This is a genomic window from Oceanospirillum sp. (genome assembly GCF_048265165.1).
GTDB lineage: Bacteria > Pseudomonadota > Gammaproteobacteria > Pseudomonadales > Halomonadaceae > Oceanospirillum.
On record NZ_JBLXCD010000008.1, the window covers coordinates 57,672 to 145,987 of the forward strand.

Genomic DNA, 88,316 nt, shown 5'->3' on the forward strand with positions numbered 1-88,316 from the left:
CGAGCGCAGGATACCAAGCAAGGCCACGTTTATGTGATTTCCAACATCGGTAGCTTTGGTGAGGATGTGCTCAAGATCGGTATGACACGCCGTTTGGAACCAATGGATCGTGTTAAAGAGCTGGGGGATGCCAGTGTGCCGTTTACCTTTGATGTTCACGCCTTGATTGAATCTGATGATGCACCAGCCTTGGAAACCATGCTGCATCAGGTCTTTGACGACCGCAGGGTAAACCGGGTTAATCGTCGGAAAGAGTATTTTAAAGTGCAACTTGATGAGATCGAGCAGCAGCTTGAGAAGCTGGGTGTAGAGGCGTTGATCAATAAAGTTGCCAGTGCTGACGAATACTACCAATCGATAAAGCTAGGAAAGACCTCAGAGCCAGGTGAGGTGGTCCCTGCATAATTGCATGTTTAACCGATATGCAGATCTGCGTATCATTTTTTATGACTATTGAAAGGGATGTTGATATGATTTTTAAAAAAATTAATGAAGTTGATGGCTATTTAACAGATGGTGTTGGAAATAAATTTCAAGCTGTTGTTCAATATACCGAACCTAACCCTATCAGTGGCTCGGAAATTAATATATTTTTTACTTCGGATTTTGTTCCTAAAAAATGGCTTCCTACTCCGATTGGTTTTTTATCGAGTAATAGTGATATTTATTTGGAGAATATTTTTTTTAGGCGAATTCCTTGTGGGATGCCTTTAGGTAGGAAATATGGGGCCTTTGAGGCGGATGTCAGAATGGTTGATAAAATAACCAAGACTGAAACTTATGGTTCTTCACCTTCGCTCTCAATGTTTTTTTCTAGAAATAATCTTCTATACTCAATATACAATACATATTTTCCGCATTTAGGTGATTTTCAAAATCTGAAGAGAATTTTAATTAAAGATATTGATATTTCTGGTCGTAACTTTTCACTGTCTATTGAGTGCATAGGTATTCCTGAATCTTGCGGAAAGATTTCTTACTATAGTTACTACACTTTTGATTGCAACTCCCCTTACATTAATGATGATTGGCTGATCAGCCATCGAGAAGAAGTAGATGGCATTAAAATTATTATGAGTTTATTTGCTCGCCAGATGACTAAGTTTAATGGTTATCGTTATACCTCTGATGAAAAGCATGTAACTCAAATTAAAGACCCTACTGGCATAAAGGATGCTGAATTTCCTCACAATGAGAATAATTCTGAACAATTTGAATACCTTGTGAATTCGTCAGCTATTTTTGAAGAAAAGTTTCCTCAGGCAGTTAGCGGATATTTAGATCTTGATAAAGAAATAAGATATAGCATAAAAAAACTAATCGCCGCTATAAATCCTCATGTAAGAATGAGCGATGCTCAACACTTTTTCTTTATGTTTTCTGTGTTAGAAGATTTTGCAGTTGGCTGGTTTAGAAGTACTGTGGAACACACTTTTGCTGAGTCTGAAAATTCTGCGTTCTATACAAAGCTTCAAGGTGTTTTTTCTGACTTGTCGGGATTCGAAAAGAGGGAGAGGCAAAGAATTAAGGGTTTCATGAGTGGCGTTAGAAAAAATTCAAAATCCTCAAAAAAGAAAGTGGAAGACTTTCTGAAAGACCACGCATTAACAGTCCACGACTTACTCCCATTGCTAGATGAGGATATTGGTCTTTATACATTGCGAGATAAGATCGGCCATGGGGTTTCCGATGAGATAGACGGCCAACTTATGGCTACCGCAGTATCTCATGCTAGGGTATTACTTGAACGGGTCTGTTTGAAATTCTTAAATGTACCTATTGAGGGCACTTCGGTAGATCCAAGACTGTTGCAGCGTGATATGTTTTTCGATCCACTTTACTTGCAGACGTTAAAGCAAGACGAATAACCATGCTCTGTCGTTATGTAGACCTGCATAACGGGTATACAGAACTGTACAAAGTACAGACCTGCCGGAAGGCGGTTTTTTTCAGCGTCTTTAGAGTAAAACGATTACTGTGCTTTTACTGCATCCTCATCACTCAACGCTTTTATACAGTGTACTGGGTCATTACGCAGGGCGCGCAGCAGAGACTTAGCTGGGCCGGTGGCCTTGCGGATCTCTTTGACCTGAAGGGCATCAACAGTGAACTCACGGGACGGTGCAGGTGCACCGCGCTGGCTCTCATCCATCTACTGAACGCTTTCCATCAGGTCGTCAAAAAAAGTGCTCATGGTTATCTCCACTGTTCAATCAGTTGTTTCAGCGCTTTGCGCTCATCGGAACTCAGATTATCTTTTTCATTTTTTGGGTAGATCAGTAAAAGCGCAATGTGAGACTTGGATACAAAGTGATAATAAATCACCCGGGAACCGCCACGTTTGCCTCGGCCTCTGGATGCCACACGCACTTTACGCAGACCGCCAGTGACTGCAAATCTATTTATGCGGGCTAGACAATAAAGCGGTTATGACTTGATTAAGGTTGCTTACTATATTAGATTGCACCAAATGTTATGTTGTAACATATCTTAATGAGGTGTTTTGTGATCAAAAAATCAGTACAGAAAAGTTTACTCGCTCTTGCAGTTGGCTTGGCCAGTGGTTCAGCTATAGCCGCAGATCAGGCAAATAGAGATGTTGATGTTTCCATTATTCTTGAAGGGCTCTTCTATAACGAGCTCAGCTCTGGCACATCTTCCCCTGAAGGGTTTGGGGAGAGTGGACATGATCATGGCCATGACCATGGTCACGGGGATGATGGCCATCAGCATGGTTTTGAGGAAGGCTTTGGCATTGGTCATTCTGAGCTGGCAATTGATGCTGGCCTGGGTGCTCTACTGGATGGTCGTCTGTTGCTGGGTTTTGATGATAGTGATGTCGCTGTTGAGGAAGCCTGGGTGAAGACCCGCTCTCTTCCCGCTGGCTTTCAGTTGAAGTTTGGTAAGTTTCTGTCTGATATCGGCTATGTAAACAGCCGCCATACCCATAGCTGGGACTTTGCTGATCGCCCTCTGGTCAATCAGTATCTGTTTGGTGACCATGGCTTGCAGGATGTTGGTTTGCAGGGCACATGGCAGCTACCTACCGAAAATTATGCACTCTTGGGTGTTGAGTTACTGCAGGGGCAGGGAAATACATTTGATGTTTATGCAGAACAGGAAGATGTTCTGGAAGAACAGGACAGTGGCCCACGCGTTGTTACAGCCTTTATGAAATACGGCCCGGATCTGGGTGCTGATCATGCGGTGCAACTCGGCTTATCCGGTGGTTATGCCAATCAGTATGTTGGGGGATATGACAAACATTTCCATGGCACAGAGCCTCATACGACCGCCCAGATTGGCAGCAGCTGGTTTGCCGGCGTCGATGGCGTTTATAAATACTCCTCCGGTAAGGCTTATGGTGAAGGTGATCTGCGTTTAACGTCTGAATACTTCTATGTTGCGCGGGATCTTGCTCAGTACAGTGGTGACTACCATGAAGAGGATGGCGATTATCATCTTGAAGGCGCAATAAAAGGCGACTCCTATACGGAAGAACAGGATGGCTTTTATGTTGAAGGTGTCTATGGCGTATTACCGCGCTGGCAGGTAGGTCTTCGGGCTGAAGCCTTGGGCCTGATTAATGAGAAGTGGGGCGGTGGTCATGATACCGAACTGGATTCTCTGGATACCTCTTACAAGTATTCCGGACAGATTACCTGGCGCCCGGTTGAGCCTGTTTTCCTGAGAACTCAGTTTAACCATAAAGACTTTGCCGGTGATGATGGCAGCAGTAATGAGGTGGTTCTACAGTTTAATGTTGCCTTGGGCGCCCATGGTGCGCATAACTTTTAAGCTTTCGTCAGCGTTGTCTCAACGCTGATCTGAGCCCGGCCTGAGTCGGGCTTTTTGGCAGAAAGGAAGCATCTACGCCTAGGTCTTCTGGACTATAGGTTTCCTTTTCTGCCGGTTTCTTTCATTGGTATTTCTCCTTCACTCGTGTTTTATCAGGCTGATATTATGTTGCGTCTGTTTCTGTTTTTTATCGCGCTTTTACCCATTCTCAACGCCAGTGCCGATGAGTCTGTCCGTGTTGTGACAACCACAAATAGTTTAGGTATGTTGGTGAATGAGATCGCTCAGCCGCTTGTTGAGCAGCGCCAACTTGAACTGAAAGTACTGGCATCCCCCGGTCGGGATGTACACTACCTGGATGCCCGGCCCAGCTTTATGGCCGCTGTGCGAAGAGCTGATCTGCTCATTGATACAGGTGCCGGACTGGAAGAGGGGTGGTTGCCTGCGATAACGGCAAATGCCGCCAACCCGGACATTAATAGCGGTCAGCCGGGGCGTTTAAGCCTTGCTACTTCTCTGCAACTTCGCCCTTCCATTACCACAACGGGCCCCCATGCCGGTCATGTGCACCGTCATGGCAATCCCCATTTTAATATTGATCCACTCCGTATGGCGAAAGCGGCAAGGCTTGTTGCCCGCCGTCTTGGGCACTTTTTTCCAGATCAGAAAGCGCTATTGATTAAGCGCTCCTATCACTTGGAACAAGAGTTAAAGCAAACAGCTGAATACCTGTCTGAACAGCTGGTTCCGGGTCAGCGTTTTATCGCCTATCACGAAGATGTTGATTACCTGGAAGCCTGGCTGCCGGTGCAGAATATTGGCTATCTGGAGCCTTTGCCGGGTTTGCCACCAACTTCTAAACATCTGCGTGAACTGGTTGAGAAACACCAGCAACAGGAGTCGGCCCGTGTGTTGTATGCCCGCTTTAATCCGGATCAGGGCGCGCGTTTTCTGAACGAGCGTTTAGGCTGGCCAACGTATGCTGTCCCCCTTGAGCCGGAAACCCCGGACTGGAATGGCTATAAAGAGCTACTGCAGGCTTGGGCGAATGCTTTTGAACAGAAATCGTGACACCGGGTCTGGTCTGGTTTCTCTTCACCTGGCTTGCATCGGCTACCCCTCGGCACCGGATACACATATTGGCCCGTTGAATCTAAGGGTGTTACCCGGAGACAAAATCGCGCTAACCGGGGGTAATGGTGCCGGAAAGTCGTTGTTACTGAAAACTCTGTCAGGACAAGTTTCGTTGATAAGCGGCTCCCTTGACCGGGCAACATCCCGTTATCTTTTTTTAGCGCAGGAGCACCCGCGGCCTCCGCTCTGGCCATTGAATGGCTGGGACTGGATGAATATTTTTGTTGAGGGTAAAGCGTCAGAGTGCCGCTTATCAGCAGGCTTGTTGGATAAACGTCTGGATACGTTAAGCGGAGGGCAGTGGCAGCGAGTGCGTCTTGCGGCGGCACTGGCAAGTAAGCCGGATCTGCTGCTGCTGGATGAGCCCACCAATCATCTGGATGAAGCCGGAAAGCGGGATCTGGTGGACGGGTTATCGCAGCTGCCGGAAACCTGTGCCCTGCTGATCACCACCCATGATGATGAGCTTGCCGAGCGTTTATCGTTAACGGCTTGCCCCATGCAACGACTGATGGAGCCAACCAACCATGTTGGATAGTTTTTGGCTTTGGCCTTTTTTATCCGGTTTGGGAGCTGCTGTTTTGCTGGGCTTGGCCGGTGCGTCTCTTTTTATACGTTCAGCATCGGTACAGGGGCTGGCCATTGCACAAGGTGCGGCGGCAGGTGGTATTTTGGCAACAGCCTTGGCTTTGCCAATACTCCCGGTGGCTTTTTTATTGGCAGGGGGGATTTACTGGTGGATTCAGTATGCTGCCCGTCTGAAGTCCGAGCGGATTTTGTTAATTTTTCTGCTGGGTGGGGCGCTGATCAATGCTTTGTTAGCTAACACAGCGCACCTGCATACCTCAGCGGATCGTTGGTTGGCCGGTGATATCTATTATGTCGGTCAGGGTGATGCATTCTGGCTGCTGATACTGAGTGGTTTGACTCTGGTACTGGCTCCGTTGTTACGCAATGTCTGGCAGAAAAGTCAGCTGGCACCGGATTGTTATGGGTCGCCATTAACGGTGCTGCAGCGTTTGCCGGAAGCTTTATGGCTACTCTGTGTTGTGGTCTTAAGCAGTTATCTGTTAGGGCTTCCGGCATCACTTTTTTTATTACTATTTCCTGCATGGCTGTCAGCTTACTGGAGTCGGGGGTTATCCCCTTTTCTCTGGTGGAGTATTTTCCTGAGTGTACTGCTATTTTTGTTGGCATGGTTTACGGCGCTTTGGTTTGACCAGCCTTTTGCACCAGTCCTGATTCTTGGGGGCTGTGTCTGTTTTCTATCGGTTTATGCCACTTATCGATTAACGATGCTTGTGCGGGTTTACTTCCGGTAAGTGCGCAGCGCCTCATTTCTTGTGTAACGGTCTACACACCTGAGTAAACTTTCTAATTGATGCCTGAATTGTAAATGGCCTTTACGCCAAATATCAACAAATGATAGTAATTCCTATTTACAAGGGTGTGTGTTTCTCAATATCATAGCGCTATTGAGTTGTCACTTTAGTACAAACACGGATCTGTCTATGTCTCTTTACCGCTATCTGCTCAAGTCTGTCGTTGCCCCTGTTTTTATGGCAACGACAGTTTTTATATCGCTACTGTTCGGTTTGCCAAAAGCTCATGCCAGTGAGACGGCCGTTGACCAAAGTATTAACGCTGTGCAGCAGGTCCATCGCTCGGGAGCTGAAAACCAGCTAAAAGTGGATGACCTGTCTGTAGAGAGTCGCGCCCTGTATCAGGAATATCAGCAAGTACTGCGTCAGGCTGAAACCACAGAGGCTTATAACCGCCAGCTGAGTCGTCTTATTGACAGTCAGCAAGAGGAACTGACCAGTATGGATCGCCAGATTCAGTCTCTGGAGGATACCGACCGCTCTCTGCTGCCGATGTTGGTGCGTATGGTGTCTACGCTGGAGCAGTTTGTGGCCCAGGATCAGCCCTTCTTGCTGGATGAGCGCCAGCAGCGGGTTGCCCGGCTTCAGACACTTCTGGATCGGGCTGATGTCAGTCTGGCGGAAAAATACCGTCTGATTTTACAGGCCTATCAGGTAGAAGCGGATTATGGCCGCAGTCTGGAGGCGTATGAAGGTGAGGTCTCCACTGAGGCCGGTCAGCGTCGGGTTACTTTTCTGCGTTTAGGCCGTGTGGCGCTTTACTACCAGTCAGCCAATGGTAAAACGGGTGGCCTCTGGCTACCAGATGCACAGCAGTGGCAGGCACTAGATGGTGATGAAAATCGTGTTCTGAAAAATGCGATTGCGATGGCCCGTCAGCAAATTGTTCCTGAGTTACTTAATCTGCCGTTACCTCTGCCATCTGCCGTGTCCGTTTCCACTGAAGGTGATGCTTGATATGCGTTTTATAAACTCCCTTTCTACCGTGCTTTTGTCATCCGTTTTAAGCCTTTCAGTCTCGGTTTTCGCTGCCGGGGAGGCGACCTCTGTTTCTGCTCAGGTATCAGGCCAATCTCAGCAGTTAAATCGTCAGCTGTTAAATGATGTTCAGAACTTTGTTGCAGAAGATCGTGCTGAGCAGCAAGCACGATTAAAGTTGTTTTTGCAGGATAAAACCCGACAGGAATCCTTGCTAAGGCAGGCAAAAGAGCGTCTGCAGCATGCGGATGATGAGCAGTTGCGGCTGAAAAACCTGTTTGATAACAATGAAGATAAACTGGTGGAGCTGGAAACGCTGTTGAAACAGCGTACAGGGCAGCTGGGTGAGGTCTTTGGTGTCGTCAAAGAACAATCTGCGGAGTTGAAAGAGCAGCTGGGAAGCTCTTTGGTGGGTGCGGAGTTTGCGGGTCGTGAGCAATCGTTGAACTTTGCCAGTGAAAAAGCGATTCCCACCATGGCGCAGCTGCAAACTCTTTGGTTTCAGTTCCAGCATGAAATGACGCATTCGGGCACCATTAGTCGATTTAATGCTGATGTTGCGGATACTGACGGTCGTATTGAAAGTCAGCCCGTACTTAGAGTAGGCACTTTTAATGCTATTAATGAAAACGGTGAGTTCCTTAGTTGGCAGCCGGAGCGTCAGCAGCTAGGTGTGCTGGCCGGGCAGCCGAAAGACAAACATCAGGACCAGGCTCAACGCTTTTTTGATGCGGTTTCAGACTCCGCAGACTCTCAGCAAAGTGAACACTTGTTGGTGGATGTCAGCTCGGGTCAGTTACTGGCGCTGATTGGTCAGAAGCCAGGGCTTATGGATCAAATCCGGCAAGGTGGTTCTGTCGGTTATATTATTCTTGCCTTGGGTGTGATGGGGCTTTTGACAGCATTTTATAAATTGGTGCGGTTGAGCGTAGTTCGTCACAAAATTGTCCGTCAGCTTAAGGCGGAGTTGCCGAAAAATGATAACCCTCTGGGGCGTGTTTTACTGGCTTGTCAGGAAAAGCTACAACAGCTGAAAGCCAATAATCAATCGGTTAATGATGAAGCGGCAACAAGTGCCCTTAACAGTACTCTTGACGAAGCGCTGTTAAAAGAGTTACCCGCACTGGAGTCCGGTCAGTCGATGCTGAAGCTACTGGCCGCAGCGGCTCCATTGTTGGGTCTTTTAGGTACGGTAACCGGCATGATAGGTACTTTTCAGAGTATCACGCTGTTCGGCACCAGTGATCCGAAGCTGATGGCGGGAGGGATCTCTCAGGCATTGATTACAACGGTATTTGGCCTGATTGTGGCGATTCCGATGCTGTTCAGTCATGGGGTGTTAAGCAGTCAGAGCCGTGCCTTGCTGATGATTCTGCAGGAGAAAAGCTTAGCTCAGCTGAACCAGTTGACGGTCTGGCTGCCGACGGCAAAGCCTGACGTTGCCGGAAAAAAAACGTCTGAAGCGACAACGGTGAGCTAAGCCATGGATGAGGTTTGGTTTTACCTGCAGCAGTTTTTTGATATTGACGCATATCAGATGACACTGGATCAGTTTCTTACAGCCGGTGGCTGGGTGATGCAGATTATTGTCCTGCTGTGTCTGGTGCTTTTTTGCCTGCTGGCCGAACGGTATTGGTTCTGCTTTAGCGGTTATTCACAGCTGTACCGGCAATTATATCAAGAGCAGAAAAGCGTATTTCAGGAGCGCCTGAAAGAGGTAAATCCTCATCAGATAAGTGTTGCCCGTATTCAGAAAGACCCTTTGCTGAAAAGCTTGCTGTGCGATCTGCGCCTGGCCCTGAATGAGCGTCTTGGCATGATTCGCAGCCTGATCGCCCTTTGCCCGCTATTGGGTCTGTTGGGCACCGTGTCGGGCATGATCCAGGTGTTTGATGTTCTGGCGGTCAGTGGTACGGGAAACCCACGGTTGATGGCTGCTGGTATTGCCAGTGCCACCTTGCCAACGTTGGCGGGTATGGCCGTTTCGGTAACAGGGCTTTTGCTGTACAGCTATCTGAAAAGCTGGAGTGATCGGCAACAGCAGCAGTTGCACAGTCATCTGCTGCAGGATCTGCAACAACTCCCTAGGCTGTCATGATGTTAAGCAGAGCTACCCTTTTATTGGTCATTGCCACTGAATTTTTCACAGGAACCGCTTTATGAGCCGTTTTCTCAGCCAGCAGCAGGATGAAGCTGCCATCGATATGACACCTATGCTGGATGTGGTGTTTATTATGCTGATCTTTTTTATCGTCTCCACTTCTTTTGTCCGTGAGGCGGGTATTGATGTGAACCGGCCCTCTGCCAAAACCAGCGAGGGTCAGACACAAAGCGCGGTCATGATCGCCCTGTCTCCGGAGGGTGAGGTTTGGCTGGACCGGAAAGCAACAGATCTGCGTATGGTTCGCCCGACTCTGGAGCGTCTGCGCAGTGAACAGCCGGGGTTAAGCGTTGTTGTTCAGGCGGACAGCAAAAGTACCACAGGAGATCTGGTGAAACTGATCGACCAGTTGCGATTGGCCGGTGTGAAGTATACGGTGGCGACCCGTGACGGCGAGTAATACTTCCTCCAAAGCGAGCGTTCGTTCAGCCTCACTGCGTACCCGTTTGAAACCCCTGCTGGTTTTGCCTGTTGGTATACTGCTGACACTGGTATTTTTTGTGCTTCTGGCTGAGATGGTGCAGATGGATCAGATGCAGACATTACCGGAAGACAATAGCGCTGAACTCAGTCTCTTTATGCTGCAGGATGAATCTGATCTGGAGGTTCGTAAAAGAGCCCGGCCAGAACCACCGGAGCCTGCGCCGGAAAAACCAGCTATGCCTTCGGTAAGTCAGCCTCTGCAAAATATGCCAGTTACAGACGTTCCGACTCCGGATCTGGATCTGCCAGATATTGCTGCAGAAAGCTCCTTTCAGCTGGATGTTGATATTAGTCAGTTCCAGCCCGGTGAGTCGGCTATGCAGATTGCAGAAAACCCTATGCCTTTGAGTCGGGTTAATCCGCGTTATCCCCGCAAGGCGTTGCGCCGGGGGGTGGAAGGTCAGGTGGTTCTGGAGTTTGTCGTTGATGCCAATGGAGATGTGGTGGAAGACTCCATCAAAATTGTCAGTGCCACACCAAAAGGTTTGTTTGAACGCACCAGTATTCGCGCCTTATCCCGCTGGCGCTTTCAGCCGAAGAAACAGGGAGGGCAGGGAGTTCCGTTCCGAGCCCGACAAACTCTGGTCTTTAAGCTGGCGCAGTAATAGAGCACAGGCCGATACAGTTTGGCTTGGCTTGATGGGTATCGATACGTAATTCAAAGGATAACGAGGGCAGCATGATGAACTTTCACAATGGACTGGCCGCTTGCCAATGTGGTGCAGGCAGAAGCACACAGAATAAAAAACATTGGTTGCAGCAGTACCGGTCTGGCCTGATGTTTCTGCTGATGCTCACCAGCAGTCTTGCCTTTACCGGTGTCCAGGCAGCCAACCTGTCTCCTGCTGAATTTAAGCAGATTCAGGAGATTCAGGCTCTGCAGACTGAGGCCCGTTGGCTTGAAGTGAAAACCCTGATCGGGCAGCAGTTGACGGAAGAACCCAGTGAGCTGATGCAGGCGATGCTTTGGCGTGCCCTTGCCCAGGCGGAACTGCAGGATGCTAACTATGAGAAAGCCCTTACCGCTATCCGCAACGCCTGGCAACTGAAGCAGCTGCCTGAGGCGGATCAGCTTAATCTGCAGGGGTTGTTGGCCCAGTTGATGATTCAGCAGGATGAGTTGGATCAGGGGATTATTTTGTTTGAGGATTGGCTGGAAAAAACACCGGAAGAGCAACGACAGCCCCGCCACTTTCTGACGTTAGCCCAGGCCTACAGTCAACAGGAAAGCTGGAGCAAAGCACTGCCTAACGCCAAAGAAGCGGTGGCTCGCCATGAGTCTGCACCGATTCCCTGGCTCTCTTTACTGGTTGGTTTACACGCCCGTCTGGAGCAATGGCCTGATGCGGCTAATGTACAGAAGCGTATTCTGATTCAGGAGCCCCGGCAGATGCGTCACTGGCGACAGCTGGCGATGCTGCAGTATCGCCAACCCGCTCGTCATGGCGCAGACCCGGATAGCATTAATCAGGAGGCCGTGGCCAGTCTGCGAATCGCCTGGGAGCAGGGGTTATTTGATCGTGCCAATGATTACCAGCTGCTGAGTCAATGGTTGAATGCCAGTGGGCAACCTTTAAAAGCGGCACAGGTATTGACGGATGGTCTGGAAAAAGAAGCCTTTGCGGTCAGAGGCGCCGACCAAGAACGGGTCGCTACTGAGCAACTGTCCAGTCTCTGGTTAAGGGCTAAAGAATGGGACAAGGCTGAACATACTCTGCAGCGGATCGTTGCTTTATATGAGCAGGAACCCGATATGGCTGAACGTTTGGCTGGGCTTTATAAACAGATCGCCCGGTTACAGATGCAGCAGAAAAAATGGCAGGCAGCTGGTAATACCCTGAGCACTCTGCTGGCAGAGTACCCGGCAGATCCCGCCGAAGTCTTGTTACTGCAAGGCATTGTCCTGCTACAGCAGCAGCAGGTGGAAGCGGCGGAAGGTAAATTTCATCTGGCGGAGCAAAACGTTGATTCCACATCCGATGAGTATGTTGGCAAGAATGCTCGTCAATGGCTGAGGTATATCGAGCAGATTCGGAGTTAAGTGCGAAATTAGGAAACCACCAGATTGTATGGTGATACCTGTAAGGTGCCCTGCTGCTGTCTTGCCTGCCAGAGGTCGTAGGCGCTCTGCAGTCTTAGCCAGTGGTCTGCGGAGGGTTTGCCGAATACCAGTTCCAGTCGTAATGCCATCTCAGGGGTGATCGCCCCTTTGCCATTCAGCACTTTCGACAGTGTTTTCCGGCTGACATCCAGATGCTCGGCAACATCCGTGATCGTCAGCTCCAGCGTTTCAATCACCAACTCCTTGAGTATTTCACCGGGGTGGGCGGGGTTGTGCATGCGCATCAGTGATAATCCTCGTAATTTACAATTTCGACATCGCGGCCAATAAAGCGATAAGTAATACGCCAATTGCCGCTGACGCGCACCGACCAGATATCATCCCTGTTACCTTTCAGTTTGTGCATAAAGAGACCCGGAAGATCCATATCATCGGGGCTGGCAGCCTGATCAAGGTTGGTTAGATTCACTTAATAGAAATAGAAAATAGCGTCCCTTGCTACCCTGAGACAGAAAAAAATTAATACTCTCGGGCTACCACGCGGAGCGTGGGAGCCAGTCTGTTGTTTCTCAGCCAGAGGGCGTGGGAGCCAGTCTGCTTCCCGAAGGATGAACACCTTCACTCTGCCGGAAACACCACCACTTCATCCTCTTCCTGCCACGGCTCAAACTTGGTCATGGCCTCTAGAAATACGGGGTGTTCTAACCATTCCTGCAGCCATTGTTGCAACTTCGGGTAGGGAAGTGCGTAAAACGTCTGGCGGTCAACGTGGGCAAATTGGCGCACAAAGGGCATGATGCCGATGTCGGCGATGCTGATCTTGTCGCTCAGCAGGTAAGGCCGGTCGGTCAGTAAGCCTTCAAGTACCTGTAAAAACACCTCGCCGTTTTGGCGGTATTCCCGTTGGCTCATTTCAGGGTGGCGGTCGGCGTATTTATAGCGATCCAGCCAGTGTTTAAAGTCACTATCGTTCTGATCCAGAAGACCCGCCGCTAAGGAAATATCTGCATCCAGCAAACCCGAGGGGTCGTTCTGTGTCAATGCCCACTCCAGAATCTCCCGGCTTTCTTCGATTACGTTACCATCCGGCAGTTCCAGCACAGGAACCGTCCCCTTCGGACTGATCGCCAGCATAGGCGCGGGTTTACTTTTCAGGATGATCTCCCGCAACTCAACCTGCAATCCGGCAAATAATAGCCCAAGACGGGCGCGCATGGCGTATGGACATCGACGAAAGGAGTAGAGGCGGGGGAGTGTACGCATAATGTGTGTTTTCCAAAGAAGTGGACAAGTATTTTGAATTGGACAAAACCCTTTAAAATCAATGGCTTTGGCTCGATTTTATGAGTGTTTAGTGTAAACAAACCTGATGCTGACCACCAAGGGGTCTACGTATTTTTACGTAGTCGGGTGCGTAGTTTCTACAGGTGGGCTACGTACTCACCCGAATAGTGGCTGATATTTGTTTTTGTAACTATCCTTGCTGTTCAAGAAGCCTGCAGGTTCTGTGTTGGTTATAACTGATATCAGAACATTAGTCAGGCATTCCGAAAAACGCTGAGGATGATAAAAACAATGTTTAGCGCTCTGAAAAAACTTCCCTTTGGTAAGAAGGCTCTGGCAGCAGCAACCTGCCTGAGTATTCTTGCAGCTCCTGCGATGGCAGACGATAAAGTTTACCGCCTTAAAATGGCGGAAGGCTGGCCGACTAACTTCCCGATCTTTGGTGACTCACCGCGTAATATGGCGAAGATGGCTGAAGAGATGTCCGGTGGTCGCCTGAAGATCACAATCGATTCCGCCAATAAGCACAAAGCGCCTCTGGCGATCTTTGATATGGTGAAAGGCGGCCAGTACGATATGGGCCATACTGCATCCTACTACTGGAAGGGTAAAGATCCGAACACCCTTTTCTTTACTACAATGCCTTTCGGTATGACAGCGCCTGAGCAGTACGCTTGGTTCTATCACGGCGGTGGTATGGAACTGATGCAGAAGGTGTATAAGCGTCACCGTATGCTCTCTTTCCCTGGTGGTAACACGGGTATCCAGATGGGTGGTTGGTTCCGTAAGGAGATCAACTCTCTGGAAGACCTGCAGGGTCTGAAAATGCGTATTCCTGGTTTCGCTGGTGAAATTCTGGCAGAGCTGGGCGCTAAACCAACGAACATTGCAACCGGTGAGCTGTATACCTCACTGGAACGTAACACCATTGATGCACTGGAGTGGGTGGGGCCTTCTCTGGATCTGCGTATGGGCTTCCATAAAATCGCACCTTACTACTACACCGGTTGGCATGAGCCTGCAACCGAACTGCAGTTCCTGATCAATGAGCGCAGTTGGAAGAAACTGCCGAAAGATCTTCAGGAAATTCTGCGTGTTGCGATGCGTACCGCATCTTATGACATGTACACTCAGTCGACCCACGCTTCCGGTGAGAACTGGGCAACGATGAAGCAGGAATACCCGAATATTCAGGTAAAACGCTTCCCGGATGAAGTGATCGAGGCGATGCGCGCTGCGAACACTAAACTGTTGAAAGAGAAAGCTGAAGCCGATCCAATGGCAAAAGAGATTATTGAATCTCAGGCTAAGTATCTGAAACAGGTTCGTGCCTGGACCAATATTGCAGATAAGCAATACCTGGACTCAATTGCCGGCGAATAACTCCGGCTGATACTGTAACTCCGACCGGAATATACCTCCCGGTCGGGGTTATGGTTTTTTCTACTGTGTGACGGTTTTATTTTTACTCCTTTCCATTATCACCTTGCCCCGATAGGAATAGCTATGTCCCCGACATCTGTGCCTCTGCTTGTGCGGCTGGAGAACGGCCTGAACTGGGTCTCCGATCGCCTGGGCACTTTTTCTGCCCTGTTATTTCTGCTACTGCTGGCGAATGTCTTTTATGACGTGCTGGCCCGTTATCTCTGGAATGATGTATCCATTGCCCTTCAGGAGCTGGAGTGGCATCTGTTTGCGGCTATGTTTCTGTTTGGTGTGCCTTATACCCTGAGAGCTGGCGGTCATGTGCGGGTCGATCTGATCTACGAGCGTTTGTCACCTAATGCTCGTGCCTGGATCGATTTTATGGGAACACTGGTTTTCCTGTTTCCTTTCTGCCTGTTGGTGGGTTGGTTTGGTATCGATTTTGTTAAGGAAGCTTACGAACTTGGTGAGAGCAGTGGTGATCCGGGTGGTTTATCTCAGCGTTGGATTATTAAAGCTGCGATTCCGGTTTCTTTTGCGTTTATGGCGATGAGTGGTCTTGGGCTACTACTGAACTCGGTGAATACCCTGCTGGGCCACCATAAACCGATTTATCATAAAACAGATCTTTAGGAGACCGCTATGACAGGTGTTTTGATGTTTGCAGCGGCTCTTGTACTGCTGCTTATGGGTTTTCCTGTTGCCTTCACTTTTGGTGGGGTGGCGCTGCTTTTCGGTGTCTTTTCCGAGGGCATGGAGATGTTTGCCTTTATGCCGTACCGTGTGATGAGCATCATGCAGAACACGGTAATGATGGCGATTCCGTTGTTTATCTTTATGGGGCTGGTTCTACAGAAAACCCGTCTGGCAGAACAGTTGCTGGAATCCATGGGGACGTTGTTTGGCCGGGTGCGCGGCGGTATTGCGATCTCCACTATTCTGGTGGGTGCGCTGCTGGCGGCTTCCACAGGTGTGGTGGGCGCTTCTGTTGTGGCCATGGGGCTTATTTCTCTGCCGGTGATGCTTAAATATCAGTACGATAAGCGCCTTGCCTGCGGAACCATCTGTGCCTCCGGTACTTTGGGCCAGATTATACCACCGTCGATCATTCTGATTTTACTGGGTGATGTGATGGGGATTCCGGTCGGGGACCTTTTTCAGGCTGCAATCGGCCCAGGCCTTTTGCTGATCGCCGCTTATATTGTTTATATTCTGATTTATACCTGGCTGAAGCCGGAAGCAGCGCCAGCGATGCCGATGGAAGAGGGTGTTGATCGTAAGGCACTCTACCTTAAGGCGATTCGTGCCATTGTGCCGCCACTGGCTCTGATTCTGGTAGTTCTGGGCTCTATCTTTGGTGGTATAGCGACACCAACCGAGTCTGCTGCACTGGGGGGCGCCGGTGCTGTTGTACTGGCATTTTTCTATAAGCAATTCAGCTGGAAGATGGTTTTCGACAGCAGTATTGAAACCGTAAAAGTGACCGCGATGGTTTTTGCGATTCTACTGGGTGCGACCGCTTTCTCAATGGCGTTCTCCTATACCGGTGGTGAAGAGGTCGTGGAAGAGTTGCTGCTCGGTCTGCCCGGAGAAAAATGGGGCTTCCTGGTACTCTCCATGCTGGTCATTCTGGTTCTGGGTTTCTTTATCGACTTTGTGGAAATTGCCTTCATTATTGTGCCTATTCTGGTGCCGATTGCCGAGATTCTGGGTATTAATATGACCTGGTTTGCGATCCTGATTGCGATGAACCTGCAGACCTCTTTCCTGACACCGCCCTTTGGCTTCAGCCTCTTTTACCTGAAAGGGGTGGCACCGGATGGTGTGACTACAATGGACATTTACAAGGGAGTTATGCCGTTTATTGCCCTGCAGGTGCTTGTGTTGCTGGCACTGCTGGTATTCCCTGAGTATCTGGGTTTTCAGTAAGTTGGTTTTTTGAGTCACGGCCGTAGGCTGTTTCTTATATAGCGCTATCTTTTGCATGGAAGAGCCTGAAAGGGTTCTGTTCCCTTCGCATCCGCAGTGGTGCACTGTCTTCTCTTCTGCCTCAGAAGAGAAGGCAGACTTTTTCTCAGTAACTTTCCTTATTTTGCTTCCCTTTGCTACAGAAACGATATTTATTGCCTGTCTTGTCTTGCCTGTTGCTTGCTTAATCCTGACAATAGTTTCTTTTTATCACCATCATGTTGGCAGGATGCCCGCTGAAAACTGGTTGGGGTTGTTCTGCCGCTATGAGTCTGAAAACCAAAATTTTACTGTTGGCATTGGTGCCTCTGGTACTGGTGACCACCAGTATTACCCTGATCAGTGCGCAGCAGGTAAAAAGCCTGAGTGAGACTGAGATCGCCATCTTTGAGCACAACCTACTTGAATCCAAACGCACCGAACTTGAGCATTATGTCAGTCTGGCAATGAGTGGCATCTCGCCTATTCTCCGGGAGACAGACCTCAGCGATGAAGAAGCTCAGCGGCAGGTGAAAGCGGTGCTGGATGCAATCACATTTGGTTCTGATGGTTACTTTTTTGTCTATGACAGTGATGGCGTTAATCTAGTCCACCCGATTCAGCCGGAACTGGTGGGGCGTGACCTGATCAATATGCAGGATACTCAGGGCGATTATGTGATTCAGCGTCTGTTGGAGCTGTCCCGTGATGGCGGTGGTTATCACCACTATATGTGGAATAAACCTTCCAATGGCAAAGAATCAGAGAAAATCGGCTATGTTATCGAGCTGCCCCGCTGGCACTGGATGCTGGGTACTGGCTTGTATATTGATGATATCGCCGAAGAAGTGGCTAAGATTCGCCATGAGGTGAAGCTGAATATTCGCAATACCTTCTTTACTGTTTTGGCCATCACCACGGTTACGGTTGGATTGATCGTTGCGTTTGTGATTCTGTTTAATGTTCATGAGCATCGACTGGCGGATTCCCGTCTGAAGGAGCTGGTGCATAAAACCGTGCAGTTCCAGGAGTCTGAGCGTCGCCGCTTTTCCCGCGAACTGCATGATGGGATCAATCAATTACTGGTGTCTGCCAAGTTTCGACTGGAGCTGGGAGCGGACAGTGTGGGTGATAAAAACCCTAAGGCACAGTCCCATCTGGCTAAAGCGTCGGCGGTCATGAATGAAGCCATTCAGGAGATTCGTCGTATCTCCCATGACCTGCGCCCCAGTGCTCTGGATGATCTGGGTTTGATCCCTGCGATGACCATGGTTCTTGATGAGTTTCGCTTGCGAACCGGTATTGAGGTCGAGCAGAATACTCCTCCTTGCCGGATGCGCCTGCCAGAGGAGATTGAAACGACGCTATATCGTATTGTTCAGGAGGCTCTGACCAATGTTGAGCGCCACTCCCGGGCGAAGCATCTGAAAGTGTCTACCGGCTGGCACCGGGACACATTTCACTTAACGCTGGTAGACGACGGGGTCGGTTTTAATGTTCGTGAACTGGTGGGTGGCGGCGGTATTGGCCTGCGAAATATGCAGGAGCGGGTGGAGTTTCTTTACGGAGATTTTATTATTGAATCCGCACCGAGGCAGGGAACCCTTGTCCGGGCGCAATTTCCGATGCACAGCTGGCAACCCTTGCTGATGCAGGAAAAGAGTAAGAGCAGCGATGATCCGCAGCCGACGACAATAACAGGTTGAAACCTCTGCAGACCTGCCCGGAATGCTCTGTTTTGACCGAGAAAAGAATGGGATAACTCCATGACTGAGCAAGCAAACCTGCCCGACCATCCGAAATCGGCATCGATTAAATTACTCCTGGTGGATGATCATCCTTTGGTACGGGATGGGATTCGGGCCCGCTTTGAAGCGGATGACCTGATTGAGGTGGTCGGTGAGGCTCAGAATGGTCAGCAGGCACTGGATTTTGTGCAGCAACAGCGTCCCGATGTTGTGCTGATGGATGTCAGTATGCCGGTGATGAATGGTTTAGAGGCCACCCAGCATCTGCGCAATCTCTACCCATCGGTTCCAGTGCTTATTCTGAGTATGCATGACAGTCGTGAGTATATTCAGCAGCTGGTTCAGACCGGAGCATCCGGTTATGTTCTAAAGGATGTGGGTTCCGATGAACTGGTTCGGGCGATCCAGACCGTGCATCAGGGAGGCTGCTACTTTAGCGCTGGAGTTTCCCGTGTGCTTTTTCAGGGGCAGACGGATACTCGGGAGCAAAAACCAGCCCTGACGCCCCGGGAAGAAACTGTCCTACGCTATCTGGCAGAGGGTAACAGTAATAAAGAGATCGCCCGACAGCTGGATATCAGCGTACGTACCGTTGAAACTCACCGGCAGAATATTAAGCAGAAGTTGGATATCCATACGGCTGCAGGGTTAGCACGTTACGCCGTTGAAGAGGGGCTGGTAAGCTGATATCGCTCTATCCTCTATTTTCCATGCCCTATCCTCTATTTTTCATGTTAGTGATCGTTCAGATACGAAAAAGCCCTGATGATTAATCAGGGCCTTCCGTTTGTAAATTTTCTGTGTTGACGGGGTTCTGGTGACTGGACTGGTCGGTTATCGGGTTTTAAAGCGGCTGATCAGTTGATCCAGATCGCGAACTTCGCTTTGAATTTCCTGGGTTGCACCGACCACCAGCTGAGAGTCTGAGCGGGTTTGTTCGGCAATATCAGAGATGCTGACGATACGTTGGTCGATATCATCGGCCACCTGGCTTTGCTCTTCTGCAGCCGTCGCGATCAGGGTGTTCATGTTGCTGATGGTATCCACAGCTCCGGCGATATGATTCAGTGCTTCTGAAGCCTGTTCCGCCTGCCCGACACTGCTCTTAGCCAGCGTTGAGCTTTGCTGCATAGAGGTTACAGCGTTGCGGGATTCATTTTGCAGACGCTCAATAATCACTCGAATCTCTTCGGTAGATTCCTGCGTTCGCTGTGCCAGCGTTCGTACCTCATCAGCCACAACCGCGAATCCGCGACCCTGTTCACCTGCCCGGGCAGCCTCAATAGCAGCATTTAGCGCCAGCAGGTTGGTCTGTTCAGCAATGCCGGTAATGACTTCAAGCACTTTGCCAATTTCACCGGACTCTGCCTCCAGTCTATCCAGTACCGCTGAAGTACCATCCAGCTGTAGCGCCATGTCATGAATCTGATCTACGGCGGCTTGCACGACGGAGATACCGCCTCGGGCTTCATTGTCCGCCGTTCTGGCGGCTTCTGCAGCCTGAGCAGCATTTTGCGCGACCTCATGCACGGTTGCGCTCATCTCATTCATAGCAGTGGCTACCTGGTCGATATCATTGTACTGGCGAACCACGCCAGCCTCAGCATCCGCGGTAGCCTTGGTAACGCTTTCACTATGCTCTGCTGTACGGGTGACGGCATTACGGGCATTGCTGACCAGTTCAGATACCTGGTCGGCCATGGTGTTATAGGCGGTAAACATCTGGCCAACTTCATTATTGGCGTGATACACCATGAAGCGGTGGGTAAAATCACCGCTGCCAACATGAGTGAGGCGCTTCTGCAGGCGAGTGATGTTATCCATTAACAGGCGCAAACCAAAGATTCGTCCCATCACCACCAGAAATACAATAAGAAGCACACAAACAAAAGCGGTCATCAATTGGGTGCGGGTCTGCTCGCTGGAGGACTGGGTCATCATAACGACCGCTTTATTCATTTCTGTCAGGATGTTTAATGAATTCTTTTGGATCTTTTTCTGCAGAGCATCACTTGGGCTGTCAGCGTACTGCAGAAGCGTTTTGCTGTAATCAGACCAGACGCTTTCGACAACGTGCATCTGTGAAAGAATGGTTGAGTCCGTAATCGGGTTCATTCCCTGAGCTTTGTTGCCATTGATAATATCTTTATGGGATCTTTCGAAGAGCTGCATGGTTTTCTGCAGAGTGGATTTATTTTCAACCTGACTGGCTACCAGCAGAGCCTCTTTTGCCATTTTCTGGCTCAGCATTCTCTGGCGGCCAGCAATATTAATTGTTTGAGGGTCAATTGCCATGCTCAGGTAGAGAAAAATGCCGGAAGCGATGGCAAGCATAAAAATCAGTGCGTAGGAGAGCAGAAACTGCGCGTTCAGGCTTTTGGCTCCTATGGCACTCAACGTCATATCGATCAGTCTAGATAGTGAGGCGAACATGAGGTGGTTGTCCTTTTGGTGTTTTATCCCAGCTTAGTATTTTATCCCGGCGACTATTCGAAAGACGCGGTCATCTGTGGTGGGTATTTTTTTATATGTTCTGCCTGACATTCCTGCAGTCCCGAAGGCAGAGTTAATGGCAGAGGAAGGCTGTCAATCCGCGCTAGTTTAGTGAAAACCGCATGCTCTTCAACACTCTTTTTGTAGCTAAAGTTAACGTTTTTTTGCTGAGAGCATAGATGTGATTTTTCTTAGTCGTTCGGTAGAGGTATCGCACTCTAAGAGCTGCTGTTTATCAAGGTCCGGCAAGGGTAATAGGTGTGCCAAGTTCAGGCTGACGCTTTTGGCATCCTGCAGATTAAAGTGAAAATCACATTCTTTTGCCAGGGGATGGTGAGTGATCTCTTTGAGCAGATCAGCCAGATGCTGATGCTCGGGGCTGACCGGTGTGCTCTTTTCTTCCGGTAACCATTGGACTTCTGCCCGGATCAGTCCGTCACTTTCCTGAGTTGCACTCATAACCCGAAAGCGCCGGAGTCCATCAATATTAAGGGCTAAGGTGTTATCTGGCTGAGGGTACCAGTCAGAGATGAGTCCATAGGTTCCTGTGCACCCCTTCAATTGATCCAGCTGTTCTTCAGAGGCTCTAACGGTAAGGCTTTCCATCTGAAAAAGAATCCCGAGCCCCTCATAGGCAGAGAGGCAGGTTTTCACCATACGTTCATAGCGGGGTTCCAGGACATTCAGCGCCATAAAAGTTTGCGGAAAAAGCACGCGCGGCATAACAACCAGAGATATGTGCTTGGGCAGAGCGGCTTCCATTTACTTTCTTCCTGATTATAGCTTTAGCTGAGTGGCGCTGATTACTCAGAAGCCTAACCGAGTTGTAGCTGAAACTCAAAATACGCCTGGAACCCTGCAACATTCTAAGTTCTGAAATACCGTCTTAAGACTTAAACTTTGAACCTGTCTACCAGCTGCTTAAGCTCACCGGCAAGGTGACTTAATTCATCACTGGCCTGACGTGTCTGATCTGCAGAGTTTGAACTGTCAGATGACAGTCCCACGATACTAACGACACTGACGTTGATCTGTTCGGCCACCGCTGATTGCTGCTCAGCCGCACTGGCGATCTGACTGATCATATCATTGACCTGCAACATGCCTTCTACCACCTCTTCCAGAGCCGCCTGTGTTTCATCAGCGCGCTCCATGGTTGTCTGGGTGCTGGCTACACTGGTCTCCATGACGGTTACCGCTTGTTTTGCTCCGGCCTGGAGTTGTTCGATCATCTTTTCAATCTCCTGGGTGCTGTCCTGGGTGCGACTGGCAAGGGTACGGACTTCATCGGCAACGACGGCAAAGCCCCGGCCCTGTTCGCCGGCACGGGCGGCTTCAATGGCAGCGTTCAGGGCCAGTAGGTTGGTCTGTTCAGCGATACTGCCAATGACATCCAGAACTGAGGCAATATTGTTTGCCTGTGCATCCAGCTGTTTAATCACATCGGTCGCATGGCCGATTTCATCGGAAAGGGAGATGATTGTCTGGGTTGTTGCATCGATATCATCTTTGCCTGTATGCGTCTTTTTTTCTGCTCTGGAGGTGGTTTCAGCTGCGCTAATTGCGCTTTGAGCCACCTGGTGGATTGTGGCCGCCATTTCGTTAACTGCGGTTGCCACCTGGTCTGTCTCGGTTGTCTGGCGATGGATCGCTTCAGTGCTTAGGCTGGTGGCATGAGTTAGCTGGCTGGCAGCAGAAGCAACGCGCTCCGTAGAGCTATCTACCTCTCTGATCACAGACTGAACCTGATCGACAAACAGGTTAAAGGAGCGCGCCAGCTGGCTCATTTCATCATGCCCGTTGGCATTCAGGCGCAGGGTTAAATCGCCATCTCCCTGGCTGATGTTGCGCATGGCGCGATTTGTTTCATCTATCGGCGTGATAATACTATTGGCGATCAGAAAGAGTACCAGTACGGTAATGGCAAGACCGATGAAGGCGATTGTTACCTGTGAACTGGCGGTATCCCAAAATGCCGATTCAACGTCATCAATATAGACGCCTGTACCTATGACCCAGCCCCAGGGTTTAAAGCCTGCGACATAGGACACTTTTTCTACCGGATCATCAAAGCCGGGTTTAGGCCATAAATAGTCTTCGTTTCCCTTGCCTTTATCTCTGACGGTATCGACAAAACTCTGGAACAGGCGCTTACCATTGGGGTCTTCCAGTTTGGAAAGATCCTGGCCGTTCAGTTGGGGCTTAATCGGGTGCATCACCACAACTGCATGCATATCGTTGATCCAGAAGTAGTCGTTATCCCCGTAACGAAGGGATTCCAGAGTGGTCATTGCCCGCTGTTTTGCTTCTGTTTCGGTTTGCTGTCCCGCTTTGAATGCCCTGTATTCCTTTGTGACAACGCCGACAGCACTTTCTACAAGATGCTGGGTTTTGATCTGCTTCTCCTGCACCTGCATTTTATAGGTCTGGCTTAGGGAAAAACTGACTAAAGCGACAATGCTAAGTACAGCTGTGACCACAACCAGGATCATACGAGGCTTAATACCAATTGAGCGTAAAACTTGATTCATAAATGATCCACTATCGTTCTTAAATACTGACGGGATGGCAGCGCCATACTTTGCAATGAAAGAGGTGCCTTTTTCTTATTGTTGGTGCGAGTGTTTTATAAAACCCAGGCAGATATGACAACGCGCTATCGGCACTGAATATGCTCTGACAGATGCCTGTAAAACCCATGCATTGTTATGTCGAGCTTATTTGATGTGGGGGGGACAGAGTTTAAATTTGTCAGACTTTTTTGCTACTGAGCCTTAGTCGTATGTACCTTTGAAAAAAAGACATTTTCCTGCTTATTTTTGCAGGGTGCGCTGAGGCGGCTTGTATTGCATAATGTATTGATACAGCTTGCTTTTTAGGGAGAACTCAATGCAGGCACCTAAGCCTTTGGCGCTATCCCGCCTGAAAAAACGTTGCGTTAAAAAACGTCTGCCCGCTAACACTGCCCGCATTCAGCCCCTGGACCGTTTTATCGGCCAGCAACGGGCCGAGCAGGCAGTTCGTTTTGCGATTGCCGTGCCTGACAAGGGGTACAACCTATTTGCTATGGGGGATAATGGGCTGGGCAAGCGCACTATGCTGAGGCGCTTTTTGGAGAAGCATGCCAGCACTCGGAGCGCCCCGGATGATTGGTGTTATGTGAATAATTTTGAGTCGCCCCGTAAACCCTGGGCGATTCGTCTGCCTGCAGGTATGGCGGTAACTCTGAAAAAGGATATGGAAGCGCTGATCAAAGAGCTGCGCCATGCGATTCCGGCAGCCTTTGAGCAGGAAAGCTTTGTCGAAAAAGCTGAATCGATCCGGGAGGATTTCTCTGAGCAGCAGGAAACTATGCTCAAAGAGATAGCGGCTGAAGCCAGTAAACACCAGTTAAAGCTGATACTTCAGACCCCCGGCGGTTACTCCTTTATGCCGGTGGATGATGAGGGTGAGGCATACGCTGTTAAAGACTTTAATGAACTGCCGGAAGAGCGTCGACTCGTATTTAAAGATGGCATTGAGTTAATGGAGAAGGACCTGCGGGCTGCGTTGCGTGATCTGGCGCACATGGAAAAAGATATCCGTGAGAAGCAGCAGCAACTGAATGAAAATATTACCCTGACAGCGATTCAGCATTGGTTGTCGGAACTGCATGATAAGTATGCTGACCATGAGCGGGTTTTGGATTACCTGAATGCTTTGCAGAAAGATTTGGTAGAGAACGTTGAGATTTTTCTGGAAGAAGATGAGAACAGCGATGCGGTGACCCGGGCCTCACCGGATCATAAAATTCCGGCCCGTTATCAGATTAATGTAATGACCACTAATGATGCGGACTCAGGTGCTCCTCTGATGATTGAGGATATGCCAACCCATAACAATCTTGTGGGGCACCTTGAGAATGTCACCTATATGGGAACAGTGGCAACTGACTTTTCTCTGATCCGCCCGGGAGCACTGCACAGAGCTAATGGCGGCTTTCTGATTTTGGATGCGGGTAAACTGCTGCAACAACCCTACGCCTGGGATGGACTTAAGCTGGCGCTACGTACGGGTTGTCTGCGTATTGATACCCTGGAAAAGCAGCTGACCTTGTCAGGTAATGTCAGTCTTGAGCCAGAGCCGATGGCTCTTAATGTGACCATCGCTCTGCTGGGAGATGCGGAGCAGTATTATCTGTTACAACGGTATGATCCTGATTTTGGTGAGCTGTTCAAAGTATTAGCTGAATTCGAAAGCGATATGCCACGCAATGAAGAGAATGAAAGTCTTTATGCTCGCCTGATTAGCTCCATGGTCAAAGAAGACGAGCTACTGTCTCTGAATCGTGATGCTTTAATGAAAGTGATCGAAGTAGGAGCCCGACAGGCAGAACATCAAAATCGCTTGTCCCTTAATGCTGCGGATCTGAAACATCTGTTGAGGGAGGCTCATTACTGTGCGTGTGCTGATCAGAAAGATCAGATTGATGCTCAGGCTGTGGATCAGGCCCTTGAGGGCCGGGAGTATCGCTCAGGGCATATTCGCGAACGTATGTTTAATAATATTCATGACGGCACGATCCTGATCGATACCCAAGGTGAAAAAGTCGGGCAGGTTAATGGCCTGACAGTGCTGCGAGTTGGTGAAAGTGAGTTTGGCCAGCCAAGCCGTATTACAGGAACGGTGCGTTATGGTAATGGTGATGTGCTGGATATTGAGCGCAGTGTTCATCTGGGTGGTGCATTACATTCGAAAGGCGTGATGATCCTAAGTGCTTTCCTGAATGCTCAGTTTGGGGTTGATGAGCCGTTGCCCTTGTCCGCCAGTCTCGGCTTTGAGCAGTCCTACAATGGAGTTGATGGTGATAGCGCTTCTCTGGGGGAGTTAGTCTGTCTGTTGTCGGCGATGTCCTGTGTTCCGGTGAAGCAGTCGCTGGCAATCACAGGGTCGATCAATCAATTCGGCGAAGTACAACCGATTGGTGGCGTGAATGAAAAAGTTGAAGGTTTCTTTGCGACCTGTAAAGAGCGGGGGCTGACAGGAGACCAGGGGGTTATTATTCCCGTACAGAATATTGATAACCTGATGCTCAGTGATGAGGTGATTGAAGCCTGTGCCAATGATCAGTTTGCCATTTATGCGGTCGAACATGTCGAGCAGGCGATTAAGCTGATGACTGGGGTTGTGTCGGGAACCGCCAATGAAAAAGGCAATTTTGCTAAAAATACGCTGTATGGGAAAATACAGCATCGCTTGAAAGAGCTTTGCGGCAAACCCCATGGCAAACAGGGCAAAAGTAAGCGCAAAAGAACGGCGAAGAAAACCAGCTCAAAGCAGGCTGGCTGATAACGTTGAAATAAACCGATGTAATAACCGGGTCTGAGCAGAAATGACAAATCAGGTGGCCATACTGCTGGCCGTGATCGCAGTAGCTATTATTATCGCTCTTGCAGGGTATGCACTTAACTTACGCAAGCAAGTTCGTCAGCGTGAAAAAGAGCGTTTGGCAGCATTACAGGATGTGGAGCGTTTGGCTCGGGAAAAGACCATGGAAAGTATCCATGTAATCTCCCATGCTCTGCTGGAAGGACAGGTTGATGTTATGGAGGCCTGTCTGCGGATACGTACTCTGATCGACATCATTGAGTCTGACTGGCAGGAAACGGAGGCGTTGAAGGTGTTTGCTGAGATAACCGAGCGCGGTGCTCACTTTGCAACTCACCAGGCGCGAAAAGAGCTGCCCAAGCAGGAACGTATGAAGCAGGATCTGGAGCGTATCTCACTGGAAGGTGAGTACTATGATGCGGCTCTTAATGGGGCGCGTTGGCTGTTACAGCAAAAGCCATAAGCTGGACATGCGCCTGACAGAATAAAACAGTGGTCGCGGATAAACACTATGATCAATATTAACGACAAACTTAAATCCCTGCGTACCGGGGATGGCACTCGCCGTGCGCGTACCAAAGAAGCCAGCAGTATCGGCAAAACCCGTACTTTTACCGATCATTTGGTGCAGCAGGTTGAGGAGATCAGTGCGCCCACATTAAATGATGAGCTGTCCCGAATCCGAGAAGCACTGGAAGATGCATCGGAGAATCTGGAGCGTAATCCAACCATCGGTAATCTTGAAATCTACCGGGTGTTATTGAGTAACCTGATAGGCAAGGCAACGAAAGGTGCATACGAGGTAGAAGGTGTTGGCCCGGGTTGGAGCCTGACCGATAAGCACCATGTGATCCGCAAGATTGATGAGGAAGCGGAAGAGCTTTTGCTATTAGTACTGAACGAGCAGAAAGATACCCTGAAAATCGCCGCTAAACTGACACACCTGAAAGGGCTTGTGGTGGATCTGTTGTCTTAACGGCAGACCTCCATTCGGCTTGCGCATATTGCCCACTTTAGTATTTTGCAGACAAAAAAAAGCCCCCACCAAAGTTGGTGGGGGCGGAAGTATATATGCAAGAGCTAACAGAGGGTCCCTCAAAAGAGATCTTTCCTTCGAAGACTACCCTAGTCTCCAACCAGAAAGTGTTCAGAGTAAAACAATCATTTTCCTGAGAAGATGATCAAACACTGGACAAACCCGTTTGCAAATTTATTACGCGCCTTCAAACACTGGAAAATGCTGCGCGACCCTATGGGCGTAATACTAAAGACGAAGGTGGGGCTGGTCAATCTGGTTTGGTGGGTTTTAATGTAAAAAAAGGTTTACGCATTACGTTTGTTCTATAAGGCTATTTAATTACAGAATAATCGTTTGTAGAAACGTGATATTTTTAGCTCAGATTTAGCTGAATGAGACCTCTTTCTGTGTTTGGCGTGATGAAAAAGGATATAGTCAGCAGAATGTTCTGATTATTTTATAGCGCTATGAAATCTGGCTGGATGACAATGGCGTATCATCGGTAGGTATCTCTGTAATGGACTTCAGGTAACACCGGCGAATATACGGTCACCCTTATTGATTCTGAACGGTATTCTCTGTTGTAAACTGGCGTTATGATTCGGTTAGCATCAGCATCTGATGCTCACTGGAACGTTAATGAATAAAAATGACAAAAAATATAAGCGACCACAACGCAAAGGCTTTTATCAATGACTAAGCAGGTTGAGTTTTTTTACGATATTGTCAGTCCGTATAGCTATCTGGCGGCAGTTCAGCTTGAAGAGCTAGAACGGGAAACCGGTTGTGAAGTGATCTGGCAGCCATTGTTTCTGCCGGGGCTGTTCAAGCTGACGGGTAATCAGCCACCACAGGTGATGGCGGAGAAGAAAACCTATCTCTTCGACCAGGATCTGCCTCGTATGGCTCGCTATCTTCAGGTGCCTTACAACATGCCTGCCAGCTTTCCCTGTAACACTGTTTATGTGATGCGTGCTTTGATGAGCTTGCCCAATAAGCTTCGTGCTGAGAAGAGCCTGGCACTGTATGAGCTTTTTTGGGGCGAGGGTCAGGATATTATTAATGATGACACTATACTTTCTTTATTAGGGCAGGATGCTCTGGATTATGCAAAAAGCGAAGAAGGGAAGGCTGCGCTGATGGATAATACTCAGCGGGCAGCGGATAAAGGTGCTTTTGGTGCTCCTACCCTGTTTGTGAACGATGAGACTTTCTTTGGTTGTGATCGCATCCCCCAATTGAAGTACCATCTGCAGATTTCCTGAATAGTATTCTTACGGCAGCCACTAAGGGTGCTGATATATTGACACTTATATCTTCCATTCATTAATACCTATTAGGAAGCGTTATGTTTACCGGTATTGTCCAAGGCGTAGCAACACTGATTAAACTGATTGAGAAAGATGATTTTCGTACTCATATTATGACAATGCCCGGTCGCCTGACTGAGGGATTATCAATAGGGGCCAGTGTTGCGCACAATGGCTGCTGCCTAACGGTAACAGAGATCAAAGGTAACAGGGTTAGCTTTGATCTGATGCAGGAAACGTTACGTCTGACAAACCTTGGTGAACTTCAGGTCGGTGATTCAGTTAATATAGAACGGGCTGCCCGCTTTGGTGATGAGATCGGTGGGCATGCAATGTCAGGACATATCATGTGCACAACAGAGGTTGTGAATATTATGGAGTCCGATAATAACTACCGTATCTGGTTTTCGTTGCCGAAGGGCTATGAAAAGTATGTCTTTGAGAAAGGCTACCTGGGTATTGATGGCATTAGTCTGACAGTCGGTGAGATTGAGAATGGCTGTTTTTGTGTCAATCTGATACCGGAAACGTTGGAGAGAACAACCATCGGTCAGCGTAGTATCGGCAGCCGTATCAATATCGAGATCGATCCTCAGACTCAGGCAATTGTGGATACGGTTGAACGGGTTATGGCTCAGCAAAAATTTTAGCAGCACTTTTTTTGTGCAAAGCAATATAAAGTCGATGTTTTTTGCTATGTTACGGTGCTTAAAAATCAGCGATTAACTTTTTTAAGAAAATAGCTGGAGTTTCTGCTCTGTTTACTCGATTTTTGCCCCACTTTTGGCTAAGATTGCCGCAAATGCAGAATTTGACTGTATGGTAAATTGTTGAAACCTGGAAACTATGTTTTCCGGGTTTTGTTGTTTTTGGACTGGTTTAGGGCACAACCCATGCTGGAAAAATTGTTTAAGCTCAGTGAGCACAATACCAACGTAAAAACGGAAGTTGTTGCAGGTATCACCACCTACCTGACGATGGCTTACATTATCTTTGTTAACCCGTCGATTCTGAAGCTGGCCGGTATGGATTACGGTGCGGTGTTTGTCGCAACCTGTCTTGCTGCAGCCATCGGCACCCTGATTATGGGGCTGTGGGCGAATTATCCGATTGCTCTGGCTCCGGGCATGGGTCTGAACGCCTTTTTCACCTTTACTGTGGTGATGGAGATGGGCTATAGCTGGGAATCTGCTCTTGGGGCTGTATTCTTTTCTGGTTTGATCTTCACTGTTCTTAGCCTGTTTAAGATACGGGAGTGGATCATCAATAGTATCCCTCTTTCCCTGAGACTGGGTATTGCAGCGGGTATTGGTCTTTTCCTGGCTCTGATTGCACTAAAGAGTGCCGGTATTGTGGTGGATAGCCCTGCAACACTGGTGACTATGGGTAATCTGTCTGATCCAAGCGTTATTCTGGCTATTGTCGGCTTCTTTATTATTGTGTCGCTGTCTTATCGCCGGGTTTTGGGTTCCGTTATGATCGGTATTCTGGTGGTCACAGTACTTTCGATTGTCATGGGGCTTAATGAGCTGAACGGCGTTGTTTCTATGCCGCCAAGCCTTGCACCTACTTTTATGGCGATGGATCTTGCCGGTGCTCTTGAAGTCGGTATGTTGAGCATCATCTTTGCGTTCCTGTTTGTGGATCTGTTCGATACCTCAGGTACTCTGGTAGCAGTTGCTCAGCAGGGTGGTCTGCTGGACAAAGATAAGCGTCTGCCACGTTTAGGCCGTGCTCTGATGTCTGATAGTACCGCAACGATGGCCGGTGCTGCTCTGGGTACGTCGACTACGACCAGTTATATCGAAAGTACTGCCGGTATCTCTGCCGGTGGTCGCACAGGTTTAACAGCGGTTGTTGTGGCAGGCTTATTTTTACTGTCACTGTTTTTTGCTCCGTTAGCGGGTTCTGTTCCGGCCTATGCCACAGCAGGCGCACTGTTTTACGTAGCGGTGTTGATGACCGCCGGACTGGCAGAGGTGGACTGGAAAGATCTGACCGAAGCTGCACCTGTGTTTGTCGCGGCAATTGCGATGCCATTGACGTTCTCGATTGCTAACGGTATCGCCTTCGGCTTTATCACTTATGCCGGTATTAAGCTGCTGTCCGGCCGTCGTGAAGATGTCTCTCTGAGTGTTCTGATCCTGGCCGCTCTGTTCGTACTGAAGTTTGTTTTCCTTTAAGGTTAATCTTCATACGCTACTGCAGCAGTAATACTTATGCCGGCCTCAGGGTCGGCATTTGCATGTCTGAGGATTTGATTTCGTTCTGTGCTGTCTGGAAAAGCAGCGCCATTGATGCCGATAGCATCTGTTATAGAAAAAGGTTCTACCATGTCTGATCGTGATGAAAACACTCTGAATAACGCTGACTACCTGCGCTCTGTGATCCGCACTGTGCCTGACTGGCCGGAGGCCGGGGTTATGTTCCGGGACATCACTCCTCTGTTTCAGAACCGCAAAGCGTTCCGTAAACTGATTGATACTTTCGTTCATCGCTATTATGACCATGATATTGATGCTGTAGCGGGTGTTGATGCCCGTGGTTTTATTCTGGGTTCCCCCATCGCTTATGAGCTGAATACCGGTTTTATACCTGTGCGTAAAAAGGGTAAATTGCCTTTTGAAACGGTTCAGGAAAGCTATGAGCTGGAATATGGCTCCGCCACCGTTGAGTTGCATACCGACTCTTTTAAACCTGGTGATAAGGTACTGCTGATCGATGATCTGATCGCCACTGGGGGCACCATGCTAGCGGCTGCGAATCTGATTAAGCGTCTGGGTGCTGATGTGGTTGAAGCTGCAGCGATTATTGATCTGCCGGATCTGGGCGGTTCTGCAAAGCTGAGAGAGCAGGGGATTGAGGTTTATTCAATCTGCGAGTTCGAAGGCAAATAACGATTTATTTGAACCACATTCTGAGGCTTTCGCCTAAGGGTGGTATCTGAAAAGGCATCGGAGACGATGCCTTTTTTATTGCCCGAACTCGGTCTGCAGCCTAAGCGACCTGACTTATTTTCTGGCGGTAGAGAGCAATATCTTCAATAGTTAATACGGGCATCTGATGGCTGTGGGCAAACCGGATAACTTCCGGTAATCGTGCCATGGTGCCGTCTTCATTGGTCAGCTCGCAGAGTACACCAAAGGGTTTCAGCCCAGCCAGCTGCGCCATATCGACACTGGCTTCCGTATGCCCTCGACGCCCCAGAACACCGTCTTTGTTAGCTTTAAGCGGGAAGACATGACCCGGCTTTTTCAGGTCGGAAGGTTGGGCGTTATCGGCAATAGCCGCCTGAATGGTCGTCACCCGGTCCGCAGCAGAAACACCTGTGCTGACGCCGCTAGCCGCTTCAATACTGACAGTGAAGTTGGTGTGATTGGTGCTGGTATTATCCTGAACCATCATCGGTAGTTCTAACTGTTTAATACGTTCTTCCGGTAAGCAGAGACAGATAATGCCGGAACATTCGCGGATCATCAGTGCCATCTGTTCATGGGTCATCGTTTCCGCAGCGAAGATCAGATCACCTTCATTTTCGCGATGTTCATCGTCCAGTACCAGAATACCTTGTCCTTTTCGTAACGCCTCAATACCACGCTCCACGCGCTGAATAGGTGTGCCGAAAAAGGAAAGATTATGATTTTTTGATGGGTTTTGCTGATTCATGGTAATGCTCTTTTGAGTGAATAATAACCAGAATCAGGGCGGCAAGAGGCATATCTGCTTAACGTGAGGCGTTCGTATCTTCATAGGATACGCATACCTTTTGGCAGGTATAGCAAAACAGGCAGCCATAAAAAGGCCACCTGTAATTCTCTTTTATCCGGACTATAACCGTCGGCTCTGGAGTTACACCAGATCTGCTTGACCCTGCTGCTGACGGATCAGCTGCAGGCGCTCGTGGGCTTTCTGTAGAAAACAGATTTACCACCGGTGGGGAATTTCACCCCGCCCTGAGAATGCCGTGTCATATTAATCAAACAGCCATGTTCACCCAAGTGAATAAATTGATCCGAAAAAGAGATTTATTCTATTTACTGAAATCAGAGTCTGGTTTCCTTCGCCAGACTGATAAAGCGCTGGATATGAGGGTTATCTTCATCTTGCTGGCGCACCCCCAGAAAGATCTGTTTCTGAATACCCTCTTTTCCCAGCCTTATTAGTTCAATGGGCAGGTTCTCGGCGTATTCCCGCCCTAACCATGCCGGTAGCGTTGCCACACCACGATTGGCGGCCACCATCTGCAGGATGATCTCAGTGGCTTCCAGTGTTTTATGTTTTTGCGGTCGGCAGTGGGCGGGCAGCAGAAACTGTTGAAAAATATCCAGCCGTTCGATCTCCACCGGATAGGTGAACAGGGTTTCGCTGGCAAGCTGATCTGGAGCGATCCAGGGATGGTTCGCCAATGGATTGTCCTGATGCACGATTAAGACCTGCTCGTAGGGAAAAACCGGCTCAAAGACGATCCCCTCCCGCCAGATTGGATCAGGTGTCACTAAAATATCGATATCGTGGTTAAACAGTGCTGCCATGCCGCCAAACTGAAAGCGTTGCTTAACATCCAGATCTACCGATGGATAAATGTCCATAAAGGGCGACACCACCTTCAGTAGCCACTGATAGCAGGGATGACACTCCATACCAATATGCAGGCTACCCTGTTCATTCCTGGCAAAGCGACTCAGGTTTTCATCAATTCGCTCCAGCTGAGGCAGAATACGTTTAGCCTCTTTCAGCAGATATTCTCCGGCCTGAGTTAGGCGTACCTTACGGCCATCTTTTAGCCATAGAGGGCTGCCAATCTGGCCTTCCAGTTTTTTGATGGTGTGACTGAGGGCTGACTGAGTCAGGTACAGGCTTTCTGAGGCAGCGGTCAGTGAGCCTTGCTTATCAATGGCGCGCAGAATATTCAGATGAGCACGTTCAATCATTCTCTTTTCATCCCTCTTCGTCAGTATTATCTATGAAAAAAGTTAATAGTTTTATGAGAAAGTACCATTATTTTTCATAGATTGCATGATTTAGGCTACAGCCATTGATTGAATAGCGTTGAGACAAGGCGCGAAAAAAGACGCAAACTGAGATTTGAAAGGAATTAAAATGGCTTTAGTACACAATCTGGGCTTCCCTCGTATCGGCGCAAAGAGGGAACTGAAATTTGCTCAGGAAGGTTTTTGGAAAGGGGCGTCCTCGGCGGATCAGCTGCTCAGCACTGCAAAATCGATTCGTACTACTAACTGGCAGCAGCAAGCCGATCTTGATCTGGTGCCTGTGGGGGATTTTTCACTTTACGATCAGGTACTGGATATGAGTTTCACCCTGGGCAACCTGCCTGCACGGGTTCAGGGGCTGGAAGGTCGTGAGTTGGATCGTTACTTCCGCGTCGCGAGGGGGCGTTCAGCAGAGGACAGCGACTGCAACAGTGTACATGCCGGAGAGATGACCAAATGGTTCGATACCAATTACCACTATATTGTACCTGAGGTGACCGCTGATACCCGGTTCAGCCTGAACCCGGAGCGTATTCTGACTCAACTGGCTGAAGCGCAGATTCAGTTAGGGTTAGACAAAGCCAAGCCGGTGATTATTGGTCCGTTGACCTACCTTTGGCTGAGTAAAGCGAAGGATGACTCTGACCCACTGGTACTGCTGGATCAGTTACTGCCGATATACAGTGCGCTTCTGGAGCAGCTGGCGGATGCCGGTGTCCCATGGGTTCAGATCGATGAACCGATATTGGTGACTGAACTGGATGCCCGCTGGAAGCAGGCCTTTGAACATGCCTATCACACTCTGAAAGCCAACCGGCCTGAGGTGTTGGTTGCCAGCTACTTTGGGACACTTAAGGACAACCTGCAACTGGCCTGTAATCTGCCAGTGGCAGGCCTGCATATTGATGGCGTTCGCGGTCGGGAGGAAGTTACTAAAGTAGTGGACTGGCTGCCGGGTCATAAAGTGCTGTCTATTGGCGCAGTGGATGGCCGTAATATCTGGAAAACGGATCTTAAACGTGCTCTGGACTGGCTGGAGCCGATAGCCGCTAAGCTTGGAGATCGTCTGTGGTTGGCGCCCTCCTGCTCGCTGCTGCATGTTCCTGTGGATCTGGAAAGTGAAGTTTCCCAGGATGAAGATAAGCCAGCAACCCTGGATAGTGAACTGATTCGCTGGTTGGCCTTTGCTAAACAGAAACTGGCGGAAGTGCAGCTGTTGGGCCGAGCCATTAATGAAGGACGTGAAGCCGTTGCGGATCAATTAGCTGATAATCAGGCGGCGATTACCAGTCGTCGACTGTCTGAGCGGGTGCATAACCGTGAGGTTAAAGCCAATGTTGGCGGTATCACCTCGGGCTTTGGCCAGCGCCAAAGTGCTTATGCCCAGCGAGCCGCCAAACAGGCTGAACGCTTAAAGCTGCCGCTGTATCCAACCACTACGATTGGCTCTTTCCCGCAGACTGCTGAGATCCGTAAAGCTCGTCTGGCCTATAAAAAGCAGGAGCTAAGTGAGGCGGACTATCAAGCACAGATGAAAGCCGAGATTGAGCGCGCGGTTCTGGAGCAGGAGAAACTGGGGCTGGATGTGCTGGTGCACGGAGAGGCCGAGCGTAACGATATGGTGGAATACTTCGGTGAGCAGCTGGAAGGTTATGCTTTCAGCCGTTTTGGCTGGGTGCAGTCTTATGGCTCCCGTTGTGTTAAACCGCCGATTCTATTTGGTGATATCAGTCGCCCGCAGCCGATGACTGTTGCCTGGACGCAGTTTGCTCAGTCCCTGACGGACAAACCGATGAAGGGCATGCTCACAGGCCCGGTGACCATTTTGAACTGGTCCTTTGTACGGGATGATCAGCCCCGGAAAGAGAGCTGCATGCAGTTGGCTCTGGCGATTCGCCAGGAGGTTCAGGATCTGGAGGCTGCTGGGGTGAACGTGATCCAAATTGATGAAGCGGCCCTGCGTGAAGGCCTGCCCCTGCGTCGCAGCGAATGGCAGCATTATCTGGATTGGGCGGTGAACTGTTTCCGTATCAGCGCCAACGGTGTGTCCGATGAGACCCAGATCCATACCCATATGTGCTATTCGGAGTTTAACGACATTATTGAATCCATCGCCCGTATGGACGCGGATGTGATCACCATTGAAACATCGCGCTCCGATATGGAGCTGCTGGATGTGTTTGAGGCCTTTGAATACCCGAACGAGATTGGCCCCGGTGTCTATGATATTCACTCACCGAATATTCCAACGGTTGAGCAGATGGTAAGCCTGATGAGCAAAGCGGCAGAGCGTATTCCCGCAGAGCGCCTTTGGGTAAACCCGGATTGCGGCCTTAAAACCCGCCAGTGGGCGGAGGTGATTCCCGCGCTGGAGAATATGGTCGTCGCAGCACGGATACTTCGCCAGCAGGCGGCTTCCGGTAAGCCCTCTGGACAGGTTCAGAGGGAAGCGGAACCGGCATAACGCTGAGATAACTTTCGCAATCACAAGCTGAAAATACACAAAGCTCCCGTTATCTGATTCTCTGAGATAGTGGGGGTTTTGTTTGTTTTGACGATCGCTTAGCTGAGATCAAGTGGATGCCTGGAAAGAATCAGGGCGCGTTACGCTCAATAACTTCCGGGAGCCAGATCAGGTCGGTAACACCTACATCGATGCCCCGCTGATTAAGCAGAGTGGTCAGCTGCCCTCTATGGTGTGTCTGATGATTAAAAAAATGAGTCACAGCAAGCCATAACTCATATTTACGCGGAATAGGGTTCACAATACTGGTGTATCTGAGTTCGTCCTGAAGAGCCTCGTCGGTTAACTGATGGCTCCAGTCGGTTATTTTCTGATCTGTCACTTTGCGATCAGCCTGAAGTGCTTCAAAATCTGAGTGCAGTTCCTGATTCAGTCCTGAAACCTGAAAGGGTTCATTAAGGAAACGGCCCAGCCAGATTTTATCACCCAGTAACAGATGGTTGAGGGTGCCATGAATGGATTTAAAGAATGCCCCTCTGTCCTCTTTTCTCTCCTGATCTGATATTTTTGCACAGGCTGTGTAGATGCTTTCATTCATCCAATGGTTATAGGATGCAAGATCCCGGACTTGTTGGGCGTGCATAAAAAGACTCCTTTTTCGACGAATTAAACAAGCCGCTTTATGAAAGGGTTGCGATGCTCTTTACCACGAGTGTATCACTGCTATGGGAAGCTAATGCCTCAACATACGGCTAATCTGATAAAATCCCTGAAATTTTTAACCAGCGGGATAGACATATTATGGCGATTGATCTGCCGGATGATTGGTTGGCGGTACTGGGCAGCGAGTTTGAACAACCCTATATGCAGAATCTGAAAGCCTTTTTGGCGGAGGAAAAAGCACAGGGCAAGGTGATCTATCCCCGCTCATCGGATTGGTTTAGTGCTTTTAAGTACACGCCGCTGGATCAGGTCAAGGTGGTGATCCTGGGGCAGGACCCTTACCATGGGCCAAATCAGGCACATGGACTTTGTTTTTCCGTACGTCCTGGGGTTAAAACACCACCGTCTCTGGTGAATATCTATAAGGAGTTGCAAAGCGACCTGGGTATACAACCGGTCAATCACGGTTATCTGACCAGCTGGGCGAAGCAGGGCGTATTGATGATCAATGCGGTGCTGACAGTGGAGCAGGCTAATGCCGGTTCCCATCAGAAAAAAGGCTGGGAGCAGTTCACCGATAAGGTGATTCATGTGATCAATGAACAGCTCGATGGTGTGGTGTTTCTGCTGTGGGGCAGCTATGCCCAAAAGAAAGCGGCTTTTGTGGATCAGAACAAACATCTGGTACTGAAGTCGGTGCACCCGTCACCGCTGTCGGCGCACCGTGGCTTCTTTGGTAATCATCAGTTTAGTCAGGCCAATGCGTTTCTGGTCTCCCGTGGTAAACAGCCGATCAATTGGCAGCTGCCGGAGCAGCCGGAAGCCTGATCTTTTTTGGAATGAATATTCAGAAGTGATTAGAGTTGCTGTGAGCTGCAGAGAAATGCAAAAGACGCGAATCTTTCGATTCGCGCCCTTTGCTTTTGAGTGTCTTACTCACGGGAGGAAAACAAGAGGAAAGAGGATCAGATCTCCTGCTTTTCCAGTCCGTAAGGCAGGTCTATCAGGGTCAGTGGCTGATCATCTGCCGTTAGCAGAGGTTCTTCCAGTGTGTTGTCTTTCAGTACCGCTAACAGTTCGGTTTTGCCTTCAGCGTTGATAGCGCTTAACAGTACTTCACCCGCTTCGGTTTTATCCCCTTCCATCAGGCAAACCACTTGATCACCAGCCTTAGCTTCGCCATCGCCTATTAATCGCTGCAGGCGCTTTTTAACACCGCCACGGTACTGGGCGCGGGCGATAATCTCCTGACCGGTATAACAGCCTTTCTTAAAGCTGATGGCACCGGTGGCCTGATAGTTGAGCATCTGAGGGATAAACTGATCGGTGTGGCTCTGCTCCAGCAGAATCTGTACGTTTTCGATCTGGGTCAGATTCCAGGTGGTTTCACTTACCGGTGTCAGCTCGCTGTTATTGCTGCCGTTAAAGAGTGCTGTCAGAGTTTCAAAGCGGCATAGGCCGATACTGCGCTCGGTCACTCCGGGCAGATTAAAAGCATCTACGCTTTCGACCTTTGCATCAGCATGATTAAAACCAACCACGGCGATCTCATCGGATTTGTCTTCAAATGTGCAGCGATAAAGCGGCGCAAACTTGCTCAGGTTGGTTTGGGTCGTTTCCAGTGTTGAGCGTGGCAATAACAGCAGCAGACCTTCCGGGTGCCGCACCACATAAAACGTGGCGTAGGGGCGGCCTTTTGGCGAGGTCAGCAGAGAAAGGCGCAGTTCACCTTCCGGCAGATCCTCAATCTTCTGACTGGCTTGACCATGCAGCAGTTTAGCGGCCATATCGCCTTTGATCAGAAGTACCCCCATACTGGGTAGCGGGCTGAAGGTTTTGGTGGTGCCGAGCTGTTTTGCCTGTTCCTGTAAAGTGGTGTCGATCTCGGGTAGTTGCTCGTATCGGTTGATGCTCGGTGTTGATTCCATAGCGGTTCCATAGGATTGGTGGCGGTTGAGCGCGTTAATTGTTAACCCGTTTCCGGTGCAGCGTTATCTGGGTTATCGCGTCAGCCATCCGGCAGTAAATATTTTAGTATTTTAAGCTGACCTCTGAAATCCGACAGGCTTCAGCTATCATTATTGAGTGCTTACTTAATGTTGGTTTTCCAAGAGCTGATTTCAAGTCTAAATCGCTTTATCTCTCAAATGGTTGGCCGAACGGGCAAGCGCCATAGCATTGCTTAAACCTGATATGAAACCTATCAGGTCTATAACAGGCTTAAGTATTAAAATGGGTCGTTCCGGTTGGTAAAGGCTTGACCCTGAAGCTTACTTTAGGGTTTAAGCTTGCCCTGTTAGCACGGCCAATCGAACAGTGTTTCGCTTTTCTCTACTATTTTGTATGGTGTGCATTATTTTGCGCGGTGAGTTTCGGGGCCGCTCTGGGTTCAGATTTTTTATATAGGTGGTTATTGTGAGTAAAGAAATGGTTATTACCCTGGAAGGCTTATCCTGTAACGGTTGTGTGAACTCGGTAACCACAGCCTTGATGATGGTGGATGGGGTTGAGCAGGCCGATGTGACACTTTATGAAGCTCACGTTACCGGTACGATGAAGCTCGAAGATCTGATCGATGCGGTGGAAGAAGCCGGTTTTGATGCGGAAGAGAAAAAGGACTGAGACTAAAAATCTTAAGAACGAATGGTTTTTCAAATATCTGTTGTGACCTGTATTTGTGATCCGGCTTAGGCCGGATCAACCATTTCTGATGGCCGGGAATCTTACTCTCTTCCCTGATCATACATGACTTGAGTGAAGTTGAGCCGTTTGTGGGGAGTTGAGCCGTTTGTGGGGAAAGGGTTATGTCTGAAATAAATAAAACTGATCAGGAGCAAAAATATCGTTTTGCTCTGCGCGGAATGCACTGTGCCAGTTGCGTACAGCAGGTACAGAGTGCGCTGGATCAGCTGGAAGGCATTGAGAAAGCCGAGGTCAATCTGCCGGATCGTTCTGCCAGTGTCCTCGCATCGGCGGAACCGGCTCAGGTGATTGCGGCGGTTGAAGAGGCCGGTTTTGGTGCCACACTGCTGGATGATGACTACGGCGAAGATGAGCGTCAGGCAGAGGAACGGGCTCATTACTATCAGCAGTTAAAGAAAACCGCCGCCGCGCTGGCGCTGGGTATTCCGCTGATGGTGATGATGTTTTGGGATGGTATGCCGGTGTTGAGTACTGCACCTGGTCAGATCTTCTGGCAGATCACAGGGTTGCTGACGTTGGCGGTGATGGTTTATTCCGGTGGCCACTTCTACCAGGGGGCATGGTCGGCCTTTAAAAATCACTACGCCAATATGGACACCCTGATCGCTCTGGGCACGGGTACGGCTTGGCTGTTTTCTATGCTGATCTCTTTCTGGCCGGATCTGGTGCCGGAGCAGGCACGCCATGTCTACTTTGAAGCGGCGGTCTTTATTATCGGCCTGGTAAATCTGGGGCAGGCGTTGGAAAGTCGGGCCCGTGGCCAGGCTTCTCAGGCGATCCGTAAGCTATTGACTCTACAGCCGGAAACCGCCCGTCTGATCCGAAAAGAGGATGGCGAAGAGGTGGATATGCGCATCGAGTCGATCCAGGTGCGGGATATGATTCGGGTGCGTCCCGGTGAAAAGATCCCGGTGGATGGCAAGGTGATGGAGGGGGAAACCCGGATCGATGAATCCATGCTGACCGGTGAGCCGATGCCGGTGAGTAAAAAGAAAAAGGATGAGGTCACCGCAGGTACCCTGAACCAGAGCGGCACCATTCGTATCCGCACCTTGCGGGTTGGCAGCGATACCGCCCTGGCAAAGATTATTGATCAGGTACGCCAGGCACAGAATGCCAAACCATCGTTAGGCCGCTTAGCTGACAAAGTTGCAGCAGTGTTTGTGCCTTCGGTATTGATTATTGCTGTTCTGACGGCTCTGGCGTGGTTTAACTTCGGCCCGGAACCGGTTTCCGCTTATATGCTGGTCACGACGATGACGGTGTTAGTGATTGCTTGCCCCTGTGCACTGGGCTTAGCCACGCCGATGTCGATTATGGTAGGAGTGGGTAAGGCGGCGGAGCACGGTATTCTGATTCGACGTGGTGATGCTTTACAGCAGGCGGCAGAAGTCGATGTGGTGGTGCTGGATAAAACGGGGACAGTCACTCAGGGGCACCCTGAAGTGACAGATCTGGTACTGCTGGATGCGGGTAAAGCTCAGGGTTTAACCGAACATGATCTGCTTAGGTTTGCGGTCAGTCTGGAAGTCGCGTCTGAGCATCCTCTGGCCCAGGCGATTGTAAGCCGGGCGAAGCTTGAAGGTATTTCCGTCCAGGAAGCCAGCGATATTCAGCCGGTGGCAGGACAGGGTATTCAGGGTCAGTTTGTTGCCGATGATTCTGACGTAAGCCAGCGCTTACTGCTGGGTAACCGTGCTCTGATGCAGGAATTTAAGCTGGAGTTGAGCACTGCTGAAGCTCAGATGCAGTCTCTGGCGGAACAGGGTAAAACACCGGTATTACTGGGGCTGAATGGGGCGGTGATCGGGGTATTAGCGATTGCTGATCCGGTAAAAACTGACTCCAATGCCGCTATCGCCCGTCTGAAAAAGCAGGGCGTGACCGTGATGATGCTCACCGGTGACAATCGTATAACGGCTCAGGCAGTGGCGAACGAAGTGGGGATTGATCAGGTGATTGCTGAGGTCATGCCGGATCATAAGGCCGATGAGATTCGTAAGCTGCAGCAGCAAGGGCTCAAAGTAGCTATGGTCGGTGACGGTATCAATGATGCACCGGCATTGGCTCAGGCGGATGTGGGTATGGCGATCGGAACGGGAACCGATATCGCCATTGAGAGCGCAGATTTGACTCTGATGCGAGGTTCTCTGCAGGGTATCGCTGATGCCATGGAGATTTCGTCACTGACCGTAAACAATATCAAGCAGAACCTGCTAGGGGCTTTTATCTATAACAGTATTGGTATTCCGCTGGCCGCTGGGGTGTTATTCCCCTTGTATGGCTTTTTACTGAATCCGGCCTTTGCCGGCGCTGCCATGGCGATGTCATCGGTGACTGTGGTAAGTAACGCTAACCGTCTTAGGTTGAAGAAGCTGTCGGCAAAGAGATAACGGAGGAATGAGCGATGGGTTTACTGGTTAATCTGGCCGGATTTGCCTTGATCGGGCTGGTGATCTGGTGGTTTTGGCTGAAGCGGCCAAACTCGGGTCAATAGGGTTACTGAATTTTAAGCAATGATAAAAAAAGGGGAGCCGCTTGGCTCCCGTGTCCTATCCGTTATGTCAGGCTGCCTCAGTTAGAGGTTGCCTGAATAAACAGACCAGCAGAGTTCTATGCTGTTCGTTAACGCTATTTCAGGCGTTCGATACCGATCATTTTGAGAAGCTGTTTCTCATAGAAGGGCTCAGGGTTACCTGTTTTCATCTTGCGGATAAAGTATTTTTCAAAAGCTACCTTCGCCAGGTGTACCCACTTTCCTTTTTTAAACCAGCTGACGTTGCGGGGCGGGATCTGTGGAATGGCAACAAAAGCAGCACCCGTATCGCCCATATCCGCAAGGCATATAGCGTTCCAGGTAGCCTGTGCTTCGGGTTCCTCACCTTTCAGTACCGCATCCAGATTTTCAACAATGGCGGTGACCATAGACTCAATCATATAGCCGGTTTTTGGTACGCCAGTCGGTACAGGTGTCACTTCAGTTGGAGCAATGGCGATGCAGACGCCAGCGGACCAGATATTGTTATATGCCATGCTGCGTTGATAGTTATCAATTTTAACAAAGCCCCGTGGGTTACAAAGATCCGGGACATTTGCAACACAATCTACGCCTTTAAAAGCGGGTAGCATCATCGAGTGCTTAAATGGTAACTCATGTTGTTTGATTACTTCGCCGCTGTCATTGTGCTCATCGACGTACATGATACCTTCTTCAACCTTAGATACTTTGGCGTTACAGATCCATTTGATATGGTGAGCACGTAACTCAGATTCGAGCATCGACTTAGAGTCACCAACACCCCCCAGGCCCAGATGACCGATATAGGGTTCGCTGGTAACAAAGGTCATGGGCACTTTGTCGCGGATTTTACGGTTTTGCAGCTCTTTATTCAGAATAAAGGCGTATTCGTAAGCTGGGCCAAAACAGCTGGCACCGGCCATAGCACCTACGATAACAGGGCCGGGGTCTTCGCAGAGTTGTTCAAAGTTTTTGTAGGAATCCAGTGCATGGGGCAAAGAGCAAACTGATTGAGTGTGGCCACCATTAGGGCCTGAGCCTTCGACTTCATCAAAAGCGAGTTTTGGGCCGGTCATAATCAGCAGGTGATCATAGTTAACGGTTTCGCTGTTCGCCAAGGTTAGGCTGTTGTTTTCAGGACTGATGGTGTCCACCGCCTGAGGGATAAAGTTGATATTGTGTTTCTGCAGGTGAGGGGAAATTTTGAAACTGATCTCTTCGGAATCTCGCCAGCCAACGGCGACCCAAGGGTTGGATGGGACAAACTGAAAGTAGTCCCTTTCGTTGATTACGGTAATCTCATGAGATTTATCCAGTTTGTGGCGTAACTCGTACGCCGCTGCCATGCCGCCGGTTCCGGCACCTAGAATAACGATATGAGCCATCGCAGGCCTCCTTTGAGGTGAAAGGCGTTATTTATTGTTTTCTTATAAGCCTGCGATCTATCTTAGTAATTTTCTATTATATTAGCAAATTCAAAATTAGTGTTTTTTGAATTTATCCCCCCAAACTTCTTTTAAACGATGATCACGGCCACAGCTGCTACGGTAAAAAGTATACCGAATAGGATTTTTCATATAGTAATCCTGGTGATAGTCTTCTGCCGGATAGAAAGTACTTGCAGGTTTAATCTCAGTCTGAATTTTTTGATTAAAATTTTGCTGGTGCTCTGCCTTACTTATTTCAGCCAGACGGCTCTGCTCATTATCCAGTGGGTAGATACCTGAGCGGTACTGGCTACCAGCATCGCAAAACTGACGATTGACTGCGAAAGGGTCAATGTTCACCCAAAATATATCAAGCAATGTTTGGTAGCTGACAACCTCAGGGTCATAAATGATCTCTACAGCTTCAGTGTGACCCGTCACACCAGCAGAGACTTCCCGGTAAGTTGGATTCTGTTTATGGCCGTCGGTATAACCGGATGTCGTGCTAATAACCCCTTCAGTGCCATCGAAAGGGGGCTCCATACACCAAAAGCACCCTCCGGCAAAAATGGCACGGGCTTCTTTAGCCTGGCTGACAGGGCTGATCAGTAAGGTGGCAGAGATAAAAAATAGAGCGATAACTTTTCCGGATACAGAGGAAAGGTGCCGGGCCACAGATGATGACTTTTTCATAGAAAAACTCCTTAGATGATAAACAGGAATACGCAATAGCCAGGCTAATGGATTCAGGTTTTCACTGTTTGTCTGTCACTGGAGTTCCATTCCAGCGCTTTAGGGATTGCTGGAGCAGGTTCATATCCAGTGGTTTTGCCAGAAAGTCCTGCATACCGGCATCAAGGCAACTTTGCCGATCAACAGCCATGACATTGGCGGTTAACGCGACAATGGCTGTGTTTCTGTTAGGCCCACTGCCCCGTCTGATCTCATGACTACAGGTCAGCCCGTCCATCACGGGCATCTGGCAGTCCATCATGATGAGGCTGTACTTTTTCCCATGGCACATTTCAAGGGCAATCCGGCCATTCTCGGCAAGCTCGGTTTCATATCCCATTCGTCTGAGAATGGTGGTGATCAGCTTTGCATTGACCGGGTTGTCTTCTACGACCAGCACAGACTCGGACTCATGGACTGCAGGGCTTATCTCTGAGGGCGCCTGATTTTGTGCTGAAGAAGCTATCAGCTGTTCTTGTTTAATCTGAACCGGAATATTGAACCAGAAAACAGACCCCTGTCCGGGCTTGCTTTGTACGCCTACCTGTCCATTCATAGCGGCAATAATCTCCCGGCATAGGGAGAGTCCAAGCCCACTGCCACCATAGTGCCGGGTGATGGAGCTGTCCGCTTGAGTAAATGGCGTAAACAGGTGCTGTTGCACATCCTCAGAGATACCGATACCCGTATCTTCAATCTCGATATGCAGAGTGCTTTCGATTCTTGCCATAGAATCTGGCGGAGCTTGCTCCAGTGGGATATCAGGTAATATCAGGTGAATACGTAACGTAATACAGCCTGTTTCGGTAAATTTTACGGCATTACCCAGCAGGTTGATCATAATTTGTTGTAAGCGAAGTGGGTCGCTGATGATCTCTCGTGGCTGGTTTGGTGCTATATCCAGTATGAATTCAAGTTTTTTTTCTGTCAGGCTGGCATTGATAACTGAGCGCGCATTCTTAGCGCAAAGAGTTAAGTCGAAGGTTTTAGCTTCAATGGGCATTTTTTTCTGTTGCAGCCTGGAAAGATCCAGAACATTGTTGATCAGGTTTAGCAGAGCCTCTCCGGAGGCATTGATATCTTCCAGAAGAGAAGCGGTGCCAGGCAGCTTCTGAATCTCCTTTTCCATCTTCAGGAGGGCAATCGATCCGAGTATTCCATTGAGCGGGGTTCTTATCTCATGGCTCATATTGGACAGGAAGTAGCTTTTACTTTGGTTTGCAGCTTCAGCTTTCAGTGCAAGTCGTTGATTACGGCGCAGCTCCAGGTAGTTGATCAGCGTGAATATACTGGCTACGGCCAGAATGCTGATCAGGAGAAAGACAACCCAACGATAATTATCCTGAACTTTAACAGCAAAACGGCTCTCGGTTTCAGAGATGGCCGAAGCAATCGTTCGCGATGAGTGCATAAAGCGGGGGATAAAACTCTGCATACGCTCAATGTAGCGTTTGGCTTGTTCCGGCGTCAGGGCTTCAAGGTCATCTTCCAGGTTGATCATAATGGCCTGCAGGCGCTCAACCTCAGCGAGTATATCTCGGTCAAGCTGTTCGATGAGTTGGCGGGTGGTGCCAGAGGAGATGATATTGATGCGACTCCAGAGAATCTCCATACGAAAGCTGACATCATCGGACTGATCTGGCGATGGTGTAACAATGAATGTATTCAGCTCATTGATCAGTCTCAGAAGTTCAACTTCAATCCGGGTACTGTTCCAGTAACGTTCGTCTTTGGTCAGCATAGAGAACTCTTCGATCTCTCTTTCTAGACGAAACAGGGACGCTGCAATAAAGAAAACCAACACGATAAGGCTTAAAGCCAGTACGATAGGTTTGATCAGACCTGAGCGTCTATTTTTTATCACGGCGGCAGCACTCCAACGGCAGAACAGCGGATTGTCTAATCTAATTTACAACAAGTGTTTTTAATTGCCAGATGGCGTGGGCCTGATAGGGAGGAATATTAATGGCAGGTTGATCAGAGAAGGGATAAAGAACCCAGAGGGGGCCCTTGTCTCGGATACGCATTCTTTTTCCATCCATGGCATAGGCGATAAAGGCGTTATGTTCAATAAGGGTATCAACGGCTACCTGAATAGAGTAATCGTTGAGGGCGATCATCGTCACGTGTTTACCTTTAGGATCAATATGCAAATGTTTCATCAGATTTTTGAACGTCACTGATGAGAAAGTATGCTCTTTATCGGTCCAGATCGTTTTGGTGCGAACCTGGGTAGTTGGTAGAGCCTTGAGTTCGGCTAATGTAAAGCTTGCTGAGGCATCTTTACTTTGAACCGTTAATACAGGGCGCTGAGCCATCGCATTCAAGGACAAAAAGAACAACAACGTAATAAACGCAATTCGAGCTAAATATCGCCAGTCTGACAAAGGGGTAGCCTTCATAGATCAGACTCCTAAAGTTTTCGTATGATAATTTGTAGTTATTTTATATTTTTCAGGCGAAAAAAAACCGGCTACTGAAATAGCAGCCGGTTAGGCAATTCCGAAGAATATTAACCTAAACTTATGCTGCGAAGTTAGCCGCTGCAAAGTCCCAGTTCGCCAGAGCCCAGAAACCTTTCAGGTAGTTAGGACGAACATTACGGTAGTCAATGTAGTATGCGTGTTCCCACAGATCAACCGTCAGCAGAGCCGTTTGGCCAGCAGTCATTGGTGTGCCAGCGTTGCTGGTGTTAACGATTTCCAGAGAACCGTCAGCGTTCTTAATCAGCCAGGTCCAGCTGGAGCCGAAATTGTTTACAGCTTTGTCGTTAAACTCAGTCTGGAAAGCGTCGAAAGAACCCCACTTAGCGTTGATAGCATCTGCCAGAGCGCCAGTTGGCTGACCGCCACCGTTTGGAGACAGGCTGTTCCAGTAAAAGGTGTGGTTCCAGATCTGCGCTGCATTGTTGAAGACAGGGCCAGCAGGTGCAGCTTTGATAACTTCTTCCAGAGTTTTACCTTCAAACTCAGTACCTGGAACCAGACCATTCAGCTTGTCCACGTATGTGTTGTGGTGTTTGCCGTGGTGGAATTCCAGGGTTTCAGCTGAGATATGTGGCTCAAGTGCTGATTTGTCATACGGCAGTGCAGGTAATTCAAATGCCATGGTTGTTTTCTCCATCAACTCACGTCAAAAAGTATGAAGTTATCGTATACGATACTTCGACCATTTTTTTCAGATTTTGGTTGCCGGATCTTAGCGCCACCGGCAAGCATCTGTTTTTAAAGTGCGTAAATAATAGCACTTCATTTGCGGGGTTTCTATTTCTGAGTGGAACAGTTGGATATTACTTGGACTGAAAAAGTTGTTAAAACTCAGGCTATATTAGCGGGCGATGCATTTATTTCCGTAACCCAATGTAATAATCTTATCAGGTGTATAGCATAGCAGTGCACCAGTGAGACGTGATAGCGCATTGGTGAATTTGCATTAGCTGAATTGAATTTTATATAAAACTGGCCCGGATCCTGAATATGTCACCCGATAATATGAAAATTACTGCCCAGCGGGATGAGCCCGCTCCAGCCCGGCCCGGAAAACCAGGAGGGACAGGTCGTAGCAGTAAAGGAGGGACAGGTCGCAGTAGTAAATATGTGCTTTGGCTTGTTGTTGCTTTATTGGTCGTGGCTATTGGCCTTGCTCTTTATCAGAATACCCAACTGTCAGGTGCACTCAAACAGCAGCAGGCGAGTCTGGAGCAGGCAACGCACCGTATCCAGTTGTTGGAAGATGAGTTAGTGGCAACAGGGCGGGATCTATCCCAGTCCGGCAGTACTTTGAAAAAACGTTTGCAAGACTCTGAACATGAGATTCGCAAGCTTTGGGATCTTAGTAATAAACGTAATAAGGTTGATATCGCCCAGAATAAAAAGACCTTGGATACACTGGCTAAAGCACTCAAGGATCTGGAAGCGGCTCAGAAAGGACAACTGGCTGCACTGGCTGATGAAAAGGCTGTCCGGGAAAATAAAGACAAAGCCCTACAGACAGAGCAACAGGTATTTAACGGGCGGCTGATGGCGATCTCTTCAGATCTTGCTGAGGCAAGGGATTCTCTGGAAACGTTGCAGGAGAAACAGTCCCGACAGGCGGCAGGCCTGGATGATCTTAAATCTGGTCTGGCTGATATTAAGTCCAGTCTGGGTGATCTAAAACAGGAGCAGGCGGGTCTTGATAGCGAAGCTATGCTGAATGTTAAAGAAACGTTGAATGTTTATGGTGAGCGCCTGGACGCTATTGATGCTTCCCGTCGCCAATTGACCAGTAACGTTACCCGCCTGAACACCGATGTGAACCGGCTGCAACTGGAAATGAAAGGGCTGACAAAGAATAATTCTCCTTCAGCGGCAGCATCTGCCCCCGCTCAATAAGGGCAGCTGTAGTGTATGAATATGAAAAGGACGGTTCGCCGTCCTTTTTGCATTTTATGGCGTAGAGGTTTTGTTTTAAACGTATCCATTACTGTGCATTCTGCTTAACACCGAGGTTAACGTCACAGGCGTATCGGGTGATAACAATAAATAGAAATTAAGGAGCTTACGTTGCAAAAGTCTGAACCTGCAATACGCTTTTCAGCAGATCGGTATCTTATGGGGATGAAAAGATTTCTTGCCGTATTACCCCAATGTCAGGCACTTGGTATGCAGGCTGAATCTGCTGATCACGAACACGTCCTTTTTTCTCTTCCCTTTGCCGAATGCCTGGTTGGCAATTCGCGCAAGCAGCTGATTCACGGCGGTGTGATTGCTACGCTTTTAGATACGGCCTGTGGCTCTGTTGCTGTTTGTGCCTTGCCCCGTTTTGAAATGTGCCCCACTTTAGACCTGAGAATCGACCACCTTCGCCCAGCCGTAGCGGGTAAGGCACTCTATTGCAAAGCCAGTATCGTGAAGGTTACGCCTCAGGTTATCTTTACGGAGGGGGTGGTATATCAGGATAAGGGGCAGCCTGTATCTCGTGCGGTGGCTAACTTTATGCGACTGGGAGCTGGTAAAACCCCGGTCGAAATGGATGAGGCATTGTTTCGTCCGAATAAAGAAGAGGAGGAATGATGACTGATTTGGATAGCCTGGCTCAGCTGATCAGCGAAACACAGCGCTCCGGTCACTGGGAGGCGCTGCTTGAACAGGTTCCTTATGCCGGATTTATCGGACTTACAGCTCAAGCCATAGGGAATGAAATTCTATTTTGTATGGAACCCCTGGAAAGCAACACAGGTAATCCTCTGTTACCAGCGCTCCATGGTGGTGTGATTGCTGGCTTTATGGAAACGGCAGCCACGCTTAATCTTATGGTTTGCCTGAATGAGAGTCAGGTGCCTAAAGTTATCGATTTTACAATCGATTACCTGCGTTCCGGCAAAATGAAACCTACCTATGCTACCTGTATTCTGAATCGGCAGGGGCAGCGAATTGCTAATGTTCAGGTCAATGCATGGCAGAAAGATCGTGAAACACCGATTGCTACGGCCCGGGTTCATTTCCTGATGCAGGATAGGTAATCGGGCCGGTTGAGGGTTTAAAACAAGCTTGGCCTTTGAGGCAAGCACCGGCAAGGTGCTGGGATTTATGAACCGACAACGCAAGATTTACCCTAAAAACAACCACTTAAATTTTCTTTATTGCCCTTGAAATATATCGGGTTGTTCCCATATTCATTGTCAGATAACTATCGCAGGTGGAAATGGCACAGTGTTTATGTGTTGTTCCGGCCTGTAGCAAACCTAAATGCCGTTGTTCTTAACCGTTCAGCCCATGGAGATCTGATTCAATGTCTGTTGAAGCACAGAAAGAAACCCTTGGTTTTCAAACAGAAGTAAAACAGCTTCTGCACCTTATGATTCACTCTTTGTATTCGAACAAAGAGATTTTCCTGCGCGAACTAATTTCCAATGCGTCTGATGCCTGCGACAAACTACGCTATAAAGCATTGGAAAATGATGCCTTATACGAGGGACAGTCAGAACTGCAGGTCAAGATCACTGCCGATCCGGAAAACAACACAGTGACGATCAGTGATTCCGGTATTGGTATGAATCGCCAGGATGTGATTGATCATCTGGGTACGATTGCTAAATCGGGCACTTCTGAATTTTTAAGCCAGCTAACAGGCGATCAGAAGAAAGACTCTCAACTTATCGGTCAGTTTGGTGTGGGCTTTTACTCGTCATTTATCGTGGCGGAAGAAGTGGAAGTGGTTACCCGTAAAGCCGGTAGTCCTGCCGGAGAAGGTGTTCGCTGGGTATCTAAAGGCGATGGTGAGTTTACGATTGAGGCTGTTGAAAAAGCAGAGCGTGGTACTGCCATCACTCTGAAGCTGAAAGCCGATGAGAAAGAGTTCTCTGAAGATTTCCGTCTGCGCAACCTGATCCGTAAATACTCTGATCATATCGCTGTGCCGGTATTGATGGAAAAGCAGTCTTTTGAAGAGCCAAAAGAAGGCGAAGAAGCGGCAGATAAAGCGCCGGAATTTGAAGCCGTTAACGAAGCTCAGGCACTATGGACTCGCTCCCGTACCGACGTTAACGACGATGAGTACAAAGAGTTTTACAAGCATGTTTCCCATGATTTTGCCGATCCACTGACTTGGTCCCATAATAAGGTGGAAGGTAAGCTGGAATACACCAGCCTGCTTTACTTGCCGGGTAAGGCCCCGTTTGATCTGTACCATCGTGAAGCATCCCGTGGTCTGAAGCTGTACGTGCAGCGCGTGTTTATTATGGATGATGCGGAACAGTTCCTGCCGCTATACCTGCGCTTTATCAAGGGTGTGGTGGATTCTAACGATCTGTCGCTGAACGTTTCCCGGGAGATTTTGCAGCAGGATCCGAATATTACGTCCATGAAGAGCGCACTGACCAAGCGTGTGCTGGATATGCTGACCAAACTGGCCAAGAACGATACCGAAAAATACCAGACCTTCTGGAATGAGTTCGGCAGCGTCCTGAAAGAAGGCCCAGGCGAAGACTTCTCCAACAAAGAGAAGATCGCCAAGCTGCTACGCTTCACCTCAACTAACAGTAGTGATGAGACTCAGAATGTTGCTCTGGCAGATTATGTTGAGCGCATGAAGGAAGGTCAGGACAAGATCTACTACGTCACTGCCGAAAACTACAATACCGCGAAAAACAGCCCGCACTTGGAAATCTTCCGCAAGAAAGGTATCGAAGTGCTGCTGATGACTGATCGTATCGACGAGTGGCTGATGAGCCACCTGACCGAATTTGACGGTAAGTCGTTCCAGGATGTTGCCAAAGGTGAGCTGGATCTGGGTGATACTGAGTCTGAAGAAGACAAGAAAGCTCAGGAAGAAGCGGCTGAGAAAGTCGAAGGTATGGTTGAGCGCACCAAAGAGCTGCTGAAAGAGCAGGTTGAAGATGTGCGTGTGACGCACCGTCTGACCGATTCTCCGGCGTGTGTCGTGCTGAATGATGGCGAGATGGGTGAGCAGATGCGCCAGATTATGGCGGCGGCCGGTCAGGAAATTCCTGAGTCTAAGCCGGTTCTGGAGCTGAACCCGACTCACCCACTGATCCTTAAACTGGATCAGGAGCAGGATGAAGAGCGCTTCGGTGAGCTAGCGCGTATCATTCTGGATCAGGCGATGCTGGCCGAAGGTCGTCAGCTAAAAGATGCAGCAACATATGTGCAGCGCCTGAACCGTCTGCTGCTGGAATTGGCGGGTTAGTATCGGGTTTAAGCAGTAACTTGATTTAAACTGGCAGTAAAAGGCGGTCTTAGGATCGCCTTTTTTTATCTGAAAAAAGACCGGATTGTTTGTTTGCTATAACCGAGCCTTCTCCCGGCAATCCCCATCTCACCTTCCTGTAATATCCATCTCAGAATACCCTCAGTATTTAAACGTGATTTTTCAATCAGTTGATTCGTCCTTAGGTTTTTAAAATTTCTTTATTTACCCTTGTTTTGTTTTTATTTTTAGATGATTCCTCTTTTCTTTGTGTATTGTTTAGATTTTAAGTCTATATTGTTACTGTTTTATGGTTTAGACTTTAGGTGCAAGTTTATAGCTTTCAGGGTGTAAGCTATATTGACTTCAATGCAGTACCTTTCATTTAGGGCACTGCCAGATTGTTAATTCAGATAATGATAATAATATCTTGCGGAGGTTCCCCCATGACATTGAAGAATAAAGTACTCGCAGTTGTATTGCTGCCGGTACTTTTAATTACGTTAACACTGACATTTATCAGCTACACCGACTTAAAGAAAGCGCTACTTAAGTCAGTGAATACGGATACTCATCGGGTGGTTACTGGGGTCAGTATTACTATTGATACTTGGCTAAGTCAGAGGGCTTCAGTGATTGAATCTTATGCTGAAAGGTCTGTTGATCAGTCCAGTCCGTTACCTTTTTTGAAGCAGGCGGAACGCTCCGGTGGCTTTGAAATTTTTTATTATGGTCGCGCGGATGGTAAAGCCTTTTTTTCTGATACTGATGTGCAGAAAATGATGGATGTAAGAGGTTATGACCCGACGCAGCGCCCTTGGTATACGGATGCCCGTCATGCCGGTGAAACTATTTTCACAGCACCCTACGTATCTGCTGATACGGGGGATTTAGTACTTTCTGTGGCAACGCCGGTTATGAGAGGCGGGAAACTACAAGGTGTTGCTGCTGCAGACCTGAAGCTCAATCAGCTTGTTAAGGTGATTAACGGGATTGAGGTTGATGAACAGAGCTTTGTTATGCTGGTTGATGATACTGGTTTAGTGGTTGCTCATTCAGATAGCACCTTAAGAATGAAGCCGGTTTCCGATGTGGGAGCAGAGCTGAGCCCATCCGTTATCTCCCGGATTTCAGCAAGTGGAGCAATGGTTACTCAGGCCATCAATGGTGTTGATTATTTGTTACGTTTCCAGCAAGTTGGTAATAGCCGTTTCTCCGTTGGCATCGCATTGAATAAACAAAGAGTAATGGCGCCTCTGTCTGATTTGCTTATAGCTAACAGTCTGGTATCTCTGATTCTGATTGTGGCGGCTGGTGTGGTGAGTATGTGGATGATAGGGCGTGTTATGAAACCCTTGCATGCCATTGGCTCTGCGCTGGAAGAGATTGCTCAGGGGGAAGGTGATCTGACAAAGCGCCTGACCGTCGATACGAAAGATGAAATTGGCTCACTGGCGGAGCACTTTAATCATTTTGTTAATTCGATGCATAGAATTATTCAGGATATTTCTGCTCTGTCCAAAGACCTGCGTCATACTGCTGAGGAAAGTGCCAAAGTCGCTAAGCGTACCAGCGATGATGTGCAAACTCAGATGTCAGAGGTATCTATGGTTGCTGCTGCTGTCGAAGAGATGGCAACAGCTACCCAGGAGATTGCCGGTAATGCGGAAAATACGGCTGCCGCGGCTCAGGCATGTGCAGACAATAGTCGCGATGGCCAATTGGTCGTTTCAAATACACGGGAAGCAATTCAGGGTTTGTCAGGCCAAGTTCAGGATGCCGGTGTTGTTATCGATCGCCTGAGTGAGCACTCTCAAGGTATTAGCTCGATACTTTCGACCATTCAGGGGATTGCTGAGCAGACGAACCTGTTGGCACTCAATGCGGCAATTGAGGCTGCCCGGGCTGGTGAGCAAGGGCGGGGCTTTGCTGTGGTTGCTGATGAGGTACGTGTTCTGTCTCAACGTACTCACGAGTCTACTGAAGAGATTCAGCAGATGATTGGCAGTTTGCAGAAAGCATCTGAAGAAGCGGTTGAGTTGATGTCGGTAAGTCGGCAGCAAGCGGAAGATACCGTCGAAGAGGCCCATAATGCCTATGAGAAGCTGCTGAGTATTACAGAGGCAATTGCTGGTATCAGCGATATGTCGACTCAAACTGCCGCGGCTACAGAAGAGCAAACTCAGGTTAATCACAGTATTTCTGAGAATACCCTGAGGATTCGTGATATTGCCACTGAGCTTTCAGATGAGTCTGACCAGTCCCGTGCCCGTGCATCGGAATTGAATACCCTTGCCGAAAGTCTTCATGATCAGGTTAAACGTTTTAAGCTATAAGCCCAGATGCATAAACCTGTGTTATGACTTCTGATTAGCGACACTGTAATTATTAGCCGGTTGCCATTTATGGGAGCCGGCTTTTTTTCTACCCGAAAAGAGATTGGGTGTCCGCTGAATAGCTGTTTTTTTGTTTGATTATTGTCTGCCTTGGGTGAGTATCCGGCATTGCGGTCTTTCCTGACAGTTTTTTCCAGCTCTGTTCTATCATAGTATCCACTGGCTCTGAGCGGTGCTTCCAGACATACCAGAGTGCATAAAAAACGATGAAAATAACCAGAACTTTTAGCCATAAAGAGAAAGGGCGGAAAAGCAGAGGGTAGCTCACCATGGTTAGCATCATTGTGGTCGACAAAAGTTTTGCCTTGATTGGAATAACACGATCTGTCTCCCAGCTTTGTAACATTGAACCAAAGATCTTTTGCTTCAGTAGCCAGCGGTGAATTTTGTGTGAGCCTTTGGAAAAAAAGAAAGCCGCTAGGATCACAAACGGTGTTGTGGGCAGAAGTGGCAGGACAGCACCGATAGCACCCAGAATAAGTGCTAAAAAACCTGCCGCTATAAATAGGGGTTTTCTGAACTTATCCATAGAGTTCTCCTCAGGATATCAAAGGGGGGATGAGTATAAAGATAGGCCACATTGACTGTTTTTATACGAAAGATTAATGGATTGTGCGGCACTCACTAATTTCCCGGACAATATTAGCAGGTATACTTATGATGGCTTTGGCACAGGTTGAATGAGGCCTGTTTAAGAAAGCAGGCCTTCAGAGCATATCTTAATCGTCCAACAGGTCTTTGGTTTTTTCTGCGGCTTTAGATGCGCCTTCTTTTGTGGAACAGGCAGCCCGTTCTGCGGCACATTTCGTCATACAGCCCATTTTTCCGAAGCTATCATCAAAGTAACGCACTTTGCAGCTGGCCTCGCAGGCTGTCTGTTTTAGTGAACAGCTGGCCTGAGCTGATATCGGTAGTAGAATCAGAGAAAGTGCTGTGCTGGCAATAAAGGCTGTGCGTTTACTTGGTCTGGCAAAGGGCATAAATACTCCATCTCTTCTGACTGCTGAATTTGCATACGGCATAACGTATATTAGGCGGTTGATTATCTTAATTTATGGCAGCTGAATTCAAGGTAAAATGAACGTAACTATCTGACAATAGCAAAATTTTCGCACTGAGTTCGTTTTATAATCAGGGAGCTTTTTTTGGACATACAACCGAGTACTCTGAACCAGGAGTGCACCGAAGGCCACGATAATGCCATGAATGAGTCCCATGACTTTACGCTGATCGCACAAAATAAGGCTTTTGTGGTGATTAACAAATCACCCGGTGTTGATGTACATCGCGATGGTGATGAGCCCGGTATTACAGAAAAAGTTTCTGAGGCTTTGGGAGGCGTTAAACTTTATCTGGTTCATCGATTGGATAAGGTTACTTCCGGCCTCATGATTTTGGCAAAAAATGCTGCCACATGTGCTGAATTAGCAGAGTTTTTTCGCGAAAGGCAGGTAAGCAAATACTATCTGGCAGTATCTGCGCGAAAGCCAAGCAAGAAACAGGGCTGGATTATTGGTGATATGGCCCGCTCCCGAAGAGGAAGCTGGAAACTGACAAGCGGTAAACAAAACCCTGCCGTCACTCAGTTTTTCTCCTGCTCGCTGAAACCTGGGTACAGAGCTTTCTTGCTGAAGCCTCGCACAGGAAAAACCCATCAACTTAGGGTTGCACTGAAGAGTATTGGTGCTCCGATATGTGGTGACCAACTTTATGATGATGCTGCGCTGGCTTCTATGGAAGAGCGGACTTATCTTCATGCTTACCAGCTGCACTTTAAGTTGCAGGGGAATTTACACCATTACAGTGCTTGGCCGCATCAGGGGGAGCACTTTACCTCGGATGATTTTAGTCGTTTAAGAGACGCTTGGTCAGAGCCTGACGGTTTAACATGGCCTAAAACTAAATAACTTGTTGTGTATGCGATAAAACAAAGGGATTTTTGACATTATCACCAGATCGGAAACCTCTGACTCATTCTCGGCAGATAAAGTTCGTGCGCCACAGTTTTTACCTTTGATCATTCGGGAGCTTACTCCTCAGGATGCTAGGGCTTTTCATTACCTTCGTATTCGGTCACTTACCACAGACCCTACCAGTTTCAGTATTTTGTTAGATGAGGAGGAATCGATGAGTGCAGCTCAGATTCACTCCTTGCTGGATCGCTTCAATCGATCATCGGGTGCGGCATTGTGGGGCGGCTTCTGCGCTGGGTATCTGGTGGGTATGGTCGGGTTGGAGCCGAATTTGGGGCCGGTAAGGCAACACAGCGGTATTGTAACCAGCTTGTGCGTTTTACCCGAATATCGTGGGCAAAAAATTGCAATGGCACTGATGAATCATCTTGTTGACTATGCACGACGGCATGCACAGTTGGAATCTCTGGTGCTTGAGGTGAGTGAAACTGCCGCAGCTGCTATCCGCTTATACCGCAAAGTAGGATTTAAGCAGACGGGCCGTGAACCAAAGGCTCTGGCTTTCGGCGATCAGCGCTTTGATCTGATCCGGATGAGTCTCTTCGTTTAATGAGGGTGAAATAGCTAAAAGGGCTCTGAGTGAAGCCCTTCGCTGGGTGGCAGCCGGTGATGTAGGTGTACGTTGTTCAAAACCTGAAACGTGCCACCAGAGCATTGAGTTGTTTTGCAAGTTGTGTCAGTTGGGTACTGTTCTCAGTAGTCTGTTCTGAAGTATGCGTGGATTCATCTGACATAGTATTAATTGCCATAATGCTGTTTTCAATTTCATGGGCAACAGTGCTTTGCTCTTCACTGGCACTGGCGATTTGATCATTCATCGCGGTGATCTGGTCGACAGCGCCTGATATTGCACTCAAGGCATCATTGGCAGCCTCTGCTTGCAGGACAGTTTGTTCCGCCTGTTCACAGCTTTTCTGCATCAGCTCCGCAGCATTGTCGGTGTCTTCCTGTAAGGCAGATATAATCTGTTGAATCTCTTCAGTTGCCTCCCGGGTACGCCCCGCCAGATTACGAACTTCGTCGGCCACGACGGCAAACCCTCTTCCCTGTTCACCGGCACGGGCCGCTTCAATTGCTGCATTGAGTGCCAGAAGGTTAGTTTGTTCGGCAATCGCCTGAATCACGTTGATCATACCTGTGATATTCTCAGACTGTTCTTCCAGTTTTCGGATTGCGGACATGGCAGCGTTGATGTTGTCTGAAAGACCTCTGATGTCATGTCGTGTTCCGTCAACAACCCTGTGTCCTTCTTCAGACACTTGGCTGGCTGTTTGAGCTGCTTGAGCCGCTTCAGACGTGTTTTTTGCCACATCCGCGACCGTTGCCACCATTTCGTTAATGGCGGTTGCTGCCCGGTTTGTCTCTTGGGCCTGGCGATTCAGTCTGTGGTCATTCTCGCTTGCAATCTGATTCATTGTTTCTGAGGTGTTGGTCAGGCTATGACTGGTATCTGCCATTTGCTGAACCATCTCCCGAATACGGTTGGTAAAGCGGTTAAAAGCGCGGGAGAGATGAGTGATTTCATCGTTACCACTTTCATCCAATCGGGCTGTTAGGTCACCATCACCACGGGCAATCTCATCCATGGCCTCATTAACGTGATCCACTCGGCTCTGGATGACATTGCGATAAACCAACCAGAATGCCATCAGTACCACCAGTAACAAAGAAACCATTAAGCCAGTAATTTTAAGACTGGATTGAAAGCCTGCCGCAAGTGAGTCGGTAATATCGGTTGTGATCTCCAGTACGCCATGAACATCACCAGTTAGGTTGTCGGAGACAGAAACTCGAACCAGGGTACGGCCATTTTCCTCTATTCTTTCAACAATGGTGGCATCAGGGGATTGCCTCAGCTTCTCCCAGGTTTCCTGTTCAAAGTGATTGAGTTGATGGCCGGTCTGGTCAGGAAGAGAATGGTGACTGTAGAGTTTAAGTGTCAGGCCTGTATCTCTCATCAGATCGCTGAGGTCGTTAAGCAGACTCTCAGGTTGAGGGATTCTGTCATTGTGGCCCTTGTAGTTACTGTCAGGTATCAGTCCCCCTGAAATTATCGCCTTGTTGGTAACGTTCTCAGTGTAGTACTGCCTCAGCACTTTAAATTGGTTTGCTGTTGAGAGAGAGCTTTCTGTAACCCCGGCAATGATGGTCTCACTCATCTGTTTCGGGATGAATAACACAAGAATTAGCACGATAACGGCGATCAGGGTGATAATAGGAATCGCCATTTTGCCAAACAGACCTAAATTTCTCATCAGAAGTCCTTCATTATCAATGTATATTCCCTGCAACAGCTTGAGTTGTTTTTATCGGTGGTGAGCCGTGCCCTGAATGCTGTTCTAATGTGAGGGCTGCCTGTATTATCAACTCCGAGCCGAAAAGCATAAAGTAATCGTTTGTATACGGTTAATAAATTTTTCCTGACCAAGCACAGCACTTTGCACTGGTCGGTGGCTTGCTGTAAAATTCCGCCCCCTTTCTTTTTCTGGCCCATCAACACTGCAACAGTCTGAGGTATGCATGGACTCCACGCGCTATTTGACGCCTGCTCAAATGAAAAATGATGTTTTGTCCGGTTTAACGGTTGCTCTAGCTCTGGTGCCGGAGGCAGTTGCATTTGCTTTTGTCGCTGGTGTAGAGCCTTTGGTCGGCCTCTATGCTGCCTTTATGGTTGGTCTGGTGACAGCCTGTATCGGTGGCCGTCCGGGGATGATCTCCGGGGCAACAGGTGCTCTGGCCGTTGTGATGGTTTCCTTAGTGGCTCAGCATGGGGTTGAATACCTGTTTGCTGCGGTTGTACTGATGGGGATTTTTCAGGTTTTAGCAGGCGTCTTCCGGCTGGGCAAGTTTATCCGTATGGTGCCGCACCCGGTGATGCTCGGCTTTGTTAATGGTCTGGCTATTGTGATCTTTCTGGCTCAGCTGGGGCAGTTTAAGGTTAAAAGCGAAAACGGTGATATGACCTGGATGTCCGGTGAGCCTATGATGATTATGGCAGGACTTATTCTTCTGACGATGGCCATTATTCACTTTTTACCTAAGCTGACAAAGGCGATTCCTTCGTCCTTGGCGGCTATTGTGACGGTGACGCTGATCGTGATCTTTATGGGGCTGGATGCACGTTCTGTTCAGAATGTTCTGGCGGATATGACCAATGACCCAATGGCCTCTATCGCAGGTGGTTTTCCTGAGTTCCATATTCCTATGGTGCCTATGTCGCTGGAAACACTCTGGATTATCCTTCCTTACTCTCTGATTCTGGCTGCGGTTGGTTTAATTGAATCGTTACTGACATTAAGTCTGATTGATGAAATGACCGAAACCCGTGGCCGAGGTAATAAAGAGTGTGTTGGCCAGGGCGCTGCAAATGTACTGACCGGCTTCTTCGGTGGTATGGGCGGCTGTGCCATGATTGGTCAGAGTATGATCAATATTAACTCCGGTGGCCGTGGACGCCTGTCTGGTATTACCGCTGCAGTTTTTCTGTTGTTGTTTATTCTGTTTGCCTCCTCACTGATTGAGATGATTCCGGTAGCGGCTCTGGTTGGTGTGATGTTTATGGTGGTGATAGGCACCTTCGAATGGGCAAGCTTACGTATGATGGGTAAGATTCCTAAGTCTGATGCCTTTATTATCGTACTGGTATCCGGTGTTACCGTGGTAACCGATCTGGCGATTGCGGTGATTGTGGGTGTGGTTGTTTCAGCGCTTATTTTTGCCTGGCAGCATGCGAAACATATTCAGGTACGTGTTATTGAAGAGGATGATGATCGCAGGGTTTACGAGCTGACAGGCCCTCTGTTCTTTGCATCAATCAATAACTTCCGTGAGCAGTTTGACCCTAAGAATGATCCTCAGAATGTGGTGCTGGATTTCCGGAATTCACGTGTAAGTGATCACTCGGCTCTTGAGGCTATTGATACGCTGGCGGAGAAATATATTGCTGCGGGTAAAACACTTCACCTGCGCCACCTGAGTGGCGAGTGCCGTGAATTGCTGCAAAAAGCAGGCGATCTGGTTGAGGTTAATGTGATTGAAGATCCGACATACCATGTTGCCAGCGACAAATTGGCATAATCTTTTTGACCAGTGAATGCTAATGATCCGGGAAGATACGTTATCGGGGGCGTCCGGCTCCCTTAGCCAAAACGGGCAGGATGAGATCCTGCCTATTTTGTATCAGGATGAATATCTTGTGGCTATCCATAAACCATCGGGTTTACTGGTTCACCGGAGTCCTATCGACCGCCATGAAACCCGGTTTGCGGTCCAGATGCTTCGGGATCAGATTGGTTGCAAAGTATATCCGGTACATCGGTTGGATAAACCAACTTCAGGGGTACTCATTTTCGCCTTAAGCTCAGATATTGCCCGAAGACTGGGTGAGCAGATGATGGCTCATCAGATGGATAAAACCTATCTTGCAGTCGTGCGTGGCTTTGCGCCTGAATTCGGAGATATTGACCACGCTCTGATTGAAGAGCCTGACAAGCGGGTGAAAGGAGCGAGGAAGAGCGAGCCGCAACAGGCTCTCAGTCGGTATCGCTGTCTGGCGACTGCTGAGCTGGATGTTTGTATTGAGCGCTATCCTCAGAGCCGGTTCTCCCTGGTAGAGGTGAAGCCGGAGACCGGGCGCCGACATCAGATTCGACGGCATTTGAAGCATATTAATCATCCTATAATAGGTGATGCAAAGCATGGCCGCGGACGTTATAACCGGTATTTTAAAGAGTATCTTCAAAGTGACCGTTTACTCCTAGCGGCGATATCAATCCGTTTTAATCACCCTGTTTCCGGAAATTCTCTCGTGATTTCAGCACCTTTAGATGCCTCTATGCGGCAGATAATGCTTCGCCTGGGTTGGGAGCATTGGGTGAAACAATATGGTTAGAACCAGTTTGGATTTTTGTTAACGACGGATTAAAAGAACACAGAGTTACGCTGATGAATGACGATTATGATTTTCGCTTTGGTGGTATTTCCCGCTTGTATGGTGCTGTGGCAGCAAAGGCCTTTGCAGACGCCCATGTAGCGGTTGTAGGTATAGGTGGCGTTGGGTCGTGGGGGGCTGAAGCTCTTGCCCGAAGCGGAGTTGGGCAGATTACTCTGATCGATCTGGATGATATCTGTACATCCAATATTAATCGGCAGATTCATGCTATGGATGGTGAAGTCGGGCGGCAGAAGGTTGATGCTATGGCTGAACGGATTCAAGCAATTAACCCCGCCTGCAAAATAAATGCAATATCAGCATTTGTGACTGAGAAGAATGTTGCTGAACTGATGTTGAAGGAGTTTGATTATGTGCTTGATGCCATCGATTCGGTGAAGCATAAATGCGCAATGATCGCATACTGCCGCCGTAATAAGATTCCGCTGATTACCATTGGTGGCGCGGGAGGCCAAACAGACCCTCTACAGATTCAGATTGCAGATCTGAGTAAAACAGAGCAGGACCCTTTGTTGGCGAAGACCCGAAATCAACTACGTCGTCAGTACGGTTTCCCTTCCAATCTGAAACGACGTTTTTCAATTGAAGCGGTGTACTCAACTGAGCAATTAGTTTATCCATCCGGTGATGGTGAGGTATGCCACCAGAAACCGGATAATGGTGAATCTGTCCGACTGGATTGTCGAAGTGGTTTTGGGGCTGTGACTGTTGTAACTGGGACCTTTGCCTTTGTTGCTGTATCACGCATTCTGAAGAAAATTGCAGCTAGAGCGCAACGCCAGACCGGTGAATAGAAATATCAAACGCTTGTCTGTCCATCATCAGGGTATTAAAAGAAAATAAAAGCCACGAGAGTCTCGGGGAGTGACGAGACCTGTGGCTTTTGCGTAAGAAGTCAGAGCCATTAATCAATGGCATGTACGATCTGTGCTGCCAATACCTTTAAAGCGTTTTGAGCTCCGGCCAGACTGTTTTGGTCTGTATCTACATCATGAAGGCCCTTTTCAATAACTTTTGAGAAATACTCTTCCTGCTCCAGTGTCAGGTCCAGTTCATGAAAACTGCCCCTGATTTCCAGTAAAATATTATTAATCTGGCTAGCCATTTTTCCTTCATGGCTACTGATTTCGGTGTTGAGCTGATCAATAATGATCTGAATTTGGCCGAGAAGGCCTTTTAATGCTTTTTCACGCTCCAGGTCGAGATATTTTGCTTCCAGCCCCTCGATAATGACAGCGGTAACATCTCTTAAACGGCCGTAATTCACTTCATCATCAACCGGCATGTTTTTAATCAGAAAGGAAACATGACTGTCATTTAAAATAGTCCGGTTATCAAAGTCATATAGACGGCCTACGCCGCGAAGCAGTTCAAAAATATTGAGTTCAATGGGGCTGCACTCACCATTGAGCTGATCAAAAGAGTGAATCTCTTTACCGTGGAACTGCAGGCTGGTAACCAGGTTCAGGTTTCCCATCATCTCAAAGAAATGTTTGGCGACGTCGTCAAGGGAGCCCGCCTGCATACTATTTTTGAAGAACTGGAGTACATATCCGTACTGTGAGGCTTCTGCCATCGACTGGAACGCCATAGTCCGTGAAAAGGCCTCCTGGTCTTTAAGGCTTCTTTTGCCCAGTTGATACTGGCCGACAGTATGAACCTTGGCGAATAGCTCTTTCATTTCAAAAGGCTTAGCGACGAAGTCATCACCGCCAGCGTCGTAGGCCTTCAGGCGCTCTTCCAGCGAGTTATGGCCGGAAACAAAAATTACAGAAAACTCATGGTCATTTTTTTTCAGCTCACGACATAGCTCAATCCCATTTTTACCCGGCATATTGATGTCGAGTAAAATAAGGTCTGGTTTATGCTCTTCAAACAGCGCTTCGGCATCTTCGCTGGTTGTAGCTGTGTGAACCCTGTACTCACTCTCCAGCATCTCGCTGACCATCTCGCAGTGCATTTCATCGTCATCAACAATCAGTAACGTCAGGTCATTCATTCTTGGTTTTCCTATCTTTTGCTGGTGAGGACTGCTCGCATTTACTTTGATACTTTCAGATAGCAGGGCAGTCTGTCTCCGGATATGATCCGTTTAATTCTCGCTAATATAATTTTCTATCCAATTCAGGAACTCATCCGGTGGCAGAGCTTTGCTGTACAGATAGCCTTGCCCGATATGACAGCCCATTCTGCAGAGGGCTTGTTTCATTTCTTGTGTCTCAACGCCTTCAGCAACACAGCGAACTCCGAGCTGATGTGCCAGTGTGATTGAGGATTCAACAATAGCCTTTGATATAGGGCTACTCAGCAAGTGAAATACGAAACTTTTATCTATCTTGATCTCATTAAAGGGTAGCTGATTGAGTTGTGATAAGGATGAGTAGCCCGTTCCAAAATCATCAATAGACAGAGAAAAGTTTTTAAGACGTAGCCGGGTCAGGGTATCGGAAATAGCCTGACTGTGGTCGCCCAGGCCAATGCGCTCAGTGATCTCAAACGTGATCATATCTGCAGGGATTGGGTATCGTTTTAACAGACGGGTCATCAGTGCCGGAAGGTCCAATTCGTACAGGTAGGCCGCGGACAGGTTTATGGATGTCTGTAATGGAGGAAGTCCGGATTCCTGCCATATAGTCATCTGTTTGAGTGTCTGTTCAATAACACTTTCAGTGAGAGGAAGAATTTGCTGATTGCTTTCGATCAATGGCAGAAAATCATCCGGCATGATAAGTCCATTTGGATGATGCCAGCGTACTAACGCTTCGGCACCATGGAGCTTACCGGTTTTAAGATTGATTTGCGGTTGATAGTACGCAATGAATTCGTTTTGCTGCAGTCCTGTTTGAATGTCTTCGGGGTTAAACTTTAAGGTTGCAAGGGTCGATGAGGGTAAGGTTTGACCCTGGATATGCTCAGTAAAAGGTTGCTTTAACAATTCTGTCAGCGTGTTAAGGCTGATAGGTTTATTCAGTTGGCCCAAAACAGGTACATGGAGCCGGTCTGCCAGTTTATGAGCACCATCCAGAACAGAGCGTTCAAAGCCTGTCATCAGAATGAGCTGAGGTTTAACCGGCAGACTACCGAGATGGTTGATCACCTCAATACCGTCAACATCAGGCATGGATAGATCCAATACTAATATATCCGGCATGGGGCTTAATGTGAGCTCATTCAGGCTGCTAAGCACGCTGCATTGTTCACAGGAGAAACCCTGCATTTCAGCAACTTCTGCCACAAGTTCACAGATCTCTTTCTCGTCATCAAGAACGAGTAATCGCTTTGTTGGCTCGGTCGAAAAATCACTCATAAGACTTCCATGGTCTTTGGTCGCTTCATTTTTTATCCCACTGCCAGTGATTCAGAATATTCAGGATATCTTGTTTGCCGAAGGGCTTCTTCAGCAGCTCGCAAGAGAATTTTCGGGCCTCAGCCAAGCTGATGTTTTCAGCATAGCCTGAAGCAAGAATGACTCGTGTCTCGGGTGTCTTTGTTTTGATCCACTGGGCAAGTTGAACACCATTTTCACTGCCGGGCATTACGATATCTGACAGAACCAGAGAAAAATTCTGGGGTTCATTCTTAATGATCTCTTTGGCTTCATCTGCACTACCAGCCTGTTGTGTTTTAAAGCCGATGGTTTCAAGGATCTCGTGCAGCGATGACCGGATATCCTCTTCATCGTCAACAACCAGTGCCGTATGACCTGCAGGGATTTCAACCTCAGGTATAAGAGTAGCTGAGGAATGTCTGAGTGTTGATACTGTTTCGGATCTCGGCAGCCAAAGACAGAAAGTTGTGCCAATATTCTCATGGCTTTCCACTTCAAGAAATCCACTGCTGCGTTTGGCAAAGCCGTAAACCATGCTCAATCCCAGACCTGTACCTTTGCCCTTTTCTTTTGTGGTGAAAAAAGGGTCAAAGATTTTCTCCTGCAGCTCTTTTGGAATGCCTGATCCCGTATCCTGGACCGATATACAAATATAATCGCCCGGTTGTCGATCACGTACAATTAGCGAATCGTCAGTGTCGAGGCTCACATTGGTGGCACCTATGGTCAGGGTGCCCTGTCCGTCCATGGCATCTCTGGCATTAATTGCCAGGTTGATCATGACATCTTCAAAGTCCCCTCTGTCGATCAGAACCGGCCAAAGGTCTTTTGATATTTCAAGAACTATCTGAATATTTCTGGTGAGAGATTTGGTTATCAGTTCGATAAGATCGCTCAGAATATCATCGATGTGGCAGACTTCACTGTTGATCTGTTGCTGGCGTGAGAACTGCATTAATTTGTGCGTCAGGCTGGTGGTTCGGGTAGCTGCTTTGTTGATTGCACAGAGGTGTTTATTTGTTTTTTCATCATCACCGATTTTCATCTCTAATAGTTCGGCATGGCCTCTGATAATATTGGTAATATTGTTGAAGTCATGGGCAATACCTCCTACCAGTTGACCTATAGCCTCCATTTTCTGAGTCCGGCGCAGACTGCTTTCAATGCGTTTTTTCTCAGTAATATCATGCACAACCATTAAAATTGAAGGGCGGGATGACAGGTTGATTGAGTGCGAGTGAATTTCCACGTCGACAACATCTCCCGAATGCTTCTGCATTCGGCTCTCCAGAACATGGTAGTTACCATTTTCATTGTTGATCGATACCAGGGCATGGATATCCATCACCTGTTGGACAGGAATCAGATCGTAAATGCCTTTGCTGAGCATTTCGTTCAGAGAGTAACCAAATACCTCCGTAGCCGTATGGTTAACCGCAATAAACTGAAAGGTTTCCCGGTCAAATGCCATTAATGATAGTGGGCTGTCGAAAAACAGAAGGCGGAACTGCTGTTCCTGCTGAATCAGGTCGCTTTGAATGTTCCGACGGTGTTCATTAAGCACCAGAATGTGTAAATAATTGGCTACCTCCCGAACAAAACTGTATTGATCCTCATGCCATTGGGTGCGCTGAGTGTCTTCTATCATAAGAAAGCCGATCAGATTACTGTTTTTAATAAAAGCCGCACAGATAAGGGTTGCCGTCTGATTTCGTTGGATATATTCCTGCGAAAGGAAACCGCTGCCTGAGTCAGAGCGGTTTAGATTAGAAAGAGAAAGTACCCGAACTTGTTCCAGCTGACGGACAAATGTTGTATTGCTGTTCAGTAGCAAAGGGCTCTTCTCACAATAGTTTGCCTGGGCATGATCAATCTGAACAACATTTCGATAAACAGGTGTGTCTTCTTCTGCGAGCCATATACCGGCTCTTGGTGCCTGTAATGTATTGCTGGCCAATTGGCAGATCTCTCTGACCAGCTGCTCAAACGGAGCATCCTCCTGAGTGGCGATACGGGCAACTTCCAGCGTTGCCCTTTGCTGCTTCCGGATACGTATACTCTTTTCATGGCGTTCTGTATTTGTCTCCAGCTCCGCACGCACATCCTGGATCTGAATTGAAAAAAGAAGCTCTGAATGTTTGATAAAAGGTAAGCATGAGACCCGGACATTGATTAGGTTTCCAGCTTTGCTGTGGGCTTTTAGCTCCTGTAGTTCATCCGGATCTTTCTGATGCAGGTTGAGCTTGAGCTTTGGGATTAGTTGAGTAATAGCCTGCCCCGTAAGGCGCTCAGAAGGAAAGGCCAGAAGGCTTCCGGCAGATGAGTTGTGGTTGATAATGATCCCTTCGGCTGTTGTGATAAATCTCGGCGTTTTACTGTTTATAAACTGAAAGTCCTGTCCTCTAATGGCCTCCGTTCTAAGGTCTGTCTTTGACCTTTTGGTCAATTGACTCTCTTCTTCCGGCCTGAGTTCATCCAGAATCAGCAGATTGACACACAGTGAGATGAGTGACTCTAGGCCGTTTATATCATCGATGCCATAATTATTCTGTCGACCAAATAAAACCAGAATGCCTTTTTTATCACCCATAGAATTTGTCAGTGGAATCAACATCAGGCGCTGAAACAGTCGCCAGGCCAATGTATTTGCCAGCTCGGCTTTAACGGCTGTAGAGCTGTTAGCGATTAAAGGGGCTGTTCGTCTTATTTGAGGCAGTAAGCAGGAGTACATCTCTGCTGCATGTTTTTTCAGGTGCTCTTCGTCTTTTGTGTTTCCCGGGTGGTGAGCTGTGAATTCAGAGATCAGCGTGCCGGAGTGATTGTGGAGCAAAAAGGCAAATCGGCTCCCTGAAAGTGAAACCATGGACTCTAAGGCACTTATCATGATGTCAGGCAGCGGCACCTGACTCTCAAATTGCTTCAGCAAAAGAAGAGAGGCGTGGAGTGCTTTTTCTGAAGTTTCAGCAGAACCGGACATGGCATTCCTTTGGTGTCGTGTTCGATGATGTTCTTTTAATAATCGCTCATCTTAAGAATTAGGTTACTGAGCAAAGAAAATCAAACATTAAGATATGTATTTATTGTTTTTTTGGTTGGAGAGCGGTTCTTCGGTTCTGTTTTGCACTTGTGCTGTTTAAGGCTTATGCATACCATCGGAACAATTTTTTTAAGTACGGTGCTTTATATGAGTTTAAGCACCGGGTGCCTCTGGAGTTCTTTTATGCATTACCCGGAAACTAAGCTTCCAAACGTTGGGACAACCATTTTCAGTGTCATGTCTCAGTTGGCTACCGAGCACCATGCCATCAATCTGTCTCAAGGTTTTCCTGATTTTGACGGCCCTCAGCTAATGCGTGATCGCGTTGTTCATTATATGCAATCCGGAGCTAATCAATATGCACCTTTTATTGGCGTGCCCTCCTTACGCCAGGCGATTAAGGATAAAGTTGCACGGCATTATGGTGCCGATGTTGATGCTGAATCTGAGGTCACGGTGACGTCAGGTGCCTCTGAGGCTATTTATGCTGCGATTACGGCTACCGTGCGTCAGGGGGACGAGGTGATAGTTTTTGATCCTTGCTATGACTGTTATGAGCCTGCTGTCGAACTCAATGGTGGTGTTTGTCGTCATGTCGCTCTGGATCTGCCGGAGTTTAAGATTAATTGGCAGGCTTTGGAGCAAGCAATTTCACCCCGGACCCGGATGATTATTGTGAATGCGCCTCATAACCCCAGTGGCGCTAGCCTGAGCAGGGATGAACTGGATCGGCTTGCAGAGTTGATTCGGGATACCAATATTCTGTTATTAGGAGATGAGGTTTATGAGCATATTGTGTTCGATGGACTGTCTCACAATAGTCTGCTGACCCACAAAGAGCTGGCTCAGCGCAGCTTTGTGATCTCTTCGTTTGGTAAGACTTACCATATCACCGGCTGGAAAGTAGGCTACTGCATAGCCCCAGGCGCGCTGTCAGCGGAACTGCGCAAAGTACATCAATATATTACATTTTGTACTCCAACACCGATGCAGCTGGCGATTGCTGACTATATGAACACTCACCCGGAATATGAATCCGAGCTATCGGGTTTCTATCAGAAGAAGCGGGATCTTTTTTGTCATGAGATCCGCCGTAGCCGCTTTGAGTTTACGCCAGCCAAGGGCAGTTACTTTCAGTTGGCAGACTATAGCCAGATCAGTGATATGGATGACGTTAGCTTTGCCCGTTGGCTCACCACAGAAGCTGGTGTGGCGGCGATTCCTGTCTCCGTTTTTTGTGAACGGCCAAAACCGGACGCGCGGCTGATTCGTTTCTGCTTCGCCAAAAATGAAGAGACCCTAAAACATGCGGGAGAGCGGTTATGCCGGTTATAAATATCAATGAAGAAAAAACTCAGAATGACCTGAGAGTGACTCTGGTTCAGTCAGAGCTTTTTTGGCATCAGCCTGAGCAAAATAGAGCTATGTTTGCTGAAAAACTACTAGGCTTGCCGGGCCGGACAGATGTTGTAATTCTGCCGGAAATGTTCACAACAGGCTTCTCCATGGAACCGGAAGCTATTGCTGAGCCGGCTGATCAGGAAACATTGCAATGGATGCAGCAGCAGGCCAAATCTGTTGAGGCCGTGGTTTGTGGCAGTGTTGCCGTTAAAGATAACCAGGGTTGCTACAATCGTTTCTACTGGGTTCAGCCGGATGGTGAATGGTGTTCCTATGATAAACACCACCTGTTTCGTATGGCCGGTGAGCATGAACACTATCAGGCGGGGCAGGCTCGTCCTGTCATATCCTATAAGGGTTGGCGTATTTTCCCTCAAATCTGCTACGACCTGCGGTTCCCGGTTTGGAGCCGGAATCATGATGAATATGATTTAGCGATTTATGTTGCTAACTGGCCGGCTGTTCGTGAGCACCCTTGGCAGGTGTTGCTTCAGGCAAGAGCGATAGAAAATCTCTGCTATGTCGCTGGCGTTAACCGGGTCGGACAGGATGGTAATGGTCTTAACTACAGTGGTCGCTCAGCTGTGATCGACTTTAAGGGCTACAATTTTGAAAATTATGCTGCCGGTGAGAGCTTTATTTCCACGTATACTTTATCTCTGGATAGTCTGAAAGCGTTTCGCCAGGCTTTCCCTGCCTTTGAAGATGCTGATGGCTTCATACTGAAGCAGAATAAGCTCTAGTCGCCAGATATCACGACAAGCATTGTAAGCCTCTGAGGTTTTAAACTTCAGAGGCTTTTTTGTTTTTAATCAAGTGATAAACACACCGATAAGCCCACTATGATTTCAGACTGGTGTCTTAGGGTAACAGAAAGTGTTACCTGAATAATGTCGGCTTACGTGATTGTGCACTTAAAGGTAACCAAATACGCTCTATTTTGGTGCGGCGTAGTGGTGTGGATTTCAGGTCAGGGTTTTATTTTGATTATTGTTTGATAGATTCATATGTAAGCGTTGGATTCTGTAAAACAATGCATAGGCGGTCTTAGTGACGTTTTACCCTGCTTTATCTCGTGTCTTTTTCTGTTCTAAGGAAATAAAACAAGCGTATTAATAAGAGTTGGAATAGCTGTTGCATATAGAGTAAAGGTCAGTATGTAGCTATATGCTACTGCGAATCCCAAAGACACGAGAGGATTAATAACAATGAAGAAAATGGGTCTTATCGCTGCAACGGCAGCTATGACAGTCGGTTTTTCTGTAAACGCATCTGCCGCTGATACGCTGGCATCTGTCAAGGAACGGGGTTTTGTACAGTGTGGTGTAACGACCGGTGTACCCGGTTATTCCAACCCTGATGACAAGGGTAACTGGAAAGGGATGGATGTTGATGTTTGTCGCGGGATTGCTGCGGCAACTTTGGGCGATGCCGAGAAAGTTAAATATATTCCTCTGAATGCTAAAGAACGTTTTACAGCGCTTCAGTCTGGTGAAATTGATGTGCTGTCCCGTGTTACAACCTGGACGCTGACTCGTGATAGCTCTCTGGGTCTGAACTTTGCGGGTGTGACATACTATGACGGTCAGGGCTTTTTGATTAATAAAGGTCTGGGCGTAAACAGTGCCCTTGAGCTGGATGGTGCTTCTATGTGTATTCAGTCCGGTACCACGACTGAGCTGAATGCTGCGGATTACTTCCGTGAAAACAATATGGAGTTTGAGCCAGTTGTATTCGACACTTCTGACCAGACCGTAAAAGGTTTTGAGGCGGGTCGTTGTGATGTTCTGACCTCTGACCAATCTCAGCTGTATGCTCTGCGCATCAAGCTGTCTAACCCGTCGTCAGCGGTAATTCTGCCAGAGATTATTTCTAAAGAACCATTGGGCCCTGTTGTACGTCAAGGTGATGATGCTTGGTTTAATGTTGTGAAATGGTCTCTGTTTGCCATGGTAAATGCTGAAGAGCTGGGCCTGACGTCTAAGAATATTGACAGCAACAAAAACTCTAAAAACCCTAATATCGCCCGCTTTGTCGGTGCTGAAGGTATCAAGGGTACCGGTTTATCATTATCCGATAACTGGGCTTACAATATCGTGAAGCAAGTAGGCAACTACGGCGAAGCGTTTGAGCGTAACCTGGGCGCTAGTTCTCCTCTGAAAATTGAGCGTGGTCTTAACGCGCTATGGAACAAAGGTGGCCTGCAGTACGCACCACCAATTCGCTAAGCCCACTACGGGAGGTTGAGGTGACTCACCTCCCGTTTGTGTTTTTGTCCTTTCAGTAGGAGTTTCGCCTATGCCATCTGATGCCAATAAGTCGCCGTCTGTCCATAAGACGCTCTTCTGGCATGACCCTGCAAAACGAGCCATTTTGTTCCAGAGCTTACTGGTTATCGCAGTGCTGGGTTTTGTCGGGATGATTGTTCAAAATACTCTGCATAATTTAGAAAGCCGGGGTATTACTACAGGTTTTGCTTTTCTCTCCCAGGAAGCGGGTTTCGGTATTGTTCAGTCACTGATTGACTACACCGAGTCCAGTAGCTACGGACGTACTTTTTTTGTGGGTTTGCTGAATACTTTACTGGTATCAGCACTGGGGGTTGTTGCTGCAACTGTTATTGGCTTTGTCATGGGGATTGCCCGTCTGTCCAATAACTGGCTAATTGCGAAGGTTGCGTCTGCATACGTTGAAATCTTTCGTAATATCCCTCTGTTGATTCAGATTTTTTTCTGGTACTTCGCTGTACTACGGGCACTGCCTTCTCCTCGGCAGAGTCTAGAGCCACTTGATAACGTTTTTATCAATGTTCGCGGTCTGTATATGCCTGAGCCTATCTATGGTGATGGTTTTGGTTGGGTCGTGATTGCATTTCTTCTGGCTGTCGTTGCTGTTATTGGTATCGCCCGCTGGAGTAAAAAACGCCAAGATGAGACGGGTCAACGATTTCCTCTTTTCTGGGCCGCTGCTGGCTTGCTTATCGGTTTACCTTTAGTTGTCTATTGGATAACGGGGTCTCCCCTGACCTGGGAGAGCCCAGTATTAAAAGGCTTTAACTTTCGTGGTGGTATGACGATTATTCCTGAGCTGGCAGCGCTTTGGTTGGCTCTGAGTATCTATACTGCAGCTTTTATTGCTGAGATTGTACGGTCTGGTATTGAGGCTATCTCATCGGGTCAGACCGAAGCAGCAAGCGCACTGGGCCTTAGCAAAAGTAAGGTGCTGCGATTAGTCGTTGTTCCTCAGGCTGTACGCGTGATCATCCCTCCTTTAACCAGTCAGTATCTTAACCTTATTAAAAACTCCTCATTAGCCACTGCAATCGGCTACCCGGACCTGGTTTCAGTTTTTGCCGGAACAACTCTGAACCAAACCGGACAGGCAATTGAGGTGATCTTTATGACGATGCTGGTTTATCTGACGCTGAGCCTGCTTGTGTCAGCATTTATGAACTGGTTTAACACACGTATGGCGCTGGTTGAGCGTTAAGAACGGAGTATTCATTGTGAGTGATTCTGCAAAAGTCACGGATAAGTTACTACCGGATCTGCCGCCTCCTGCGAACAGCACCGGTTTTATTGGCTGGATGCGCATGCATCTTTTCTCAACCCCTGCGAATGCGCTACTGACACTGTTTGCAGCCTATTTGCTTTATATCCTTATGGTGCCATCGATTAACTGGGCACTTATATCGGCGGACTGGATTGGCGACAGTCGTGATGCCTGTACTTCCGGTGGTGCATGTTGGGTTTTTGTTTACAACCGTTTTGATCAGTTTATGTATGGCTTCTATCCTCAGGTTGAGCGCTGGCGGATTGACGTCACCTTTATTCTGTTAGTGGTTCTGGCTGCGTGGCTAATGCTGCCCAGAATGCCTAAGAAAGGACTGGTAAGCTTTATTACTTTGATTATCTACCCCGTGGTAGCTTTCTTTCTGCTTTACGGCGGTAGCTTTGGTCTTGAGGTCGTAGAAACCCATAAATGGGGCGGCATGTCACTGACACTAATTCTGGCGATTGTCGGTATTGTGGCAGCACTGCCTTTTGGTGTGTTGCTGGCGCTGGGGCGTCGCTCAGAGATGCCGATTGTTAAAAGTATCTGTGTCGTCTATATCGAGTTCTGGCGGGGGGTTCCTCTGATTACGGTACTCTTTATGGCTTCTGTGATGTTGCCTCTTTTTGTTCCTGAAGAGGTTGACTTTGACAAACTGCTGAGGGCCATGATTGGTATTGTCCTGTTTCAGTCCGCTTACATGGCTGAAGTGGTTCGCGGTGGTCTGCAGGCGATTCCTAAGGGGCAGTATGAAGCCGCTCAGGCTTTGGGGCTTAACTATTGGAAAATGATGGGGCTGATTGTTCTGCCGCAAGCCCTGAAATTAATGATTCCGGGGATTGTGAACACCTTTATCGCACTGTTTAAAGATACCAGTCTGGTACTGATCATTGGCCTGTTCGATATTCTGGCAATTGTTCAGGCAGGTTTGTCTGATCCTAACTGGCTGGGTTTCTCGGTTGAAGGTTACACCTTTGTTGCTCTGATGTTCTGGGTATTCTGTTTTGGAATGTCGAAATACAGCCAGCATCTTGAGAAGCGTTTCCACACAGGCCACGGTGCTCGTTAATCAGCTGTTAACCGATCGAAGTTTTGATCGCTGAAACACAACGAGCAGCGCATAAATAAATGCAGTAATAGGCTGTTAAAGCTTATTCAAAGCATGAAGAATTTGGAGTAGTTATGAGCATGACTCATCAGGTAGAAGACGATAAGTTGATGGTTGAGATGCGTGGTGTGAACAAATGGTATGGCCAGTTTCACGTACTCAAGGATGTCAATCTAGAAGTGAAAAAGGGCGAGCGTATCGTTATTTGTGGGCCGTCGGGTTCAGGTAAATCCACTACGATTCGTTGTATCAACCGTTTGGAAGAGCACCAAAAAGGTGACATCATTGTTGATGGCACCACCCTAAATAATGATCTGAAAAACATTGAAACCATCCGCAGGGAAGTGGGGATGGTGTTTCAGCATTTTAATCTCTTCCCTCATTTGACGGTTCTGGAGAATTGCGCTTTAGCACCGATCTGGGTTCGAAAAACACCCCGGGATGAGGCGGAAGAGATCGCGATGAAGTATCTGCGCCGGGTGAAAATTGAAGAGCAGGCGCTTAAGTATCCAGGTCAGCTTTCAGGTGGTCAGCAGCAGCGCGTGGCCATCGCTCGTAGCCTATGTATGAATCCTCAGATTATGTTGTTTGATGAGCCAACCTCTGCACTTGATCCTGAGATGATTAAAGAGGTATTGGATGTGATGGTCGAGTTAGCGGATGAAGGGATGACCATGATCTGTGTAACTCATGAAATGGGGTTTGCTAAAACAGTTGCAGATAGGGTTATTTTTATGGATAAAGGGCAGATCATTGAAGAGAACAAACCCCATGAGTTCTTTAATAATCCTCAGTCTGAGCGTACGCAGGCCTTCCTGAGCCAGATTCTTAACCACTGATCTGGTTGCACTAAGCTATAAGAAACAGGCGGTTTGAAGTGACCCCCAATTGTTGGATATCCAACATTGGGGGTTCTTTTTATCTGTGTTTTATGACTGGCGCGGATCTTTTGAACGGCGGCTTCCGGCTGATGATCAGAAGAAAGCGTACTTGATACCAAGACCCAGCAGCATGCTGGACAGAATGGGTTGTAGAACCCGGTTCGGAAGGCGTGAGCTGAGTCTAGTTCCTAAATGAATTGCAGGTAGAGAGCCCACCAGAAGAGCTGCCAGTAGTTGATAATCTACATTGCCAAGAAACATATGGCCGATACCTGCGATCAGAGTCAGAGGCACTGCATGAGCCAAATCGGTTCCTATAATACGGATAGCGCTTAATGCTGGGAATAGAATCAATAGAATGGCAGCACCAAAGGCTCCGGCCCCGACAGATGAGAGTGTGACACAGAAACCAAGTAGCACTCCCATCAGAACAGTAAAGCGGTATTTGTGTTGCTCAAGGAAACGACGCACCGATCCATTTGAACTGTGATGAAGTTTATTAATCCGACCCTTTAGAAGCAGAACCCCTGCGGTTAGCATCAGCATAGCGCCTAAGCTATGAGTCAGTATGTGAGCGTAGCTTTCAGGGGATGGGAAGTAGTTAGCCAGAAGCCAAACAGTGACGGCTGAAACCGGCAGACTACCGATAGCCAGCGAACTCATGATCTTCCAGTCGACCGTTTTTTGCTTATGATGTGCAATAACACCGCTGGCTTTAGTTATAGATGCATAGAGAAGGTCTGTCCCTACAGCGATGTGAGGTGGAAATCCAAATAAAAGAAGCAGAGGTGTCATCAAAGACCCGCCACCGACACCTGTCAGGCCGACAGCAAGACCTACGGCGGCACCGGATAAAATGTAGAGAAGTAAATCCATATAGGCTCAATGACTCAGAAAATTGCTCGGCAATCGGAGCGAAAAGAATCTTCAACAGGTGTAACCCTGTGCTTTTGATCGTGTTTGGGTGACACTGCGGCCTAATTTATCCTGTCTGCTATATTCTTAAAAGTAATGTTTGCTTATATTTTTATGGCATAATATTCTTAAAAAATTGATAACCTGCGATGATCGCCACTTACATTCATAGCAAGAGGGCGAGATCCGATAAATGAGGAAGGTGGAATGAAATTACAGCAGCTGCGTTATATTTGGGAAGTTGCCCACCATGATCTTAATGTGTCGGCTACCGCACAAAGCTTGTACACCTCTCAGCCGGGGATCAGCAAGCAAATACGTTTGCTGGAGGATGAGCTGGGAATTGAAATTTTTGCCCGAAGTGGCAAGCATCTGACGCGTATAACACCTGCTGGTCAGGAGGTGATTGACCTGGCTGGGCAGATACTGAGAACTGTTGATAATATCAAACAAGTGGCTCAGGAGTTCAGTGACGATAAGAAAGGCAGTCTCAGCCTTGCTACAACACATACACAGGCGCGTTATGCGCTACCCGGTGTGATCAAAGACTTTATCAGTAAATATCCTGATGTCTCGCTGCATATGAAGCAGGGTACACCGATTCAAATTTCAGAGATGGTGTCAGAAGGGGCTGCTGATTTTGCGATTGCTACCGAGGCGATGGAACTGTTCAGTGACCTGATTATGCTGCCTTGTTATCGCTGGAATCGTTGTGTGCTGGTACCAAAGGATCATCCGCTAACTCAGGTGCAGCAGCCGCTTTCTCTGGAGGATGTGGCAGAGCATCCGATCGTAACTTATGTTTTCGGTTTTACCGGTCGCTCTAAACTGGATGAAGCTTTTAACAAGAAAGGCCTTAAGCCGAAAGTTGTTTTTACGGCAGCGGACTCTGATGTTATTAAAACCTATGTTCGTATGGGGATGGGGGTCGGTATTGTCGCAGGTATGGCTTACGACGTTCAGACTGACTCTGATATGGTGGCGCTGGATGCGAGCCACCTGTTTGAATCCAGTACCACTAAAATAGGCATTCGCCGTGGTACCTTTATGCGGGGATATATGTATGACTTTGTTACCCGTTTTGCGCCACACTTGGATCGGGACTTGATTGATCAGGCTTTGGCGTGCAGTTCTAAAGCTGACCTTGAGGCTTTGTTTGAAGATATTGAATTGCCAGTACACTGACGTAGCATGACAAAAAAAGGCATCCTTGGGATGCCTTTTTTGTTTATTTTTCCAGATTACCTGCGTGTAAACCACACTCTTTATGGGTGGCTTCCTCCCACCACCAACGTCCTTCCCGCTCATGTTGGTTTGGTAGAACCGGGCGAGTACAGGGCTCGCAACCAATACTGGTAAAGCCACGTTCGTGCAGAGGGTTGTAAGGGACATCAAACATGCGAATGTACTCCCATACTTGCTGTGAACTCCAGTTAGCCAGTGGATTGAATTTCACCAGAGGGCTTTCCTCTGTACCAAAAGCTTTATCCATTTCAGCAATGGGTACACTGTTCCGTGTGCCTGGGCTCTGATCCTTGCGCTGACCTGTAATCCAGGCATCCAGAGTGCTTAATTTGCGCCGTAGCGGTGCAACTTTGCGCAGACCACAGCATTCCTGGTGCCCATCTTCAAAGAAGCTGAACAAACCTTTTTGCTTAACGAATGCTTCAAGGGCCTGGTGCTCTGGAGACACAATATCAATTTGAATACCGTAGTACTTACGAACAGTTTCGATAAACTGATAGGTTTCCGGGTGAAGCCGGCCTGTATCGAGGGAGAAAACCTGTAGCTGACTTTTGTCTTTAATAACCTTGCTGGCGATCTCCACCAGGACAACATCTTCTGCGCCACTGAATGAGATAGCGATATTGCCAAACTCTTCCAGTGCTCTTTCGATAATTTTCTTAGGTGACTCGGTATCAAACTCCAGCGCAAACTGGTTTGTGTTAAATGTGCTCATGCCTTGTCCTGTTATCTGTGGCAATGGATCTGAGATCCATGCTCATCAAGCGGTCTGATTCTACGATCATGGTTTTGGCTATAAAGTAACAGCTACTTAGAATAAAAATAAATAAAAAGTGCTTCTATGAATATGCTCTTATTGTGTAATAGCTTGCTGTTTTGCCGATACCTTCTCAGAGGGGGGGCTTGCCTGTCTGACTTACCCTATGTTCTGTGATAATCTTTTCGGTGTTTATTGTTTGGCTGGGGCCTCATTATTCTGAACTTTCTTATATGGAGGTCCCAGTAATAAATAACTCTATTATTGACTCGTTACAGAAGGATTATTCCGTGGAACTGGCATGTCTTGACCTAGAAGGTGTTCTGATCCCTGAAATCTGGATCGCATTTGCAGAAAAAACCGGTATTGAAGCGTTGAAAGCAACGACACGGGATATCCCAGATTATGATGTGCTGATGAAACAGCGTCTGCGCATTCTGGATGAAAATGGTCTGAAGCTACCGGACATCCAGGCCGTCATTGCAGAGCTGGAGCCTCTGGAGGGTGCAAAAGAGTTTACCGACTGGCTGCGTGAGCGTTTTCAGCTGGTGATTCTGTCGGATACTTTCTACGAGTTTGCTGCACCTCTGATGGCTCAGCTGGGCTTCCCGACACTGTTGTGTCACAAGCTGGAAGTTGATGATGAGGGACGAATTACCGATTATACCCTGCGTCAGCGTGATCCTAAACGTCAGTCCGTTCGAGCTTTCCAGTTACTGAACTACCGTGTTATCGCGGCGGGTGATTCTTATAACGACACCACTATGCTGGCTCAGGCAGAGCAGGGTATTCTGTTCCATGCACCGGACAACGTGATTGCAGAATTTCCTCAATTCCCGGCAGTTCACACTTATGATGACCTGAAAGACCAGTTCTTGAAGGCAAGTAATCGTAACCTGAGCAAGTAAGTTTGTTCTGAGTCTACGGTAGGCCTTATTGATGGCCTGGTGATGCAAAAAAAGGCTTTCCGTTACTGCGGAAAGCCTTTTTGCGTTCAGGAAGGGTAGGGCCTTAGTCGTTAGCCTTAAACTGGGCCTGGGTTTTGAAATCCGGCTGCAGGGATTGCAGAATCTTACCTACCTTATGCAGCGTCTCCTGGTATTCACTTTCGGCCACCGAGTCGTAGACGATACCGCCGCCGCCCCAACAGTCAAGATGGCTTTCAGTCCTGCCGGTTTCTTGATTCTCATTAACAGACTCAAGAAGTGTGCGAATGGTGATACTGCTATCCATTCTGCCATTAAAGCTGATATAGCTAATTGAGCCACAGTAAATCGCCCGGCGCTGGGGTTCCAGTTCGTCGATAATCTCCATCGCCCTGATTTTAGGGGCACCGGTAATGGATCCACCGGGAAAACTGGCGGTCAGAAGGTCCACGGCACTCTTATCTGAAGGTAGCTCACCCCGTATTGTGCTGACCAAATGATGGACGTTGGCGTAGCTTTCAAGTGCAAAAAGGATCGGGACTTTGACGGATCCAGGTTTACAGACACGACCCAGATCATTGCGCAACAGGTCAACAATCATCAGATTTTCCGCCCTGTCTTTAATGCTGCCTTTAAGGTTCTCAGCGATATGGCGATCTTCTCGGGTGTCACCGGAACGTGGGGCGGTGCCCTTAATTGGTTTAGTTTCTACATGCCCCATCTCTAACTGCATAAAGCGCTCGGGGGAAACGCTTAAAATCTTAAACGAGCCAAAATCCAGATAAGCACTGAAAGGGGCTGGTGTTGCAGCGCGGATTTTCAGGTATGCCTGCCAGCTATCGCCCTGTGATCGGGCCTGAAAGCGTTGCGCAAAGTTTATCTGGTAGCAATCGCCGGAGCGGATATAAGCCATGATTTTGTTGAAGCGACTTTTATATTCTGGCCAGCTCAGGTTAGTTGTGAAAGGCGTTGTCAGGGAAAAGGTATCCCGCAGGCTTTGGATATCAGTTTGTGTTAGCAGTGCCATCAGCTCATCAGCCTGGTCTTCAGGAGTAACCAGCTCTGCTGTCTGGCGTTCATGATCCACCACAACGGCCCAAAGGTAGATGCCTCCGATGATTGATGGAAAGCTTGAATCATCCTTTGCTGACTCAGGCAAGGCTTCCAGCTCGCGCCCCAGGTCGTAGCTGAGCCCACCAATAAAACCGCCTGTAAAGGGAAGGTGATCCAGTGCTTTGTCAGTCGTTACGATACTGTAATGTGCGCTGATATCGTTAAGTACCTGTTGCAGGTGAGGGAGGCTGTTAGTAACGCTTTGAATCTCTTCAGCCGGACTGGCGCTGACAATATCATAACGTCCGGATGGGCTGTTCGGCTTGTTGCTGTCAAGCAATACCGGGGCATCAAGATGACGGATGCGTTCAAAATACTCGATACCGTGACGGTAAGGTAGTGATCGTGTGCAGAGTCGTGTCATAAGCTAAACAGTAACCGAATCAGTATCCGAGGCCGACGAAGGAATGGCATAAGATGTAATGACATAAATAAATAGAAAAAGCAGCCATCAGTAAAACGCGCTATTCTAACGGTTTTTTAATAGCCAGCCTATTTTACTGGTGCTTTTTCTGGTTTTTTGTCACGGATACTGCATTTTCTCTGCTTTGGTTTTTCGTGTCTGTTGCTTATTTAAGGTACGTCATGTCAGAACATTTTCAGTGTGAAACAGCGAGTCTTGATCGTCAGGACTATCGGATTTTCTACCGAATTTACCGTAACTTGCACAACCCTAATGGCCGTAAAATTTTAATGCTGCATGGTGCCGGTGTTGATGGCGCTTTTACCTGGGAGCCCATGTTACGCCACTTAAACCACTGGGGAGCGCTTCTGGTTCCTGATCTCAGAGGGATGGGACAGAGCATCCCCTTGCCTGAAGGACGGGCTGAGAATGCATTTACGGTAGAGCAGGTTGTTTGTGATGTTGCTGCTGTACTGGACTATCTCGGATGGTTTGAATCTGACCTGGCAGGCTACTCCTTTGGTGGATTAGTTGCGATGCTGCTGAAGCAGCAGCGCCCTTCGGCTTTTAGGAAAACCTACCTTCTGGAGCCGGCTCTGTTAGAGCGCCCTGATCTTAATGAGATGCGCCAGGTGCGCGGAAATTATTCTGCGGCGGCTCAGATGATGCGAACCGAAGAGCCGATGGAGAAAGGCATTACTCATTTTCTGGATCTGATCTCACCAAAGCGATCTAAGTCGGCCCGTGTGGAGCATGCAACGGTACATCGCCTTAAAAATCGGGTGTTAGGGTTATCTTATGCTCTGGATGCTGTAACAGATGCTGTGCAGCGTTTGGATCGCTCTGCAACTATTCAGATTCAATCTGATGTCGTCAGCTTTGTAGGGAGTAAGAGTCTGGATTCGATGAAAGCCTGTCACCGGCAGATTGCTGAGCAGCGAGATGACTGGCTCTACCATGAAATTGGCGGTACTGATCATTCATTGCCATTTCAGAAACCGTCCAAAATTGCAGAGATTTTTCAGCGAACAATAGACTAAGGCAATATATTGAAGTGACTGATGTTTTGTGTGTGTATTGCTAACACTTCTATTGGATTAAAGTTTCAGTCACAACTTGATCGTAGACAATTTACAGGGCGTGACCGATAGGTTGCGCTTTTTTTGTTTCTATAACCTATTGTTTTCTATGAATTAAGCTATTTTTAAGGTGGGTTGGAATTGCAGATTGTAGACAAATGCGACTTTTGTTGATGTTGACGCTCATCAAGCAATTGTCTACATTCCTCCCAACGTTAAATTGTCGACAATTAAATAACAGAAGAACACTAGGCCATGTCAGATGTTCAGTATGCCTATGAAGAGGTTGAAACCCGCACCCTGGCCGATCGGGTGTTTGAGCAGATTCAAACCGCGATTGTCAAAGGTGATATACCGCCAGGTAGCAAAATTACAGAGCCGGGCTTAGCTAAAGAGTACGGCATAAGCCGTGGGCCTCTCCGCGAGGCGATTCGTCGATTGGAAGGGCGGCGTTTAATTAAGCGCATTCCCCATGTGGGAGCCCGGGTTGTTTCCCTCTCTTTTGAAGAGTTGCTGGACATCTATGATGTGCGTGAAGCGATGGAGGGGATGGCGTGTCGTCTTGCGGCCCGCAACATGACCGCGGATGAAATTAAAAGTTTACGGGCACTGCTGGCGCGCCATGAAGAAACTGCAGAGCTCCAGGAAGGTGTTGCGTACTACCAGAAAGAAGGTGATCTGGATTTTCACTTCCGAATTGTGCTGGGAAGTAAAAATGAGAAGCTGACTGAGCTGTTATGTGGAGAGCTCTATCATCTTGTCCGGATGTACCGTTACCAGTTCAGTGCTTCAAGTTCGCGGCCTAAGCGGGCTTTTGAGGAGCACCATCGAATCGTTGATGCCATTGAGCAGCGGGATGAAGAACTGGCTGAAATGCTCATGCGTCGCCATATCAGTGCGTCGCGTAAAAATGTAGAACAACGTCTGCGTGAATCTCAGGCAGAACAACCCTAAGAAGGAATAAGCCATGACTAAGTTGACTGCGGGTGCCCGTTTCCGTAAAGCGCTGGCTGAAGCGAATCCACTTCAGATTGTCGGTACTACTAACGCGTATCATGCCATGATGGCTGAACGGGTAGGCCATAAAGCAATTTACCTTTCTGGTGGCGGTGTTGCTAACCACTCTTACGGTCTGCCTGATCTGGGTATGACATCAATGAATGACGTGCTGACGGATGTCTCACGTATTACCAGCGCAGTTGAAACGCCTCTGGTTGTTGATATTGATACTGGCTGGGGTGGTGCATTTAACATTTCTCGCACAATTAAAGAGATGATTAAAGCGGGTGCTGCTGCGGTACATATTGAAGATCAGATCGCACAGAAGCGCTGTGGACATCGCCCGAATAAAGAGATCGTTTCTCTGCAAGAGATGGTTGATCGTGTAAAAGCAGCCGTTGATGCGAAAACAGACGATGATTTCTTTGTGATGGCCCGTACAGATGCGTTTCAAATGGAAGGTCTGAATGCTGCTGTTGAGCGCGCTCAGGCTTGTTTGGAAGCGGGTGCTGACGGTATTTTCGCTGAAGCCGTTCATACGCTGGATGACTATAAAGCCTTCTCTGACGGTATTAAAGGTGCACATCTGCTGGCTAACATTACCGAGTTTGGTGCAACACCACTGTTCAATACCGAAGAACTGGCGGCTAATGGTGCAACAATGGTGCTTTACCCTCTGTCAGCTTTCCGGGCAGCAAATAAAGCCGCACTGAATGTATATGAGGCCTTGCTGCGCGATGGCGATCAAAAAGCGGTGGTAGATACCATGCAGACTCGTATGGAGCTGTATGATTTCCTGAACTACCACGACTTTGAGCAAAAGCTGGATGCTCTGTTTGCTGAAGGCAAAAATAAGTAATCTTATTTTAGACACTGTGGCTGCCTGATAGGTGGCCACAGCAGATAATGACTCCCAACGACTTACAATAAAAATCGGACTCTCTGAGCGATTGCAAAGGAGCTATAGAATGGTAGATAAGAAATTAGCTGGTGCAGGCCTGCGTGGTCAGTCGGCAGGTGAAACGGCGCTGTGTACTGTCGGGAAAACCGGCGCGGGTCTGACCTATCGTGGTTACGATATGAAGGAGCTGGCAGAAAAAGCACAGTTCGAGGAAGTATCCTACCTGTTAGCGTATGGCAAGCTACCTAATCAGTCAGAGCTTGATGCCTATAAAGCAAAGCTGAAGAACCTGCGCGCACTGCCAGAGCCTCTGAAAGTTGTTCTGGAGCAGATTCCTGCGGATGCTCACCCAATGGATGTGATGCGTACCGGCGTCTCTATGCTGGGTAACCTGGAAACAGAGAATGATTTCTCAGAGCAGACCGATCATATCGACCGTATGATGGCGACATTCCCGGGTATCATTAACTACTGGTATAACTTTACGCATAACGATAAACGCATCAATGTTGAAACTGATGCAGACTCGATTGCAGAGCAGTTCCTGTGGACACTACACGACAAAAAACCTGACCCGCTGCACGTTAAAGTGATGCATGCATCGTTGATTCTTTATGCTGAACATGAATTTAATGCATCGACCTTTACCGCACGTGTTTGTGCTTCTACGCTATCCGATATTCACAGCTGTGTGACTGCTGCGATTGGTTCTTTACGTGGCCCTCTGCATGGTGGCGCCAATGAAGCTGCAATGGATATGATCGAGCAGTGGAAGTCTGCGGACGAAGCTGAAGACGCGATCATGGGTATGTTAGCGCGTAAAGACAAGATTATGGGTTTTGGCCATGCGATCTATCGCGAATCCGACCCACGTAATGCGGTCATTAAAGAGTGGTCTAAGAAACTGTCTGAAGCGGTGGGTGATACATATTTATATGCTGTTTCTGAGCGTGTTGAAGCGGTTATGTGGCGCGAGAAGAAGCTTTTTTGTAATGCTGATTTCTTCCATGCATCTGCTTATCACTTTATGGGTATTCCCACTAAGCTGTTTACACCGATCTTTGTATGCTCCCGTGCATCCGGCTGGACAGCTCACGTAATGGAACAACGTGCCAATAATCGTATTATTCGCCCAAGTGCAGATTATACTGGCCCGGAATCGGCTGAGTGGATTGATATCAAAGACCGGACTTAACTTAATAAGTCTGTCTGACCAGAAATTTGGCGGGGCTGGACGATACTTGCCTCTAATGCCTTTGCCCCTGCCTTTTTTTATTCCTGCTATCGGGTGCGCCGATAGCCTTTGGCTAAGTTATTCCTTTAGCTCAGATTGATAAGAAGGTCCGCGTCTTGCGCCCTTCTTTGTCAGTCCCTCAACACCCTGTTTGGGCAAATCCTATTTCGAGTGGATTTCTGACATGAATACTCAATACCGTAAAACTCTTGCTGGCACTTCGCTGGATTATTTTGACACCCGTGAAGCGGTTGATGCGATCAAGCCAGGTGCTTATGCCACGCTACCTTATACGTCACGGGTCTTGGCAGAACAGTTGGTGCGCCGCTGTGAGCCTGAAGCACTGACCGACTCTCTGAAGCAACTCATCGAACGTAAACAAGACTTGGATTTTCCATGGTATCCGGCCCGTGTGGTTTGCCATGATATTCTTGGTCAAACCGCGCTGGTTGATCTTGCGGGGCTGCGTGATGCCATTGCTGATCAAGGTGGTGATCCTGCTAAAGTAAACCCAGTGGTTCCGACTCAGCTGATTGTTGATCACTCGCTGGCGGTTGAAGCGCCGGGTTTCGATCCCAATGCTTTTGATAAAAACCGTGCCATTGAAGATCGCCGTAACGATGACCGTTTCCATTTTATTGAATGGTGTAAAACTGCGTTCGATAACGTTGACGTGATTCCTGCCGGTAATGGCATCATGCATCAGATCAACCTGGAAAAAATGTCTCCAGTTATTCAATCCCGTGATGGTGTTGCTTTCCCTGATACTTGTGTTGGTACAGACAGCCATACGCCTCATGTTGATGCGTTAGGTGTTATCGCTATTGGTGTCGGTGGATTAGAAGCCGAAACCGTTATGCTCGGCCGCCCATCCATGATGCGCCTACCAGACATCATCGGTGTTAAGTTGACTGGTAAGCGTCAGCCAGGTATCACCGCTACGGACATCGTACTGGCCATTACTGAATTTCTGCGTAATGAAAAAGTCGTATCTTCTTATCTGGAGTTCTTCGGCGAAGGTGCCAAAGATCTTACGATTGGCGATCGTGCGACGATCTCCAATATGACACCAGAGTTTGGTGCGTCTGCGGGTATGTTCTATATCGATGAGCAGACCATTGACTACTTGAAGCTAACCGGCCGTGAACCTGAGCAAGTTGCTTTGGTTGAGCAGTACGCTAAAGAAACCGGTCTATGGGCGGATGACTTGGTTGATGCTGAATATGGTCGGGTGTTGGAATTTGATCTGTCGAGCGTGTGCCGCAACATGGCTGGACCTTCTAACCCACACCGCCGTTTGCCAACCGCTGACCTGGAATCCCGCGGTATTGCGGGCCACCTGGATGAAGCGCTGGCAGAAGAAAAAGAAGGTTTGATGCCGGATGGCGCTGTTATCATTGCGGCGATCACTTCCTGTACGAATACCTCTAACCCTCGCAACGTGGTTGCTGCTGGCTTGATTGCTCGTCGTGCCAACGAGTTAGGCTTGGTACGTAAGCCTTGGGTTAAGACCTCCTTTGCGCCGGGTTCAAAAGTTGCAAAACTGTATCTGGAAGAGGCGGGCTTACTGTCTGAGATGGAAAAACTGGGCTTCGGTATCGTCGGTTATGCCTGCACAACCTGTAACGGCATGAGCGGTGCGCTTGATCCTAAGATTCAGCAAGAGATTATTGATCGTGATCTGTATGCTACGGCGGTCCTGTCCGGCAACCGTAACTTCGATGGCCGTATCCATCCTTACGCGAAACAGGCATTCCTGGCATCCCCTCCATTGGTTGTTGCTTATGCCATTGCCGGCACCATTCGCTTTGATATCGAGAAAGATGTATTGGGCACCGATAAAGACGGCAACCCGATCACGCTGAAAGATATCTGGCCAAGTGATGAAGAGATCGATGCGATTGTTGCAAGCAGCGTTAAACCTGAACAGTTTAAACAGGTTTATATCCCGATGTTTGATCTAGGAGCCGTGGAAAAATCGATCAGCCCATTGTATGACTGGCGTCCACAGACGACTTATATTCGTCGTCCTCCTTATTGGGAGGGTGCCCTAGCGGGTGAGCGTACCATGAAAGGTATGGTGCCATTGGCGGTGCTGGGTGACAACATCACCACAGACCACCTGTCGCCATCGAACGCGATTCAGGCTTCCAGTGCGGCCGGTGAATATTGCGCCAAAATGGGCTTGCCGGAAGAGGATTTCAACTCCTATGCGACGCACCGGGGCGATCACCTCACCGCACAGCGAGCCACTTTTGCTAACCCTAAATTGCTAAACGAAATGTGCCGCGATGAAAACGGTGAAGTGAAACAGGGGTCTTTGACACGTATCGAGCCAGAAGGCACTGAAAGCCGCATGTGGGAAGCGATTGAAACCTATATGGAACGTAAGCAGCCGCTGATCATTATTGCTGGCGCTGATTACGGTCAAGGCTCCTCCCGTGACTGGGCGGCCAAAGGGGTTCGTTTGGCGGGTGTTGAAACCATCGTTGCTGAAGGTTTTGAGCGTATTCACCGTACCAATCTGGTCGGCATGGGTGTGTTGCCACTAGAATTTAAAGCCGGTGATAGCCGCAATACTTACGGTATTGATGGTACTGAAACCTATGACGTTGTTGGCGAGATCAGCCCACGCTGCGATCTGACCGTGGTGATGACGCGTCGTAATGGTGAAGTGGTTGAGATTCCGGTGACTTGCCGTTTAGATACTGCTGAAGAGGTTCATGTTTACGGTGCAGGCGGTGTGCTGCAACGTTTCGCGCAGGACTTCTTAGAAGCTAACGTTTAATCTGAGTGGGTTATGCTGGGGCGGGTTAGGTGATCTGACTTGCCCCAGCTATTTTGATAAAGAGAGATTTCTTAATAAGTTGATTGACGTATACCCGCTACCGCGATGCGCTTATTAAGCATTTTCTGAACATTTCTGAATAGGAGTGCCACCTATAGATGGTGCTCAGAGACACAGGAACCGAGCCATGACATTTGTACCCCAAATTAAAATCCCTGCCACCTATATCCGTGGCGGTACCAGTAAAGGTGTTTTTTTCCGTCGTCAGGATCTCCCCGCAGCGGCTCAGGAGCCGGGTGAGGCGCGCGATAAAATTCTGCAGCGCGTAATCGGCAGTCCTGATCCTTATGGTCAGCAGATTGATGGTATGGGCGGGGCGACTTCAAGTACCTCAAAAACGGTTATTCTGGATAAAAGTACTCAGCCTGACCATGACGTGGATTACCTGTTTGGGCAGGTCGCTATTGATAAAGCCTTTGTAGACTGGTCCGGTAACTGCGGTAATCTTACGGCGGCGGTAGGTGCTTTTGCCATCGCTGGTGGCTTGGTGGATGCGGATCGAATTCCGGAAAATGGTATCTGTACCGTTCGTATCTGGCAGAAGAATATTCAGAAAACCATCATCGCTCATGTGCCAATCACCAATGGTGAAGTACAGGAAACTGGTGATTTTGAACTGGATGGCGTCACTTTCCCTGCTGCGGAAGTTGTGGTTGAGTTTATGGACCCTGCTGATGGCAAAGGATCTATGTTCCCGACAGGCAATCTGGTGGATGATCTGGAGGTACCTGGTATCGGGACCTTCAAAGCAACCATGATCAGTGCAGGTATCCCGACAATCTTCCTGGGTGCAGAAGAGATTGGTTATAAGGGAACTGAACTACAAAAAGATATTAATGGTAATGCTGAAGCCTTAGCGCGCTTTGAGACAATCCGTGCCCATGGCGCAGTCAAAATGGGATTGATCAAAGATGTCTCAGAAGCTGCAGCTCGCCAGCATACACCAAAAGTTGCTTTTGTAACGCCTGCAACAGACTACACTGCATCCAGCGGGAAAGAGATTAAAGTCTCTGATATTGATGTCTGCGTACGTGCGCTATCAATGGGTAAACTACACCACGCTATGATGGGTACTGCATCTGTGGCTATCGCAACTGCGGCAGCTGTTCCGGGTACGGTTGTAAATCTCGCTGCCGGTGGTGGTGAGCGGGAGGCGGTTACCTTTGGGCATCCATCCGGAACATTGCGGGTTGGTGCAGCAGCGGAGCAGTTGGCGAATGGCGACTGGCGCGCTAAAAAAGCCGTCATGAGCCGTAGTGCCCGAGTCTTAATGGAAGGTTTTGTCCGTATTCCGGGTGATACATTCTAACGAGGCATCGCGCTGTCTCAATGATGTGTTGTAAATCCTGCCTCTCTTATCAGCAAGTGCGGGATTTTTGGGATTAAAAAAGGACACTGCTTTCATCGTTGAATTAAAAGCCCCGGTTCTGAAATCAGAATCGGGGCTTTTTGCTTTCAGATCTGAGCCGGTTTCGTTAATTTGTAATTAATT

At 48.3% G+C, this 88,316-nt stretch carries 78 protein-coding genes and 1 riboswitch (1 of these 79 only partly in view); of the genes, 52 read left to right on the forward strand and 26 right to left on the reverse strand.

Going from position 1 to position 88,316, the window contains the following annotated elements:
- Nucleotides 1-405, forward strand: partial view of a GIY-YIG nuclease family protein gene (locus tag ACN0R8_RS14125; RefSeq protein WP_417598521.1) — the 3' portion only. Its footprint begins 1,035 nt before the window's first position; only the last 405 of its 1,440 coding nucleotides appear in the window; its start codon lies off the left edge, out of view; its stop codon occupies nt 403-405.
- Between the two features lie 65 nt (nt 406-470).
- Nucleotides 471-1,868, forward strand: coding sequence for a hypothetical protein (locus tag ACN0R8_RS14130; protein ID WP_417598523.1), 1,398 nt, complete (start codon nt 471-473; stop codon nt 1,866-1,868).
- Between the two features lie 104 nt (nt 1,869-1,972).
- Here the strand turns inward: ACN0R8_RS14130 and ACN0R8_RS14135 are convergent, their stop codons facing one another.
- Nucleotides 1,973-2,152 (reverse strand): hypothetical protein, encoded by a 180-nt coding sequence (locus ACN0R8_RS14135; RefSeq protein ID WP_417598525.1) that lies wholly within the window; start codon nt 2,150-2,152, stop codon nt 1,973-1,975.
- Between the two features lie 44 nt (nt 2,153-2,196).
- Nucleotides 2,197-2,406, reverse strand: a complete 210-nt coding sequence (locus ACN0R8_RS14140) for a type II toxin-antitoxin system RelE/ParE family toxin (protein ID WP_417598672.1) — start codon at nt 2,404-2,406, stop codon at nt 2,197-2,199.
- Between the two features lie 99 nt (nt 2,407-2,505).
- Between ACN0R8_RS14140 and ACN0R8_RS14145 the strand changes: the two genes are divergently transcribed.
- The 10 genes from ACN0R8_RS14145 to ACN0R8_RS14190 all read left to right on the forward strand — a co-directional run bounded on the left by ACN0R8_RS14145 (nt 2,506) and on the right by ACN0R8_RS14190 (nt 11,977).
- A complete protein-coding gene (locus ACN0R8_RS14145; RefSeq protein WP_417598527.1) occupies nt 2,506-3,798 on the forward strand; it encodes a TonB-dependent receptor in 1,293 nt (430 codons plus the stop codon).
- 165 nt (nt 3,799-3,963) lie between these two features.
- Entirely contained in the window at nt 3,964-4,869 is a 906-nt protein-coding gene (locus ACN0R8_RS14150; RefSeq protein ID WP_417598529.1) for a metal ABC transporter substrate-binding protein, read from the forward strand.
- A complete protein-coding gene (locus ACN0R8_RS14155) occupies nt 4,847-5,470 on the forward strand; it encodes an ATP-binding cassette domain-containing protein (RefSeq protein WP_417598531.1) in 624 nt (207 codons plus the stop codon). Before ACN0R8_RS14150 ends, ACN0R8_RS14155 begins: the two co-directional genes overlap by 23 nt.
- Nucleotides 5,460-6,254 carry a metal ABC transporter permease gene (locus ACN0R8_RS14160; protein ID WP_417598533.1) on the forward strand — a complete coding sequence of 265 codons (795 nt, stop codon included), beginning with the start codon at nt 5,460-5,462 and terminating at the stop codon, nt 6,252-6,254. Before ACN0R8_RS14155 ends, ACN0R8_RS14160 begins: the two co-directional genes overlap by 11 nt.
- 189 nt (nt 6,255-6,443) lie before the next feature.
- A complete protein-coding gene (locus ACN0R8_RS14165; protein ID WP_417598534.1) occupies nt 6,444-7,271 on the forward strand; it encodes a DUF3450 domain-containing protein in 828 nt (275 codons plus the stop codon).
- 1 nt (nt 7,272) lies between these two features.
- Nucleotides 7,273-8,772 (forward strand): MotA/TolQ/ExbB proton channel family protein, encoded by a 1,500-nt coding sequence (locus ACN0R8_RS14170; RefSeq protein ID WP_417598537.1) that lies wholly within the window; start codon nt 7,273-7,275, stop codon nt 8,770-8,772.
- Nucleotides 8,773-8,775: 3 nt separating this feature from the next.
- The gene (locus ACN0R8_RS14175; RefSeq protein WP_417598539.1) at nt 8,776-9,390 is read left to right on the forward strand and encodes a MotA/TolQ/ExbB proton channel family protein; all 615 of its coding nucleotides are present in this window, start codon (nt 8,776-8,778) and stop codon (nt 9,388-9,390) included.
- A gap of 61 nt (nt 9,391-9,451) precedes the next feature.
- Nucleotides 9,452-9,853, forward strand: a complete 402-nt coding sequence (locus ACN0R8_RS14180) for an ExbD/TolR family protein (protein WP_078320425.1) — start codon at nt 9,452-9,454, stop codon at nt 9,851-9,853.
- Nucleotides 9,840-10,541, forward strand: coding sequence for an energy transducer TonB (locus ACN0R8_RS14185; RefSeq protein WP_417598541.1), 702 nt, complete (start codon nt 9,840-9,842; stop codon nt 10,539-10,541). Before ACN0R8_RS14180 ends, ACN0R8_RS14185 begins: the two co-directional genes overlap by 14 nt.
- Nucleotides 10,542-10,615: 74 nt before the next feature.
- Nucleotides 10,616-11,977 (forward strand): tetratricopeptide repeat protein, encoded by a 1,362-nt coding sequence (locus ACN0R8_RS14190; protein ID WP_417598543.1) that lies wholly within the window; start codon nt 10,616-10,618, stop codon nt 11,975-11,977.
- A gap of 8 nt (nt 11,978-11,985) precedes the next feature.
- Here the strand turns inward: ACN0R8_RS14190 and ACN0R8_RS14195 are convergent, their stop codons facing one another.
- From ACN0R8_RS14195 to ACN0R8_RS14205, 3 genes are all read right to left on the reverse strand, one after another.
- Nucleotides 11,986-12,282, reverse strand: a complete 297-nt coding sequence (locus ACN0R8_RS14195; RefSeq protein ID WP_417598545.1) for a HigA family addiction module antitoxin — start codon at nt 12,280-12,282, stop codon at nt 11,986-11,988.
- A complete protein-coding gene (locus tag ACN0R8_RS14200) occupies nt 12,282-12,467 on the reverse strand; it encodes a type II toxin-antitoxin system RelE/ParE family toxin (protein ID WP_417598547.1) in 186 nt (61 codons plus the stop codon). The genes ACN0R8_RS14195 and ACN0R8_RS14200 overlap by 1 nt, the downstream gene beginning before the upstream one ends.
- Nucleotides 12,468-12,616: 149 nt before the next feature.
- Nucleotides 12,617-13,261: a glutathione S-transferase gene (locus ACN0R8_RS14205; protein ID WP_417598549.1), complete on the reverse strand. Its 645-nt coding sequence runs from the start codon at nt 13,259-13,261 to the stop codon at nt 12,617-12,619.
- Between the two features lie 312 nt (nt 13,262-13,573).
- Between ACN0R8_RS14205 and ACN0R8_RS14210 the strand changes: the two genes are divergently transcribed.
- The 5 genes from ACN0R8_RS14210 (at nt 13,574) to ACN0R8_RS14230 (ending at nt 19,089) form a co-directional block, all read left to right on the forward strand.
- Nucleotides 13,574-14,665, forward strand: a complete 1,092-nt coding sequence (locus ACN0R8_RS14210; RefSeq protein WP_417598551.1) for a TRAP transporter substrate-binding protein — start codon at nt 13,574-13,576, stop codon at nt 14,663-14,665.
- 123 nt (nt 14,666-14,788) lie between these two features.
- A complete protein-coding gene (locus ACN0R8_RS14215; protein WP_417598553.1) occupies nt 14,789-15,340 on the forward strand; it encodes a TRAP transporter small permease subunit in 552 nt (183 codons plus the stop codon).
- Between the two features lie 9 nt (nt 15,341-15,349).
- A complete protein-coding gene (locus ACN0R8_RS14220; RefSeq protein ID WP_417598555.1) occupies nt 15,350-16,636 on the forward strand; it encodes a TRAP transporter large permease in 1,287 nt (428 codons plus the stop codon).
- Nucleotides 16,637-16,941: 305 nt separating this feature from the next.
- Complete coding sequence (locus ACN0R8_RS14225) at nt 16,942-18,360, forward strand: cache domain-containing protein (protein ID WP_417598557.1); 1,419 nt, start codon at nt 16,942-16,944, stop codon at nt 18,358-18,360.
- Between the two features lie 60 nt (nt 18,361-18,420).
- The gene (locus tag ACN0R8_RS14230) at nt 18,421-19,089 is read left to right on the forward strand and encodes a response regulator transcription factor (protein WP_417598559.1); all 669 of its coding nucleotides are present in this window, start codon (nt 18,421-18,423) and stop codon (nt 19,087-19,089) included.
- 147 nt (nt 19,090-19,236) lie between these two features.
- Here the strand turns inward: ACN0R8_RS14230 and ACN0R8_RS14235 are convergent, their stop codons facing one another.
- The 3 genes from ACN0R8_RS14235 to ACN0R8_RS14245 all read right to left on the reverse strand — a co-directional run bounded on the left by ACN0R8_RS14235 (nt 19,237) and on the right by ACN0R8_RS14245 (nt 23,426).
- The gene (locus tag ACN0R8_RS14235; protein WP_417598561.1) at nt 19,237-20,835 is read right to left on the reverse strand and encodes a methyl-accepting chemotaxis protein; all 1,599 of its coding nucleotides are present in this window, start codon (nt 20,833-20,835) and stop codon (nt 19,237-19,239) included.
- Nucleotides 20,836-21,048: 213 nt separating this feature from the next.
- Nucleotides 21,049-21,657, reverse strand: a complete 609-nt coding sequence (locus ACN0R8_RS14240) for an LON peptidase substrate-binding domain-containing protein (RefSeq protein WP_417598563.1) — start codon at nt 21,655-21,657, stop codon at nt 21,049-21,051.
- A 131-nt stretch (nt 21,658-21,788) separates the two neighbouring features.
- Complete coding sequence (locus tag ACN0R8_RS14245) at nt 21,789-23,426, reverse strand: methyl-accepting chemotaxis protein (RefSeq protein WP_417598565.1); 1,638 nt, start codon at nt 23,424-23,426, stop codon at nt 21,789-21,791.
- Nucleotides 23,427-23,784: 358 nt separating this feature from the next.
- Between ACN0R8_RS14245 and ACN0R8_RS14250 the strand changes: the two genes are divergently transcribed.
- From ACN0R8_RS14250 to ACN0R8_RS14280, 7 genes are all read left to right on the forward strand, one after another.
- The gene (locus ACN0R8_RS14250) at nt 23,785-26,223 is read left to right on the forward strand and encodes a Lon protease family protein (RefSeq protein WP_417598567.1); all 2,439 of its coding nucleotides are present in this window, start codon (nt 23,785-23,787) and stop codon (nt 26,221-26,223) included.
- Nucleotides 26,224-26,266: 43 nt separating this feature from the next.
- Nucleotides 26,267-26,725: a DUF2489 domain-containing protein gene (locus tag ACN0R8_RS14255; protein ID WP_417598569.1), complete on the forward strand. Its 459-nt coding sequence runs from the start codon at nt 26,267-26,269 to the stop codon at nt 26,723-26,725.
- A 48-nt stretch (nt 26,726-26,773) separates the two neighbouring features.
- Nucleotides 26,774-27,238, forward strand: coding sequence for a DUF327 family protein (locus tag ACN0R8_RS14260; protein WP_417598571.1), 465 nt, complete (start codon nt 26,774-26,776; stop codon nt 27,236-27,238).
- 734 nt (nt 27,239-27,972) lie between these two features.
- Nucleotides 27,973-28,545 (forward strand): 2-hydroxychromene-2-carboxylate isomerase, encoded by a 573-nt coding sequence (locus ACN0R8_RS14265; protein ID WP_417598573.1) that lies wholly within the window; start codon nt 27,973-27,975, stop codon nt 28,543-28,545.
- 83 nt (nt 28,546-28,628) lie between these two features.
- Nucleotides 28,629-29,240, forward strand: a complete 612-nt coding sequence (locus tag ACN0R8_RS14270; protein WP_417598575.1) for a riboflavin synthase subunit alpha — start codon at nt 28,629-28,631, stop codon at nt 29,238-29,240.
- Nucleotides 29,241-29,483: 243 nt separating this feature from the next.
- Nucleotides 29,484-30,773 (forward strand): NCS2 family permease, encoded by a 1,290-nt coding sequence (locus ACN0R8_RS14275; RefSeq protein WP_417598577.1) that lies wholly within the window; start codon nt 29,484-29,486, stop codon nt 30,771-30,773.
- 150 nt (nt 30,774-30,923) lie between these two features.
- Nucleotides 30,924-31,487, forward strand: coding sequence for an adenine phosphoribosyltransferase (locus ACN0R8_RS14280; RefSeq protein ID WP_417598580.1), 564 nt, complete (start codon nt 30,924-30,926; stop codon nt 31,485-31,487).
- A 100-nt stretch (nt 31,488-31,587) separates the two neighbouring features.
- Here the strand turns inward: ACN0R8_RS14280 and ribB are convergent, their stop codons facing one another.
- A complete protein-coding gene (ribB, locus tag ACN0R8_RS14285) occupies nt 31,588-32,256 on the reverse strand; it encodes a 3,4-dihydroxy-2-butanone-4-phosphate synthase (RefSeq protein ID WP_417598582.1) in 669 nt (222 codons plus the stop codon).
- Nucleotides 32,257-32,397: 141 nt separating this feature from the next.
- Nucleotides 32,398-32,555, reverse strand: a riboswitch (FMN riboswitch).
- Nucleotides 32,556-32,633: 78 nt separating this feature from the next.
- Complete coding sequence (locus tag ACN0R8_RS14290; RefSeq protein WP_417598584.1) at nt 32,634-33,521, reverse strand: LysR family transcriptional regulator; 888 nt, start codon at nt 33,519-33,521, stop codon at nt 32,634-32,636.
- Between the two features lie 169 nt (nt 33,522-33,690).
- Here ACN0R8_RS14290 and metE point away from each other — a divergent pair, with 169 nt between their 5' ends.
- Nucleotides 33,691-36,045, forward strand: coding sequence for a 5-methyltetrahydropteroyltriglutamate--homocysteine S-methyltransferase (gene metE, locus ACN0R8_RS14295; RefSeq protein ID WP_417598586.1), 2,355 nt, complete (start codon nt 33,691-33,693; stop codon nt 36,043-36,045).
- Nucleotides 36,046-36,175: 130 nt separating this feature from the next.
- On the opposite strand, the gene ACN0R8_RS14300 is transcribed toward metE, so the two are convergent.
- Nucleotides 36,176-36,688, reverse strand: a complete 513-nt coding sequence (locus ACN0R8_RS14300) for a DinB family protein (RefSeq protein ID WP_417598588.1) — start codon at nt 36,686-36,688, stop codon at nt 36,176-36,178.
- Nucleotides 36,689-36,846: 158 nt separating this feature from the next.
- Between ACN0R8_RS14300 and ung the strand changes: the two genes are divergently transcribed.
- Entirely contained in the window at nt 36,847-37,536 is a 690-nt protein-coding gene (gene ung, locus ACN0R8_RS14305) for a uracil-DNA glycosylase (RefSeq protein ID WP_417598590.1), read from the forward strand.
- Nucleotides 37,537-37,673: 137 nt separating this feature from the next.
- Here ung and ACN0R8_RS14310 read toward each other — a convergent pair whose 3' ends face one another.
- On the reverse strand, nt 37,674-38,636 hold the full coding sequence (locus tag ACN0R8_RS14310; protein ID WP_417598592.1) for a YgfZ/GcvT domain-containing protein: 963 nt from the start codon (nt 38,634-38,636) through the stop codon (nt 37,674-37,676).
- Between the two features lie 487 nt (nt 38,637-39,123).
- Between ACN0R8_RS14310 and ACN0R8_RS14315 the strand changes: the two genes are divergently transcribed.
- Complete coding sequence (locus tag ACN0R8_RS14315) at nt 39,124-39,330, forward strand: cation transporter (RefSeq protein ID WP_417598594.1); 207 nt, start codon at nt 39,124-39,126, stop codon at nt 39,328-39,330.
- Nucleotides 39,331-39,512: 182 nt separating this feature from the next.
- Complete coding sequence (locus tag ACN0R8_RS14320; RefSeq protein WP_417598596.1) at nt 39,513-41,804, forward strand: heavy metal translocating P-type ATPase; 2,292 nt, start codon at nt 39,513-39,515, stop codon at nt 41,802-41,804.
- A gap of 238 nt (nt 41,805-42,042) precedes the next feature.
- Here ACN0R8_RS14320 and ACN0R8_RS14325 read toward each other — a convergent pair whose 3' ends face one another.
- From ACN0R8_RS14325 to ACN0R8_RS14345, 5 genes are all read right to left on the reverse strand, one after another.
- Nucleotides 42,043-43,314: an NAD(P)/FAD-dependent oxidoreductase gene (locus ACN0R8_RS14325; RefSeq protein ID WP_417598598.1), complete on the reverse strand. Its 1,272-nt coding sequence runs from the start codon at nt 43,312-43,314 to the stop codon at nt 42,043-42,045.
- A gap of 96 nt (nt 43,315-43,410) precedes the next feature.
- Entirely contained in the window at nt 43,411-44,049 is a 639-nt protein-coding gene (gene msrA, locus ACN0R8_RS14330) for a peptide-methionine (S)-S-oxide reductase MsrA (protein WP_417598600.1), read from the reverse strand.
- A gap of 61 nt (nt 44,050-44,110) precedes the next feature.
- Nucleotides 44,111-45,952 carry an ATP-binding protein gene (locus ACN0R8_RS14335; RefSeq protein ID WP_417598602.1) on the reverse strand — a complete coding sequence of 614 codons (1,842 nt, stop codon included), beginning with the start codon at nt 45,950-45,952 and terminating at the stop codon, nt 44,111-44,113.
- A gap of 40 nt (nt 45,953-45,992) precedes the next feature.
- Nucleotides 45,993-46,490, reverse strand: a complete 498-nt coding sequence (locus ACN0R8_RS14340) for a molybdopterin-dependent oxidoreductase (protein WP_417598604.1) — start codon at nt 46,488-46,490, stop codon at nt 45,993-45,995.
- A gap of 121 nt (nt 46,491-46,611) precedes the next feature.
- Entirely contained in the window at nt 46,612-47,196 is a 585-nt protein-coding gene (locus tag ACN0R8_RS14345; protein ID WP_417598606.1) for a superoxide dismutase, read from the reverse strand.
- 368 nt (nt 47,197-47,564) lie between these two features.
- Between ACN0R8_RS14345 and ACN0R8_RS14350 the strand changes: the two genes are divergently transcribed.
- The 5 genes from ACN0R8_RS14350 (at nt 47,565) to ACN0R8_RS14370 (ending at nt 54,113) form a co-directional block, all read left to right on the forward strand.
- The gene (locus ACN0R8_RS14350; protein WP_417598608.1) at nt 47,565-48,461 is read left to right on the forward strand and encodes a hypothetical protein; all 897 of its coding nucleotides are present in this window, start codon (nt 47,565-47,567) and stop codon (nt 48,459-48,461) included.
- 171 nt (nt 48,462-48,632) lie between these two features.
- Nucleotides 48,633-49,142 (forward strand): PaaI family thioesterase, encoded by a 510-nt coding sequence (locus ACN0R8_RS14355; RefSeq protein ID WP_417598610.1) that lies wholly within the window; start codon nt 48,633-48,635, stop codon nt 49,140-49,142.
- Complete coding sequence (locus ACN0R8_RS14360) at nt 49,139-49,591, forward strand: PaaI family thioesterase (RefSeq protein WP_417598612.1); 453 nt, start codon at nt 49,139-49,141, stop codon at nt 49,589-49,591. Before ACN0R8_RS14355 ends, ACN0R8_RS14360 begins: the two co-directional genes overlap by 4 nt.
- A gap of 269 nt (nt 49,592-49,860) precedes the next feature.
- The gene (gene htpG / locus ACN0R8_RS14365) at nt 49,861-51,777 is read left to right on the forward strand and encodes a molecular chaperone HtpG (protein ID WP_417598615.1); all 1,917 of its coding nucleotides are present in this window, start codon (nt 49,861-49,863) and stop codon (nt 51,775-51,777) included.
- Nucleotides 51,778-52,223: 446 nt separating this feature from the next.
- A complete protein-coding gene (locus ACN0R8_RS14370; protein WP_417598617.1) occupies nt 52,224-54,113 on the forward strand; it encodes a methyl-accepting chemotaxis protein in 1,890 nt (629 codons plus the stop codon).
- Nucleotides 54,114-54,201: 88 nt separating this feature from the next.
- Here ACN0R8_RS14370 and ACN0R8_RS14375 read toward each other — a convergent pair whose 3' ends face one another.
- Together ACN0R8_RS14375 and ACN0R8_RS14380 are read right to left on the reverse strand one after the other, a co-directional pair.
- Nucleotides 54,202-54,702 (reverse strand): YbaN family protein, encoded by a 501-nt coding sequence (locus tag ACN0R8_RS14375; RefSeq protein ID WP_417598619.1) that lies wholly within the window; start codon nt 54,700-54,702, stop codon nt 54,202-54,204.
- 190 nt (nt 54,703-54,892) lie between these two features.
- Complete coding sequence (locus tag ACN0R8_RS14380) at nt 54,893-55,153, reverse strand: hypothetical protein (protein WP_417598621.1); 261 nt, start codon at nt 55,151-55,153, stop codon at nt 54,893-54,895.
- 165 nt (nt 55,154-55,318) lie between these two features.
- On the opposite strand from ACN0R8_RS14380, the gene ACN0R8_RS14385 reads away from it, so the two are divergent.
- Both ACN0R8_RS14385 and ACN0R8_RS14390 read left to right on the forward strand, forming a co-directional pair.
- A complete protein-coding gene (locus tag ACN0R8_RS14385; protein WP_417598623.1) occupies nt 55,319-56,080 on the forward strand; it encodes a TIGR01621 family pseudouridine synthase in 762 nt (253 codons plus the stop codon).
- Between the two features lie 106 nt (nt 56,081-56,186).
- A complete protein-coding gene (locus ACN0R8_RS14390; RefSeq protein ID WP_417598625.1) occupies nt 56,187-56,696 on the forward strand; it encodes a GNAT family N-acetyltransferase in 510 nt (169 codons plus the stop codon).
- 76 nt (nt 56,697-56,772) lie between these two features.
- Here the strand turns inward: ACN0R8_RS14390 and ACN0R8_RS14395 are convergent, their stop codons facing one another.
- Nucleotides 56,773-58,401, reverse strand: coding sequence for a methyl-accepting chemotaxis protein (locus ACN0R8_RS14395; protein WP_417598627.1), 1,629 nt, complete (start codon nt 58,399-58,401; stop codon nt 56,773-56,775).
- Nucleotides 58,402-58,666: 265 nt separating this feature from the next.
- Here ACN0R8_RS14395 and ACN0R8_RS14400 point away from each other — a divergent pair, with 265 nt between their 5' ends.
- Genes ACN0R8_RS14400 through tcdA form a run of 3 tightly spaced genes read left to right on the forward strand, consistent with a single transcriptional unit; the run spans nt 58,667 to nt 61,891 of the window.
- On the forward strand, nt 58,667-60,223 hold the full coding sequence (locus ACN0R8_RS14400) for a SulP family inorganic anion transporter (protein WP_417598629.1): 1,557 nt from the start codon (nt 58,667-58,669) through the stop codon (nt 60,221-60,223).
- Nucleotides 60,224-60,245: 22 nt separating this feature from the next.
- Nucleotides 60,246-61,037 carry a tRNA pseudouridine(65) synthase TruC gene (locus ACN0R8_RS14405; RefSeq protein ID WP_417598631.1) on the forward strand — a complete coding sequence of 264 codons (792 nt, stop codon included), beginning with the start codon at nt 60,246-60,248 and terminating at the stop codon, nt 61,035-61,037.
- 53 nt (nt 61,038-61,090) lie between these two features.
- Complete coding sequence (tcdA, locus tag ACN0R8_RS14410; protein WP_417598633.1) at nt 61,091-61,891, forward strand: tRNA cyclic N6-threonylcarbamoyladenosine(37) synthase TcdA; 801 nt, start codon at nt 61,091-61,093, stop codon at nt 61,889-61,891.
- A 110-nt stretch (nt 61,892-62,001) separates the two neighbouring features.
- On the opposite strand, the gene ACN0R8_RS14415 is transcribed toward tcdA, so the two are convergent.
- From ACN0R8_RS14415 to ACN0R8_RS14425, 3 genes are all read right to left on the reverse strand, one after another.
- Nucleotides 62,002-63,096: a response regulator transcription factor gene (locus tag ACN0R8_RS14415; RefSeq protein ID WP_417598635.1), complete on the reverse strand. Its 1,095-nt coding sequence runs from the start codon at nt 63,094-63,096 to the stop codon at nt 62,002-62,004.
- Between the two features lie 93 nt (nt 63,097-63,189).
- Nucleotides 63,190-64,404, reverse strand: coding sequence for an EAL domain-containing protein (locus tag ACN0R8_RS14420; protein WP_417598637.1), 1,215 nt, complete (start codon nt 64,402-64,404; stop codon nt 63,190-63,192).
- 25 nt (nt 64,405-64,429) lie between these two features.
- On the reverse strand, nt 64,430-67,402 hold the full coding sequence (locus ACN0R8_RS14425; RefSeq protein ID WP_417598639.1) for a PAS domain S-box protein: 2,973 nt from the start codon (nt 67,400-67,402) through the stop codon (nt 64,430-64,432).
- A gap of 207 nt (nt 67,403-67,609) precedes the next feature.
- Here ACN0R8_RS14425 and ACN0R8_RS14430 point away from each other — a divergent pair, with 207 nt between their 5' ends.
- The 6 genes from ACN0R8_RS14430 to ACN0R8_RS14455 all read left to right on the forward strand — a co-directional run bounded on the left by ACN0R8_RS14430 (nt 67,610) and on the right by ACN0R8_RS14455 (nt 74,362).
- Nucleotides 67,610-68,797: a pyridoxal phosphate-dependent aminotransferase gene (locus ACN0R8_RS14430; protein ID WP_417598641.1), complete on the forward strand. Its 1,188-nt coding sequence runs from the start codon at nt 67,610-67,612 to the stop codon at nt 68,795-68,797.
- Complete coding sequence (locus tag ACN0R8_RS14435; protein ID WP_417598643.1) at nt 68,785-69,606, forward strand: amidohydrolase; 822 nt, start codon at nt 68,785-68,787, stop codon at nt 69,604-69,606. Before ACN0R8_RS14430 ends, ACN0R8_RS14435 begins: the two co-directional genes overlap by 13 nt.
- A 465-nt stretch (nt 69,607-70,071) precedes the next feature.
- The gene (locus ACN0R8_RS14440) at nt 70,072-71,091 is read left to right on the forward strand and encodes an amino acid ABC transporter substrate-binding protein (RefSeq protein ID WP_417598645.1); all 1,020 of its coding nucleotides are present in this window, start codon (nt 70,072-70,074) and stop codon (nt 71,089-71,091) included.
- Nucleotides 71,092-71,161: 70 nt separating this feature from the next.
- On the forward strand, nt 71,162-72,352 hold the full coding sequence (locus ACN0R8_RS14445; protein WP_417598647.1) for an amino acid ABC transporter permease: 1,191 nt from the start codon (nt 71,162-71,164) through the stop codon (nt 72,350-72,352).
- A gap of 16 nt (nt 72,353-72,368) precedes the next feature.
- Complete coding sequence (locus ACN0R8_RS14450; protein WP_417598649.1) at nt 72,369-73,484, forward strand: amino acid ABC transporter permease; 1,116 nt, start codon at nt 72,369-72,371, stop codon at nt 73,482-73,484.
- Between the two features lie 149 nt (nt 73,485-73,633).
- Entirely contained in the window at nt 73,634-74,362 is a 729-nt protein-coding gene (locus tag ACN0R8_RS14455; RefSeq protein ID WP_417598675.1) for an amino acid ABC transporter ATP-binding protein, read from the forward strand.
- Between the two features lie 135 nt (nt 74,363-74,497).
- Here ACN0R8_RS14455 and ACN0R8_RS14460 read toward each other — a convergent pair whose 3' ends face one another.
- On the reverse strand, nt 74,498-75,280 hold the full coding sequence (locus tag ACN0R8_RS14460; RefSeq protein WP_417598651.1) for a sulfite exporter TauE/SafE family protein: 783 nt from the start codon (nt 75,278-75,280) through the stop codon (nt 74,498-74,500).
- A 246-nt stretch (nt 75,281-75,526) separates the two neighbouring features.
- On the opposite strand from ACN0R8_RS14460, the gene cysB reads away from it, so the two are divergent.
- Complete coding sequence (cysB, locus tag ACN0R8_RS14465) at nt 75,527-76,504, forward strand: HTH-type transcriptional regulator CysB (protein WP_417598652.1); 978 nt, start codon at nt 75,527-75,529, stop codon at nt 76,502-76,504.
- Between the two features lie 43 nt (nt 76,505-76,547).
- Here cysB and ACN0R8_RS14470 read toward each other — a convergent pair whose 3' ends face one another.
- Nucleotides 76,548-77,279 (reverse strand): phosphoadenylyl-sulfate reductase, encoded by a 732-nt coding sequence (locus ACN0R8_RS14470; RefSeq protein ID WP_417598653.1) that lies wholly within the window; start codon nt 77,277-77,279, stop codon nt 76,548-76,550.
- Between the two features lie 332 nt (nt 77,280-77,611).
- Between ACN0R8_RS14470 and thrH the strand changes: the two genes are divergently transcribed.
- On the forward strand, nt 77,612-78,229 hold the full coding sequence (gene thrH, locus ACN0R8_RS14475) for a bifunctional phosphoserine phosphatase/homoserine phosphotransferase ThrH (protein WP_417598655.1): 618 nt from the start codon (nt 77,612-77,614) through the stop codon (nt 78,227-78,229).
- Nucleotides 78,230-78,332: 103 nt separating this feature from the next.
- On the opposite strand, the gene pabB is transcribed toward thrH, so the two are convergent.
- Nucleotides 78,333-79,724, reverse strand: a complete 1,392-nt coding sequence (gene pabB / locus ACN0R8_RS14480) for an aminodeoxychorismate synthase component I (protein WP_417598657.1) — start codon at nt 79,722-79,724, stop codon at nt 78,333-78,335.
- A 221-nt stretch (nt 79,725-79,945) separates the two neighbouring features.
- Between pabB and ACN0R8_RS14485 the strand changes: the two genes are divergently transcribed.
- From ACN0R8_RS14485 to prpF, 6 genes are all read left to right on the forward strand, one after another.
- Nucleotides 79,946-80,803, forward strand: a complete 858-nt coding sequence (locus ACN0R8_RS14485; protein ID WP_417598659.1) for an alpha/beta fold hydrolase — start codon at nt 79,946-79,948, stop codon at nt 80,801-80,803.
- Between the two features lie 294 nt (nt 80,804-81,097).
- A complete protein-coding gene (locus tag ACN0R8_RS14490) occupies nt 81,098-81,796 on the forward strand; it encodes a GntR family transcriptional regulator (protein WP_417598661.1) in 699 nt (232 codons plus the stop codon).
- 13 nt (nt 81,797-81,809) lie between these two features.
- Nucleotides 81,810-82,700: a methylisocitrate lyase gene (gene prpB / locus ACN0R8_RS14495; protein ID WP_078320483.1), complete on the forward strand. Its 891-nt coding sequence runs from the start codon at nt 81,810-81,812 to the stop codon at nt 82,698-82,700.
- A gap of 109 nt (nt 82,701-82,809) precedes the next feature.
- Nucleotides 82,810-83,937: a bifunctional 2-methylcitrate synthase/citrate synthase gene (gene prpC, locus ACN0R8_RS14500; protein ID WP_417598664.1), complete on the forward strand. Its 1,128-nt coding sequence runs from the start codon at nt 82,810-82,812 to the stop codon at nt 83,935-83,937.
- Between the two features lie 223 nt (nt 83,938-84,160).
- Nucleotides 84,161-86,764: a Fe/S-dependent 2-methylisocitrate dehydratase AcnD gene (gene acnD, locus ACN0R8_RS14505; protein WP_417598666.1), complete on the forward strand. Its 2,604-nt coding sequence runs from the start codon at nt 84,161-84,163 to the stop codon at nt 86,762-86,764.
- A gap of 187 nt (nt 86,765-86,951) precedes the next feature.
- Nucleotides 86,952-88,133 (forward strand): 2-methylaconitate cis-trans isomerase PrpF, encoded by a 1,182-nt coding sequence (gene prpF, locus ACN0R8_RS14510; RefSeq protein ID WP_417598668.1) that lies wholly within the window; start codon nt 86,952-86,954, stop codon nt 88,131-88,133.
- Nucleotides 88,134-88,316 lie beyond the last annotated feature (183 nt).

Excerpts from the sequence above, each read along its gene's own strand:
- ACN0R8_RS14130 (WP_417598523.1), top strand. The coding sequence starts at position 471 with ATGATTTTTAAAAAAATTAATGAAGTTGATGGCTATTTAACAGATGGT.
- ACN0R8_RS14135 (WP_417598525.1), bottom strand. The coding sequence starts at position 2,152 with ATGGATGAGAGCCAGCGCGGTGCACCTGCACCGTCCCGTGAGTTCACT.
- ACN0R8_RS14150 (WP_417598529.1), top strand. The coding sequence starts at position 3,964 with ATGTTGCGTCTGTTTCTGTTTTTTATCGCGCTTTTACCCATTCTCAAC.
- ACN0R8_RS14155 (WP_417598531.1), top strand. The coding sequence starts at position 4,847 with ATGCTTTTGAACAGAAATCGTGACACCGGGTCTGGTCTGGTTTCTCTT.
- ACN0R8_RS14160 (WP_417598533.1), top strand. The coding sequence starts at position 5,460 with ATGTTGGATAGTTTTTGGCTTTGGCCTTTTTTATCCGGTTTGGGAGCT.
- ACN0R8_RS14165 (WP_417598534.1), top strand. The coding sequence starts at position 6,444 with ATGTCTCTTTACCGCTATCTGCTCAAGTCTGTCGTTGCCCCTGTTTTT.
- ACN0R8_RS14170 (WP_417598537.1), top strand. The coding sequence starts at position 7,273 with ATGCGTTTTATAAACTCCCTTTCTACCGTGCTTTTGTCATCCGTTTTA.
- ACN0R8_RS14175 (WP_417598539.1), top strand. The coding sequence starts at position 8,776 with ATGGATGAGGTTTGGTTTTACCTGCAGCAGTTTTTTGATATTGACGCA.
- ACN0R8_RS14180 (WP_078320425.1), top strand. The coding sequence starts at position 9,452 with ATGAGCCGTTTTCTCAGCCAGCAGCAGGATGAAGCTGCCATCGATATG.
- ACN0R8_RS14190 (WP_417598543.1), top strand. The coding sequence starts at position 10,616 with ATGATGAACTTTCACAATGGACTGGCCGCTTGCCAATGTGGTGCAGGC.
- ACN0R8_RS14195 (WP_417598545.1), bottom strand. The coding sequence starts at position 12,282 with ATGCGCATGCACAACCCCGCCCACCCCGGTGAAATACTCAAGGAGTTG.
- ACN0R8_RS14205 (WP_417598549.1), bottom strand. The coding sequence starts at position 13,261 with ATGCGTACACTCCCCCGCCTCTACTCCTTTCGTCGATGTCCATACGCC.
- ACN0R8_RS14210 (WP_417598551.1), top strand. The coding sequence starts at position 13,574 with ATGTTTAGCGCTCTGAAAAAACTTCCCTTTGGTAAGAAGGCTCTGGCA.
- ACN0R8_RS14215 (WP_417598553.1), top strand. The coding sequence starts at position 14,789 with ATGTCCCCGACATCTGTGCCTCTGCTTGTGCGGCTGGAGAACGGCCTG.
- ACN0R8_RS14220 (WP_417598555.1), top strand. The coding sequence starts at position 15,350 with ATGACAGGTGTTTTGATGTTTGCAGCGGCTCTTGTACTGCTGCTTATG.
- ACN0R8_RS14225 (WP_417598557.1), top strand. The coding sequence starts at position 16,942 with ATGAGTCTGAAAACCAAAATTTTACTGTTGGCATTGGTGCCTCTGGTA.
- ACN0R8_RS14230 (WP_417598559.1), top strand. The coding sequence starts at position 18,421 with ATGACTGAGCAAGCAAACCTGCCCGACCATCCGAAATCGGCATCGATT.
- ACN0R8_RS14235 (WP_417598561.1), bottom strand. The coding sequence starts at position 20,835 with ATGTTCGCCTCACTATCTAGACTGATCGATATGACGTTGAGTGCCATA.
- ACN0R8_RS14240 (WP_417598563.1), bottom strand. The coding sequence starts at position 21,657 with ATGGAAGCCGCTCTGCCCAAGCACATATCTCTGGTTGTTATGCCGCGC.
- ACN0R8_RS14245 (WP_417598565.1), bottom strand. The coding sequence starts at position 23,426 with ATGAATCAAGTTTTACGCTCAATTGGTATTAAGCCTCGTATGATCCTG.
- ACN0R8_RS14250 (WP_417598567.1), top strand. The coding sequence starts at position 23,785 with ATGCAGGCACCTAAGCCTTTGGCGCTATCCCGCCTGAAAAAACGTTGC.
- ACN0R8_RS14255 (WP_417598569.1), top strand. The coding sequence starts at position 26,267 with ATGACAAATCAGGTGGCCATACTGCTGGCCGTGATCGCAGTAGCTATT.
- ACN0R8_RS14260 (WP_417598571.1), top strand. The coding sequence starts at position 26,774 with ATGATCAATATTAACGACAAACTTAAATCCCTGCGTACCGGGGATGGC.
- ACN0R8_RS14265 (WP_417598573.1), top strand. The coding sequence starts at position 27,973 with ATGACTAAGCAGGTTGAGTTTTTTTACGATATTGTCAGTCCGTATAGC.
- ACN0R8_RS14270 (WP_417598575.1), top strand. The coding sequence starts at position 28,629 with ATGTTTACCGGTATTGTCCAAGGCGTAGCAACACTGATTAAACTGATT.
- ACN0R8_RS14275 (WP_417598577.1), top strand. The coding sequence starts at position 29,484 with ATGCTGGAAAAATTGTTTAAGCTCAGTGAGCACAATACCAACGTAAAA.
- ACN0R8_RS14280 (WP_417598580.1), top strand. The coding sequence starts at position 30,924 with ATGTCTGATCGTGATGAAAACACTCTGAATAACGCTGACTACCTGCGC.
- ribB (WP_417598582.1), bottom strand. The coding sequence starts at position 32,256 with ATGAATCAGCAAAACCCATCAAAAAATCATAATCTTTCCTTTTTCGGC.
- ACN0R8_RS14290 (WP_417598584.1), bottom strand. The coding sequence starts at position 33,521 with ATGATTGAACGTGCTCATCTGAATATTCTGCGCGCCATTGATAAGCAA.
- metE (WP_417598586.1), top strand. The coding sequence starts at position 33,691 with ATGGCTTTAGTACACAATCTGGGCTTCCCTCGTATCGGCGCAAAGAGG.
- ACN0R8_RS14300 (WP_417598588.1), bottom strand. The coding sequence starts at position 36,688 with ATGCACGCCCAACAAGTCCGGGATCTTGCATCCTATAACCATTGGATG.
- ung (WP_417598590.1), top strand. The coding sequence starts at position 36,847 with ATGGCGATTGATCTGCCGGATGATTGGTTGGCGGTACTGGGCAGCGAG.
- ACN0R8_RS14310 (WP_417598592.1), bottom strand. The coding sequence starts at position 38,636 with ATGGAATCAACACCGAGCATCAACCGATACGAGCAACTACCCGAGATC.
- ACN0R8_RS14320 (WP_417598596.1), top strand. The coding sequence starts at position 39,513 with ATGTCTGAAATAAATAAAACTGATCAGGAGCAAAAATATCGTTTTGCT.
- ACN0R8_RS14325 (WP_417598598.1), bottom strand. The coding sequence starts at position 43,314 with ATGGCTCATATCGTTATTCTAGGTGCCGGAACCGGCGGCATGGCAGCG.
- msrA (WP_417598600.1), bottom strand. The coding sequence starts at position 44,049 with ATGAAAAAGTCATCATCTGTGGCCCGGCACCTTTCCTCTGTATCCGGA.
- ACN0R8_RS14340 (WP_417598604.1), bottom strand. The coding sequence starts at position 46,490 with ATGAAGGCTACCCCTTTGTCAGACTGGCGATATTTAGCTCGAATTGCG.
- ACN0R8_RS14345 (WP_417598606.1), bottom strand. The coding sequence starts at position 47,196 with ATGGCATTTGAATTACCTGCACTGCCGTATGACAAATCAGCACTTGAG.
- ACN0R8_RS14350 (WP_417598608.1), top strand. The coding sequence starts at position 47,565 with ATGTCACCCGATAATATGAAAATTACTGCCCAGCGGGATGAGCCCGCT.
- ACN0R8_RS14360 (WP_417598612.1), top strand. The coding sequence starts at position 49,139 with ATGATGACTGATTTGGATAGCCTGGCTCAGCTGATCAGCGAAACACAG.
- htpG (WP_417598615.1), top strand. The coding sequence starts at position 49,861 with ATGTCTGTTGAAGCACAGAAAGAAACCCTTGGTTTTCAAACAGAAGTA.
- ACN0R8_RS14370 (WP_417598617.1), top strand. The coding sequence starts at position 52,224 with ATGACATTGAAGAATAAAGTACTCGCAGTTGTATTGCTGCCGGTACTT.
- ACN0R8_RS14375 (WP_417598619.1), bottom strand. The coding sequence starts at position 54,702 with ATGGATAAGTTCAGAAAACCCCTATTTATAGCGGCAGGTTTTTTAGCA.
- ACN0R8_RS14380 (WP_417598621.1), bottom strand. The coding sequence starts at position 55,153 with ATGCCCTTTGCCAGACCAAGTAAACGCACAGCCTTTATTGCCAGCACA.
- ACN0R8_RS14395 (WP_417598627.1), bottom strand. The coding sequence starts at position 58,401 with ATGAGAAATTTAGGTCTGTTTGGCAAAATGGCGATTCCTATTATCACC.
- ACN0R8_RS14400 (WP_417598629.1), top strand. The coding sequence starts at position 58,667 with ATGGACTCCACGCGCTATTTGACGCCTGCTCAAATGAAAAATGATGTT.
- ACN0R8_RS14405 (WP_417598631.1), top strand. The coding sequence starts at position 60,246 with ATGATCCGGGAAGATACGTTATCGGGGGCGTCCGGCTCCCTTAGCCAA.
- tcdA (WP_417598633.1), top strand. The coding sequence starts at position 61,091 with ATGAATGACGATTATGATTTTCGCTTTGGTGGTATTTCCCGCTTGTAT.
- ACN0R8_RS14415 (WP_417598635.1), bottom strand. The coding sequence starts at position 63,096 with ATGAATGACCTGACGTTACTGATTGTTGATGACGATGAAATGCACTGC.
- ACN0R8_RS14420 (WP_417598637.1), bottom strand. The coding sequence starts at position 64,404 with ATGAGTGATTTTTCGACCGAGCCAACAAAGCGATTACTCGTTCTTGAT.
- ACN0R8_RS14425 (WP_417598639.1), bottom strand. The coding sequence starts at position 67,402 with ATGTCCGGTTCTGCTGAAACTTCAGAAAAAGCACTCCACGCCTCTCTT.
- ACN0R8_RS14430 (WP_417598641.1), top strand. The coding sequence starts at position 67,610 with ATGAGTTTAAGCACCGGGTGCCTCTGGAGTTCTTTTATGCATTACCCG.
- ACN0R8_RS14435 (WP_417598643.1), top strand. The coding sequence starts at position 68,785 with ATGCCGGTTATAAATATCAATGAAGAAAAAACTCAGAATGACCTGAGA.
- ACN0R8_RS14440 (WP_417598645.1), top strand. The coding sequence starts at position 70,072 with ATGAAGAAAATGGGTCTTATCGCTGCAACGGCAGCTATGACAGTCGGT.
- ACN0R8_RS14445 (WP_417598647.1), top strand. The coding sequence starts at position 71,162 with ATGCCATCTGATGCCAATAAGTCGCCGTCTGTCCATAAGACGCTCTTC.
- ACN0R8_RS14455 (WP_417598675.1), top strand. The coding sequence starts at position 73,634 with ATGGTTGAGATGCGTGGTGTGAACAAATGGTATGGCCAGTTTCACGTA.
- ACN0R8_RS14460 (WP_417598651.1), bottom strand. The coding sequence starts at position 75,280 with ATGGATTTACTTCTCTACATTTTATCCGGTGCCGCCGTAGGTCTTGCT.
- cysB (WP_417598652.1), top strand. The coding sequence starts at position 75,527 with ATGAAATTACAGCAGCTGCGTTATATTTGGGAAGTTGCCCACCATGAT.
- ACN0R8_RS14470 (WP_417598653.1), bottom strand. The coding sequence starts at position 77,279 with ATGAGCACATTTAACACAAACCAGTTTGCGCTGGAGTTTGATACCGAG.
- pabB (WP_417598657.1), bottom strand. The coding sequence starts at position 79,724 with ATGACACGACTCTGCACACGATCACTACCTTACCGTCACGGTATCGAG.
- ACN0R8_RS14485 (WP_417598659.1), top strand. The coding sequence starts at position 79,946 with ATGTCAGAACATTTTCAGTGTGAAACAGCGAGTCTTGATCGTCAGGAC.
- ACN0R8_RS14490 (WP_417598661.1), top strand. The coding sequence starts at position 81,098 with ATGTCAGATGTTCAGTATGCCTATGAAGAGGTTGAAACCCGCACCCTG.
- prpB (WP_078320483.1), top strand. The coding sequence starts at position 81,810 with ATGACTAAGTTGACTGCGGGTGCCCGTTTCCGTAAAGCGCTGGCTGAA.
- prpC (WP_417598664.1), top strand. The coding sequence starts at position 82,810 with ATGGTAGATAAGAAATTAGCTGGTGCAGGCCTGCGTGGTCAGTCGGCA.
- acnD (WP_417598666.1), top strand. The coding sequence starts at position 84,161 with ATGAATACTCAATACCGTAAAACTCTTGCTGGCACTTCGCTGGATTAT.
- prpF (WP_417598668.1), top strand. The coding sequence starts at position 86,952 with ATGACATTTGTACCCCAAATTAAAATCCCTGCCACCTATATCCGTGGC.